This is a genomic window from Mesorhizobium onobrychidis (genome assembly GCF_024707545.1).
Taxonomy (GTDB): Bacteria; Pseudomonadota; Alphaproteobacteria; order Rhizobiales; family Rhizobiaceae; genus Mesorhizobium; species Mesorhizobium onobrychidis.
In genome coordinates, this window is sequence record NZ_CP062229.1 from 6,379,141 (window position 1) to 6,491,081 (window position 111,941).

Annotated in this window: 113 protein-coding genes, 7 pseudogenes and 1 riboswitch (1 of these 121 running past the window's edge); of the genes and pseudogenes, 64 read left to right on the forward strand and 56 right to left on the reverse strand. The window is 62.4% G+C overall.

The annotated features are described in order from the left end of the window. Both IHQ72_RS31500 and IHQ72_RS31505 read right to left on the reverse strand, forming a co-directional pair. Positions 1–872 carry the 5' portion of a sugar ABC transporter ATP-binding protein gene (locus tag IHQ72_RS31500; RefSeq protein WP_258119565.1) on the reverse strand. 670 nt of this gene lie to the left of the window's left edge, so 872 of the gene's 1,542 nt are visible here — the first part of the coding sequence; it begins with the start codon at positions 870–872; its stop codon lies off the left edge, out of view. A gap of 81 nt (positions 873–953) precedes the next feature. Then, complete coding sequence (locus IHQ72_RS31505) at positions 954–2,081, reverse strand: sugar ABC transporter substrate-binding protein (RefSeq protein WP_258119566.1); 1,128 nt, start codon at positions 2,079–2,081, stop codon at positions 954–956. Positions 2,082–2,313: 232 nt separating this feature from the next. Here IHQ72_RS31505 and IHQ72_RS31510 point away from each other — a divergent pair, with 232 nt between their 5' ends. Further along, positions 2,314–2,994 (forward strand): GntR family transcriptional regulator, encoded by a 681-nt coding sequence (locus IHQ72_RS31510; protein WP_258123997.1) that lies wholly within the window; start codon positions 2,314–2,316, stop codon positions 2,992–2,994. Positions 2,995–3,231: 237 nt separating this feature from the next. Here the strand turns inward: IHQ72_RS31510 and IHQ72_RS31515 are convergent, their stop codons facing one another. Beyond that, positions 3,232–3,711, reverse strand: coding sequence for a sulfocyanin-like copper-binding protein (locus tag IHQ72_RS31515; protein WP_258119568.1), 480 nt, complete (start codon positions 3,709–3,711; stop codon positions 3,232–3,234). Positions 3,712–3,961: 250 nt separating this feature from the next. Continuing rightward, positions 3,962–4,633, reverse strand: a complete 672-nt coding sequence (locus IHQ72_RS31520; protein WP_258119570.1) for a GntR family transcriptional regulator — start codon at positions 4,631–4,633, stop codon at positions 3,962–3,964. A gap of 147 nt (positions 4,634–4,780) precedes the next feature. Here IHQ72_RS31520 and IHQ72_RS31525 point away from each other — a divergent pair, with 147 nt between their 5' ends. The 8 genes from IHQ72_RS31525 (at position 4,781) to IHQ72_RS31560 (ending at position 13,565) form a co-directional block, all read left to right on the forward strand. After that, complete coding sequence (locus IHQ72_RS31525; protein ID WP_077381571.1) at positions 4,781–5,368, forward strand: amino acid synthesis family protein; 588 nt, start codon at positions 4,781–4,783, stop codon at positions 5,366–5,368. After that, positions 5,361–7,172: an alpha/beta fold hydrolase gene (locus IHQ72_RS31530; RefSeq protein WP_258119574.1), complete on the forward strand. Its 1,812-nt coding sequence runs from the start codon at positions 5,361–5,363 to the stop codon at positions 7,170–7,172. The genes IHQ72_RS31525 and IHQ72_RS31530 overlap by 8 nt, the downstream gene beginning before the upstream one ends. Further along, on the forward strand, positions 7,169–8,221 hold the full coding sequence (locus tag IHQ72_RS31535) for an LLM class flavin-dependent oxidoreductase (protein ID WP_258119575.1): 1,053 nt from the start codon (positions 7,169–7,171) through the stop codon (positions 8,219–8,221). Before IHQ72_RS31530 ends, IHQ72_RS31535 begins: the two co-directional genes overlap by 4 nt. Continuing rightward, positions 8,218–9,693 carry an aldehyde dehydrogenase gene (locus IHQ72_RS31540; RefSeq protein WP_258119577.1) on the forward strand — a complete coding sequence of 492 codons (1,476 nt, stop codon included), beginning with the start codon at positions 8,218–8,220 and terminating at the stop codon, positions 9,691–9,693. The genes IHQ72_RS31535 and IHQ72_RS31540 overlap by 4 nt, the downstream gene beginning before the upstream one ends. A 66-nt stretch (positions 9,694–9,759) precedes the next feature. Continuing rightward, a complete protein-coding gene (locus IHQ72_RS31545; protein WP_258119578.1) occupies positions 9,760–10,764 on the forward strand; it encodes an ABC transporter substrate-binding protein in 1,005 nt (334 codons plus the stop codon). Between the two features lie 65 nt (positions 10,765–10,829). Continuing rightward, positions 10,830–11,690: an ABC transporter permease gene (locus tag IHQ72_RS31550; RefSeq protein WP_258119580.1), complete on the forward strand. Its 861-nt coding sequence runs from the start codon at positions 10,830–10,832 to the stop codon at positions 11,688–11,690. 1 nt (position 11,691) lies between these two features. Then, positions 11,692–12,492 carry an ABC transporter permease gene (locus IHQ72_RS31555; protein WP_258119582.1) on the forward strand — a complete coding sequence of 267 codons (801 nt, stop codon included), beginning with the start codon at positions 11,692–11,694 and terminating at the stop codon, positions 12,490–12,492. Then, complete coding sequence (locus tag IHQ72_RS31560; protein WP_258119583.1) at positions 12,489–13,565, forward strand: ABC transporter ATP-binding protein; 1,077 nt, start codon at positions 12,489–12,491, stop codon at positions 13,563–13,565. Before IHQ72_RS31555 ends, IHQ72_RS31560 begins: the two co-directional genes overlap by 4 nt. A gap of 109 nt (positions 13,566–13,674) precedes the next feature. On the opposite strand, the gene IHQ72_RS37245 is transcribed toward IHQ72_RS31560, so the two are convergent. Next, the gene (locus tag IHQ72_RS37245; protein WP_374120291.1) at positions 13,675–14,025 is read right to left on the reverse strand and encodes a cupin domain-containing protein; all 351 of its coding nucleotides are present in this window, start codon (positions 14,023–14,025) and stop codon (positions 13,675–13,677) included. A 203-nt stretch (positions 14,026–14,228) separates the two neighbouring features. On the opposite strand from IHQ72_RS37245, the gene IHQ72_RS31570 reads away from it, so the two are divergent. Then, complete coding sequence (locus IHQ72_RS31570; protein ID WP_258119585.1) at positions 14,229–15,173, forward strand: LysR family transcriptional regulator; 945 nt, start codon at positions 14,229–14,231, stop codon at positions 15,171–15,173. Positions 15,174–15,484: 311 nt separating this feature from the next. Then, positions 15,485–16,381 carry an arginase family protein gene (locus tag IHQ72_RS31575; RefSeq protein WP_258119587.1) on the forward strand — a complete coding sequence of 299 codons (897 nt, stop codon included), beginning with the start codon at positions 15,485–15,487 and terminating at the stop codon, positions 16,379–16,381. A gap of 59 nt (positions 16,382–16,440) precedes the next feature. Here IHQ72_RS31575 and IHQ72_RS31580 read toward each other — a convergent pair whose 3' ends face one another. Further along, positions 16,441–16,980: an alpha/beta fold hydrolase gene (locus IHQ72_RS31580; protein WP_258119588.1), complete on the reverse strand. Its 540-nt coding sequence runs from the start codon at positions 16,978–16,980 to the stop codon at positions 16,441–16,443. A gap of 14 nt (positions 16,981–16,994) precedes the next feature. Here IHQ72_RS31580 and IHQ72_RS31585 point away from each other — a divergent pair. Beyond that, a pseudogene (locus IHQ72_RS31585) lies at positions 16,995–17,198 on the forward strand (response regulator transcription factor); the annotation flags it as partial. A 158-nt stretch (positions 17,199–17,356) separates the two neighbouring features. Beyond that, positions 17,357–18,256: a proline iminopeptidase-family hydrolase gene (locus IHQ72_RS31590; protein ID WP_258119589.1), complete on the forward strand. Its 900-nt coding sequence runs from the start codon at positions 17,357–17,359 to the stop codon at positions 18,254–18,256. Between the two features lie 49 nt (positions 18,257–18,305). Here the strand turns inward: IHQ72_RS31590 and IHQ72_RS31595 are convergent, their stop codons facing one another. The 14 genes from IHQ72_RS31595 to IHQ72_RS31660 form a co-directional block, all read right to left on the reverse strand. Beyond that, a complete protein-coding gene (locus IHQ72_RS31595; RefSeq protein ID WP_258119590.1) occupies positions 18,306–19,166 on the reverse strand; it encodes an alpha/beta hydrolase in 861 nt (286 codons plus the stop codon). 326 nt (positions 19,167–19,492) lie between these two features. Then, positions 19,493–21,346 (reverse strand): CHASE2 domain-containing protein, encoded by a 1,854-nt coding sequence (locus IHQ72_RS31600; protein ID WP_258119591.1) that lies wholly within the window; start codon positions 21,344–21,346, stop codon positions 19,493–19,495. Between the two features lie 81 nt (positions 21,347–21,427). Further along, positions 21,428–22,225, reverse strand: coding sequence for a FecR family protein (locus IHQ72_RS31605; RefSeq protein ID WP_258119592.1), 798 nt, complete (start codon positions 22,223–22,225; stop codon positions 21,428–21,430). Positions 22,226–22,236: 11 nt separating this feature from the next. Next, positions 22,237–23,511, reverse strand: coding sequence for a tetratricopeptide repeat protein (locus tag IHQ72_RS31610; protein WP_258119593.1), 1,275 nt, complete (start codon positions 23,509–23,511; stop codon positions 22,237–22,239). Positions 23,512–23,823: 312 nt separating this feature from the next. Then, positions 23,824–24,027: a cyclic nucleotide-binding domain-containing protein gene (locus tag IHQ72_RS31615; protein ID WP_258119594.1), complete on the reverse strand. Its 204-nt coding sequence runs from the start codon at positions 24,025–24,027 to the stop codon at positions 23,824–23,826. A gap of 59 nt (positions 24,028–24,086) precedes the next feature. Beyond that, positions 24,087–24,533, reverse strand: coding sequence for an STAS domain-containing protein (locus tag IHQ72_RS31620; RefSeq protein WP_258119595.1), 447 nt, complete (start codon positions 24,531–24,533; stop codon positions 24,087–24,089). Between the two features lie 31 nt (positions 24,534–24,564). After that, positions 24,565–25,752, reverse strand: a complete 1,188-nt coding sequence (locus IHQ72_RS31625; protein WP_258119596.1) for a magnesium transporter — start codon at positions 25,750–25,752, stop codon at positions 24,565–24,567. Between the two features lie 315 nt (positions 25,753–26,067). After that, complete coding sequence (locus tag IHQ72_RS31630) at positions 26,068–26,880, reverse strand: SDR family NAD(P)-dependent oxidoreductase (RefSeq protein WP_258119597.1); 813 nt, start codon at positions 26,878–26,880, stop codon at positions 26,068–26,070. Beyond that, entirely contained in the window at positions 26,877–27,878 is a 1,002-nt protein-coding gene (locus tag IHQ72_RS31635; protein WP_258119598.1) for a sugar phosphate isomerase/epimerase family protein, read from the reverse strand. The genes IHQ72_RS31630 and IHQ72_RS31635 overlap by 4 nt, the downstream gene beginning before the upstream one ends. 40 nt (positions 27,879–27,918) lie before the next feature. Then, positions 27,919–28,692, reverse strand: coding sequence for an SDR family NAD(P)-dependent oxidoreductase (locus IHQ72_RS31640; RefSeq protein WP_374120292.1), 774 nt, complete (start codon positions 28,690–28,692; stop codon positions 27,919–27,921). Between the two features lie 4 nt (positions 28,693–28,696). Further along, on the reverse strand, positions 28,697–29,794 hold the full coding sequence (locus IHQ72_RS31645) for an ABC transporter ATP-binding protein (protein ID WP_258119599.1): 1,098 nt from the start codon (positions 29,792–29,794) through the stop codon (positions 28,697–28,699). 10 nt (positions 29,795–29,804) lie between these two features. Then, a complete protein-coding gene (locus IHQ72_RS31650) occupies positions 29,805–30,707 on the reverse strand; it encodes a carbohydrate ABC transporter permease (protein WP_258119600.1) in 903 nt (300 codons plus the stop codon). After that, positions 30,700–31,635 (reverse strand): carbohydrate ABC transporter permease, encoded by a 936-nt coding sequence (locus IHQ72_RS31655; RefSeq protein WP_258119601.1) that lies wholly within the window; start codon positions 31,633–31,635, stop codon positions 30,700–30,702. The genes IHQ72_RS31650 and IHQ72_RS31655 overlap by 8 nt, the downstream gene beginning before the upstream one ends. Before the next feature lie 60 nt (positions 31,636–31,695). After that, positions 31,696–32,961, reverse strand: coding sequence for an ABC transporter substrate-binding protein (locus IHQ72_RS31660; protein ID WP_258119603.1), 1,266 nt, complete (start codon positions 32,959–32,961; stop codon positions 31,696–31,698). A gap of 142 nt (positions 32,962–33,103) precedes the next feature. Here IHQ72_RS31660 and IHQ72_RS31665 point away from each other — a divergent pair, with 142 nt between their 5' ends. Further along, on the forward strand, positions 33,104–34,300 hold the full coding sequence (locus IHQ72_RS31665; protein ID WP_258119605.1) for an ROK family transcriptional regulator: 1,197 nt from the start codon (positions 33,104–33,106) through the stop codon (positions 34,298–34,300). A gap of 188 nt (positions 34,301–34,488) precedes the next feature. Here the strand turns inward: IHQ72_RS31665 and IHQ72_RS31670 are convergent. The 5 genes and pseudogenes from IHQ72_RS31670 to IHQ72_RS31690 form a co-directional block, all read right to left on the reverse strand. Beyond that, a pseudogene (locus IHQ72_RS31670) lies at positions 34,489–34,686 on the reverse strand (alcohol dehydrogenase catalytic domain-containing protein); the annotation flags it as partial. 75 nt (positions 34,687–34,761) lie between these two features. Continuing rightward, positions 34,762–35,079: a 2Fe-2S iron-sulfur cluster-binding protein gene (locus IHQ72_RS31675; RefSeq protein ID WP_258119606.1), complete on the reverse strand. Its 318-nt coding sequence runs from the start codon at positions 35,077–35,079 to the stop codon at positions 34,762–34,764. Continuing rightward, entirely contained in the window at positions 35,067–36,353 is a 1,287-nt protein-coding gene (locus tag IHQ72_RS31680; protein ID WP_258119607.1) for an NAD(P)/FAD-dependent oxidoreductase, read from the reverse strand. Before IHQ72_RS31680 ends, IHQ72_RS31675 begins: the two co-directional genes overlap by 13 nt. 77 nt (positions 36,354–36,430) lie before the next feature. After that, positions 36,431–37,003 carry a cupin domain-containing protein gene (locus IHQ72_RS31685; protein ID WP_258119608.1) on the reverse strand — a complete coding sequence of 191 codons (573 nt, stop codon included), beginning with the start codon at positions 37,001–37,003 and terminating at the stop codon, positions 36,431–36,433. Further along, complete coding sequence (locus IHQ72_RS31690; protein ID WP_258119610.1) at positions 36,978–37,667, reverse strand: 4-carboxy-4-hydroxy-2-oxoadipate aldolase/oxaloacetate decarboxylase; 690 nt, start codon at positions 37,665–37,667, stop codon at positions 36,978–36,980. Before IHQ72_RS31690 ends, IHQ72_RS31685 begins: the two co-directional genes overlap by 26 nt. A 256-nt stretch (positions 37,668–37,923) precedes the next feature. Here IHQ72_RS31690 and IHQ72_RS31695 point away from each other — a divergent pair, with 256 nt between their 5' ends. From IHQ72_RS31695 to IHQ72_RS31710, 4 genes are all read left to right on the forward strand, one after another. Further along, the gene (locus IHQ72_RS31695) at positions 37,924–39,111 is read left to right on the forward strand and encodes a cytochrome P450 (protein WP_258119614.1); all 1,188 of its coding nucleotides are present in this window, start codon (positions 37,924–37,926) and stop codon (positions 39,109–39,111) included. A gap of 73 nt (positions 39,112–39,184) precedes the next feature. Next, complete coding sequence (locus IHQ72_RS31700) at positions 39,185–40,246, forward strand: amidohydrolase family protein (RefSeq protein ID WP_258119615.1); 1,062 nt, start codon at positions 39,185–39,187, stop codon at positions 40,244–40,246. Positions 40,247–40,251: 5 nt separating this feature from the next. Further along, positions 40,252–41,106, forward strand: a complete 855-nt coding sequence (locus tag IHQ72_RS31705) for a hypothetical protein (protein WP_258119617.1) — start codon at positions 40,252–40,254, stop codon at positions 41,104–41,106. Positions 41,107–41,163: 57 nt separating this feature from the next. Continuing rightward, on the forward strand, positions 41,164–41,706 hold the full coding sequence (locus tag IHQ72_RS31710) for a YceI family protein (protein ID WP_258119618.1): 543 nt from the start codon (positions 41,164–41,166) through the stop codon (positions 41,704–41,706). Positions 41,707–41,795: 89 nt separating this feature from the next. On the opposite strand, the gene IHQ72_RS31715 is transcribed toward IHQ72_RS31710, so the two are convergent. From IHQ72_RS31715 to IHQ72_RS31725, 3 genes are all read right to left on the reverse strand, one after another. Then, positions 41,796–42,434: a TetR/AcrR family transcriptional regulator gene (locus IHQ72_RS31715; protein ID WP_258119620.1), complete on the reverse strand. Its 639-nt coding sequence runs from the start codon at positions 42,432–42,434 to the stop codon at positions 41,796–41,798. 98 nt (positions 42,435–42,532) lie between these two features. Further along, positions 42,533–42,892, reverse strand: a complete 360-nt coding sequence (locus tag IHQ72_RS31720) for a DoxX family protein (protein WP_258119622.1) — start codon at positions 42,890–42,892, stop codon at positions 42,533–42,535. 13 nt (positions 42,893–42,905) lie between these two features. Beyond that, complete coding sequence (locus IHQ72_RS31725) at positions 42,906–43,850, reverse strand: ABC transporter substrate-binding protein (RefSeq protein WP_258119623.1); 945 nt, start codon at positions 43,848–43,850, stop codon at positions 42,906–42,908. A gap of 179 nt (positions 43,851–44,029) precedes the next feature. Here IHQ72_RS31725 and IHQ72_RS31730 point away from each other — a divergent pair, with 179 nt between their 5' ends. From IHQ72_RS31730 to IHQ72_RS31765, 8 genes are all read left to right on the forward strand, one after another. After that, entirely contained in the window at positions 44,030–45,139 is a 1,110-nt protein-coding gene (locus tag IHQ72_RS31730) for an alcohol dehydrogenase catalytic domain-containing protein (RefSeq protein WP_258119624.1), read from the forward strand. A 68-nt stretch (positions 45,140–45,207) separates the two neighbouring features. Further along, complete coding sequence (locus IHQ72_RS31735) at positions 45,208–45,996, forward strand: ABC transporter ATP-binding protein (protein WP_258119625.1); 789 nt, start codon at positions 45,208–45,210, stop codon at positions 45,994–45,996. A 2-nt stretch (positions 45,997–45,998) separates the two neighbouring features. Further along, complete coding sequence (locus IHQ72_RS31740) at positions 45,999–46,703, forward strand: ABC transporter ATP-binding protein (protein ID WP_258119627.1); 705 nt, start codon at positions 45,999–46,001, stop codon at positions 46,701–46,703. A 1-nt stretch (position 46,704) separates the two neighbouring features. After that, positions 46,705–47,586, forward strand: coding sequence for a branched-chain amino acid ABC transporter permease (locus IHQ72_RS31745; RefSeq protein WP_258119628.1), 882 nt, complete (start codon positions 46,705–46,707; stop codon positions 47,584–47,586). An 8-nt stretch (positions 47,587–47,594) separates the two neighbouring features. Beyond that, the gene (locus tag IHQ72_RS31750; protein ID WP_258119629.1) at positions 47,595–48,602 is read left to right on the forward strand and encodes a branched-chain amino acid ABC transporter permease; all 1,008 of its coding nucleotides are present in this window, start codon (positions 47,595–47,597) and stop codon (positions 48,600–48,602) included. Then, on the forward strand, positions 48,599–49,837 hold the full coding sequence (locus IHQ72_RS31755) for an ABC transporter substrate-binding protein (protein WP_258119630.1): 1,239 nt from the start codon (positions 48,599–48,601) through the stop codon (positions 49,835–49,837). Before IHQ72_RS31750 ends, IHQ72_RS31755 begins: the two co-directional genes overlap by 4 nt. 66 nt (positions 49,838–49,903) lie before the next feature. Next, positions 49,904–50,044, forward strand: coding sequence for a hypothetical protein (locus IHQ72_RS31760; RefSeq protein WP_258119631.1), 141 nt, complete (start codon positions 49,904–49,906; stop codon positions 50,042–50,044). Between the two features lie 3 nt (positions 50,045–50,047). Further along, entirely contained in the window at positions 50,048–50,356 is a 309-nt protein-coding gene (locus IHQ72_RS31765; RefSeq protein WP_258119632.1) for a DUF3861 domain-containing protein, read from the forward strand. A gap of 279 nt (positions 50,357–50,635) precedes the next feature. Here IHQ72_RS31765 and IHQ72_RS31770 read toward each other — a convergent pair whose 3' ends face one another. The 4 genes from IHQ72_RS31770 to IHQ72_RS31785 all read right to left on the reverse strand — a co-directional run bounded on the left by IHQ72_RS31770 (position 50,636) and on the right by IHQ72_RS31785 (position 55,296). Then, positions 50,636–50,866 carry a hypothetical protein gene (locus IHQ72_RS31770; protein ID WP_258119634.1) on the reverse strand — a complete coding sequence of 77 codons (231 nt, stop codon included), beginning with the start codon at positions 50,864–50,866 and terminating at the stop codon, positions 50,636–50,638. 753 nt (positions 50,867–51,619) lie between these two features. Further along, positions 51,620–53,263, reverse strand: a complete 1,644-nt coding sequence (groL, locus tag IHQ72_RS31775) for a chaperonin GroEL (protein WP_258119635.1) — start codon at positions 53,261–53,263, stop codon at positions 51,620–51,622. Between the two features lie 55 nt (positions 53,264–53,318). Further along, positions 53,319–54,575: a 5-aminolevulinate synthase gene (gene hemA / locus IHQ72_RS31780; RefSeq protein ID WP_258119636.1), complete on the reverse strand. Its 1,257-nt coding sequence runs from the start codon at positions 54,573–54,575 to the stop codon at positions 53,319–53,321. Between the two features lie 106 nt (positions 54,576–54,681). After that, positions 54,682–55,296, reverse strand: a complete 615-nt coding sequence (locus tag IHQ72_RS31785) for an SCO family protein (RefSeq protein ID WP_258119637.1) — start codon at positions 55,294–55,296, stop codon at positions 54,682–54,684. Positions 55,297–55,479: 183 nt separating this feature from the next. Between IHQ72_RS31785 and IHQ72_RS31790 the strand changes: the two genes are divergently transcribed. The 9 genes from IHQ72_RS31790 (at position 55,480) to IHQ72_RS31830 (ending at position 64,817) form a co-directional block, all read left to right on the forward strand. Next, on the forward strand, positions 55,480–56,196 hold the full coding sequence (locus tag IHQ72_RS31790) for a carboxypeptidase regulatory-like domain-containing protein (protein WP_258119638.1): 717 nt from the start codon (positions 55,480–55,482) through the stop codon (positions 56,194–56,196). Positions 56,197–56,286: 90 nt separating this feature from the next. After that, positions 56,287–57,423: a metallophosphoesterase family protein gene (locus IHQ72_RS31795; RefSeq protein ID WP_258119639.1), complete on the forward strand. Its 1,137-nt coding sequence runs from the start codon at positions 56,287–56,289 to the stop codon at positions 57,421–57,423. 29 nt (positions 57,424–57,452) lie between these two features. Further along, positions 57,453–57,917: a c-type cytochrome gene (locus IHQ72_RS31800; protein WP_258119642.1), complete on the forward strand. Its 465-nt coding sequence runs from the start codon at positions 57,453–57,455 to the stop codon at positions 57,915–57,917. A gap of 157 nt (positions 57,918–58,074) precedes the next feature. After that, on the forward strand, positions 58,075–59,508 hold the full coding sequence (locus tag IHQ72_RS31805) for a cbb3-type cytochrome c oxidase subunit I (RefSeq protein WP_258119643.1): 1,434 nt from the start codon (positions 58,075–58,077) through the stop codon (positions 59,506–59,508). Positions 59,509–59,528: 20 nt separating this feature from the next. After that, positions 59,529–61,190 (forward strand): cbb3-type cytochrome c oxidase subunit II, encoded by a 1,662-nt coding sequence (locus IHQ72_RS31810; protein ID WP_258119645.1) that lies wholly within the window; start codon positions 59,529–59,531, stop codon positions 61,188–61,190. A gap of 3 nt (positions 61,191–61,193) precedes the next feature. Continuing rightward, positions 61,194–61,385: a hypothetical protein gene (locus IHQ72_RS31815; RefSeq protein ID WP_258119648.1), complete on the forward strand. Its 192-nt coding sequence runs from the start codon at positions 61,194–61,196 to the stop codon at positions 61,383–61,385. Continuing rightward, entirely contained in the window at positions 61,342–61,566 is a 225-nt protein-coding gene (locus IHQ72_RS31820; RefSeq protein WP_258119649.1) for a hypothetical protein, read from the forward strand. Before IHQ72_RS31815 ends, IHQ72_RS31820 begins: the two co-directional genes overlap by 44 nt. Before the next feature lie 339 nt (positions 61,567–61,905). After that, positions 61,906–62,634 (forward strand): sulfite exporter TauE/SafE family protein, encoded by a 729-nt coding sequence (locus IHQ72_RS31825; RefSeq protein ID WP_258119654.1) that lies wholly within the window; start codon positions 61,906–61,908, stop codon positions 62,632–62,634. 56 nt (positions 62,635–62,690) lie between these two features. Continuing rightward, positions 62,691–64,817 carry a heavy metal translocating P-type ATPase gene (locus IHQ72_RS31830; RefSeq protein ID WP_309508978.1) on the forward strand — a complete coding sequence of 709 codons (2,127 nt, stop codon included), beginning with the start codon at positions 62,691–62,693 and terminating at the stop codon, positions 64,815–64,817. 139 nt (positions 64,818–64,956) lie between these two features. On the opposite strand, the gene IHQ72_RS31835 is transcribed toward IHQ72_RS31830, so the two are convergent. Further along, on the reverse strand, positions 64,957–65,538 hold the full coding sequence (locus tag IHQ72_RS31835; RefSeq protein ID WP_077376548.1) for a MarR family winged helix-turn-helix transcriptional regulator: 582 nt from the start codon (positions 65,536–65,538) through the stop codon (positions 64,957–64,959). Between the two features lie 90 nt (positions 65,539–65,628). Between IHQ72_RS31835 and IHQ72_RS31840 the strand changes: the two genes are divergently transcribed. The 3 genes from IHQ72_RS31840 to IHQ72_RS36965 are packed head-to-tail and all read left to right on the forward strand — an operon-like array spanning position 65,629 to position 66,687. Beyond that, positions 65,629–66,222 carry a protoglobin domain-containing protein gene (locus IHQ72_RS31840; RefSeq protein ID WP_077376545.1) on the forward strand — a complete coding sequence of 198 codons (594 nt, stop codon included), beginning with the start codon at positions 65,629–65,631 and terminating at the stop codon, positions 66,220–66,222. After that, entirely contained in the window at positions 66,222–66,353 is a 132-nt protein-coding gene (locus IHQ72_RS36960; RefSeq protein WP_309508714.1) for a hypothetical protein, read from the forward strand. The genes IHQ72_RS31840 and IHQ72_RS36960 overlap by 1 nt, the downstream gene beginning before the upstream one ends. 58 nt (positions 66,354–66,411) lie before the next feature. After that, the gene (locus IHQ72_RS36965) at positions 66,412–66,687 is read left to right on the forward strand and encodes a TlpA family protein disulfide reductase (protein WP_309508715.1); all 276 of its coding nucleotides are present in this window, start codon (positions 66,412–66,414) and stop codon (positions 66,685–66,687) included. Between the two features lie 259 nt (positions 66,688–66,946). Here the strand turns inward: IHQ72_RS36965 and IHQ72_RS31850 are convergent, their stop codons facing one another. The 5 genes and pseudogenes from IHQ72_RS31850 to IHQ72_RS36970 form a co-directional block, all read right to left on the reverse strand. Beyond that, complete coding sequence (locus IHQ72_RS31850) at positions 66,947–68,215, reverse strand: NAD(P)/FAD-dependent oxidoreductase (RefSeq protein ID WP_258119663.1); 1,269 nt, start codon at positions 68,213–68,215, stop codon at positions 66,947–66,949. Further along, complete coding sequence (locus tag IHQ72_RS31855) at positions 68,212–68,526, reverse strand: c-type cytochrome (protein WP_258119664.1); 315 nt, start codon at positions 68,524–68,526, stop codon at positions 68,212–68,214. Before IHQ72_RS31855 ends, IHQ72_RS31850 begins: the two co-directional genes overlap by 4 nt. Positions 68,527–68,616: 90 nt before the next feature. Next, positions 68,617–68,943 carry a thiosulfate oxidation carrier complex protein SoxZ gene (gene soxZ, locus IHQ72_RS31860; RefSeq protein ID WP_258119666.1) on the reverse strand — a complete coding sequence of 109 codons (327 nt, stop codon included), beginning with the start codon at positions 68,941–68,943 and terminating at the stop codon, positions 68,617–68,619. A gap of 15 nt (positions 68,944–68,958) precedes the next feature. Then, positions 68,959–69,405, reverse strand: coding sequence for a thiosulfate oxidation carrier protein SoxY (locus IHQ72_RS31865; protein ID WP_258119667.1), 447 nt, complete (start codon positions 69,403–69,405; stop codon positions 68,959–68,961). A gap of 233 nt (positions 69,406–69,638) precedes the next feature. After that, positions 69,639–69,932, reverse strand: a pseudogene (locus tag IHQ72_RS36970) (site-specific integrase); the annotation flags it as partial. Between the two features lie 875 nt (positions 69,933–70,807). Between IHQ72_RS36970 and nuoH the strand changes: the two are divergent. The 3 genes from nuoH to IHQ72_RS31880 are packed head-to-tail and all read left to right on the forward strand — an operon-like array spanning position 70,808 to position 72,864. Further along, positions 70,808–71,794, forward strand: a complete 987-nt coding sequence (gene nuoH, locus IHQ72_RS31870) for an NADH-quinone oxidoreductase subunit NuoH (protein ID WP_023800393.1) — start codon at positions 70,808–70,810, stop codon at positions 71,792–71,794. Between the two features lie 23 nt (positions 71,795–71,817). Next, positions 71,818–72,384 carry an NADH-quinone oxidoreductase subunit I gene (locus tag IHQ72_RS31875; RefSeq protein WP_258119677.1) on the forward strand — a complete coding sequence of 189 codons (567 nt, stop codon included), beginning with the start codon at positions 71,818–71,820 and terminating at the stop codon, positions 72,382–72,384. A 39-nt stretch (positions 72,385–72,423) separates the two neighbouring features. Continuing rightward, positions 72,424–72,864 carry a CBS domain-containing protein gene (locus tag IHQ72_RS31880; RefSeq protein WP_023800391.1) on the forward strand — a complete coding sequence of 147 codons (441 nt, stop codon included), beginning with the start codon at positions 72,424–72,426 and terminating at the stop codon, positions 72,862–72,864. A 23-nt stretch (positions 72,865–72,887) separates the two neighbouring features. Here the strand turns inward: IHQ72_RS31880 and nuoG are convergent, their stop codons facing one another. The 15 genes from nuoG to IHQ72_RS31955 form a co-directional block, all read right to left on the reverse strand. Beyond that, positions 72,888–75,500 (reverse strand): NADH-quinone oxidoreductase subunit NuoG, encoded by a 2,613-nt coding sequence (gene nuoG / locus IHQ72_RS31885; protein WP_258119679.1) that lies wholly within the window; start codon positions 75,498–75,500, stop codon positions 72,888–72,890. Between the two features lie 31 nt (positions 75,501–75,531). After that, positions 75,532–76,797, reverse strand: a complete 1,266-nt coding sequence (gene nuoF / locus IHQ72_RS31890; RefSeq protein ID WP_258119680.1) for an NADH-quinone oxidoreductase subunit NuoF — start codon at positions 76,795–76,797, stop codon at positions 75,532–75,534. Positions 76,798–76,801: 4 nt separating this feature from the next. Next, positions 76,802–77,317 carry an NADH-quinone oxidoreductase subunit NuoE gene (gene nuoE, locus IHQ72_RS31895; protein WP_258119682.1) on the reverse strand — a complete coding sequence of 172 codons (516 nt, stop codon included), beginning with the start codon at positions 77,315–77,317 and terminating at the stop codon, positions 76,802–76,804. Between the two features lie 17 nt (positions 77,318–77,334). Then, positions 77,335–78,549, reverse strand: a complete 1,215-nt coding sequence (nuoD, locus tag IHQ72_RS31900) for an NADH dehydrogenase (quinone) subunit D (RefSeq protein ID WP_258119683.1) — start codon at positions 78,547–78,549, stop codon at positions 77,335–77,337. A gap of 29 nt (positions 78,550–78,578) precedes the next feature. Beyond that, positions 78,579–79,115, reverse strand: coding sequence for an NADH-quinone oxidoreductase subunit C (locus IHQ72_RS31905; RefSeq protein ID WP_258119684.1), 537 nt, complete (start codon positions 79,113–79,115; stop codon positions 78,579–78,581). Then, a complete protein-coding gene (locus IHQ72_RS31910) occupies positions 79,112–79,615 on the reverse strand; it encodes a NuoB/complex I 20 kDa subunit family protein (protein ID WP_027152448.1) in 504 nt (167 codons plus the stop codon). The genes IHQ72_RS31905 and IHQ72_RS31910 overlap by 4 nt, the downstream gene beginning before the upstream one ends. Beyond that, positions 79,603–79,968, reverse strand: coding sequence for an NADH-quinone oxidoreductase subunit A (locus IHQ72_RS31915; protein WP_258119686.1), 366 nt, complete (start codon positions 79,966–79,968; stop codon positions 79,603–79,605). Before IHQ72_RS31915 ends, IHQ72_RS31910 begins: the two co-directional genes overlap by 13 nt. Positions 79,969–80,121: 153 nt before the next feature. Then, positions 80,122–81,561 (reverse strand): NADH-quinone oxidoreductase subunit N, encoded by a 1,440-nt coding sequence (locus IHQ72_RS31920; protein WP_258119687.1) that lies wholly within the window; start codon positions 81,559–81,561, stop codon positions 80,122–80,124. After that, entirely contained in the window at positions 81,558–83,033 is a 1,476-nt protein-coding gene (locus IHQ72_RS31925; RefSeq protein WP_258119688.1) for an NADH-quinone oxidoreductase subunit M, read from the reverse strand. Before IHQ72_RS31925 ends, IHQ72_RS31920 begins: the two co-directional genes overlap by 4 nt. 7 nt (positions 83,034–83,040) lie before the next feature. After that, positions 83,041–84,801, reverse strand: coding sequence for a Na(+)/H(+) antiporter subunit D (locus IHQ72_RS31930; RefSeq protein ID WP_258119690.1), 1,761 nt, complete (start codon positions 84,799–84,801; stop codon positions 83,041–83,043). Continuing rightward, positions 84,794–85,048: a hypothetical protein gene (locus tag IHQ72_RS31935; protein WP_258119691.1), complete on the reverse strand. Its 255-nt coding sequence runs from the start codon at positions 85,046–85,048 to the stop codon at positions 84,794–84,796. The genes IHQ72_RS31930 and IHQ72_RS31935 overlap by 8 nt, the downstream gene beginning before the upstream one ends. Next, positions 85,045–86,508, reverse strand: coding sequence for a monovalent cation/H+ antiporter subunit D family protein (locus tag IHQ72_RS31940; RefSeq protein ID WP_258119693.1), 1,464 nt, complete (start codon positions 86,506–86,508; stop codon positions 85,045–85,047). Before IHQ72_RS31940 ends, IHQ72_RS31935 begins: the two co-directional genes overlap by 4 nt. Before the next feature lie 4 nt (positions 86,509–86,512). Continuing rightward, positions 86,513–86,815, reverse strand: coding sequence for an NADH-quinone oxidoreductase subunit NuoK (gene nuoK / locus IHQ72_RS31945; RefSeq protein WP_023800378.1), 303 nt, complete (start codon positions 86,813–86,815; stop codon positions 86,513–86,515). Further along, complete coding sequence (locus IHQ72_RS31950; protein ID WP_258119697.1) at positions 86,815–87,315, reverse strand: NADH-quinone oxidoreductase subunit J; 501 nt, start codon at positions 87,313–87,315, stop codon at positions 86,815–86,817. Before IHQ72_RS31950 ends, nuoK begins: the two co-directional genes overlap by 1 nt. 286 nt (positions 87,316–87,601) lie before the next feature. Beyond that, a complete protein-coding gene (locus IHQ72_RS31955; RefSeq protein ID WP_077376492.1) occupies positions 87,602–88,033 on the reverse strand; it encodes a CBS domain-containing protein in 432 nt (143 codons plus the stop codon). Between the two features lie 472 nt (positions 88,034–88,505). On the opposite strand from IHQ72_RS31955, the gene IHQ72_RS31960 reads away from it, so the two are divergent. The 18 genes and pseudogenes from IHQ72_RS31960 to IHQ72_RS32045 all read left to right on the forward strand — a co-directional run bounded on the left by IHQ72_RS31960 (position 88,506) and on the right by IHQ72_RS32045 (position 104,759). Further along, entirely contained in the window at positions 88,506–88,712 is a 207-nt protein-coding gene (locus IHQ72_RS31960) for a hypothetical protein (protein WP_258119698.1), read from the forward strand. Beyond that, positions 88,709–88,900: a hypothetical protein gene (locus tag IHQ72_RS31965; RefSeq protein WP_258119699.1), complete on the forward strand. Its 192-nt coding sequence runs from the start codon at positions 88,709–88,711 to the stop codon at positions 88,898–88,900. Before IHQ72_RS31960 ends, IHQ72_RS31965 begins: the two co-directional genes overlap by 4 nt. Positions 88,901–89,298: 398 nt before the next feature. Continuing rightward, positions 89,299–90,264, forward strand: coding sequence for an NUDIX hydrolase (locus tag IHQ72_RS31970; protein ID WP_258119700.1), 966 nt, complete (start codon positions 89,299–89,301; stop codon positions 90,262–90,264). A gap of 64 nt (positions 90,265–90,328) precedes the next feature. Next, positions 90,329–91,303: a quinolinate synthase NadA gene (gene nadA / locus IHQ72_RS31975; RefSeq protein WP_258119702.1), complete on the forward strand. Its 975-nt coding sequence runs from the start codon at positions 90,329–90,331 to the stop codon at positions 91,301–91,303. Then, positions 91,300–92,841: an L-aspartate oxidase gene (locus IHQ72_RS31980; protein WP_258119704.1), complete on the forward strand. Its 1,542-nt coding sequence runs from the start codon at positions 91,300–91,302 to the stop codon at positions 92,839–92,841. Before nadA ends, IHQ72_RS31980 begins: the two co-directional genes overlap by 4 nt. Continuing rightward, positions 92,841–93,695: a carboxylating nicotinate-nucleotide diphosphorylase gene (gene nadC / locus IHQ72_RS31985; RefSeq protein WP_258119706.1), complete on the forward strand. Its 855-nt coding sequence runs from the start codon at positions 92,841–92,843 to the stop codon at positions 93,693–93,695. Before IHQ72_RS31980 ends, nadC begins: the two co-directional genes overlap by 1 nt. 99 nt (positions 93,696–93,794) lie before the next feature. After that, the gene (gene bioB / locus IHQ72_RS31990; RefSeq protein WP_258119708.1) at positions 93,795–94,769 is read left to right on the forward strand and encodes a biotin synthase BioB; all 975 of its coding nucleotides are present in this window, start codon (positions 93,795–93,797) and stop codon (positions 94,767–94,769) included. Continuing rightward, a complete protein-coding gene (locus IHQ72_RS31995; protein ID WP_258119710.1) occupies positions 94,766–95,905 on the forward strand; it encodes an 8-amino-7-oxononanoate synthase in 1,140 nt (379 codons plus the stop codon). The genes bioB and IHQ72_RS31995 overlap by 4 nt, the downstream gene beginning before the upstream one ends. Beyond that, a pseudogene (gene bioD, locus IHQ72_RS32000) lies at positions 95,902–96,533 on the forward strand (dethiobiotin synthase). The gene IHQ72_RS31995 and the pseudogene bioD overlap by 4 nt, the downstream one beginning before the upstream one ends. Further along, positions 96,533–97,798, forward strand: a complete 1,266-nt coding sequence (locus IHQ72_RS32005) for an adenosylmethionine--8-amino-7-oxononanoate transaminase (RefSeq protein ID WP_258119712.1) — start codon at positions 96,533–96,535, stop codon at positions 97,796–97,798. The pseudogene bioD and the gene IHQ72_RS32005 overlap by 1 nt, the downstream one beginning before the upstream one ends. Continuing rightward, positions 97,795–98,777 (forward strand): annotated as a pseudogene (gene bioZ, locus IHQ72_RS32010) (3-oxopimeloyl-[acyl-carrier-protein] synthase BioZ). Before IHQ72_RS32005 ends, bioZ begins: the two are co-directional and overlap by 4 nt. 46 nt (positions 98,778–98,823) lie before the next feature. Further along, positions 98,824–99,277: pseudogene (gene panD / locus IHQ72_RS32015) on the forward strand (aspartate 1-decarboxylase). A 97-nt stretch (positions 99,278–99,374) separates the two neighbouring features. Beyond that, a riboswitch (TPP riboswitch) is annotated at positions 99,375–99,491 on the forward strand. A 103-nt stretch (positions 99,492–99,594) separates the two neighbouring features. After that, the gene (gene thiC, locus IHQ72_RS32020) at positions 99,595–101,430 is read left to right on the forward strand and encodes a phosphomethylpyrimidine synthase ThiC (RefSeq protein ID WP_258119714.1); all 1,836 of its coding nucleotides are present in this window, start codon (positions 99,595–99,597) and stop codon (positions 101,428–101,430) included. Then, positions 101,427–102,428, forward strand: coding sequence for a glycine oxidase ThiO (gene thiO / locus IHQ72_RS32025; RefSeq protein WP_258119715.1), 1,002 nt, complete (start codon positions 101,427–101,429; stop codon positions 102,426–102,428). Before thiC ends, thiO begins: the two co-directional genes overlap by 4 nt. Next, positions 102,397–102,594 (forward strand): sulfur carrier protein ThiS, encoded by a 198-nt coding sequence (gene thiS, locus IHQ72_RS32030; protein ID WP_258119717.1) that lies wholly within the window; start codon positions 102,397–102,399, stop codon positions 102,592–102,594. The genes thiO and thiS overlap by 32 nt, the downstream gene beginning before the upstream one ends. A gap of 1 nt (position 102,595) precedes the next feature. Next, positions 102,596–103,369, forward strand: a complete 774-nt coding sequence (locus IHQ72_RS32035; RefSeq protein ID WP_258119719.1) for a thiazole synthase — start codon at positions 102,596–102,598, stop codon at positions 103,367–103,369. Further along, entirely contained in the window at positions 103,366–103,971 is a 606-nt protein-coding gene (locus tag IHQ72_RS32040; RefSeq protein WP_258119721.1) for a thiamine phosphate synthase, read from the forward strand. Before IHQ72_RS32035 ends, IHQ72_RS32040 begins: the two co-directional genes overlap by 4 nt. After that, on the forward strand, positions 103,962–104,759 hold the full coding sequence (locus IHQ72_RS32045; RefSeq protein WP_258119723.1) for a hydroxymethylpyrimidine/phosphomethylpyrimidine kinase: 798 nt from the start codon (positions 103,962–103,964) through the stop codon (positions 104,757–104,759). Before IHQ72_RS32040 ends, IHQ72_RS32045 begins: the two co-directional genes overlap by 10 nt. Before the next feature lie 486 nt (positions 104,760–105,245). Here IHQ72_RS32045 and IHQ72_RS32050 read toward each other — a convergent pair whose 3' ends face one another. Then, positions 105,246–106,142, reverse strand: a complete 897-nt coding sequence (locus IHQ72_RS32050) for a LysR family transcriptional regulator (RefSeq protein ID WP_258119725.1) — start codon at positions 106,140–106,142, stop codon at positions 105,246–105,248. 271 nt (positions 106,143–106,413) lie between these two features. Here IHQ72_RS32050 and IHQ72_RS32055 point away from each other — a divergent pair. Both IHQ72_RS32055 and IHQ72_RS32060 read left to right on the forward strand, forming a co-directional pair. Next, positions 106,414–107,147 (forward strand): annotated as a pseudogene (locus tag IHQ72_RS32055) (SDR family NAD(P)-dependent oxidoreductase). Between the two features lie 152 nt (positions 107,148–107,299). Beyond that, positions 107,300–107,902: an NADPH-dependent F420 reductase gene (locus tag IHQ72_RS32060; RefSeq protein ID WP_258119726.1), complete on the forward strand. Its 603-nt coding sequence runs from the start codon at positions 107,300–107,302 to the stop codon at positions 107,900–107,902. Positions 107,903–109,107: 1,205 nt separating this feature from the next. On the opposite strand, the gene IHQ72_RS32065 is transcribed toward IHQ72_RS32060, so the two are convergent. Further along, on the reverse strand, positions 109,108–109,380 hold the full coding sequence (locus IHQ72_RS32065) for a hypothetical protein (protein WP_258119727.1): 273 nt from the start codon (positions 109,378–109,380) through the stop codon (positions 109,108–109,110). On the opposite strand from IHQ72_RS32065, the gene IHQ72_RS32070 reads away from it, so the two are divergent. Both IHQ72_RS32070 and IHQ72_RS32075 read left to right on the forward strand, forming a co-directional pair. After that, entirely contained in the window at positions 109,363–109,722 is a 360-nt protein-coding gene (locus tag IHQ72_RS32070) for a hypothetical protein (RefSeq protein ID WP_258119728.1), read from the forward strand. The two genes, IHQ72_RS32065 and IHQ72_RS32070, sit on opposite strands and share 18 nt — an antisense overlap. Positions 109,723–109,809: 87 nt before the next feature. Then, positions 109,810–110,004 carry a hypothetical protein gene (locus IHQ72_RS32075; protein WP_258119730.1) on the forward strand — a complete coding sequence of 65 codons (195 nt, stop codon included), beginning with the start codon at positions 109,810–109,812 and terminating at the stop codon, positions 110,002–110,004. A gap of 273 nt (positions 110,005–110,277) precedes the next feature. Here the strand turns inward: IHQ72_RS32075 and IHQ72_RS32080 are convergent, their stop codons facing one another. Continuing rightward, complete coding sequence (locus tag IHQ72_RS32080) at positions 110,278–110,895, reverse strand: methyltransferase domain-containing protein (protein WP_258119732.1); 618 nt, start codon at positions 110,893–110,895, stop codon at positions 110,278–110,280. A gap of 798 nt (positions 110,896–111,693) precedes the next feature. Here IHQ72_RS32080 and IHQ72_RS32085 point away from each other — a divergent pair. Next, complete coding sequence (locus IHQ72_RS32085; RefSeq protein ID WP_258119734.1) at positions 111,694–111,882, forward strand: hypothetical protein; 189 nt, start codon at positions 111,694–111,696, stop codon at positions 111,880–111,882. The last annotated feature ends 59 nt before the right edge of the window (positions 111,883–111,941 follow it).

Below are 111,941 nucleotides of genomic sequence, written 5' to 3' on the forward strand. Positions count from 1 at the left end.
CCGAGGATTTCGCCCTTGCGCAGGTCGAAACTGACGCCGTCGAGCTTTCTTCCGGCTTTGAGATCGCGCACGCCGAGCACTGGGGGGCCGAAGACGGCCTCGCTTTCAGGTTTCGGCGGAAATGTCTGGGCAATGCTGCGGCCGATGATCTTTTCGATCACCTCGCCATCCGAGACATCGGCGACCGGCGCGGTGACGATATGACGGCCGTTTCTGAGGATGGTCAGCGTGTCGCAGAAGGCCCGCACCTCGCGCATGCGATGGGTAATGAACACGACCGTCGTACCGGCCGCCTTCAGCCGGGCGATGATGCCGCCCAACCATTCGACGTCGCCGCCCGACAAGGTCGAAGTCGGTTCGTCGAGCAGGAGGATGCGCGGCTTGCGGTAGACGGCGCGCGCGATCTCGATCTTCTGCCGGACGGCAAGATCGAGCGTCGCCAGCTCGGCGTCGAGATCGACCGAAAGCCCGAGATCGGAAATGTGTTTGCGAACCGCCTTACGCGCGGCTGACCGTCTGATCAGGCCGATCGGGCCGATCGGCGCGTAGGGCAGCAGCATATTGTCGAGAACGCTGAGATCGCGGACCAGGGTCATTTCTTGGAAGGCTGTCTGCAAGCCCTTGGCATGGGCGGCGCGCGGCGAGCCGAGCGGCGCCGGTTGGCCAAGGATAGTAATCTGCCCTTCGTCGGGCCGCACCAGTCCCGACAGCAGCTTGACCAGCGTGGACTTGCCGGCGCCGTTCTCGCCGAGCAGAGCATGCACGCTGCCCGATGCAATTTTGAAGGAAACGCCGTCGAGGGCGATTGTGGCGCCGAACGCCTTGCGGACGCCCTCTATGCCGACAGCAGTCAGATGCGCTGTTGAATTCATGATTCCAGCTTCCTGAACGCCCTTTGATGAGGGCGGCGCATGGAGCGATCGACATGCCCCACGCGCCGCTTCAGAGGGAGCTCACTCCTCGGGCTGGCCGACAAGTGCTGCGGCAAGGCCGATCTCGGGCGTCTGGTCGGAGAAGATCGACGCGAACCAGCCGGGATTGGAGACCAGCGACGGCTTGAAGGCGTTGCAGCCGGCCTTCATCTCGGCCCAGGTGCCCTCGTCGCAGAGCTTGATCGTCTCGTTGGTGACGACCGGCAGCGGCAGGATCGTTTTCTTAGGCACATCCTTGCCTTCAAGAGCCTCGACGGCGAGCTTGAGCGCGAGTGCGCCGGAATAAGGCGGTGACGCGTAGGAAATGCGCGGCGCGCCGAGCGGCGCATAGGGAGACGCCGCGCCCTCGACCTCGGTGCCCTCCGGCAGCATCTGGATGCGGCCGCCATTGGCGCCCTCGCCGGCACAGGGCAGGAGTTCGCTGGTCTTCTTGCCGGCCTCGAGTTGCATTGAATTGGCAGTGAAGCAGCCGACCTGCATCCATAGCCCATCGATATCGTCCCAACTGCGCGTCGCCAGGATCTTCGAAAGTTCGGTACGGGCCACCGCCTGGCTCCACATGCCGACCGCCTCGCCGACGATCTTGATGTCGGGGTGTTTGGCCAAGACCTCCTTGGCTGCCTTGGTGCGCAAATCGTCGACCGAGGTGCCGGGGACGCCGGTCACCGCGATGATGTTGCCCTTGCCATCGAGTTTCTTGACCAGCCATTCGGCCGTCACCCGGCCTGCCTCCTCCTGGTCGATATGGACGTTGTAGGCGCAAGGCTCGGTGATCTCGGCATCATAGGCGAAGACCTTGACGCCCTTGTTGCAGGCGTTCTTGACCACCTGATTGAGGGCCGTTGGCGAGATCGGAAAGATCACGATCGCTTCGGCGCCCGCCTGGACCATGGCGTTGACCTGCTGGATCTGGCGCTGCGCATTCGGCCCCGCCACCTGAACCTGAAGATCGACCTTATCGGCCATGCTTTTGTGCGAGGCCATAGCTTTGACCATGTTTGCCGCCTCGGCCTGCCAATCGTTGCCGATGAAGCTCATGCTCAGAAAGATCTTGTGCTTTTCGGCCGCCTCGGCGGCGGACACCCCACAAGCGCAGACAGCCATGCCAGCCAGCAGCGCGAGCCGCCGGGCTTTCGATCCGATACCCATTCGAAACTCCTCCCAATTCAGACGACCGAATGCCTCCCCGGGACCGCCAAACGCAATCCTTGTCATTCGACGCGACCGACCCTATCATGATTTGATCAAAGATCAATGATTGAATAGTTTAATATCAAAACCGGGATGCGCCGGCGCTTGACGTGGCAATCCGAACCTTGCATTCCGGGTACAGGCGCCGGACATAGCGGCAGCGTCGCTTGCGCGGGAAGGTTTAATGCAGATGGCTGGGGCAGCGTTCAGGAGGCCGGGTGTCGAGATCACTCCCCTGTCCAGGGATACCCTGCAAGAGCGGGTCTATCGCCATGTCACCGAGTTGATCCTCGACGGCAGCATCGTGCCAGGCGAGATGGTGACGGTGCAGAGCCTTGCCGACGCTTTCGGCGTCAGCCCGATGCCGGTCAGGGAGGCGCTGCGACGCCTGACCGCCGCCAATGCGCTGATGGTGGTTTCGGGCCGCTCGATCGGCATCCCGGCACTAAGCCGCGCGCGACTCATCGATCTCAGGAATGTCAGGTTCGAGATCGAGGCGATCGCGGCGGCATGGGCCGCGGAACGCATGGACGACAAAAGCATGGCGCTGCTGCGCCAGCATCTGGATGCGCTCGAACAGGCCAATGCCGCCGGCGACGTCAAATCCTACCTGCGCGCCAACTACGCCTTTCATTTCTCGATCTACCGGGCGGCGGGCTCCGAGAACATTCTCAACATCATCGAGAACCTGTGGCTGCAGATCAGCCCTTATTTCAACATGCTGCACGATTCCGGGAACTACTCGACCGCAAACGAACACCACCAGGAGATGTTTGCGGCCTTGCGCGACCGGGATGCGGAAGCGGTTCGGGCCGCGGTCCGCGCCGACATTGATGCTGCGTTCAAAGTGCTGGTCGAACTACTGAAATAGTGACGAAAGCACTGCAGAAGCAGTTCTAACCTGCTCGGGTACGCCCATACTCTCGAGTTTCAAGGTAAGCCGCCAAGGATTTGCATTGATCTCCACGACCAAGCCATAGCGCGGGCTTGCTCGCGCAGCCCTAAGGGCGCCTTGGGGGCTGCTCCTGCGGAAACTTGTTTTCGTCTATGATTGCCACGGCCTGCTCGATGCTGTCTCTCACCTCGAAACCGATCCAGTGTCCGTCCATCAGATGCGTTTGCCTGGCACAGGCGAGGAAATAGCTTTCGGCCTGCTGCGCAACAAAGTTGAGTTGCCTCCTCTCATTGATTTTGATTCCCTCTGGCGGATCGGTGTACACCCCCAGATCGCATCCTCAGCCGTCAACTTCACTGGCATCTCTGACTGAGCATAGACCCTGGTCACCATCAGGCTGTGCCGGAAAGACGAGGAGCCATTGATGAACTTGATCTTTACCGACCATTCTGCTGGCACGATGATCGTAAGATTGCCGCCCCAGTAGCCGTTGAAGTCGATGATGTCGGTGCGGATGTTATCCCTGCGGTACCGCTCGACTTGGTTCCAATCGGCAACAATCTCTATGGCCACTGACTTGGCTCTGGGATCGTTCTTGATCCAGCTCGGCACGAACGGCTCCCCAGCCAGTGCAATTCCAGGCAACAATCCCAAGGTGACGGCGAGAAGGGCAAGGTGAGCAAAGCGCGCCATCGCAATCAGAGGCTCCCTCCCGAGCAGAGCGGCTGGCGTGAGCGGCCCAATCGAGGTCGACCCGGGTTATCCTTTAAGGAAGAGAATACCCTCAAAATAAGATCCGCACCAGCAAACCCAGAATGCGCTATCGTCAGCAGCCAGAAACAACGCCATTGCTGCTATATCATCGGGTTGGATGCGCGTTGGAGTTGCCTGCAGTGCGTCAGTGCGAGGGCGACGGGCGATTCCGTAATGTGCAGTTTCTGCTTCAGCTGTTGCGAAGAGTGTGTTGCGCAATTCGCCAGGCCTGCTCCACATGCCGCCGGGCCGCGGCTTCGGCGTCATCGCCGTTGCGCGACTTGATCGCGTTCATGATGTCGGTCATTTCGGCAATTGCGGCATCGCGGCGGTCCACCGAAGCGATGGTCATGGAACGCAGCTGGTTGATGCGGACGTTCAGACCCTGGACGATCTCCCAGGCGATGCGCTTGTCGGCGGCATCGAAAAGCACCTCGTAGAATTTTGTCGTCGCCCGCATCACCTCGATCGGATTGGCTGAGGCCCACGCCTTGAGCAGCACATCTAATGCACGCTCAAGCGCAGCGATCTGGTCCTCCGTCGCCGTCAGCGCGCAGGCGCGCGCTGCGATGCCCTCCATCAGAGCGCGCAGTTCATAAATCTCGTCGGTGCGGCTGAGATCCGGCCTGGCCACGGCGGGTCCGTGGCCTGGTATCATCTGGACAAGGCCCTCAGTCTCCAACTGCCGCAGAACTTCGCGCACCACCGAGCGACTGACGCCGAGCTGGTCGCAAAGCGGCCGCTCGACCAACCGTTCGCCGGGCTGGAAGTGAAACCCCATGATCGCGTCGCGCATGCGCTCCAGCGCCAGCGTTCTCAGCGTCTTGGTGGATCGTTCGATCCTCAGTGTGTCGTCGGCCAATTCATCTACTCCCAGCATCCGCAAAGAAACAGATTCGATGATCCGTTGACAAGGGATTTGGTCTTCAATAGTATGGTATACCATAAGATTGTCGAGGCAAAAGGAACTTTTCCGGATGTCTCAGCCCGATCGACCACAGAGGATTCGATGAAGCCGGCCATCCGAAAGATCGTCACCTATGTTGAGAACACGCTGATTGAAGGCGGCAAGGTGGCCCCCCGGCCGCTGCGCCTGATCGGCGTGGCGGCAGTGCTCGACAATCCCTGGGCCGGGCGTGGTTTCACTGAAGATCTTTCTCCCGAGATCCGCGCCTATGCGCCGGTTTTGGGGGAGATGCTGACCCATGAAATTCTCGCAGTTGCGGGATCTGGCGAAGCTATCGAAGGCTACGGCAAGGCCGCAATCTGCGGCACGTCGGGCGAGATCGAGCATGCCTCCGCGCTCATCCACACGCTGCATTTCGGCAATCACTATCGGCGTGCCGTCGGCGCCAAGACCTATCTTGCCTTCACCAATCTCCGTGGCGGGCCGAACACGCCGATCATGATCCCGCTCATGGACAAGAATGATGAAGGCCGACGTTCGCACTATCTGACGGTGCACTTCCAGATCGGCGACGCGCCGGCGCCAGACGAGTTGGTGGTGGCGCTTGGCGCCTCGATCGGCGGGCGACCGCATCATCGCATCGGTGACCGCTACCAGGATCTCAAGGAGGTCGGCGACCTGCATGGCTGAACTGACGGCCCCTGGCTGGCATCGCGGAACGGCGCCTGACGGCACCGGCTTCATCCGTGCCGGATCCGGCGCGCCGGTCCTCCTCATCCACGGCGTCGGCATGAACGCGGCGATCTGGGGCCCCCAGATCGAGCTGATGAGGGACAGATGGGATGTGATCGCGATCGACATGCTGGGACACGGCCTGTCGCCGCTACCACCCGAGGACGCCAGCCTTGCCGACTATGCCGGACAGGCAATCCGGCTTCTTGATCACCTTGGCCTGGATGCCGTCTCGATCGTTGGCCATTCAATGGGGGCGCTGGTCGGGCAGGAAATCGCTCTCAACGCACCCGAACGGGTCCGCCGCATCATGTCGCTCAACACGGTCTTTCGCCGCCCGGCGGACCTTGCGCAGGCGGTGCGCGAGCGCGCCGCCGAGCTGAATGGCGCGGAAAACCCGTCAGGGACGGACGCAACGATCGCGCGTTGGTTCGGCAACCCCGTCCCCGACAGCCTGGCCGAGGCCGCAAGGACGACGCGCGCCGCACTGCAAAGCGTCAACTCCGAAGGCTATGCGCGCACATATCGACTTTTCGCCCATGCCGATGCGGCGCATGGCGATCGTCTTTCCGGTCTCGCGATGCCGGCCCTGTTCATGACCGGCTCCGAGGACAGAAATTCCTCGCCTGCGATGTCGGCGGCGATGGCACGCCTCACGCCGCGAGGTCGCTGCGTCGTTCTGGAGGGCGAACGACATATGATGGCCGTAGCCTCGCCTGACGTGGTCACACGGCGCATTGTCGATTTTCTCGAGAGCAACGACGGCGCAAGCACATCGGCGCGACCGGCGATGGACACAGCCTTCGACGCGGGCGAATTCAGGCGGGCGCTCGGTTCCTTCCTGACCGGCGTTACCATCGTCACCGCGATCGGGCCAGAAGGAGAGCCTCGAGGCTTCACCGCCAATTCGTTTACATCCGTTTCGCTCGATCCGCCGCTTGTGCTGGTCTGCATCGCCAAGAAAGCGCTGGGTCATCCTGTGTTTTCGACGTCGAAGTGCTTTGCCATCAACGTGCTCTCGGAGGAACAGAGAGCCGCGTCCGGCGTCTTTGCTTCGAAATCGCAGGACAAGTTCTCGGCTGTCGAATGGCGCTTCGGCCCGACCGGCAGCCCGCTGCTCGGTGGATCGGTGGCGACGTTCGACTGTGACATGGAGCAGTTGGTCGACGCCGGCGACCATTCGATCCTCATCGGCCGCGTTCGCGAATTCTCCCACAATTCACAGCAGCCCCTCGGCTATTGCCGTGGCGCCTATGTCTCGCCCGGTCTCAGCCAGGAAGCGCTGGCGGCGGCGCCGCCGGACATGGAGGTCGGCGCGATCCTCGAAGACGAAGGCCGCGTGCTGTTCTTCGAAACCGTCGACGGCTTTTTCGAACTGCCGGCGGGCCGAGGGCTTGGGACGCCCGGCGACACGCGAAGCCTCAAGGGACGCCTCGCTGCGAAAGCCATCGAGGCTCATCTCGGATTCCTGTTTGCGGTCTGGGACGACGCCGCAAATCCATCGCGAACGCATGTCTACTACCGCGGCACGGTAGCCGCGCCCCACTCCAGCGATCGCCAGGTCCGGCTCGTCGACATCGACAGGATTGCCGGACTGAACATCGCCGACGCTGCTGTGCGCTCGATGCTCGCCCGCTACATTCGCGAATGCCGAGAGGATGCGTTTGGAGTCTATGTCGGCAACGAGGTCGAAGGTGAAGTCCGTCCGCTCGCCAAGCCGGTATCCATGAAACCCTCCCTTTCCCGGGGTGAACAGATATGAAGTTCTCGCTCTTCGTCCATATGGAGCGCTCGGACCCGGCAAAGCCGCATGCCGAGCTCATCGACGAGCTCAAGGAACTGGTCCTGATGGCCGAGGCGGCAGGCTTCGAGACGGCCTGGATCGGCGAACACCACGGCATGGAGTTCACCATCTCGCCAAACCCGTTCATCAACATCGCCTATCTCGGCGCCATGACGAAGCGCATCCGGCTCGGCACAGGAACGGTCATCGCGCCGTTCTGGCATCCGGTCAAGCTCGCCGGCGAGGCAGCCATGACCGACGTCATCACGCGCGGCCGGCTCGACATCGGCATCGCGCGCGGCGCCTACAGCTATGAATACCAGCGCCTGTTCCCGGGGCTCGATGCCTGGGGCGCCGGCCAGCGCATGCGCGAGATCATCCCCGCTATCAAGGGCCTCTGGGAAGGCGACTTCGAGATGTCCGGCGAGTTCTGGTCGTTTCCCTCGACCACCTCGTCGCCCAAGCCGGTGCAAAAACCGCACCCGCCGATCTGGGTGGCGGCGCGCGATCCGAACTCGCACGACTTCGCCGTGTCCAACGGCTGCAACGTCCAGGTGACGCCGCTCGCCTCCGGCGATGACGAGGTAACCAACCTGATGGAGCGCTTCAACGCGGCGTGCGCGGCGCATCCGGCCATGGCCCGGCCCGACATCATGCTGCTGATGCATACGTTCGTTGCCGAGGACGCGGCCGATGCGGAGCAGCTGACGAAGGACCTGTCGCTGTTCTACTGCCAGTTCGGCGCGTGGTTCCAGAACAAGAAGCCTGTTCGCCATGGCATTTTGGAAGCTCTCACCGACGACGAGATCGCGGCCATGCCGCAATACGCGCCGGACAAGATCCGACAGAACCTGGTCATTGGCGAGGCCGAAGAGGTGATCAGCCGGCTGAAGGCATATGAGGCGCTCGGCTACGACCAATATTCGATCTGGATCGACAGCGGTCTACCGCACGAGCGCAAGAAGAAGTCCCTGCAGCTGTTTGTCGACAAGGTGATGCCAGCCTTCGGGCATGGGAGGCCGCAATGACCCTTGTGGCTTTCAGCAACTTCATAGATGGGGCGTTCGATACGCCGACGGCCACCTTCGAAAGCACCGATCCGTCCACCGGAGCGCCCTGGGCGACGATGCCCGCCGCAACCGAAGCCGACGTCGACCGCGCCGTCGAGGCGGCGCACCGGACGCTGCACTCGGCCGCGTGGGCCTCGCTGACAGCGACCGCCCGAGGCAAGCTGCTGGTGCGCCTCGGCGACCTGGTCGTCGCCAATGCCGGCCGCCTGGCCGAACTGGAAACGCGCGACACCGGCAAGATCATCCGAGAGACCCGCGCCCAGATCGCCTATGTCGGCGACTATTACCGCTACTATGGCGGGCTTGCCGACAAGCATGAAGGCTCGCATGTGCCTATCGACAAGGCCGATATGGACGTCACCATCAGGCGCGAGCCGATCGGCGTCGTCGCTGCCGTCGTGCCGTGGAATTCGCAGCTCTTCCTTTCGGCCGTCAAGCTCGGGCCGGCACTGGCGGCCGGCTGCACGGTCGTCTTGAAAGCCTCGGAAGACGGCCCAGCGCCGCTGCTGGCCTTCGCCGAACTCGTTCACGAGGCCGGATTTCCCGCCGGAAGCGTCAACATACTGACCGGGTTCGGGCACGATTGCGGCCGGCGCCTGACAAGTCATCCGCTGGTTTCACGCGTCGCCTTCACCGGCGGACCTTCGACCGCTCGCGCTATCGTCCGCAACACGGCGGAAAATCTCGCCTACACGACGCTGGAGCTGGGCGGGAAAAGCCCGGTTGTCGTTTTCGCCGACGCCGACCTGGAAAGTGCGGCAAACGCGGTCGTGGCCGGGATTTTCGCGGCGTCTGGACAAAGCTGCGTCGCCGGCTCGCGGCTGCTAGTCGAGCGTTCGATAAAAGGCGAGTTCCTCGACAGGCTGAAGCACAAGGCCGAGGCCATTAGGATAGGCGATCCGCAGTATCCGGCCACCGAAATGGGACCGCTTGCAACGCCACGCCAGCGGGAATGGATCGAGAAGATCGTTGCCGAGAGCCTCGCCAAGGGCGGGACGCTGGTCACCGGCGGAAAAAGGCCCGACGATCATTCGCGCGGCTTCTACTACGCACCGACCATCATCGACGCCGAGGATACAGCGCTGCCCTGCGTGCGGGAGGAATTGTTCGGTCCGGTGCTAAGCGTTCTCGCCTTCGACACGGAAGCTGAGGCGTTGGCGCTTGCCAACGACACGCCGTTCGGCCTGGCCTCGGGCGTGTTCACCACCAATCTCGCCAAGGCGCACCGCATGGCGCGCGACATCCATGCCGGCGTCGTCTGGGTCAACACATACCGCGCCGTTTCGCCGCTGGTGCCGTTCGGCGGTTACGGTCAGTCGGGGCTCGGCCGTGAGGGCGGGCTTGACGCAATCCGCGATTACACGCGCTCGAAATCCGTCTGGATACGAGTATCCGACGAGCCGATCCCGGATCCGTTCGTCATGCGATGAGGGCAGCGCCAATCGCGCAATTTTCTCAAAAACAAGAAACCAAAACAACCAACAGAGGAGAATGACATGAAACTGATTTTGACCGGCATCCTGGCCGGACTCTTGGCGGCCACTGCCGCGCACGCCGATGAAATGGTGTTCACCAGCTGGGGCGGAACCACCCAGGAGGCGCAGACCAAATCCTGGGCTGCTCCGTTCGAAGCGAGTTCCGGCATCAAGGTCCTGCAGGACGGTCCGACGGACTACGGCAAGCTGAAGGCCATGGTGGAAGGCGGCAGCGTCGCCTGGGATGTCGTCGATGTCGAAATGGATTTCGCCATCAAGGCGGCCAAGGACGGCCTGCTGGAGCCGATCGATTTCAACGTCGTGCCAAAAGCCGATCTCGATCCTCGCTTCACCACCGACCATGCGGTCGGCAGCTTCTACTACTCCTTCGTTCTTGCCTGGAACAAAGGGGCCGTGTCGGGCGAACCGGCGGGCTGGGCCGACATGTTCGACCTGACGAAATTTCCCGGCAAACGCACGTTCTATAAATGGTCAGCGCCAGGCGTCATCGAAATCGCACTGCTGGCCGACGGCGTGCCGGCAGACAAGCTCTATCCGCTCGACCTCGACCGGGCGTTCAAGAAGCTTGACACGATCAAATCGGAAATCGTCTGGTGGGACAGCGGCGCGCAGTCGCAACAGCTGATCGCCTCCGGTGAAGCAGCCTTCGGTCAGCTCTGGAACGGACGTGTCTTCGCCCTCGAGCAGGACGGCGCAGATGTCGGCGTATCCTGGAATCAGAACATGACCGCCGCCGACGTACTCGTCATCCCCAAGGGGTCGAAGAACAAGGCGAGCGCCATGAAATTCCTGGCCGCTGCGACAAGCCCGAAAAGCCAGGCAATGTTTGCTGAAGCAAGCGGCTACGCCCCCATCAACACGGCAGCCAAAGCCGAAATGCCGGGCGATGTCGTCAAGTCGCTGCCGGACGCCTATGTCGACGGGCAGATCAACCTCGACATGAACTACTGGGCTGAAAACCGCGATAAGATCGCGGAGCGCTGGTACGCGTGGCAGGCCAAATAGCCGCTGATTTCATGAACCGGCGGGACGCTGCAAGGCGTCTCGCCTGATCTGACGGGATCATCGCCATGTCGGGCAATTTGCTTCATCGACCGCCAATCCTCCGAAGGCCAGATGGCATCGGCGGTGCCTTGCCGGCGCTGATCCTCATCAGCCTGTTCTTCGTGGTGCCGGTCGTGGCGTTGCTGTTGCGCAGCGTAACCGAACCCGTACCGGGCCTGCAGAACTACGCCAACCTGTTTGGCGACGGCACCTATGCGCGGGTCTTCTTCAACACCTTTCTGGTCGCCACCGTCGTTACCACCGTCACAGTCATCGTGGCGTTTCCGGTCGCCTGGATGCTGGCGATCATGCCGCCCGCCCTCGGCTCGATTGTCTTCGGCATCATCATCCTGTCGATGTGGACCAATCTGCTCACCCGCACCTATGCCTGGATGGTGCTGCTTCAACGCACCGGCGTCATCAACCGGACGCTGATGGATATTGGCCTGATCAGCGAGCCGCTGCCGCTGATCAACAACCTGACCGGCGTCACCATCGGCATGGTCTATATCATGCTGCCCTTCATGATACTGCCACTGGTCGGAACCTTGCGCGCCATTGATCCGATGACGCTGCGCGCCGCCGCCCTGTGCGGTGCGAGCCCCTTCGACGCCTTCCGCCGCATCCTGCTGCCATTGTCGCTTCCCGGAATCGCTGCAGGCGGCCTGATGGTTTTCGTCATGTCGCTCGGCTATTTCGTGACGCCCACCCTGCTCGGCGGCACCTCCAACATGATGCTCGCCGCAATGATCGCCCAGATGATCCAGTCCCTGCTCAACTGGGGGCTCGGAAGCGCGGCGGCTTTCATCCTGCTTTCGGTGACCATGGCGCTCTATGCGCTGCAACTGCGTCTCGTCGGCGCCAAGCGCATGACAGGAGGCATCTGAGATGCTGCTCGACTACGACCGGCTGGGCTGGCTGCGCGCAGCACTTCTGGGCTTCACCGGCCTGGTTGCCGCGTTTCTGCTACTGCCGGTAGTCTTCATCGTGCTGCTGTCGTTCGGATCGTCGCGGTGGCTGGCTTTTCCGCCGCCCGGCTGGACGCTGAAATGGTATGAGGAGCTCTTCGCCGATCCGGCCTGGCTCGAAGCGGCGCTGACCAGCGCGCGCATTGCCACCATGGTCGCGATTCTTGCCGTCGCCGTCGGGCTCCTGGCTTCTTTCGCCCTGGTCAGGGGACAGTTTCGCGGGCGCAATACGCTTCGCGGCCTGCTGCTGACGCCAATGGTGCTGCCGGTCGTCGTCTTCGCCATCGCCATCTATGCATTCTTCCTGCGGATCGGGCTCGGCGGCACCACGGCAGGCTTCGTCATCGCACACACAGTGCTGGCACTCCCCTTCGCCATCATTCCCATCACCGCGGCACTCGAAGGTTTTGACAAATCCATCGAGGATGCGGCGATCGTCTGCGGCGCAAGCCCATTCCAAGCAAAACTCCGGGTTACCTTGCCGGCGATCAAAATCGGGATCTTCTCGGCGGCGATCTTCGCCTTTCTCGCCTCATGGGACGAGGTGGTGGTCGCGATCTTCATGGCCAGCCCCACCTTGCAGACCTTGCCGGTCAAGATCTGGGGCAGCCTGCGCCAAGATCTTAGCCCGGTCATCGCCGCGGCCTCCAGCCTTCTCGTTCTTCTGACGCTGAGCCTGATGATCGTAACCGCACTCATTCGGCGGAAATTGTCGAAATGACCGAACCCTTCCTCTCCATTCGCGACCTGCGCAAGACATTCGGCAGCTTCGTCGCCGTGCACGATGTCACGATCGATATACCCAAGGGCGAATTCCTGACCTTTCTCGGCCCTTCCGGCTCTGGCAAATCGACGACGCTCTACGCGGTCGCCGGCTTTCAGCATCCGACATCCGGCAACGTTCTTCTCGAAGGCAGGTCGCTGCTGTCGGTGCCGTCGCACAAGCGCAACATCGGCATGGTGTTCCAGCGCTACACGCTGTTCCAGCATCTCACCGTCGCCGAGAACGTTGCCTTTCCGTTGCGCGTGCGCCGCCTGCCGGATGCCGAGGTGAAACGAAAAGTCACCGAGATGCTGTCGCTGGTGCGGCTGGAGAGTTTCGGCGGCCGATATCCTGGCGCGCTTTCCGGCGGACAGCAGCAGCGCGTGGCGCTTGCCCGGGCACTGGCCTACGATCCGCCGATCCTTTTGATGGACGAGCCGCTTTCGGCGCTCGACAAGAAGCTGCGCGAGGAAATCCAGGCCGAGATACGGCGCATCCACCGCGAAACCGGCGTAACGATTCTTTACGTCACCCACGATCAGGACGAGGCGCTGCATCTTTCGGATCGCATCGCGCTGTTTCGGGACGGGCGCATCGAGCAGATCGGCACCGGTGAGGACCTCTATCTGAGACCTGCGAGCGAATTCGTGGCCAGCTTCATCGGAAATTCCAATTTCCTGCCGGCCGAGCATCTTGAAACCGTCAACGGCTCCGCCACGATCCGCTTGGCCGATGGCTCGGTCGTCTCGGGCGTCAGGATCGATCAGGACTTCAGCCAAGGCCAGAAGACCAGGCTGATGGTGCGGCCGGAAGCGTTTCGACTGAGACCCGGCCCGGCCACTGCCGGGCTTGCGGTCGAGTTCATCGACACCGCCTTCTTCGGCGAGCGGCGTCGCGTCATCGCGCGCACGGCCGCCGGCCAGGAGATCGACGTCAGGCCGACATCCGACATGGCGGAAGCACATGAAGGCATCGCCTCGAGCAGACAGATTTTTTTCGATCCCGCCGCCGCATTTCTGTTTCCAGCCTGACAGACAGTTCTGACTTCAGCGCGGCGGATCTCGCGCTAAAGCCTCACCAGGTCTGAGAAGTTCATCGCCGGCTAAGGAGCCCAACGCGGTGGCGGTCTGGAACGGCATCTCAGGCAGCCGGTGCCTCGATGGTGACTCCGTATTTGGCGGCGATGGCCACGAGCTTTCCCATTTCCGGCATGCCGGCAGCGGTCGCGGCATCAAATTCTGCAAACATCTGATCAAGGCCGCAACTCGGCGCGCAAAGGACGAGCACGCGAGCCGGCTTGTCGCCGACATTGCGGATGGCACGGCGCCGGCCACGTGCGCCGAAGAAGAAGCCGCCGGGCGCAACGCGATGGGGCGCAGAGTCGCCCTCGAATTCGATAACGAGTTCGCCGCTCAGCACATAGAAGGCTTCATCCTCACGACCATGGGTGTGCGGCGGTACTCCCGCGCCCGGCGGAACCCGGACTCCCAAAGCGAGAAGGACCCCGCGGTCTCGGCGCCGGTGGCTTTGTAGATATGGGTGATGCCCAGAATGTTGAGCGTCGACCCGACCGCCGGCTCGCGAACGAACGGCTCGGCTGCTTTAACTTTGGCATCCATCATCGATCTCCTTTGCGGTTCAGGTGGCTCACCAAGAGATTGGCCCGTTCTCGCCCGTCGATTAGCCGGAATTGTATGGACAAGCTGTCCGGATTTCAGGACAATCGAATTATGGACCCGCTCGACGGCATCGCGGCGTTCGCTCGCGTCGTGGACAGCGGCAGCTTCTCGGCTGCGGCAGATCGGCTCGGACTCTCCAAATCCGCCGTCAGCGCCCATGTGCAGCGGCTCGAAGAGCGCCTGGGGATTCGCCTCCTCAACCGGACCACGCGCCGACTCTCGATGACCGAAGCGGGCGCAGCCTACTACCGCCACTGTGCGCGGATTCTCGCCGAAGCTGAAGCGGCGGAACAAGAAGTGAGCGCGTTGCAGCGCGACCCGCGCGGCACGATTCGCATTTCAGCGCCCGACAGCTTCGGCTGGATGCATGTGGCGCCGGCCGTGCCGGAGTTCCTGAGGCGCTATCCGGAACTTTCCGTCGATATTGCTTTGAGCCCGGCGCATGTGAGTCTGGTCGATGAGGGGCTCGATCTGGCGATCCGCATCGGCGTGCTCCAGGATTCGCCGCTTGTCGTGCGCAAGCTCGCGCCATCCCGGCTCGTCGCCTGTGCTGCGCCCGCCTATCTCAACAAGCATGGAATGCCGCGCGAGCCGGGCGACCTTGCCAAGCACAACTGCCTCTGCACAAGCCTCCTGCCTTGGGGTGATGAATGGCGCCTTGCCGGCAAAATTGGCGAGGTGCGGGTGACCATCGGCGGCAGCTTCCGCAGCAACAATGCGGAGATGCTGCGCGTTGCGGCGCTCGACGGCATCGGCATTGCCCTATTGCCCACGTGGGCGGTAGCGGAGCCACTGCGCACCGGCGCGCTGCGACGCGTGCTTGATGGCTGGGAGCCTCCAGCCAGCCCGATTTATGCCGTCTATCCCAGTAACAGGCTCATGTCGATGAAGGTCCGTGCCTTCGTCGACCACCTTGCGCGATGCATCGGGCGCACGCCGTATTGGGACGAAGGCCTTTGAGAGGAGCGCCCCGTTTGGATCGTTTTTGAGCTACGGCAATCCATTGATCCAGCCTCGCAACTTTCTCTCTGAATGCGCTCAAGAACCGTCTCCCATCGGTCAGAAAACTTGCGATCTTGACTTCAACAGGGGATTTGGGCGGCTTGAAATTTCCTCTGTTTCGCCCACGTAGTGAGGTTACGTCGGCTGCAAGGCGAGTTTTTTGCTCAAAAGCGTCGCTTATGGGGCCGTCAAACCGGCAGCCGCGCAGCCCTCAGTAGCGAAGACCGCCGCGTTGCGCCGGCTCTCACTCGCGATAGCTGGAGCATCTGATGCCGACCCGCCCCTATGCCATCCTTGAAGCGCCGTCCTCGCTGGGTCTGGCGACCGACGGCGTTGAAGCCTTGCCCGGTCGGCTGCTGGAACTGGGCCTCGCCGAACGCATCCATGCGCGCCGCGCCGGGCGGCTGGCCGTCCCGCCGAAGGACCCGAAGCCCGACCCTGCCACCCTGACGCTGAATGCCAACGCGATCGCGGCCTGGTCGCCCAAGCTCGCCGACGCCGTGGGGGAGGTGCTGGATGCTGGGGAATTCCCGGTGGTGCTGGGCGGCGACTGTACGATCTTGCTGGGTCCGATGCTCGCGCTGCGCCGGCGCGGTCGCTACGGCCTGTGCTTTATCGACGGCCACGCCGACTTCTTCCAGCCCGAGGCCGAGCCCAACAGCGAAGGCGCGTCCATGGACCTGGCCTTCGTCACCGGCTACGGGCCGGCGCTGCTGACCGACCTGGAGGGCCGCCGTCCATTGGTGCGCTCCGAGGACGCTGTCGCCTTCGCGTTTCGCGACCACGAGGACCAGGCCGAATTCGGCAGCCAGCCTTTGCCAGCGGAACTCATGGCCTACGATCTCCACGCCATCCGCCGCCTGGGCGTCGAAGCCGCCGCCGGGGCGGCCGTTGGCCACCTGGCGCGGACGGAACTCGACGGCTTCTTCATCCATCTCGACGCCGATTGTCTCGACGATGCGATCATGCCGGCGGTCGATTTCCGCGTGCCGGGCGGATTGTCATGGGACGAACTTTCGGCGGCGCTGCGGATCATCCTGGCGAGCGGAAAGGCGGTCGGGCTCGAGGTCGCCATCTACAATCCGCGCCTCGACGAGGACGGCAGCGCCGGCCGTGGCCTTGCTGATGTCCTGGCCGCAGCCCTCGGCACAGCCGCGCCTGCTTAGTATTGAAATCAATAACAAAAAAATTGCTCACGGCGGGCAAATCCGACACCGTGACCCATTCACCTGGACCGGCCCTTTTCCCTGTTGATGAAATCAAGGATCAGGTGAGCTGCCGTTTCCGCACGGGTTTCGAGCAGGAGATGACCGGCGTCGAGGATATGGGCGTCCATCCGGGGAAGCGCCTCGATCCAACTCATGGTTTCGGCGAGTTCGAAGAAGGGGTCATGGCGACCCCACACCATCAGTGCAGGCGGCTGGTAGGTTTGCAGATAGCCCTGGATCTCTGCGAAGCGGCGCACATAGTTTCCATAGTCCGCCAGGAGGGCACGTTGTGCCTCGAGCCGTCCCGGTAGGCTCATCACGCGCCAGTCCTCATCCCAGTTTTCGGCAGCGATGGACTTTGCGATATCGGCGGGCAGGCCCCCGACATACTGATACCGTGTCCCTTCCCAGGTCAGATGAGCGGTGGCGGCGGCCTCATTCTCCGCGGTGGGCTTCGACCAATAGGCGATGGTGTCTGCCCATTGGCGGCCGAACCCGCTGGTATGAGCGTTGGCATTCTGGATGATCAGACCCGTCACCAGCGCGGGCGCATGCATGCACCTGCCAATATGTCCATCTGACGTCGCGCGAGCGTCAGTGCCTGCGCCTCGCCGCCGCCGGACTGACGGCCAAGCAAGTCGCGCGCGAGATTGGCCGCGCGGTGCCGACTGCAACGCTGCATCTCAACGCAGCGACACGCAAGCTTGGCGCGCGCAACCGCTTCCACGCCATCGCGCTGGCTGCCCACTACCGGCTGCTCGAGCCGGAGCATTGAGGCTCTCCGCCTGAGGGCCACCGGCCCCCGCCAGGGCAAACCTATAAATAGTGCTAGCTGTAAATGCGCCGGGCCACTTAGTACCGTCGGCCGCAAACAAGGCTTGGGAGGGTCCGTCACTTTGGTTCCTGCCGCGCCATGACGCGGAGCTTGGAACTGTGACGGCACATTCGACCACCGAAGGATTTAGCGACTACAGGGATTACCGCACCTGGTATCGCGTAATCGGAGATCTCAACTCGGGCAAGTTGCCTTTGGTCGTCGCTCACGGCGGGCCGGGTTGTACCCATGACTATGTTGATTCATTCAAGGAGCTTGCCGATACCGGGCGGGCCGTCATCCACTACGATCAGATCGGCAACGGCAAATCGACCCATCTCCCCGACAAGGGCGGCGACTTCTGGACCGTCGATTTCTTTCTGGGCGAACTCGATGCGCTGCTCGCCCATATCGGCATTGCCGAGCGGTACGCCCTGCTCGGCCAGTCCTGGGGCGGCATACTGTCCGCCGAACATGCCGTGCGACGCCCCGCCGGGCTCAAGGCATTGATCCTGGCCAATTCGCTGGCCTCGATGGCGCTATGGGTGGAAGGCGCGCTGCAATTGCGCGCCGGGCTGCCGGCCGATGTACAAAGTGCGCTCGACCGGCACGAGGCAGCCGGAACCACCGATCACCCGGACTATGTTGCGGCAACCAAAGCCTTCTACGACCGCCACGTCTGCCGTGTCCTTCCGACGCCGCCGGAAGTCGCCCGGACATTCGCGGCAATCGACGCGGATCCGACAGTTTATCACACCATGAACGGACCCAATGAATTCCACGTGATCGGCACCATGCGGAACTGGACCATTGTCGAGCGCCTGCATCTGATCGAGGCGCCAACCCTGGCGTTCCGCGGATTTTACGACGAAGCGACCGAGGCCTGCGTCCAGCCCTTTCTCGATCATATTCCCGACGTCGAAGGCATGGTCTTCCCGAATTCCAGCCATATGCCGCATGTCGAGGAGAAGGACGACTGCCTCGCCGCCGTCGGACGCTTTGTGGCCAAATACGATTGAAGCAGCTTGTCTTTGTGCAGGCCTGTCGGTGCAGGGCCGGCCATTGCATTCATCTTGATGCGTTCCGTCGTTCCTTGAGCACTCGGGCCAGGAAATCCTTGACCAGATCGAGAACCGCGTCGCGTTCGTGGGCTACCCCGGGCAGCAAATCAAAGCGCACGCGCACACCTGCTTCCTCGAACGATCGACACAACGTCCTGAGGCGTTCCGGCCGCGTTCGCCCGGCATCGTTAGCGCCCGGCATCCAATAGGTGCTGCCCTGGATATGCGTGATTTCCCAAGTCTCCAGGTCGGCATCGCCGACGATCATCTGGACAGGTACTTTTGCCAGCGCGGCGGCATCGAAGCTGATGCCGAACTTCTCCAGCAGGTCGCGAATGCCCACCCACCAATCACGCGTCGGATCGAGCAAGGTCACGGAGCCCGGCGCGCCGATCGACGCCGCCCATAGCCTGTCGGGATGGAGGATGGCGAAGCGGTGGGTGAAGTGCCCGCCGCCGGAAAATCCGAACATGGCGAAGCGGGTCCAGTCCTGACGGTATTTCGCCACGACTTCCTCGATTATGGCGAGCAGCACCTGATCGTAGCGGATGTCGCCCTCGATCATATATTTGTATCCGCTGCGGGCATCGTCGCCGAGAACGCCCATTGGAAACACCGGGCACAAGATGGCGCAGTCGTTCCAGCGTCCGAACTCGGCGAACGCGTCGCGGAAACCCAGGAACGAGGTGCGGCCAGTGCCGTGGACGGCCACCAGCAGGTCGACTTGGGCGCCTTCCCCAACCGCGGGCGGTACATACAGACAATAATGGAAGCGTGAGTCTGATTTGGAAGCAAAGATGGCGGTCGCGCCAAGATCGTATGTAGCGCGACCGCGATCCGCGACGGACCCCGTGGCAATGCTCGTCAAGTCTACACCTCCTCAGACAGCCTTGGCATTCATAGCTAGCGTATACTGGTCGGCCCGCGTCGTGAACTGGAAGGTCTCGCGCTTGCCATCGTCCAGCGTCCGCTTAGCCAGTTTGGCATTGAAATCGGGAATTGGAGTAGCGTCCCGAATTGGCGATACCCATACCCGCATCCGGGTTCTGCGTCGCGATCAGCGCTGTCATCGGGTTAGAGGTTTCGCCCGTGTTGACGCCCAGGAGTAGCCCGGGCCGCCCATCGTATTTCCGCCGCCCTTGGCTTTCGCTCGCCGGCTGCCAATGAGGTAGCGAGCTGAACCGGTGCCTAGCCTCACACGACCTCACCAGATTGCGACGAGGGGTGTATCTCCGGAACGGTGAAAACCGGCACCTCGCCCTTGAAGCCTTGGAGTTCAAAGGCGCCCGCCTGGACAACCGGCATCGATGCTCCTTGGGCAAATCCGGGACCAAGCACCAGGGGGATCCTCAGCTTTTTGGTCGTTGACTCGAGCCGTGCCGTGCGGTTCACCGGCGAGCCGATCGCGGTGTAATCGAAGCGCCGTTCGGAGCCGAAATTCCCTACCGAGCAGATGCCCGTCTCGATGGCGACGCCAATTTCGATAGGGGGGTGCCCGCGCGCGGTGAACGCGGCGTTTTCGCGCTTCACCCGTTCGATCAGGGCGAGCCCCGCTTCGAGCGCGCGCTCGCGATGATCTGGCTGATCAAGCGGCGCGTTCCAGAAAGCTAGCACGGCATCGCCCATGAACTTATCGATGGTCCCATCGCGCTTGAGTATCTCATCGGTCGCAACGCCGAGGAAGTGGTTTACCACCTTTCCGATTTCTTGGGCATCGAGTTGTTCGCTCATCGTCGTGAAGCCGCGTATATCACTCAGCAGGATTGTGATCTCGCGCTTCTCTCCGGACAGGATCGCTTCGGTATCCGAATTTGCGAGGCGTTGCACCACGGAGGGCGACAGAAATTGCGAAAACTGCCGGGTCAGGGTGGACCGGCGCTGCTCGGCGCGCCTGTAGAGGGCATAGCCTTCGAAGCCAGCTACGAGGATCGTTGCAATCGCCGGCTGCAGTGGGTCATAGAGCACACCCTGCAGGCTGTATTCGAGAGCGCCAAACACGAAGGGCGTGGCAGCCAGGAGCGCCAGAGCGAATGCGCCAAGCACGACCCGCTCGGCGAGCACTCCAGAAAGCCCGATGAAAACGATGCCACTGAGGACAAACCAGAGCCGCTCGAGCATTCGCGCTTGCGCAGGCTCTACAAGATAGCGCCCGGCAAGCATCTGGCCGATTGCATCTGCGTGGATGTCGACGCCTGGTCGCGCCGAACGCGTCGGGCTGGGCAAATACTGGGTCAATCCCACAGCCGACAGATCAATAATCGCGATGGCATTCCGCAGCAGAGGATCGCCGTGGCCCGAAAGGACATTGCCGGCAGATATGCGCGGCGTATTGGTGTCGGTTTCCCAGAGGCGGATGCTACCCTGCGGCTCGAGCGGCACAATGCTGCCGGACATCCTGAGTGCGTCAAACCCGGCGGCATTCATTCGGGCTACGAAGCTGTTCTCTCCGGCGTAGAGGCGTAGGAGTTCCACCGCGAAGGAAGGCCAGAGCTGCACGCCTTGATCCGTATTTCGAAGCCAGAGCAGCGGCACATGGCGCAATACGCCGTCGGGATCGGGCAAAGTGCGAATTACCCCAAGGCCTGCAGCGGCGCTCGAGAAATCCGCAAGCGAGCCCGTCAGACCGGTGAAGCCAGGAAGCGTCTCGGGTACTTGCCCTACGATCGACCAGCCGGCTTTGGGCTCTGCTTCTGAAACCGTTGCCTCATTGCCCAGGCTGACGGCGAGCATGGTTCGATGTTTCGCCAGTGCCCGGGCGAGGCGCTTGTCTCCAGCGATGCCATCAGGAGAGGTGTCAGCCTCGGGCAGCACCAGCGCAAGCCCGATCACGGCGGCACCAGACTCGGTGATACCATCGACCAGATCGGCCAAAAGGCCACGATTCCAAGGCCATCGCCCATATGCCTTAAGGCTCGCGTCGTCTATCGAGACAATCACAACAGGATTGCTCGTCGCGTGGCGCGGGGCGAGGGACTGGTAGAGGTCGTACGTGCGCTCGCGCAGGCGCGACAGCGGCCCGTCGAAAGCAAAATGGAAAGCGAGCAGCAAGAGTACGACCGCAAGACCAGGTATTTTCCGCCTGGCAGCCCGCCGCCAATCAAGCGAGGGGCTCATGCCGGTCGGCCGGCCTTACCGGCAGTCGGGAAAGCAGTCATCATCCTCATCCACCCCGCTGCCTACAGGGGGCGTTAGGCTGTCAGGGAACTCCATGACCAATCCTGGCAATGCGCCGTCGGCGGACTTGCAGGCTTTGAGCGAGCTGCCGAGTGCTGACGCACAAATCGCGCTTACGTTCAGCCCCGGACCCGGCTCGCCAGGAAGGCCGGTGCCGGCTATCCGATCGATGCTGTCCAATATCGGGAAGGCGTCGATACCACCATAGCCGGTCAGCAGTTTGCCATTGTTCGACGTGCAGGCGTGGCCCGGGTTTGTGATCACGAGCCTTTGGCCATTCATCATGCAGGTCATGCGGCCGGCGCGCAGTATGCCGACGGTCTGACCAGCCATCACAAGCACTTCGATGATGCCGCCTCTGGCCCCGAGCACCATGTGCGGCGTCGCAACCTGCATGTCGCCGCCTTTCGAAACCTGGCCGCCGTAGAAACGCGCCAGGCCGCTGTTCATCCCGATGCCGATCTTTCCTGACCGGGAGCCCGGATTGTAGACGAATTCATCGATCGTCAGGCTGGTGTTCGGACCAATCTTGGCGCTCGACTCGTCCTGGAACACGAGCATTCCGAGACCGGTGGTATTGCTGCGCAGTTGGTCGCCGAGTGCGACGCCAGCGCCGACGCTCATCGCCTCGCCGCCATTGCGGAAGATGTTGGTCTGATAGGCCGTCATGGACCCGACCGTTTCAGCGGCAGATGGTGCCGCAAAGGCAAGGCAGGCGATACAAGTGGCGATCTGACGATATAGGGTCCTCATCGCGACCTCCTTCAGTTGAGCGTCAACGTGTAGCTCACGAGCAATTCGAACGAATTTCGGTCGCGACCAGCGATATCGAAGTCGGTTTCGCGATAGGCGAGGTCGGCACTGATCTTCTGCCACTCCGTGAGCTGAAAATCGCTTTCTGAGGCAATGAGCCAGAAGTCGCTGTCTATGTTCGTGCCGATACCGATGGACAAGTCGGGCGTGTCGCTGTGACCGGCCGAGAAGGCGACCTGGTGAGACCATACGAGAAGGTCCGGTACTTCCATCACTATGCCGCCGTAGCGGACCTCTCCCATGTAGCCGCGGCCGATTTCGCCAACTCCGGAGGCGAAGTCATTCGAGCCGACTAGGCGCAGCCCGAGCGCCTGGCCATTGCGGAAGCGGTAGCTGCCGCCTGCCTCATAGAAAACCCCGCTATCGGCGAAGATGCCTTTCGAGGCGCTTAGATCGATGTAGCCGCCACCCGCGAAAAGCGTCGTCTCGACCGTGGGGCGCACGAGCAAGCGTCCACTGAGACCGACGCCGGTCTCGTGGATATCGCTGTCGAAGCGATCTGTGACGGCGAACGCGGAAAGCAGCAGCCGTAGCGAATCGATGCCACTGTTGGGCAGTCCCTTGTCCAAGGTAATCGCCGCGTTGCCGTGGATAAAAGTCTCCTCATCTCCGGGAACCGAGAGGTCTTCGGTGAAAAAGCGCTCTGTCGCCGCCAACGAGCCCGAGAGGACAAGCGCGTCAGCACTTGGCGTGCCGAGGTCCCACCGGACAAAGCCTTCCGCCCGCCCATAGGGCGAGACGAAAGTGCGGTCGTCTTCGGCCCCGCCCGGCTCAAAATCTGTGGATGCGCTGAACATGCCGCCAGTCAGAGCGATCTCCCAGGTGACGCCACGTAACGCCAGCTCGATGCGGGCGAGCAGGCGAACGGCTTCCTGCTGCTCATCTGCGGACAGGTCCCCGATCTCGACGCCGTACTGCACCTGCCGTCGGGCCAATTCATAGGAGCCGACATTGTAGTACAACCGGCCGGCCGCGAGGCGGGCGCGCGCATCGCGAGGATATCTGATGAGATACTGCTCGATCGACGAGATCGCCTGATCGTACTGCCCTGCGTTGACGGCAACTGTGACGAATTGAGCTAGCGCTCCGTTGTCGGTCGGATTGGCAATGCGGGCCGAAAACGCATCGTCATAGGCCGGATAGAGACCTTGTGCGCCGGCCGGCAATATGCCGGTACAAAGCAGCGCCGCGGCGAAGCCGAGGATCATTGAAAACGAGGAATGCATGCCGAGAACCCACCCAAACCCGACTAGTGCAGCGGATCTAGCACGCCTCCACGAAAAAAAGCGACAGAACTGTCACGAGACCTTCCGAGTCTTCCGCAGCTGTTGCAGCTGCGCAACAAACTATCGGGTTCATTCGCATTTCGGCTACGCTGGTTGGCCAAACATCTTCTCAGCGTTGCTTGACTTCGAGCAAGTATTCGCTACAAACGGCAACTAAGCCAAATCATAATCAGCCATGGATTGCGCAGCCGACAAGATCAATATTGTTTGCGCGATTCTGCGCGTATCTGGTCGCCGCTTGACGCATCAGGGTCACATGTAGCTCATCCGAAGGTCTTCCGTCGCGTTGCGCAAGCGGTCGGAGGGCCGGCGGGCGATGCTTCTCAGGACGCCCTGCGCAATGTGCGGCCTAGCCTTTGTTATCTTGTTGAACGCCGACGAGGTCAGCTTATAGGCCACAACGTCCTCGTCCGCGATCACGTCCGTCGAGCGTGCTCGCTCGGTCAGGAAACCCATCTCCCCCACTGTGCATCCAGCCCCGATGCTCGCCAGCCGGCGCCGCCCGCCAGGTGTACTTACCAGACGCTGATACAGCCGCGCGTCAGCATCCACAGCCGGTCCGCCGGATCGCCAGCACGGCACAGCACGGCGCCTTTGGGGAATTCGACGTGGTCGAGATACCTCATCAGCACCTTCAAATCTTCCGGCTGCATGGTCATGCCGAAATCGGTGCGCTCGAGTGGCACGTCTATTGCCGAGCGGGCTTCACTGTCGGTCTGCTCCACGATTTCTTCTTCGAAGCGCTCCAGCGCTGCCTCGAGGTCGGGGTGGATGTTCGGCGCGTCGCGTTGTGACGTAAACTCCTCCAGGGCGTGGGCATCCCTGAGATCGCTGAAGAACAATCGCTGGCCACGCCGCGCGCAGCGGGCGGAGATCTGCTGCAATGCCAACGCGCCCGAGGCGTCGATGTCGCTGACGGCGCGGAAATCGAGCATGATCGGCGGTGATCCCGCCAACGCCATCTTGATGTCGGCACGCGTCCGCGGACGCGACCTACAGCACGAGCATGGTGGCCAGTCCCAGCATCAGGCCCATGCCTACGATATCGGTCACGGTGGTTAGGAAGATGGCCGAAGCCACGGCCGGATCGGCGCCGACACGCCGCAGGCCCAACGGGATCAGCACGCCGGAGATTCCGGACATGAGGCACGATCCGGACATTGCGAGCAGGATCACAAGTGCCAGCATGGGCGCCTGGGATGCCGACTCCGGCTGCCGTGAAGCGTAGAACCACATGGCCGCAGCCGCCACCAGACCGACGAGCAAGCCGTTGGCGATCCCGAGCGCTCCCTCCCTCAGCACCAGATGCAGCTTCGGTCGTTTGTCCACATCCCCTAAGGCGAGGCCACGCAGCGTAATAGCCAGCGCCTGGCAGCCGGTGTTTCCGCTCTGTCCGGCCAACACCGGGAGGAACGCCGCCAACGCGACGATCTTCTCGATCGTGCCTGTGAATGAGCCGACCACGAAAGCGGCTATGAAGGCCGTCAGCAGGTTGAGCTGCAGCCACGGATGACGTTTCAAGAAGGCTGAAAACAGCGGAGTGAAAGAACGCTCCTCCTTCTGGACACCCACCATCTGGCCAGGCTGGGCAGAAATCTCGATGATTTGCTGCTCGAACAGCCGCCAGCCGCGAACCTGCCCGAGCAGCCGGTTCTCCGCGTCCACCACGGGATAGACAGGGTAGTGACGGCGTACCGCCGCCTTGCAGGCTTCGCTCAAAGGCATATCGACGTGAAGGGCGAACGGACTTGCCAGCATGATCTGATCCACCGTCGCGTCGGTCTCGCTCAGCATCAGATCGCGCAAGACCACCAGGCCAACCAGTCTATCGCCCTCGTCCGTGATGTAGAGGTAAGTCAACTCGGTCGGCACCTGCGCGCGCCTGACGGCCTCGACCGCGGCGGCTACCGTCGTCCCGACAGCAACGCTGGCGGGGATCGGGTCCATCACCTCGACGATGGCCTCGGGGATCGCGAGATCCTTGCCGTCGGTATGAGATTTGATGGGCCTCCCTTGCGATGGCAAATACTCCGCCACCTTCCGGGCGTGCCTATCCGGTAACAACTTTAGTGCGTCGCGGATGAACTCGGGAGACTCTCGGGCTAGCAAATCAGCCGCGTCGTCAGGTGCTCGAGCACGCAGCGTGCGCACCAACTTCTGAATGTCGTTCTCTTCCCTCATCTGTTCCCCCAACCTCTAATGTTGCGCCTCTGAGCTTATAGACGGGACCGGTTCGCTCTGCCCAGGCGCACGGTGGCTCAAGCGCCTCGATCCGGAAATCTTCGCCTTCTCAGGGCGCCGAGTAGACCGACCCAGACAAATCTAAGCCATTGCGTGGGTGCATACAGGCAGGCTGTAACGTCAGCGTGTCGCCAAGAGAATTGACGTGTTGCCGAACTTCACCGTCGATTCCTGGGCTCTGCGAGCACGTCGCAACCCATCAACGAAAATGACATAACAAATGAAGTATTTGATCGCGGTGTGAACGGCCGCGATTCAACCTGGGAAGATGGTGAAACCGCCATCGACGCGAATGACCTGCCCGTTGATGAACCGCGCGCGCGGACCGGCGAGGAAGGCGACCGCTTCAGCGATCTCTTCAGGCTCCGCATACCGGTTCAGCGATTTCTTGCTCGAATCCATGCGCTCCGGATCGACCACGCGGCTCGCCTGGAATCGTGCCGTCTTGGTGGCGCCGGGGCTCACCGCATTGATGCGTACGCCATCGTCGATCAATTCCTTGGCGAGGCAACGCGTATAATGAACGACGGCCGCTTTAAGCGTGGAGTAGACCACCTCCGGCGAGCATCCGATATGCGCTGCCGCCGAGGCAATGTTGATCACCGAGCCTGAGCCGCGCTTGACCATAGGCGGAATGAACGCCTGGCAGACCAGCATCGTGCCGATGAGATTGTTCTCAGTCAGAACCTTGATGTCTTCATAGTCGATGTTGAGCGCGTTGTTGGGGCTGGGCTTTACCCCCTTGGCGCCGATGTCTCCGCCGGCGCAGTTGACCAGAACGTGCACGTCGCCGAGCTCCGCCTCGATCTTCCTCTTCATTTCGGCGACGGCTTGCCTGTCGCCGATGTTGCCGGTGACCGCGGTCACCCGTGTCCCATGCTGTTCCAAACCCCTGGCGGATTCGCCGAGGTCTGCGAATTCGCCATATTGCGATGGCCGGGTCCAATCGAGATCGTGGATCGCGACGTTTGCGCCTAGTTCGGCCAGGCGCTCGGCCATCACCCGGCCGAGGCCGCGTCCCGAGCCAGTCACGAAGGCAGTCAGGCCGCTGAGTTCTCGGGCAGTCATGCTGATTTCTCCATTGCAATGAAATCGAACTTCTTCATGTTGGCGGCGCTGAGCCGAATCATGTCGAGCTCATACGAAACGAGTGCGCCGTCATCGTCGCGTTCCCATGGCGTCCGGTAGTCGGCGTCGTCCGCAAGGCGGTTTACGCGCGCAGCACTCAGGCAGGCCGCGAAGTCGCGCGCGGTCTTCGGCGCATATCCGTTCCACCAGTCGTCGGTGAGACAGCGAACGTGGCGGGCCTCCAGAGCGCCTGGCTCGAGCACGGCCGTCAGCGTGTCGTGGTGCTCGGCGAGGATGGCTGCCAGTTCGGCGAATGGCACGGCGCCGTCGCCGATCGCGCAGCGGACCAGACGATAGCCCTCATCCGTGAACTGCACGCGATAGTCCTTGAGGTGGACATGGCGGACATAGGGCGCGATCCGCCGCGTGAAGACAAGCGGTGCCTCGCCGACAGGGAACGTGTTGCCTGTATCATAGGTGATGCCGACACCAGGCCCGCCGAGTTCGCAGAGCGCGACCAGTTCGTCGCTGCCGAAGTCCTGATGGTTCTCGATGCCGAGCACCCGGCCCTCAGCCGCCGCACGCGGCCCCCATTCCGTCAGGGCAGCGCGGATCGTCGCGTTGAACTCGCTCCATTTCCCACCCCAGACGTTGCGGTCGCCGCATAAGACGGGGGTCAGTGCGATACGGATCGTTGTCGCCTCGAGCAGGCGCGCAGCCCGAAACGTGTTGTCCAATGGACCTGCCACGAGAAGTCCGCCGCTTACCACCGGGACGATGTCAAGCGCGGCCAGACGCCTGCGCAGGTCGACGACCTCGGCGTCCGGCAAGTCGGTCAGCCATGGTTCGTAGATCTCGAGCGTGCGTGCGCCCAGTTCCTGCGCAAGCGCTATGAAGCCTTCCAGCCCCGCCCCATCCGGATTGTGCCGCGGCGTGCCGCGGCCCTGCAGGCCGAGATGGTAGGTCAGTCCGTAAGGGTTGAGGCCGAGACGAAGCATCAGCTCGGCAGTTCCAATGAAGGGTGGGGAAGGGATCTCACTATCGCAGACCCGCATCGACGGTGATGGACTGTTTCGTGATCATGCGGCTGTCATCGGCGGCAAGGAAGAGCACGGTCCGTGCAATCTCTTCGCCCAGAAGGACGCGGCGGATCAATTGCCGCTGCACCGTGTGGTCGATCGCGTCCTGCGTCTTGAACCACAGCTCGCGCTGCCGTTCGGTGATGACGGCGCCGGGTTCGACGGCATTGACGCGGATGTTGTCGGATCCGAACGACCGCGCCAGTGCGCGCGTCAGCGCCACCACAGCCCCCTTGGCGGTGGCATAGGCCACCATCTGGTCCGCGCCGAAACGCCAGGCGATGGAAGAGAAGTTTATGATCGAGCCGAAGCCGAGTTCCTTCATATGCGGATGCACCGCTTGCGCGGCAAAGAAGTGATGCCGGAGATTGACGTCGAAGCTGCGGTCCCAATATTCGGCTGTCACGGCGTCAACGGGATGGCGCTGATCATCGGCAGCGTTGTTCACCAGGACGGCGACCGGACCAAGCCGCGCGCGTACGCCTTCAACCGACGCCTGCAGCGCAGCGACGTCGGTCACATCGCAATGGAGGTACAACGGGGCCCGCTTGGCGGCACCACCGAGCTCACGCACCAACGCCTCCGCGGGTTCATCCTGCACATCGAGAAAGCCCACGCGGGCGCCATTCGCCACGAAAGCGCGAACCATATCGGCCCCGATCCCGGAGGCGCCGCCGGAGATCAGCACGACGCGATCGGTCAAGCTCGGGTAAGTCGCGAATTGTATGGACATCAGATCACAGAAGCGCCTTGGTTGTTGGATCGAACAGACAGGCGCGCGACATGTCGATGCCGAGCGTTATCGTCTCGCCCATGACGGGAGCGTCATCCGGCTCGAATCGGCCGGTGATCTCCAGGTCGCCTAGCCTGAGGACGGCAAGCGTCTCGGCCCCGGTCGGCTCGACCAGTTCGACCGGCGCCTGCATGGACTCGACAGCAGGTTTGCGCGACTTCAGGTCCGCCGTGAAACGGTAGATATGTTCCGGCCGAACACCGAGCACCACGTCCTTTGGCGCACCGGCGGGCAAAGGCGCGGCAAGGGCAAGAGCAGCGTCGCTGCCGTCAGCGGCGCGTACCGAGATGCTGGTTGAGCCGGTAAGCCGGGCGGGGATGAAATTCATCGCCGGCGATCCCATGAAACCGGCCACGAACATGTTGGTCGGCCGGTCATAGATCCGCTTCGGCGTGTCGAACTGCTGCACCGAGCCCTGGTTCATCACCGCAATGCGGGACGCGAGCGTCATCGCCTCGACCTGATCGTGGGTGACGTACACCGTCGTCTTGCCGACGCGATGGTGAAGCTTCTTGATTTCGGTGCGCATGTCCACGCGCAGCTTGGCGTCGAGGTTGGACAGCGGCTCATCGAACAGAAACAGCTTCGGGTCGCGTACGAGGGCGCGCCCCATCGCAACGCGCTGCCGCTGGCCACCCGACAATTGCCCGGGCTTGCGGTTCAACAACTGCTCGATCTGCAGGAGTGCGGCAACCCGCTTTACGGCTTCCGCCTGCTCCGCTTTGGGCACGCCTCGGCTTTCCATGCCGAAGGTGATGTTCTGGCGCACCGTCATGGTGGGATAGAGGGCATATGACTGGAACACCATCGCGATGTCGCGGTCCTTGGGCTGCACGGAGTTCACCAGCCGGTCGCCGATCCAGATCTCGCCTGACGTGACGGTTTCCAGGCCGGCGATCATGGCGAGCAAGGTTGATTTGCCGCATCCGGAGGGGCCGACGAGGGCGACGAACTCCCCGGTCCGCGCCTCGAGATTGATGCCGGCCAGAATCTCGAGCCCGCCATAGCTCTTGTGAAGGTCACGGATCATCAGCGCGGACATGAGCGATGCCTCATTTGATGGCGCCTTGTGTCAGGCCGCGCACGAAGTATTTTCCACCGAACAGGTAGATCAGCAACGGCGGCAGCGCGCCGATCAGCACGGCTGCACTCATCACGTCGTAAGCGCGGGCGGTCGTGCCGCCGGCGGTGAGTGCGACCAACGCCGCCGTAATCGGCTGCTGCTGGCCCGATGTGAAGACGACGCCGAACAGATACTCGTTCCAGATGCCGGTGAATTGCCAGATGACGGTGACAATCAAAATCGGCGGCGACAGCGGCAAGATGATCTTGCGAAAAATCCGCCAGAAGCCGGCACCGTCGATGCGTGCCGCCTTGATAAGGTCGTCCGGTATGCTGACGTAGAAATTGCGGCAGAACAGGGTCGTGAACGAGATGCCCTGGACGACGTGAATCAAGACCAGCCCGTATGTCGAATTGGTTAGGCCGAGCTTGCCGAGCAGGAACGCCCACGGCATCAGCGAGATCTGGCCGGGCATGAAGACGCCGAGCAGCATCAGATTGAACAGAATTTCCGAGCCCTTGAAACGCCATTTCGATAGCACGTAGCCGTTCATGGCGCCGAGGAGCGTGGAGATGACCGTCGCGGGGATCGTCATCCAGAGCGAGTTGAAGAAATTGCGCTTCATGCCTTCGCAGGTGCCGCTGACGCAATAAGTACCCCAAGCCTGCGCCCACGCGTCGAGGCGGAAGCTGCGCGGCACGGAGATGAGGCCGTTGCGGGCAATCTCCGACTGCTCCCGCAACGAGTTGAAGACCACGACCAGCATCGGTGCCAGGTAGATGACAGCGAAAAGCGTCAGCACCGCGTAGATAAGAAAGCGGTTCCAGAAATATCGCCGCGTAGCCGCGGCCGCCTCGGGATCATGCCGGGCGTTGAGGGCAATTTCAGCCATTGCTGCCCTCCGCCCGCCTGCGCCAAACGATCCACAAGGAATAAGGCACCAGCACAACCGCGAGGGCCGCGAGCATCATCATCGCCGCGGCGGCACCCTCGCCGATCTGTCCGCGTTGGAACATCAGGTCGTAGACATAGATCGCCGGGAAGGTGGTGGACACACCTGGCCCGCCCCGCGTCAACGCCGCCACCAGGTCGAACGTCTTGATGGCGAACTGGATCTGAATGACCGCCACCGCCAGAAAAATCGGGGCGATCGTCGGCAGGATGACCTTCAGATAGGTTCGGGAAACCGACGCACCATCGATCTGTGCTGCTTTGACGAGATCCGGATCGACCGACCGCAGGCCAGCCAGGAAAAGCGCCATTGCGAAGCCGGACGACTGCCAGATACCGGTTATGATCACCGCATAGATTGCGGTGTTGCGATTGGCGGTCAGGGCGAAGCTGAAGTCGGTCCAGCCGACCCCCCGCACGAAGGCCTGGATGCCGTCGACGGGATTGTAGAGCCAGCTCCACACCGTACCGGTGACGATGAAGGACACCGCCAGCGGGTAGAGGAAGATCGTGCGCCAAACCGCCTCGCCGCGAACGCGCTGGTCGATCAGGATCGCGAGAAGCAGGCCGATGGCCATCGAGCCGACAATATAGAAGCCGCTGAACAGGAAGAGATTGGTATAGGCGATATTCCAGCGCCGGTTGGCCCAGAGCGAAGCATAATTGTCCAGACCGACGAACCCATAGGTCGGCATCAGCGACGAATTGGAGAGCGAGAGATAGAGCGTCCAGAGTGTGAAGACGAAAACGTAGATGAAACTCGCCGCAAGCGACGGCGCCAGCACCAGAATGGGCACCATCGTGCCCAGGCGCTGCCGCCACGGGGTTGCGGGAGCCACAACAGGTACAGTCACGTCACGCGTGGACATCGGCTGCTCCGGCGAAGTCAGGCCGGGCGCGCCGCGCCGGGCCAATCATCGGCAGCTTCTTCACATCTGCGCTTCGGCCGCATCGGCCATGGCACTAGCTGCGTCCTGCGCGGTCATGTCCGGCGTCGCCACGAATTCGGTGACGGTATCCATGATCGCGCCGCGCACCTTCTGCGGGATCGTCATGTTATGCGCCATCGAACGGACAAGCGTGCCGCCATCGATCGACGCCTGCAAATCCTTCTGCGAGAGCTGCTGGCAGGGATTGAAGCCCTTCGAAAGATCCACGTCGAGACGGGCCGGGATCGAGCCCTTGGTCTGATTGAAAATCGTCTGGAACTCGGGCGACAGGATCGTGCTGGCGAGCAGTTTCTGCCCCTCGACGTAGTCCGGATCCTTCCGCTGGAAGAACACGACCGAGTCGGAATTCAGGATGAAGCCCGGCTTGCCCCAGTCAGTCGGCGCCTGGGCGCAGACATAGTCAGTGCCCTCCTTGAAGCCGCCGGCCGTGAGCAGGCCGAGCGTCCAGTCGCCCATGATGTGGAAGGCGGCCTCGCCGCGGCCGACCAGATGCGACATGCTATCCCAGTCGCGCCCGTTCATGCCGGGGTCCATATATTTCGTCGTCATGGTGCGGAACTGTTCGAAGGCCTTGACCATGCCGTCGCTGCGCATCGCCTCGACGTCGCCCTGGACGAACGCCTTCTTGAAGAGATCGATATCCATTCCGTAGACCACGACCTCGAAGACCGTCGAATCGGTCCAGTCGGCGGTCGAGTGCGAGATGCAGATTTTGCCTGACGCCACGACCTTGTCGCAGGCGGCGTTGAAGTCCGCCCACGTCTTCGGCACCTCGGCGACGCCTGCCTCCTGCATGACCTTCGGCGATGCCCACAGCCAGTTGATGCGATGGATATTCATCGGCGCCGCGACCCAGCTGCCGGTCGGCTTCATCACCGGTAGCAATTCGGGAGCAACGACCTTCTCCCAATTTTCCGCAGTCGCCAGTTCGTCGAGATTGGCGGTCATGCCGGTCTCGTTCCATTCGGCGATCTCGGGTCCCTTGAGCTGCACCGCGGGGGGTGCATTGCCGGCGATCACGTCGGCGCGCAGTTTCGCCAGCGTGTTGGCCGTGTGGCCTGCGATAGAGGTCTGCTGCCAGGCGCCACCCTTGGCGGTAAACATCTCGCCGAGCTTGGCGATAGCCTGGGCGTCCGATCCGGTCGCCCATTGATGCAACAGGTTGGTCTTGGGCTCTGCGAGCGCGGCTCCCGCAACAAAGGTGTACGCCGTAGCGACCGCAAGGGCCGTCCTCAGGTATTCCATCGTTTCACTCCCATATGTGATGTACGGTTCGTATCGACCGCTTGTGGACGCAATTTGAGGTCGTCGCAGACGGAGATGCAGTATCTCCGTTCTTTCCAAGATGACATATTTGAGCTATCAGTCAACGTCCTTTGTGCTCATCATGAACAAACCTTCGCTTAGAAACTGGCTGATCGACAAGCCCTCCGCATCACCGGAGAGCCTGATCGTGCGATGCCTGCGTGAGCGCGGCGTGCTTTCTGCGTCGCAAATCGCGCACGTCACCGGTTTGGCGCGGTCGACAGTTTCAACCGCGCTCAATGGCTTGAGAAAGTCCGGAATGGTGATCGAATCCTCGGCCCACCATGACGGGGCCAGGGGCATTGGCAGGCCTGCCGCGACCTTGACGCTCAATCCCGCTGCGGGCACCTGTGTCGGAATCCACCTAGGCCTCGATGAGATGCGGTGCCTCGTCGCCGACGTCTCGCATTCTGTCATTGCCGAACAAACTATCGCCATGGGTCTGGACTACCAGCCACAACAGGCGGCGCGGCTCGCCAAGTCAGCAATTGCCCAATGCTACGAAGAGAACGGTCTGCCGATGGCGGGGCTCCTGGGGGTTGGGGTTTCCGTCTCGGGCCCTGTCAGCCGCGAAGGAGTGGTGCTGCGTGCGAGTATTGTTCCGACCTGGGCCGGGGTCAACATCCGCGATGTGTTCGGGCCGGTTCTCGAACAGCCGATTTTCGCCGATAACGAGAGCAACTGCTCCGCCATTGCCGAGCTGATGTGGGGCGCGGCCGTCGGCCAAGACGATTTCGTGCTGTTCAAGATCGATCTCGGCGTCGGCGGGGCCATTGTCCAGCATGGCAGGCTGGTGACGGGCATCGCCGGCGGCGCCGGCGAATTCGGGCATATCAGCATCGATCCAGGCGGCGATCTTTGCCGGTGCGGCAATCGCGGATGCCTGGAGCTCTATGCGAGTTTTGCCCGGCCGCTGGAGCAGATTTCGCGCATCGTGCGGCGGCCGGTCACGATGGACGAGGTGATCATGATGGCTGAACAGGGCGACGTCGGGGCGCTGCGGATGATCGAGGACACTGCCGAGTTCGCCGGCCGTGGGCTTGGCTTGATCGGCTCGGTGATCAATCCGCCGCTCATCATCATCGGTGGCCGCATGGCGTTGGCAGGCGACATTCTCCTGGCACCGCTGATCGCGTCATATGAACGCCACACGCTCATCAAGTCCCGCGACATCGCGCCTGCCCTGCGCACGCGGATAATCGTTGGCAAGCACACAGAGAACGACGCGTTGCTCGGCGCAGTCGGCCTGGTGCTGCGACACAACAGCCGACTGCAATGATTTGACTTTGCGCCGGGCCCCGCGGTTGAGATGAACCGCAATCGAATTGCGCTCCACGATTTGGGCCGCCAGGCCAGAAGCGGCCAGCCCAGCTCGAAGTTTCCGAACATGGGAGAGACATGGGGATGTCCGAGATCCTCAGCACCTGCGTAGTTGCGAATGTAGTCCACGCCTCCATTTTCGCATCTACCCGCACCCTCATGGCCGAGGATCGCCGGAAACAGGCCTTCGGGATCAGCGCCCGACAAAGTGAATTCGTCGGTGTGGCAGATGGCGGTCGCCTTGATGTCGACCAGCACCTCGCCGTCGCGCGGGCCGTCAAGGTCGACCTCCATAATCTCCAGCGGCTTTCCGGCGGCGACAGCAACAGCGGCGCACGTTTTCATCGGGCGGTTCTCCAGGATTGAGCGCAATTCAGCGAGATGGAAATATCGATCAGTGGCCAGCCACCGGCGAAGCCGCTAATCCTCGGGCGCAATTTCCACGCTGATGAGATTCAACCCCGCACTGAATGGAACCTGGCAGGAAAGCCGAGAGTTGGGACGACGGTGCGGTGACCCCTCGAGCAGTTCGTCCTCATCGGTGGACATCGGCGGCAGGGCCCCTGAAGCATCGGTATCGACGTAGACATGGCAGGTGGCGCAGGAGCAGCAACCGCCGCATATAGCGAGGATCTCGTCGATCCCGGACGAACGGATGTTTTCCATGACGGAAACACCGGCTTCGCCATCGAGGGAAACGTGCGTGCCGTCACGCTTGATGACCGTCAGTTTGGACATAGGGAAGGCTCCTGGTTGTACGGTGCGGGCGGCGCTGCGATGGCAGCGTGCTGGAGGGACTTCAACGTGATTGCCGTATCGGCCAGCATTTCCGGGGATGCGGAAACGCGCCCGGTAACGAGCCCCTTGCCCTCGACGTAGTCCTTGACCGCGTTGACGCAATCGAGCGCCTGCACCACGCCCTGCTTCAGATAGATGACCGAGAATTTCCGGGTCTTTGGATCGCCGCGAACGACCGCCTGATCGTGACCCGACGAGATCCCTACCGTCTGGAGCCGCAGATCGTATTGGTTCGACCAGAACCACGGGACCGTCTCGTAGTGCTCGGGGTGACCGGTGAGGACCTTGGCTACGGTCGCCGCCTGGTCAGACGCGTTCTGCACCGACTCAAGCCGGATGCGGACGTTGCCTGCGAACACATTCGCATGTCTTGCACAGTCGCCAATGGCAAAGACGTCCGGCAGGGCAGTCCGGCAGAATCCGTCGACATCAACGCCGTTTCCTCCGCTCGCTCCGGCTGCAAGAAGAGGCCCGACCGAGGGTTCGATGCCGATCCCGACGATCACCATGTCGGCCGCGACATGCTCCCCGCTGGACAGGCAAACAGCCTCTACCCGCCCGTCCCTGCCCTCAAGGCTTCGAACGGCAACACCAAGCCTGACATCGACGCCCATCGCCCGATGCTCGTCCTCATAGAACCTTGAGAGCGGTTCGCCGGCGACACGCGCGAGGACGCGATCCATCGCTTCGAGCACGGTGACCTGATGGCCTTGCTTTCTCAGCACGGCGGCTGCCTCAAGTCCGATATAGCCGCCTCCGATCACGATAATCCTCGCCGTCTCGGACAGCCTTTCCTGCATCGCGTCCACATCGGGGCGTGCTCGTACGCGATGAACGCCATCGAGTTGCCCACCGGGGCAGGCCAGTTTGCGGGCGGCGCCACCCGCTGCCCAGACAAGGCTGCCATATGTGAAGGCTGATCCGTCGGCGCATGTGAGCGAATGATTTCCGGCATCGACCTCTGTCACCCGGCGACCGAGCAACAGCGAAATCTCGCGCGTCTTCCAGAAGTCGATCGGCCGGATCAGGATCCGCGCGAACGGTTTTTCGCCCGCCAGATAGTCCTTCGACAGGGAAGGACGTTCGTAGGGCGGGTCGAACTCCTCTCCAAGCAGGCCAATCGATCCCTGAAAGTTTTGCTGTCGCAGCGAAATCGCGGTCTGGGCGCCGGCGTGGCCGGTTCCAACGATCAAGCAGTCGAAATGTTGGCTCATTTGCCTCCTCCGTTTGCGGGTGCCGGCACCGAGTTCCTCAAGCCGGGGTCGCGCAGTGTTTCTTTTTGGATGGGCGGCTAGGCGCGCCGCTCTGCGCCAATCAGCACGAAGGCCATGGTCGCGACCCTCGTGCCCCTGTTGCGCCATGCATGGCGGGTGCCACACTGGACCGCAACGTCGCCCTGACGCAGATGCGCCACCGCTCCATCATCGAGCTCAAGCCAGATCTCACCATCGAGCACGATGTCGTAGTCGACGGTATCGGTGGTGTGCATGCCGGGATTGTCCTGTTCGAACAGCTCGGCAAGGCCTGGAATGTGCGTGGCCTGTTCCTGGTCGGCCAGTGCCGGATCGAAGCCTGGGCCGGCAAAGACCGAGTCCGGCGGGAAGCGGACGATCATCAGTCGCGTTTCGCCGGGCGCGGGTGGAATGAACAGCAAAGGCGGTGCTGCCTCGACCTCTTGCGCCGGCAACTCGGGGGTGGCTGCGGTTGTCCAGCACACCGAGGTCATGAACTGCGGAATGCCTTCGTAGTGATGGACGTTGGGGACTGGCCCATCGCTGACAAAGACGGATTTGCCGTTTTGAATTCCGGTGACGACGCGCCGCGGAACGGTTTTCGAATCAGTCCTGGCTTGTTGCATCGACATATCTGAGCCCTTTCTCCTCCAGGCGGGGCCGCATATTGTTCATGTCGAGCCCCAGTTCTCCGGCCGCGTAGCGTCGACGCGTTTCGGCCTCGCGGACCTCCCGCGCACGCCCCTTCTCAAGGATTTCTGCCGCCTCGTTTCGGCGCACGACACAGACGCCATCGTCGTCGGCGACAATCACATCGCCAGGATGAACAAGGGCGCCCGCACACACGATCGGCACCTGAACATTGGCGACCGTCTCCTTGACGGTGCCTTGGGCGAATATCGATTTCGACCAGACCGGAAACCGCATTTCGGTCAGGCTTGCGATGTCGCGAACGCCTGCATCGATGATCAGGCCGCGCACACCGCGCGCCATCAAGGCGGTGGCAAGCAGATCGCCGAAATATCCGTCCTGCGACGGAGATGTCGGCGCCACGACCAGGATGTCGCCTGCCCGCGCCTGTTCGACGGCAACGTGGATCATCCAGTTGTCGCCCGGCGCGACCTCGCAGGTCAGCGCATTTCCAGCGACCCGCGCCGGCCTGTAGATTGGACTTACATATGAGGCCAGCAGCCCCATGCGTCCCTGGGCTTCGTGGATGGTGGCGACACCAAGCTCCTGTAGCCCGGCAATGATGTCGAGATCTGTCCGAGGAGTATTTCGCACGACAATTGGCACGCCTGATTTCCTCCCATGTCCGAATGCTACCTCCCGGCCCCCGGGTTGGCCCAAGTCCCGTGACAAATCAGGACCGAGTCGTTGACAACCGATTGGCATTCGGATACTAGATAGTATCTGAAGACGTTTTAGTATGTCAACTGACCATCATGCGTTCTTGAGTTGGTGGCCGGGATCCACGGGAGGAGATGTTTCGAATGCAGCTGGCGTTTCAGCAGTGCGAACGTGTGTGCAGTGACATGGGCAGGAGGGCGCTATGAGTGGATCCCTCGACGCCCTCACCGGCGAAAATCTGTTTCGCGACCCCTACCCGGTCTACGCAAGGCTACGCCGTGAGGCGCCGGTCAGCCTGTTTCAGGAAACCGGCGAGTGGTTCGTCACGCGCTGGTCGGATTGCCAGACGATCGGTGTCAAGGACGCGCTGTTCGGACCGTCGGACAGTTCAGGCCGGCCCGAAGCCCGCGTCATGGGCATGCCCAATGTCCTAAGCATGTCCGGACCCGAACACGCCTGCCTGCGCCAAGGCATCGACGAAAACCTCAGCGCCGAGAAGGTCAATGGCTATATCGAGCGTCTCGCCCGGCCGATCGTCAACCGGTTCATCAAATCGATCCGAGAACGGGGTGCTGCCGATCTGACCACCGAGCTGTTCGAGCCGATCAGCGTGCGCATCATCGGCGATTTCGTCGGCTTCACCGAGGTCGATGTCGATACGCTGACACGCTGGTTCCACTCCCTCAATGGCGGCCTGCAGCGGCCCAATGATCCAGATGCCTGGGCGGCCTGCGAGCGCGCACGCAACGAAATCGACGACGTCATGCGCCCGATCGTCGAGCGCGTGACTTCAAAACCCGACCATTCCCTGACCTCCCATGTCGTGCATGGCGGCATGGCGGAGGGGAAGGTGCGCGGCTTCGACGAGATCATGCCGACGATGCGCGTTATTGTTCTCGGCGGCCTGCAGGAGCCCGGTCATGGCGCTGCCAATGCGACCTTCGGGCTGCTCCAGGATCCGGCGCAGGCAGTCGCCTTGACTGTCGACCCCGCAGGGCTGGCGCAGCGGGCCTATGACGAAGGCCTGCGCTGGATCGCTCCCATCGGCGTCACCCCCCGGCTGGCGCGGGAAGAGTTCGAACTAGCCGGCACAGTCATTCCGAAAGGCGCCTCCGTGGCGATTGTGCTGGCGTCGGCTAACCGCGACGAGAGCCGTTTCGAGGACGCCGATCGATTCGTTCTCGACCGGCCGCGCAAGCAGCACGCCTCATTCGGCTACCGGCCGCATTTTTGTTCGGGCCATTATCTGAGCCGCTCGATTGGCAAGATCGCGCTTGAAGAAGCGTTTAGCTCGTTGCCGAACCTGCGCCTCGACCCGGACCGCGAAGTTGTCAGCAAGGGGTGGCGCTTCCGCGGCGTCATGAATTTGCCGGCCGTCTGGGACGCCTGAGCGGAGGCGGGTCGATCGTCATCTCGATTTCAACAACGGACGTTGCCTTTTCCGTTTCATCCGGTGCACAGCCATGATCATTGATTGCCACGGCCACTTCACCACGGAGCCTGCCGGACACCACGAGTTCCGGCAGAGCCAGGTCGCCTATGCCGAGGGTCGGGATGCGTCCAGGCCGCTCTATCCCAGCATATCGGATGACGAACTCCGTGACTCGATCGAGGCGAACCAGCTTCGTCTGCTGCGCGAGCGCGGCGCCGACATGACGATCTTCTCGCCGCGCGCCGCAGGCATGGGTCACCACATCGGCGACGAGGCGATCAGTGCCGAATGGGCGCGCTATTCGAACGACCTGATTGCGCGGATCGTATCGATGTTTCCCGACAATTTTGTCGGCGTGTGCCAACTCCCGCAGTCACCGGGAATTCCGATTGCCAATTCCATTCATGAGCTCGAACGCTGCGTCACCGAGCTTGGCTTCGTCGGCTGCAATCTCAATCCCGACCCGTCCGGCGGCCATTGGTCTTCACCACCTCTGACGGACAGATCCTGGTATCCGTTCTTTGAAAAGCTGGTCGAGCTCGACGTGCCGGCGATGGTCCACGTTTCCGGGTCGTGCAACGCCTGTTTCCACACAACCGGCGCCCACTACATCAATGCCGACACCACCGCCTTCATGCAGTTTCTGCAGGGCGACCTGTTTCGCGATTTCCCGGACCTGCGCATCGTCATTCCGCACGGCGGCGGCGCGGTCCCTTATCACTGGGGCCGTTACCGGGGACTGGCCGACATGCTGAAGAAGCCACCCCTCACCGAACATGTCATGAGGAACGTGTTCTTCGACACCTGCGTCTACCATCAGGCCGGCATCGATCTCCTGTTCCGGGTGATTTCGATCGACAACATCCTGTTCGGGTCCGAGATGATCGGCGCCGTCAGGGGCATCGACCCTGAAACCGGCCGTCCTTTCGATGACACCAAGCGCTACATCGAGGCGCTCGGACTGTCGGCGGGCGATCGCGCCAGGGTTTTTGAGCTGAACGCGCGCCGTGTGTACCCGCGGCTCGACTTGCGGCTGAAGCAAAGGCAGGCAGGCACCGAGCCCGCTTCCGACAGACCGGCCCTCGCGGAATGATCGCGATGGGCCAGTCTCCCCAGGGAGCCCTCCTCATCAGCGTCGCGCTGGTAGCAGCTGCGTCGTTCCTGATGGCCGGCATCTTGAAATGGCGCCACATCGGCTCGCCATGGAGCGAACTGCTGCTGCCGGCAATTTTCCTTGCGGCCTACTACCTCGTCTATAACAAGGTACCGGCCTTCCCGCCCGTCGGAGCAGTCAACAAGATTTTCTATGTCGCCGTGCTGGGAACGGTCGTCGGCGTCGCTGTCGATCTGCTCAAGCTGCCGAAATTGTCTCGCGCAATCGTGTTGCTGCAACCCGTCGCCGCTGCCTTCTACATCGGCTGGGTACGGCTGACCGACGGACCGATCGAGGTGATCGTTGCCGCCGCCGCTGGGCTGCTGGTCATGCTCTTGCTGTCACGTGACCAGAATGGTGAGGCCGGCGAAGCAAATCTCCGGCGGGCCATCGTGCTCGGGATCTTCTGCCTGGGATTCGCCCCTCTCGCGCTGTTCGGCGCGTCATCGTCCAGCTTCCAGCTTCTGATCATCTTCGCCGTGGCGATATTCGCCAGCCTTGTCTGGAACGTTGCCAATGCACAATATGCCTTCGCCACGACGGCAATGCTCGGCGGCGCGGGCAGCATCCTGGCGGTGGTGCTAGCCGTCACGCTGATCACGCGCAAGACCGATCTGGCAATCCTTTGCCTGTTTGGCGCCGTCTTCCTTGCGCCGCTGGCGAGCAGTCGGTTTGCGCGCGTATTCCCGGCAAAAGGGCAAGCCGCGCGCCTGGCGATCTTCACGGTCCTTTGCCTTGTTCCCGCGGCATCCGCGGTCGCCGTGGCGATCATCCGCTATGGCGCGAGTTTTCCGGTTTAACAATGGAGGAGAAGGACAATGCCTAAAGTCATACATGCCTTACTAGCATCAACAGTCATGTCAGTAGCCCTATGCGCGGGCGCGGCAAAAGCCACCACATTCGACGTCGACATCGTTCATTCGCATATCGCTTTTTTTATCGACCATCTCGGTTTCTCGAAAGTCATTGGCACCGCCAACGACTTTTCCGGCAGCTTCGAGTTCGACGCCGCAAAGCCGGAATCAAGCACCCTCAACGTGACCGTGAAGGTCGCGGGCCTGTCGACGAACAGCAAGCAGCGCGACGATGATATCCAGGGCGCGGACTGGTTCAACGCCACCGAGTTTCCGGACATCACCTTCGTCGGCAAGGACTTCAAGAAGGTCGACGACAAGACCGGCACCATCGCTGGCGACCTGACAATCGCCGGTGTCACCAAACCCACGACACTGAATGTCACCTTCAACAAGGAAGGGCAGAACCCCTGGGACAAGAGCCATGTCGTTGGGTTCAGCGCACGCACCACTGTCAAGCGCAGCGATTTCGGCATGAAAGCCGCACAGGGCATGATCGGCGATGACGTCGACCTCTACATCGAAGTGGAAGGCCGGGGCCGCTAGGTCCTTTGCAACCCGGGGCCAGGCAGCACCGAGGTGTTGCCGGGTACCGGCGGCCTGCTCGGCGGGTGAGCCCTGCAACAGATTCGGGCTCAGGCCCGTTTGCCGTCGGCGGCCTTTCCGTAGGCGTCATACATGGACATGAGAGCAAGCCTGACGAGGTCGCCGACGGATGGCCCATCGGTAAAGCTCGACGCCGCTCCATAAGTAAGCTCGAAGACAATTCCACCGAGCGTCTCAGGATCGGCTGGCGCAGCGCCCTTCGGAAACAGCTTCAACAGGATTTCTCCAAGGCCGGTCCACTGCTTGCGGAACAGATGAGCGTGGCGATCACCAAATGTGGCGTCGTGCTTTGCGCGCCGGAAAAGGTCCAGCGCCAGCATGCCCCAGCTGGAATCCGAGGCGCGCATGACCGACCACTTGCTGATCGCATCGATCATCTCGCGCGGATCTTCGAGCTTTTCAAGGATTTTGGCGATTTCATCGACGTCCTGAACCGAGTGCGTTTCCAGCAGTTCCAGGAAGACCTCCTCCTTGCTGCTGAAGTTTGAATAGAACGCACCCTTGCTGAAGCCGGCCTCTTCCGCGATCCGATCGATCGAGGCGCCCTCATAGCCCTCTCGCGCCATGACGTCGTAGGCTGACGCCAGTATCTTCTCGCGCGTCAGCGCCCGACTCTCTTCGCGGGTCAATCGCTTCCGCACAATCTTGGTTTTCGCCGCAACCGCCATTCCAAGCTCCTGCTCCACACTGTCAGTATGGTTTGAAGGTTAGCAAAGTGTCGTCATAAAGAAGTCCGCATCAAAGTAGCTACGACTTTCCGCTTTCGCTATCCAGCCACAGACAGCGCGCATGCACAGGCCCAGAACACCATGAATTCCGGTCCTTGCTTCTGCCAGCGCCAGTTGAAACCGTTGATCTTGACGACAGCGTAACTCGCGCCGGCAAGCACCAGAACGGCTAGAGCCGCCGCTGCCTCTTGCCAGATGCCCGTTACCAGACCGGCGCCCGCGACAATCTCCGTCAGAATGGTCGCAACGACCAAGGCGCGCGGCGGGTAAAGTCCGGCCTTTGCGAATGTCCCCGATGCCGGACCGACGTTTCGTATCTTGCCGATGCAGTGCGGCAGGAACCACACGCCGCAGAGGATTCGCAATGCCACCAAGGGCTCGAATGAGGTCAGATCCATCGCAGCATGATCCTCACAGCCGGCCAGTGTTCTGGAGAAAGCTCATGTCGAGGGTCGAGCGCGCATCGTCTTCGGCGGTGGCGTCGAGGAGATCGGCCTTGACCATCAGTTCAATCGTCTTGCTGAAGGCGGCGTCAGGAATTTCCAGAGCCGGCGGAAACATCTGCTGCCGGCGCATGTAGTTGAGCGCCCTCAGCGAATAGGAGGCGTCGGAGCGGGTGATCTCCATCAGGATCGGCACGAGCACCGCATCCTTCGACTGGTCGTAGATGATTGCAGTCGCCTCGATCAGCCCCTTGAACAGCGCCCTGATCGCACCGTCGTTCTGCCCGAGCCAATCGGCGTCGCCAATCACCGCGGTGAAGACGATCTCGGGAATGGCGTCGGTGACCTCGCCAAGGTTTGAATAGCCGGCGTCGATGGCGACGAAATTCAACGGCACCGGTTGAACGGCGGCGTCGATCCGGCCTTCCTGCAACGCCTGCCAGCGCTCTGGATGCACCCCGACGACCGCGAACTCATAGTCTCCGGGATATATCAGGCCATGCATCGCGAGCATCTCGCGCGTATAGATGGACGTGCCTTCAGTCAGGGAAGACGTTCCCAGCACGCAGCCATTCAGGTCTTCGATGCGTTTGATGTCAGGTCTGGCGACCAGCGACATCGGCAACCGGTTGGCATTGCCGGCGATGATACGCAGCCGCCCGCCCGCAATCTTGTCGGCGATCGCACCTTCCGGCGGGGTGATCGCCAGGTTTGCTTCACCCGCACGCACGGCCGCGGTGGCCTTGTCGACACTGCCCATCCGCTTGAGCACGAGGTCGAGCCCATGCCGGGCGAAGATGCCCTGATGCTGGGCGACGAAGACCGGCAGCCAGTTGAACCCCAATGCCCCGCCGGCCAGCGTCACCGGCGCCGTCGAACTCTCGACGGCCGCATGTCCTGATTGCGATGTCATGATTTCCTCCTCCGTGACTCAGCCGATCTGCTCGAGGGACGACCTGCGGCAGTGCCTGGTTCATTTTTCTGAAATGACCGAATGGCCTATTGCGTTTTTAGATACTTGTTGGTATTTGAAAACCATATCGTATGTCAAGGCGTGTATCGAGGACCAAGCGCCACCGGGAGGAGAAGAATATGACGTTGTTTATGCGTGCCGCTCGCATGCACGAAGTCGGTCAGCCGATGCGGATCGATACGGTCGAGCGTCCAGTGGCCAAGGCGACTGACGTCGTCGTTCAGGTCAAGTCCTGCGGGATGGTTCCAAATCTCGGCAACGTCCTGGCCAACTGGCCGAAATGGTGCCCGCATCTGCCGCTGCCAAAACTCCCGGCCACGTTCGGACTGGATCCTGCCGGCATCGTGTCCGAGGTCGGCGAACAGGTCATCGGCATCAAGCCCGGCGATCGCGTCTATGTCAGCCCGGTCCGCTCGTGCGGCGCCTGCCCCGCCTGCCTGTCCGGCAAGCGGACGCAGTGCAACCACTTCACCTTCAACGGCTATTTCGGATTTCAGCCGCAGTCGCAGAAGCTTTTCGACATGTATCCTAATGGCGGCTTCTGCGAATATATGGCCGCGCCCCAATACGCCATCGTCAAGCTGCCGGACAACATCACCTTCCCCGAGGCAGCAAGGCTCGGATATCTGGGCACCGCTTTTTCGGCGATCAAGAAGGCGGGCCCGCTGGTCGGAAAGAGCATGGTCATCAACGGGGTGTCGGGAACCCTCGGCCTCGGCGCTACCTTGATCGCGCTGGCCATGGGTGTGTCGCGCATCTTCGGCACCGGACGGAACAAGGAACTCCTGAACCGCGTCAAGGCCCTGGCGCCCGGGCGCATCGAAGTCTTCTCGACCGATGACGGCGCGATCACCGACTGGGTCAAATCGCGCACCGATGGCCAGGGCGCCGACATCATGCTCGACACGCTGGGGGCCGTGGCCTCGCTGGCCATCTTCGATGACGCCATGCACGCCATCCGTCGCGGCGGCACGATCGTCAACATCGGCGGTACAACGGGCACTATTCCGATCGACCTCAAATGGCTGATGGACGAGCAGATGAGCTTGATCGGGTCCGTCTGGTTCACCACGGCCGAAGGCTACGAAATGGTCGACATGATCCGGGCCGGAGCCATCGACCTCTCCATTCTGGAACACGAGATCGCGTCACTCGACGACATCAACAAGGCGATCTCGGGAATCGGGAGCCGACATGGCGGGTTCAGCAACTACCTGATCGCGCCGTAAGCCGAGCAGGCTGCTGGACGGGGGAGCTCCAGCAGTCGGTGACACAGCCCGTGGGAGGCGGGAGTTTCATGCATCAGTCTGTCGATGCCGGGCGAAAGCCATTGTTGGACGTGCAGGGCGTTTCCGTACGCTTTGGCGGTGTGAAAGCGCTCGATAGCGTCAGCCTGGGCGTAAGCGCCGGCGAGATCTGCGGTCTGATCGGCCCGAACGGCGCCGGCAAGACCACGCTCTTCAACTGCATCACGCGCTTCTACGCGATCGAGAGCGGCTCGATACGGCTGTCTGGAGAGCGGATTGACGCGCTGCCTGTGCAGCGGGTGATTTCCAGCGGAATTGCGCGCACGTTCCAGAACCTCGGCATCTATCCGCGGCTGACCGTTCTGGAGAACGTCCTGCTCGGCGCCCGCCATCTCCACGGCGGCTCCATGCTGGGCTCATTGTTCCGGCCACGCCTCACATCGACAAGGGAACGCGAGGCCCGGCAGTGGTGTGGCTCGATCCTGCGCGACCTTCAGCTTGAGTCCGTTGCCGACCATCAAGCCGACGCCTTGCCCTATGGAACCTTGAAGCGCGTCGAGATCGCCCGCGCGATTGCGGCAAGGCCCAGCCTGCTGCTGCTCGATGAGCCGGCGGGCGGGCTGACGCATGGCGAGGTTTCCGAGTTTGGCGACCTCGTCAGGCGCGTGCGCGACCAGTATGGGGTCACGGTCCTCTTGGTCGAACACCATATGGGTCTGGTGATGTCGCTGTGCAGCCGCCTGGTGGTGCTGCATCTCGGCAGGAACCTCGCCGAAGGCACGCCCGCGGACATCAGGGCCAACCCTGAAGTTGTCAGCGCCTATCTGGGGCGGGCCTGACCATGCTGTCGGTGGAACATCTCGAGGCCGGCTACGGATCGCTGCAGGTGTTGCGCGGCATAGACTTCGCCATCGAGGAAGGCACCATCGTCGCCTTGCTCGGCTCGAATGGCGCCGGCAAGACAACCACGCTTCGCGCCGTCTCCGGCCTCATTCCGGCCCGCGGCCGCATCGAGTTCGCCGGGAAGTCGCTGATCGGTCTGAACCCGGCGCGGCGAGTTGAGCTTGGCCTCGCCCATATCCCGCAAGGTCGCGGCACATTCGCCAGCTTCAGCGTCGAGGAAAACCTTGCTCTCGGTGCCACAATTGTAAGCTCGCGCAAGCAGATCGCGGACGATCTGGAGCGCTGGTACGCGGTCTTTCCGCGTCTGCGCGAGAGACGGCGCCAGCAGGCCGGCACCCTCAGCGGCGGCGAACAGCAGATGCTGGCGATCGCGCGGGCATTGATGTCGCGCCCTCGCATCCTGATGTGCGACGAACCCTCGCTGGGGTTGGCGCCGGCAATCGTCGACGAGCTGTTCTCCATCATCGTGCGGCTCAACGCCGAACACGGCACCACGGTGCTGATTGTCGAGCAGAACGCCGACCGGACGCTGCGCATCGCCCACACCGCGTATGTGATGGAGGCCGGCGAGATCACGCTGCGGGGCAAGGCCGCCGACCTGTTGGCCGATGCCTCGGTCCAACGTTCCTATCTCGGAGTCTGACATGACCCTGCTCTTCCAGCTGGTATGGGACGGCCTCGCCGCGGGGGCAATCTATGGTGCCCTGGCGCTGGCGCTGGTGCTCATCTACCGGGCCACGCATATCGTCAACTTTGGCCAGGGCGAGATGGCGACGTTTTCCGCCTATGTCGCATGGCAGCTCGAACAATGGGGCTTGCCGACCGCCCTGGCCTTCACGACAGCGGCGATCTTCTCATTTCTCCTCGGCGCCGCGGTGTTCTGGGCAGTCGTCAAGCCGGTCTACCGCGCGCGGCCAGAAAGCATCGCGGTGCTCACGCTTGGCCTCTTTGTTGTCTTCGGCGCTGGCTGCCTGTGGATATGGGGAGCCGATCCGCGGGCGTTTGGCGACGTCTTTCCGCAAGGCGGCTGGACGATCGGCGGCGTCAGGATCACCGCAGCAGCACTTGGCCTGGTTGCCGTCCTAGGCGGCCTCGCGGTGGCTTTCGCCACGCTGTTTCGCGTCACGCGGCTGGGACTGCAAATGCGGGCGGCGGCTTCCGACAGCGAGAACAGCCTGCTGGTCGGAATACGCGTCGAGACCATGCTGACCCTCGGCTGGGGGCTTGCCGCCGTCGTCGGCTTCCTGGCGGCAGCGCTGGTCGCGCCACGCCTGTTTCTCAGCCCGGGCATGATGGCGCCGGTTCTCATCTACGCGCTGGCGGCCGCCACCCTCGGCGGCTGGGACAGCCCGATGGGCGCGATTGTCGGCGGCCTGCTGATTGGCGTCGTCGAAAGCGTCGGCGCGACCTTTATCTCCTTCATTGGCGCGGATCTGCGGCTGGCGGTCCCGATCGTGGTGACGCTCGTGGTGCTGCTGGTTCGCCCGACAGGCTTGTTCGGCACAGTAGCGGCGGTGCGGGTATGAGGACGACAATGCGTTCCCGGGAACAGGCAGCCCTCGTCGTTCTCGCCGTCGGCTTGCTCGCGGCGCTGCCCTTGCTGCTGTCGTCTTACCTGCTGTTCCAGGTGAGCCTTGCCCTCACCTTCGCAATGGCGATCCTCGGCCTCAATCTGCTCCTGGGCTATGGTGGCCAGGTGTGCATCGCACAGGGCGCGTTCTTTGCCTGCGGGGCATACACGACAGCCATCCTTGCCTCGACCTACGACATCAATCCGCTGCTCACCCTGCCCGCCGCGGCGCTGCTGACCAGTCTGGTCGGCGTGGCCATCGGCCTGCCGGCGCTGAGATTGCCTGGCCTTCAGCTGGCCGTCGTCACCTTCGGTATCGCCGCAGTCGTTCCACAACTGCTGTTGAAACTCGACTGGCTGACCGGCGGCGTCGCCGGCATCGGCATCGACCCGCTGGAGAAGCCTGTCTGGTTTTTTGGCAGCGAGGAGACATGGCTCTACTACCTATGCGCGGCCGGCGCCTGCCTTTGCGCGGCGGTCATGGCCAGGCTGGTCCATGGCGACAGCGGCCGCGCGTTGCGAGCGCTGCGCGACAATGCCAGCATCGCCGCCTCGCTCGGCATCGACCTGATCAAGACCCGCCTCACGGTGTTTGCCATCAGTTCGGCCTTTGCCGGCCTCGGCGGCGGCTTCTATGCCATTCTCAACGCCTATGTGAGCCCGCAGGCATTTCTGGCCACCCGCTCGATCGACATTCTGGTCGGCTCCATCCTTGGCGGTGTTTCGAGCGTGATCGGCGCCTTCATCGGCGCGGTCTTCGTCCTGTTCGTCCCCGACTGGGCGTCCGAGATCAACCCGGCACTGGGCGGGCTGATCTACGGTCTCTGCCTGATCGGCATGATCCTCATTGCGCGCGACGGGCTGGTGGGGCTCGTTGCGCGGACTGTCCGGCGACTTCTCACCGCACTTTCCAACAAAGAAACGCAACCGTTGCCGGTGCAACGCCCGGCGCAAGGAGGAGAACATTCATGACCATGCCAACACCATACCGCAGACTGCTGATGTCAGCCGCGCTTGCCGCCGGCTTGTCGGGATCGGCGGCCTGGGCCGAGGATGCAGCTCCCGGCATCACGGACACGTCGATCAAGATCGGCGTCAGCGGCGCCCTGACCGGCCCCGTCGCAGCGCTCGGCGCGGTCGACGAGGGTATCCGGACAAAGGTCGAAGCCGTCAACGCGGCTGGCGGCGTCAAGATGGGAGACGGAAAAACCCGCAAGATCGAACTCGTCATCGATGATGATGCCCTCGACCCGCAGCGCACGCTGACCAACGTGCGCAAGATGGTTGAAAGCGACCAGGTGTTCGCCCTGCTCGGTATCGCCGGCACCCCGAACAATGAAGCCATCGGACGCTATGTCGACAAGCACGGCGTGCCGAACCTGTTCATGTATTCGGGCATCCATGAGCTGAAGAGCGGCAAGAAGTGGATCATTGGCCTGGCGCCGTCCTTTACTACGGAAGCCGCCGTGTTCGCTGGTTATCTGAAGGCAACCAAGCCGGATGCGAAGGTTGGCCTGCTTTTCCTGAACACGGAAACCGGACTGACATTTCAGGCTGGACTGAAGGCCGAGCTTGAGAGCTCGACCGTGCAGCTCGTATCTGAACAGCCAGTCACCGCCACCGACCCGACGATCGACACCCAGCTGTCCAATCTGAAGGCCTCGGGCGCCGACACGCTGGTCGTCATCGCGCCGCCAAAACAGGGCGCGCAGGCCGTCAAATTTGCGGCCGAAAGCGGCTGGCATCCCGTGACAATGCTCTCCTACATAGCCTCGTCGGTGTATGCCCTCATGCCTGCCGGCCTGGACAACGCAAAGGGCGTGCTCACCAGCCAGTACATCAAGCCGATCGATCTTCCGGCCTACGCGGGCGACGCCGGCGTGAAGCGATATGTCGCCGACCATGACGCGGTGAAGCCGCGGTTTGAAACAGGTGACGCGCTGGGACAGATGGGCTACCTCACCGGCGAGGCTCTTGTGAAAGTGCTGGAGGTGATGAAGGAACCGTCGCGCGGCGCGATGATGGAAGCAGCGCGCCAACTGTCAAATGTGGAGCTTGATCTGCTGTTGCCCGGCATCACGCTGACCACGAAAGGGGCAGACGACATTTATCCCATCGAATCGCTGCAGCTGTTCCAGTTCGACGGGGCTAAGTACCAGCCGGTCGGCAACGTATTGTCTTACGAGGGAAAGACGCCGAAGAGCTGACCCGGATGCCCGTACAATCCAAACAACTAAGCCCGCGGTTGCTCAGCCATCGCGGGCTTGGTGGCCATGAGTTGGCTCCATCTTTTGACCGGGCGATTGAGCGAACGAGAGGCGATCACGCCGCATGTCGATGCGGTGTTGAAGGGGCTCGATGCGGACAAGGCATATCGCCGCCGCGTGAAGCAGAAACCAGCCAGAGGAACGTGATAAATGGCGTCAGTCGGATATACCTATGAAGTGTCTCTCAACCTCCTGCGCGACCGGGACGGACTACCGCCGCGCGAGCCCGCGGAACTAAGCTTCCTGCATGTGAACCATGACGACGTCATCGCCATCGTCGAACGGATCCGGGGCAGTTCCGGTCTTGGACCCGATCCCGCAGCGGCGGTAGCGGTGGGGTTGAAGCTGCTCAGCGAAGTGATGGTCCGGGAAAAGACCAATGCGCTGTTCGACCCGCTTCGGGGCGCGATGCGCGAGTTCATCATCAAGCTAAAGAATCTGCCCGCGCCGGGCGCGTAAAAAAACCAGGCGGGCATGACCGCGCTTGGCAGGACGCGAACGCGCAACGGCTTTGGCGCGCCCGCGCATCTCCAGTTCGCGCAGCTCGAATTTGGAAAAATTTGAGCCGGGAGCGCCGCCGCTCCGAAATCACAGGCTGCGCCCCATTTCGATCGGCTCTTCACACGCGAGTGCGAGGGCAGGTGCCAAAGAACTCGTCACCGACCGCGCATATCAGGCGTTTTCTCCGCAAGCTGAAGCTATGGTCGAGACCGGTCGACTTGATCGACGGAAGCTGCGCTACAGCTTCCGTGAAATAAGATGATAGTGACGCCCGTTATACATGTGCAGCGTTTCATGCGCAGCCCTTGCTTCCTCGCGCACCGGTGAGGCCATGGCTTCATCGATCGCCTCGAGAGAGGGATAGTCGATTTCCAGAACAAAGAAGATGCTTCGGGCATGTTCGTCGCGACGGACCGGACGAAAAGTGCGTATTTCCTCGGCATGAGGTAGCTGTCGCCAGATCGGCAACAGGCGCTGCTCGATCTCTTTGAAAAAAGTATCTTGGAACCCCGAATGGATTAGGCCTTCTAGGAAGGGGAACCTTCACTCTGCTGCAGCAGCGAAGCCGGAAGTGGCAGTTCAATGAGTGTGGGGAAAGGCGGTAGCGCTCTTCCGAATCGAATCCCGACACTTACAATGTCGGAGACGGCGATCCCAATACATCACCAGAAACTTCGAGGGGCGAGTGACGCCAACCGCCCTGTTTGCAGGTCGCAACCGCAATCTGCCGCTCAACTCAATTACCTCTCTTCCTTCTGTGACCACGGTGGTCTAGGCGAGGATCAGCCCGATTTCTGAAATCTGGGTGCCAGGCTTCCCAGGTGGGCACAGGCTCAGGTTTTACTGGCGCGGGTTATTTCCGCGCCCGGCATTGCGGGCGAGTACGTGAGAGGCGTTGACGAGGCCAACGCAACTTGGCCAAAGCATCCGCTCGTCCAGTGTCCTGAATTGCGGCTCCCAGATCGCGGTTGCAGCTTGCAACTCGGGGTCGGTCACGGCGTGTTTTCGTTTGAATTCGGCGACGCCCTCTCAATGGCCGCATTTCTGTTGACTTCGCTCCAGCTCCAGATGGCAAATTATGCCACTTTTGACCCATCTCGGTCGGCAACTTCGCGCCATGAGCCGACCTTGGATACCGTGATCCTCGACGATTTGTCTCACCTCGATAGCGGACGAGATCATTGTTGATTGCCGCGAGCCCGGATTACGACCGCGAAGCGGTCAAAAATCCAAATCCATATCGTGATGATGATGCTCGTGACCGGGAAGCTCCGGCGGCGGCGGGCCAGGCACTTCGGCCACCATGGCCTCCGTCATGATGAGGAGGCCTGCCACCGAGGCTGCGCCCTGGAGCGCCGTTCGCACCACCTTGACCGGGTCGATGATGCCCTTTGACACCAGATCCCCGTACACGCCCGATTGGGCATCGTAGCCATAGGCGTTGTCGTCGTTTTCGAGGATCCCGGCGATGACGACCGAGCCTTCCAGGCCGGCATTGATCGCGATTTGCCGAGCCGGCCAGGTGATCGCCTTCCTGACGATCGCGATGCCGACCTGCTGGTCCTCGTTGCTGCCCTTGAGCTTCTTGAGCGCCCTGCCGGCGCGCAGCAAGGCGACCCCACCGCCGGGGAGAATGCCCTCTGCAACCGCGGCTCTTGTCGCGTTCATCGCGTCATCGATGCGATCCTTCTTCTCCCTGACCTCGACTTCGGTTGCACCGCCGACCCGGATAACGGCGACGCCACCGGCGAGCCTGGCCAGCCGCTCCTGGAGCTTCTCGCGGTCGAAATCGGAGGTGGTTTCCGCAAGCTCGAGCTTGATCTCGGCGATGCGGGCCTCGATTCTTTCCCGCTCGCCGGCGCCGCCGACGATCGTGGTGTTTGCCTTGTCGATCATCACCTTCTTGGTCCGCCCGAGCATATCGAGGGAAGCATGTTCGAGCTTGATGCCCAAATCCTCCGAGATCACCGTTCCGCCGGTCATCAGCGCGAGATCCTGCAGCATCGCCTTGCGGCGGTTTCCGTAGGCCGGCGCCTTCACGGCTGCAACCTTGAGAGCGCCGCGCAACTTGTTGACCACCAGCGCCGCAATCACCTCACTCTCGACATCCTCGGCGATGATGAGCAGCGGCTTGCCGGCCTGCACCACCTTCTCCAGCAGCGGCAGTATTTCGTTCAGACTGGACAGTTTCTTCTCGCTGATGAGGACATAGGGATCCTGCATCTCGACCCGCATCTTTGCACGATTGGTGATGAAATGGGGCGAGATATAGCCGCGGTCGAACTGCATGCCCTCGACGAATTCGAGTTCGGTTTCGAGCGACGTCCCGTCCTCGACAGTGATCACGCCGTCATTGCCGACCCTCTTCATGGCGTCGGCGAGGCAGCGGCCGATCTCCCTGTCGCCGTTGGCCGAGATGGTGCCGACTTGCGCAATCTCGACGTTCGAGGTGACCTTCGTGGCGTTGTTTTTGAGTTCCGCGACGACGGCTTCGACCGCGAGATCGATGCCGCGCTTCAGGTCCATGGGATTCATGCCGGCGGCCACCGCCTTGGCGCCCTCCCGGGCGATCGCATGCGCGAGCACGACGGCGGTGGTCGTGCCGTCGCCGGCCTGATAGGAGGTTTTTGTTGCTATCTCGCGCACCATCTGGGCGCCCATGTTCTCGAACTTGTTGTCGAGTTCGATTTCCCTGGCGACGGTCACGCCGTCCTTTGTGACCCGCGGCGCGCCGTGCTCCCTGCCGATCGCGACGTTGCGTCCCCGCGGGCCAAGCGTGACGCTCACCGCATTCGCCAGGGTGTCAATGCCGCGCAGCATACTGTCGCGAGCCTCGAACGAAAACATGATCTCCTTGGCAGCCATTTCCTTGATCCTTAAGACCTAATCTTCGGGGAACGGCGAAGCTTCATTCGGCCGCTCAGGCGAGATTGTCCCGTGGCAGCCCGAGCCGATTCCAGACATCGAACAAAGCTGCCGCGAGCCGATCAATCATGATGTCCTCATGACAGGGTGTCGGCGTGATGCGCAGCCGCTCAGTTCCCTTCGCCACGGTCGGATAATTGATCGGCTGGATATAGATGCCGTGCTCGCTCAGCAGAAGGTCGCTCGCCGCTTTGCACTTCGCCGGATCGCCGACCGCCACGGGAACGATGTGGGTGTCGCTCAGCATGAGCGGCAGCGCCGTCGCACCCAGCACCGCCTTAACCCGTCGGGCGCGATCCTGCTGGCGCTTGCGCTCCTCCTCAGAGGTTTTCAGATGCCGGATCGCCGCCGTGGCGGCGGCGCAGATAGCCGGTGGCAACGCGGTGGTGAAGATGAAACCTGGAGCATAGGAACGGATCGCGTCGATCAGCACAGCGCTTCCCGTGATATAGCCGCCGAGGCAGCCGAAGGCCTTGGCGAGTGTGCCTTCGATCACGTCTATCCGGTTCATGGCGCCGTCGCGCGCGGCGATGCCGGCGCCGCGAGGGCCGTACATGCCCACGGCATGGACCTCGTCGAGATAGGTCATTGCGCCGTAACGATCGGCGATATCGCAGATGCGATTGATTGGCGCGACATCGCCGCCCATCGAATAGAGACTTTCGAAGACGATGAGTTTTGGACGATCCGGACCCGCCGTCTTCAACAATTCCTCAAGATGATCGACGTCGTTGTGGCGGAAGATGCATTTCTCCGTGCCGGACTGGCGGATGCCCTCGATCATCGAATTGTGGTTGAGGGCATCGGACAGGATCAGACAATCGGGGACCAGCTTGGCGATGGTCGAGATGCCGGTCTGGTTCGAAACATAGCCGGACGTGAAGACCAGCGCCGCCTCCTTGCCGTGGAGGTCAGCAAGCTCGCCCTCGAGTTCGACCAGCGGATGATTGGTGCCAGCGATGTTGCGCGTTCCGCCGGCCCCGGTCCCCATCCGGGTCGCCGCTTCGATCATGGCTGCGACGACCCTCGGGTGTTGTCCCATCCCGAGATAGTCGTTGGAGCACCAGATGACGACGTCCTTCGGTCCTTGCGGGGAGTGCCACACGGCGTGGGGGAATCGGCCTGCGATCCGCTCGAGGTCCACGAAGACCCGGTAGCGCCGCTCCTCCTGCAGCCGCGCGATGGCGTCGGCAAAGAACCCGTCATAACTCGTGACGCCGGCCTCCCGGGACTGCCATCGGCTATCGCTCATGCTCCCCCCAATTTCCGGTCGCCGCAGATCTCGATCTCTCCCATCGCGCCGACCTTTGGTTACACCTCACAATTTGCCTTATCTGCAACTCTAGCTAAGGCTTCCTTCATTCATCGGGCTGCGCCATGATTTTGCGCAGCGTGTCGGCAATGAGACTGGCCGGCGTGTCGAAGTCCAGGCCTCGGACGAATTTGGCCTGAGGATCCATAATATAGATGTAAGTACTATGGTCGACGACGTAGTCTTCGGCGCCCGCTTCAGTTTTGTGGCGCGCGCTATAGGCGCCATATCCCTGGGCAACCGCGGCGATCTGTTGCGGACTGCCGGTGAGTCCCACGATCCTTGGATCGATCGCCCCGGTGTATTTCCCCATCACTTCAGGCGTGTCGCGTTCAGGATCGACGGTGATAAAGATCGGTTGCAGTTTTGCGGCGTCGGGGCCGAGTTCCTCAATCGCCACGGCGATTTCGGACAGTGTCGCCGGACAGATGTCGGGACAAGAGGTATAGCCGAAGAAAACCAGCAGCCATTTGCCGCGATAAGTCTCATCGGTGACCGTCGTTCCGTCCGGCGCCGTGAGCGTGAATGAGCCACCGACCGTCACAGGCGTGTCAGCCCGCGCCAGCAGGGGGCAGATCGACAGGGCCGCTGCGAACATGATGGAGAAGAGGGTATGCGGACCGTAGGCCCTGGGGCGGAGGAGTCCATGCCGTCGCTTCATTAAGTACCTCCGGCACCTCGAGAATGACGTTCCAGGTTCCCGAGTACGACGTTTCGGTCGTAGCAACTTCGGCTGGCCGCACTATCTTATCTTATTTTGTTGCTGACTGACTAGGCTAGGCGTGGTAGCTTCCTCCGCCAAATAGTCCCTCATAGGTGGCCCCTCGCGAAGGAGGCGGCTTCGATGAAGATTGTTGAGCTGATCAGCGGGCTAGCGGCGATCACTTTCGTTGCGACGATGTCGGCGCCTGCGCAAGCTTACGAAGAAGGTCCGGTCACGGGAGGCGGAACGATCGAGGGTACGATCGTCTACCGCGGCGACGTGCCGACAACAAAGATCATCCCCACCAAGGATGTCGAGGTGTGCGGCCAGCCCCGCGAGGAGCCGCTGATCGAGGTCGGCAGCGATCAGGCCGTGCTGAACGCGGCGGTGTACCTGGTCGACGTGGCGAAGGGAAAGGCCTGGGCGGAGCCCGGCAAGCCGCCTGAGCTTAACAACCTCAAATGCCGCTTTGAGCCCGCGGTTCAGATGATACCGGCCGGTTCGCTGGAGGTCGTCAACAGCGACCCAATGCTCCACAACACCCACGGCTATTATGGCAAGCGCACCGCCTTCAACCTGGCGCTGCCCAATAAGGGCCAGCGCATACCCGTCGAACTGAAGCGTGCCGGCACGGTCCGCATCGATTGCGACGCGCATGGCTGGATGGAAGGCTGGGTCTATGTGGTGGACAATCCCTACTACGCGATCACCGGCGCCGATGGCAAGTTCAGCATCCCCGATGTACCGCCCGGCAACTACAAGCTCGTGGCGATCCACCCCTTCACCGGACCAGTCGAGCAGCCTGTAACAGTAGAGGAGAATAAGCCCACCAATCTGACGATTGAACTGAAAAAATAAGAAAATGGGCGACCCACTGACCCAACAGGGTCGCGTTCCTATGAAAAGACCGACGCTTTAAGAAACGGTCTGCACTGAGGAGGAACCCTGATGTCTGACGAGCTTGACCGCATTCGGCGCGAAATGCATGCGGTGCTGCAGCAGCCCGGCGTACGCCCCGACGACTCGCTGCAAATCACCCGTCGCACCTTCATTCACAGATCGCTGCTGTTCGGCGCCGCTTCCGTCGGCCAGACCTTCGCGTGGTGGCCGTTGCTCAACACTATCGACGTCGCTCACGCCGCCGAAGCGCCCTTCAAGTTTGCCTGGATTTCGGACACCCATCTCTACCAGAAATCCCTCAACACGCGCTTCGTCGACAAGGTGGTGCGCGCCGTGCAAGAGGTCCAGGCCATGGATCCGCCGGCCGACTTCCTGATCTTCGGCGGCGACCTGGCCCAGCTCGGAAAGATCGAGGAACTCGAGCTTGGCGTCGATCTCCTCAAGGATCTGACGATCAAGAAGTACTACATCCCGGGCGAGCACGACTGGTATCTGGATATGGGCAAGAAGTGGGGCGAGTTGTTCGGCCAGCCCAACTGGACCTTCGACCACAAGGGCGTGCGCTTCATCGGGCTCGATACGGTCAGCCGGGGACCGGACTACTGGACAGTGAAGAAGATGACACCAGAGGAGCGCATGGGCCATATGGCGACCCTCGACGGCACGGTTGCCGGCGCGTGGGCCGGCGTTGGCCGCGACCAGCTCGACTGGATGCAGAAGACACTCGCCGACTGGGATAAGTCCAAACCGATCGTCATCTTCAGCCATAATCCGCTCTACGAGTACTACCCGCCCTGGAACTTCTGGGTGCGCGACTGGCGCGAAGTGAATGAGGTGCTGAAGCCTTATACCAAGGTCACCAACATCCACGGTCACGTCCACCAGGTGCTCTACAACGAGATCGGCAGCATGCGCTCGATCGGCATGCTGGCGACCTCCTGGCCGTGGCCCTATGCCCCGGAAGGCGTGCCCAAGCTGACCAAGCTTATGATCCGGGCCGACCCCGGCGATCACTTCGATGGGGTCGGTTGGGAAACCGTGAACGTGAACGCCGAAGACAAGGTCGACGTCGAGTACATCATGTGGGGCCGCAAGGAGGTGTTCGTTCAGTCAGACCCGGATTCCTCGCTTAGTCAGCCCGAGAAGTTGCGACCGCGAATGGCCGACAATATGTGGCCATACTAAGGGAGGGCCATACTAAGGGAGGAATGGCTATGACAATCAGCGCGACAGTTCTCGGCACGTTGTGCCGTCCGTCCTTCATCGTAGCGATTGCGGCGGTCGCCGTCTTCGTCGGCCCGACCAGCGCCCACAAGGCACCGCACACACCGGAGCAGTTGAAACTATACGAAGAGGTGCTCATGGAAGAGGTCAGGAAGGGCGACCTCTTGTTCCATGGCGATGCGGCGACCGCCAAACAGATGAACGTCGTCCTCTCCAACACGGGAATGGCCTGCGCAATGTGCCATCCCATGGCCTCGGACACCCACCCGCAGTCCTACCCGAAGTTCCAGGTAGAAACGAGCAAATTCGCGACGCTGCGCGACATGATCAACTGGTGCATCGAGAAGCCCAATCAGGGCGAAAAGATCGAGATCGATTCGGAGGCGATGAAGGCCTTGGAAGCATACATCACCTGGTCGAACTCCGGCTCGGTGTTGGTCCCCGGCAAGCATTAGTTCTTTTCGGCTTGGAGCGGGCTGCATAGCGAAGATTTGCGCGGGAAGATATCTGAAATCGGCCGCCGGCATCGGGTGGTTCTCGATGCCGGCAAAGTTTGGAGTTGAGTCCTGAAGATGCGCGCGGTTCGAGTGCGCGTGATGGGAGAGGCGCGCCGTGGCAGAGACATTGCGTGGCAGATTCGCCGGCATCGACCTTGATGAGCTGGTCAACTGGCCGGTTGTGCGAACTTGGCTTTATTGGGGCATGTTCTGGCTCCTGGTCGCACCTTCGGTCGGCGTGGCGCTATCGGGCCTTTTCAATTATCCCGATTATCTAGGCACCACCCTGGAATTGACTTTCGGCAGGTTGCGGCCGGTCCACGTCAACGGCGTCATCTTTGGCGCCTTTTCCTCCCTCTTCATCGGCGAATGCTACTACTTGGTGCCGCGCCTCTGCGGTGTGCGGGTGCCCTGGCCGCAATGGGGCGTACCGCTGGCCTGGCTGTGGAATGTCTCCGTGGCGGCGGCGCTCATCTCGTTGCCGTTCGGCGAAAACCATGGCCTCGAAGCGGGCGAGTTCCCGCTGTTCGCGAAAATCCCGATCTTCCTCGTTGTCGCCGCGGCGACCGCACAGTTCCTGATCACCATCGCCCGACGTCTCGAGCCACCACTCTATGTCGCACTCTGGTATTTGATCGGGGCTTTCGTCTGGACGACGATGAATCTCGTACTGGGCATCATCCTGCCCTACACGATTTCTGGCATAAACAGCGCGGCCTTCCACGGCCTCTACCTCCACTACATCGTCGGATTGTGGATCACGCCGGCGGGTTACGTGCTGATCTACAACTTCTTGCCGCTCAGCGTGGGCAATCCGATCTATGGCCACAAGCTCTCGCTTGTCGGCTTCTGGTCCCTCGCCCTGTTCTACCCCTTTGTCGGCATCCATCATTATCTTTACAGCCCGATCGCAGATTGGGCCGAGACGATCGCGATCGTCACTTCCATGCTGTTGATCATTCCGGTTTGGACGGTGCTGGTGAACTTCTTCGGCACGGTGATGGGCCGCTGGGACGCCTTCGGCAAGAATCTCCCGGCGAAATTCCTCATCATGGGCTCGCTGATGTATCTGGTCGGGTGCTTTCAGGGCTCGACGGAAGCCTTGCGTTCGATCCAGCAGCCGACCCATTTCACCGATTTCGTCATCTCGCACTCGCACCTCACTGTGTTCGGGACGTTCGTGGTCTGGGCAATGGGCGGCCTGGTCTATGTCTGGCCGCGGGCCTGTGGGCGCGAGCTTTGGTCGTTCACGATGGGCAATTGGGCATTCTGGTTGATTACCGTCGGTATCTCCACCATGGGCTTGGTGCTGACCGCCGCTGGGCTGCAGCAAGGCTTCCAGTGGATGGCCGGCACCGAGTGGCTCGACACGGTGATCTCGATGCGGCCCTATTGGCTGGTGCGGACTGTTGCTGGCGTCAGCATGGATATCGGGATGACGCTTCTCGTCATCAATATGATGATGACGGCGCTGACCCGGCCCGCCGAAGCGGCGGAAGGTGCGGTATTCGGCGCGGCCCCGGTTCCGGCTGGTGGGGCGGGGCGATGAGTGCGCGATTCGTTACCCTGGTGGCCGGCATCTTTTGCTTCTTCGCCGCCCTCATCACCCAAGGCTTCCTACCATTTTTCGAACCCTCGGCGCGAACCAACCGGGTGACCGCCGTGGTCCGCACCGATTTCGGCCAGCTCAAATGGATGATGACCCAGGCCACCGATTACACGCCGCTGCAAAAGCTCGGTCGCGACGTGTATCTGCGCGAAGGTTGCTGGTATTGTCATTCCCAATACGTGCGCCCAGTAACCGGCGAGACGCGCCGCTGGGGTCCGGTGACTGAGTCAGGCGAATTCGCGTACGACGTGCCGCATCTGTTCGGCACGCGGCGCATCGGACCCGATCTGATGCGGGTCGGACTTAAGTTCAGCGACGAGTGGCATCTTGCCCATTTCTGGAATCCGCGCATGCTCTCCCCGGATTCGATCATGGCGCCGTATCGGGGGCTCTTCGACACGCCCGAGCAGCCGGTCAAGATCGTCGATGACGGAGCCGGCAATCGTACGCTGGAAAGGACGCCGGTTTCCGAGGGGCTGTTCGACTTCGCTAGCAAGGAGCAGATCAAGCTCACGCCCAATGCCGACGGGCTGCTGTTCGTGCCCATGCAGGCGCGCGGCAAGGCCCCAGTCATTGTGATACCGAACGAGGAGTACAAAGGCGACGCGGTCAAGATCGCCGCCGAGACGAAAGACCTGGAAGGCCTGATCGCTTATATCCAGAAGCTCGGCATGGACCGCGGCAAATGGCGCGATCTTTTTGAACCACAGCAGCTTGAAGTCACGGAAGTCACATTCCCGCGTTCGAGCGAATGGATCGCCCATGGCCGGGAGGTCTATGAGCGGCGATGCCTCGGTTGCCACGGCGTGAATGGAGACGGCAATGGGCCTGCTGCGACCTTCCTTTACAAGCAGCGCCCGCGAAGCTTCGCGGCTGCTGTGTTCAAGTTCCGGCTGACCAAGGAGCCGCTGCCGACCGACGGTGACCTCTTGCGCACGATCACCCGTGGGGTACGCGGCACGGCGATGCCCGCCTGGTATGAACTGCCTCTCACGGATCGGCTCGCCGTCATCCAGTACATTAAATACGAACTGGCAGTGGACCGCTCCGATCCGGCGGAGCCTTATGCATTCTTCATCGAGGAGCCACCTGGCCCTCCGCTCTACATCGGAAAGCCGCCCACCGTTTCCCAGGCAATCCTCGAGCGCGGCAAGGAAGTGTGGAAGATCGCGAAATGCTGGGAGTGCCATGGTCAAGGCGGAAAGGGCGATGGGCAGAAGGCTGCCGGGCTGAAGGACGATCTCGGTTTCTCCATCTTGCCTGCGGACCTCACCAGCGGCCAGTTCAAGTCAGGCTCGGCGGTAGAGGATATCTTCCGGACCATGACGACCGGGTTGAGCGGCACGCCTATGCCCTCCTATCGGGACTCGTTGCCCGAGGAGGACCGCTGGGCGCTCTCGTACTACGTCCTCGCACTTTCTGCCTATAAGGACCCGCTTGCGGGCGCACCGCTGGCGATCGCCGATAAGGATCGCGCGGCGCTCAACGAGCTCACTCTGGAGGCGGGTTCTCCGGACAAGGCCTATGTTCCGGGCGGGGTGCCGGCGCAGAACACTTCTGAACTCGGCGAAGGTAACGGCGGATCGGTGACCGAGAAACAAAATGCTGCCGAAGGAGGCTGAGTTATGCTCGGATTTGAGGTCACCGGACCCTACGTGAGCGCGTTGCTTATGAGCCTTGGTGCGCTCTGTGTCTTTATTTGGGGCGTGCTTTCAGGCGCCTTCCACGGCGCCGACGAAGCGGCCACCAGATTCTACGAAAGGGAAGCGGAGAATGACAACGCCAAGCACACCAACGCCAAGCACACCGCAGAGTGACGGTCCGTCTCACGGTTCGGACCCCGACCACGAGATGGAGGAGTACGCCGGTGGCACCGTCCAGTCGCGACACGGGTATATCCCGATATGGCTGCTGGTCGTCTACGCGGTTCTTTTCGTCTGGGGTCTCTACTACGCCTACCTTTATTGGGGCGGGGTCGGGCCGGGAAGGATTGGTTAGGGAGCACGGTCGCGCACGCCGACGAGTTGAGAGAAGGAGCAGGAGATGCTCATAGCTAAGATCGTAATGGGTTTGGCGATTCTGAATCTTTTCCTGCTGCTCTCCGCGCTCGCCATGAACGTTGCCCTTGTTTATTTCGGCTGACCAGGAGGAGGCGTATGCTTCCAGATACCGTTTTCTCGTTCGCAAATGCGAGTCCTTACCAAGCGATCGCCTTTATCGGCGGCGCGATAGCCACCGTCGCTTTTTTCGTCTGGGTCGCTTACCTCGTGCGTCACTAGCGGCGCGCGGCGTGAGCCGCCTCGTGAATGAGCGGCGGGTGGGTAGGACAATCTGCCGATGACCTATTATCTGGTGATCTTCGCTGCAGGCTTTGCAGGCAGCTTCCACTGCATCGGTATGTGCGGCGGTTTTGCGTGTGGGCTGGGACGCGATCAGCGCGGGGGAGGCGCAACAGTTGCGCGCCACCTGCTCTACAATACCGGCCGATTGACAACCTACTGCTTCCTCGGCGGGCTCGCGGGCGCGCTCGGTCAAGTCATCTGCACCACGCAAGGTTCGATGGCGACGCCGCTCCTGAACGGCTCCCTCGACATCGCCCAGCGAATTCTCGCGATTGTCGCTGGCCTGCTCATGATTGGCATGGCGTTGCAGTTCTTCGGCCTGCTGCAGGTCTTTCATCGGCTTGCGCTCGGATTCGGCGGCAGCACATTTGCAATGTCCCTGCGCAGTCTGCTCACGGCCCGCAGCAGCGCTGCGCCGCTCGCCTTTGGCGTATTCAACGGCTTCCTGCCATGTCCCCTGGTTTATGCCTTCGCCGCACAGGCGGCGAGCACCGCCGGAGCGGTTCCCGGCTTTCTCGTCATGGCGTCGTTCGGACTGGGAACCTTTCCCGCGATGTTGATGGTGGGCGGCGTCGGCCGGATACTCGGCCCAGCCTGGCGGCGGCGTGGCGTGCGGCTGGCCGGCGGCTTTATTCTTTTGCTCGGTCTCATCACGCTTGGCCGTGGTCTCCTGCCTTCCGACGCGCATATCGGCCATGCCTGGCTGGGAGGACTTCCCGCATGACAGCGCATGGCGATGTCCTCTGTAGCCATTGCTCGCTGCCCGTCGGCCTGCGCCCGATGGAGCGCAGGCTCAACGGTGAGGCTTGCGCGTTCTGCTGCTACGGCTGTTGCATCGCCTTTCAGGTGAAGATTGGCAGACACGAAGAGTGGGAGGCCGCCTGGCTTCTGATCCAACTCGGCGTGGGCGGCTTTCTCTCCATGAATATCATGATGTTCAGCCTCCTCCTCTATTCGGACGCATTCATCGGCGTCGATGCGGGCGTGCTGCCGTGGGTTCACCTTTTGCTCTGGATCTTCGCGACGCCAGCGGTGGTGATGCTCGGCGGGCCCTATCTGCGCGAAATGTGGCTCAATGGCATTCAGGGACGAGTGACGTCGTCGGCACTCATCGTGCTTGGCGTCGCTGCCGCTTATCTCTACTCGGCATTTGCCGTGTTCGAGGGCAGCACGCATGTCTATTTCGACACAGCCGTGATGGTGCTGATGCTATTCACCGTTGGCCGCTATCTCGAGGCTGTTGGCCGCGCCAGGGCGGCGCGCGACCTCGAACCTCTTCTGGCCGCAGAAAGCGAGGGCGCGACCGTGGTCGATGGCGCGGCAGAGATCCGCCGTCCGGTGCGGGAGGTATCGGCCGGCATGCTGGTGCGGGTCCGGCCAGGCGAGCGCATTCCGGTCGACGGCGTGGTTGTCGAGGGCGAATCGAACACCGATGAAGCCGTGATTACCGGAGAAAGCCGGCAAGTGACAAAGGGCGCCGGCTCCAAGGTGATTGCCGGCAGTATCAATATCGACGGCCCGCTCCTGATCCAAAGCAGCGGTGACGGAACTGCAACCCGCTGGGCGCGGATTTGCCGGTCGGTGCGCGAAGCGCTGGGCCGTCGCAGTCCAACCCAGCGCCTTGCCGATCGCGTCGTTGGCGTGTCCGTGCCGCTCGTCCTCGCCCTCGGCGGACTGACGATCGTTTACTGGGCGCAGTCATTGCCTTTCGATCGGGCGTTGCTGATTGGCCTCTCGGTACTGGTGGTTGCCTGTCCTTGTGCCGTCGGCCTCGCTGCGCCGATGGCGACATCACTCGGCATCGGCCGGCTGGCGCGGCACGGCTGCCTCGTCCGCGACCCCGGCGTGCTCGAGACCCTCGCGCGTGTCCGGTTGCTCGCCTTCGACAAGACTGGCACTCTGACGGCGGGCAAAGCACGTCTCGTCGGCGTCGACTGCGAGGAGGTCTGCATCGACGAAGTACTGGCGCGCGCCGCCGGTCTGGAGCGCCTTTCCGAGCATGGTCTGGGGTGGGCCATCGCGGCAGCCGCCGCTCAGCGGGGCATCACGCCACTCGTCACCCGCGATGTCCGGACGGTTCCCGGCCGTGGCATCCGCGGCAGCGCCGAAGGCCGGCCCGTGGCGGCAGGGAACGGCAGATTGATGAATGATCTGGGCTGGCCGCTTCCCCCGTCGTTGACCGAGCGTGCGCGGTCGCTGGAGGCGAGCGGTCATTCGGTGGTCTATGTCGGTTGGGGCGAGCAGGTTCACGCCTTGCTGTCGCTCGATGATTCACCGCTTCCCGAGGCGCAGGCCGCGATCGCGGACCTGCGTGAGCGCGGGCTCGACTCCACGCTGTTGACCGGCGACTTGGCGCAAGCGGCGGAGCGGATCGCGGCTCTGGTCGGGATCAAGGACGTCCAAGCGGGCCTTTCGCCGGAGGCCAAACGGCTGGCCCTGGATCGGCTCCGCCATGACTACGGTTCGGTGGCGATGGTCGGCGATGGACTGAATGACGGGCCGGTCCTGGCCGCCGCAGATGTCGGTATCGCCGTCGGCTCCGCCACCGATCTCGCTCGCGAGACTGCGGCGCTCGTGCTGCCTGCGGACGGATTATGGATGCTGCCCTGGATCGTCGACGTGGCCCGCGCGGTCCGCAGGACCATCTTGACCAACCTTATGTGGGCGTTCGGCTACAACCTCGTCGCCCTGACGTTCGCAGCATTCGGACTTCTGCAGCCAATCCTTGCGGCAGCGGTCATGGCCGGCTCGAGCATCCTCGTGGTGGTGAATTCGCTGCGGCTGGAGCGGCTGCCCGATCCTGTTCCAGCGCTGATCCCGGAGCAACGATCCGGCGCCGAGGTGGAGCGTGCCCGCCATACTGTCGGCGCTTCGGTCATGGCTGGCTCGGCCGTCGAGCGGAGCTGAGCCTCGCCTTCAACCAAACACGTCGCGTGAAGGCGTCGTACCAGCCTTCCGCCGCGCGCCGCCTGGCGGCGGACCCCGGAGCTTTCCTCGGCCTTGCCGTCGACAGCGGCTTCATGGCACGGACAATCGCTCAATCCAGCTATGCAGCGGCTGCCGGCTCTTGCTCGACGCAGATGGTGCGGCTGTCGGCTTCGGAAAGGGGTTCGTCGAGCAGGCCGCAATGGTGCGGCGTCCGGGACGATAGCCGGACGCGGACGCGAAAATGCCAGCATGAGAGACAGGCGCCGAACGCGCGGCCATTGTTGCGGGCGATTGAGTTCCTAAGGGTGCGCCTGAGTCCGTCAAGCAGCTTCGCCACATTGCCGTCGGTTGCCTGCTCGATGTCTGTGGCGACGATGCGCAGGGGATCGCGCGCCAGTGCATGTTCCGCCTTCGGAGTGAGTGCGAACTCGACCGAACGCCCGTCGCGCGCGCTTGGACCCCGCGACACATAGCCCTTGTACTCAAGTGAGGCCAGCGTCCGCGACACCGTGCCCCGCGTCGAAGCAAGATAGTCGGCAAGCGCCGCTGGCGTGCGCGAGAAACGGTTGGCGCGCGCGAGATACCTGAGCGCGTCCCACTGAGCGGGATTGAGCCGCCCGGACTGCTCGCCCGAGCGGGCGAGGCGCTCCAGCCGGTCGATCAGATGGGCGGCTTCGAGAGCCTCTGGCGAAACAGGCATGATTGCTCCTAATCAGTGTTGACCGGCTTGGATTCGCGCTGCAGTAATAGCTAGTAGCAATTATCTCGGCAAGCCCAAGGAGGACATTCCATGACGACCAGTTCCATTCCGGGTTACCGGCTCGGCGATACGACGCTGCCCAAGTCTCCGCTCACGAAAGACGATCTCGCGACGCTCAAGACAACGCTGCTCTTCGGAGACGCGGACGTCGCCGCGCTGCGCCAGGCGCACGGCGTCGTTGAGGATCAAGTCGAAGCCATCCTCGACGTCTGGTACGGGTTCGTCGGCAGCACGCCGCACCTCCTCGCCTATTTCAGCGACGCCAAGACGCATCAGCCGTTGGGCGCCTATCTCGATGCGGTGCGCAAGCGCTTCGGCCAATGGATCCTCGACACCTGCCGGGCTGACTACGACGAGGCATGGCTTGCCTGGCAGGACGAGATCGGCCGCCGCCATCACCGCTCCGGCAAGAACAGGACGGACGGGGTCTCGGCAGCGCCCCATATCCCCATGCGCTACGTGCTCGCACTCGCCGTTCCGATCTCGGTCACCATGAAGCCGTTCCTCGCCAAGAAGGGGCATGCGTCCGCCGAGGTCGAAGCGATGCACGCCGCCTGGAGCAAGGCCGTGTTGCTGCAGGCCATTCTGTGGTCGAGGCCCTATGCGAGGGAGGGAGACTTTTGATGGCGGAACTCCGTCCGGCGCCGGACTGGCAGATCGCCCATTGGCTCAATGCTCCCTCGCCGCTGGCAGAACTTCGCGGCAAGGTTGTGTTCGCGGTGGCGTTCCAGATACTGTGTCCCGGTTTGCGTTAGTCACGGCCTGCCGCAAGCTGTCCGGGCGCGCGACGCGTTCCCCGAGAACGATCTCGCCGTGATCGGCCTGTACACCGTGTTCGAGCATCACGAAGCGCAAGGAACGCGCGCTGCGCTCGCGGCCCTGCATGAGTGTCGCATCACCTTCCCCGTGGGCATCGATGCGCAGGATCCGGGCAGCGAGGGTCCACAGACCATGCGCGCCTATGGCATGCAGGGCACGCCGACAACGCTTCTAATCGACCGGCGCGGATACTTGCACATTCACAAGTTCGACCATCTTGATGACATGCGTCTCGGTGCTGCGATCGCGACACTCATCGGGATACGCTGACACCGAGGCGCGCGGGCGAAGCAAAACCGAATGCCGGATGTGATGACGAGGGATGCCGCATCGCTGGGCAGGCCCACGCATAACCTTACCCTTTCCGACAGGGCCGCGGTACGTCCGTCACGACACGAACAGCGGGACACGTTGCGGCGCGGGTTGAGCATGACTCGGTGTGGATTCCATCATCTTGTCCATGGCCCGCCTTGCCCCGTGTCGTCGTGCCTAGACCGCCTCGGCGGTTGGCCTCACTTGGCAACGGTGATCAACCAAACACGTCGTGCGTGAAGGCGTCATACCAGCCTTCCGCCGCGCGCGCAGCCTGCCGGCGGACCTCGGAGCTTTCTTCAACCTTGCTGACGAAGCTGATGACGCTCTTGAGCTTCCCGTCGACGGGTTTGAAGCTGATGGCGTTGCTGAACGCATCGTCGGGGGCGAGATAGGTGTAGCAGGTGTTGAACAAATGCGCCGGGAAACGCGCTGATCCGGTGAGATCGGCCGCGATGGCAAAGGCGCAGGCCTTGGCCTGGCTGTTGGCGCAGAAGGCGGATTTCGGCATATCCCCGCCGATGATCGCGTCGCCGACCAGATGGACACCGGGCTGCAGCGCCGATTCGAAGGTGACCGGATCGACCGGACACCAGCCCGACCGATTGGCGAGCCCTGCCTGCTGCGCCAGGCGTCCGGCCATTTGCGCCGGGATGACATTGGCCACCGCGGCCTTGAATGTTGCTCCCGCGGTGATCACCGACCGGGTCTTCGCGTCGATTGCCGTGACCCCGCCGGTGAACTGGGCCGGCAGCCATTCGATCATTCCCGGATAATGGCGGTTCCAAGCGTCCTGGAACAGGTCCTGCGCGTTGAAGCTGTCTTTCGCATCGAGGATCAGAATTTTGGCCTTGGGTTTGCGGCGCTGGAAATAGGATGCGACGAGCGAAGCGCGCTCGTAGGGGGCGGGCGGGCAGCGAAACGGATTCGGCGGAGCAACGAGCACGAACAGCCCGCCGTCCTCCATGCTTTCCAGTTGCTGGCGCAACAGCCTGGTTTGCTGCCCTGCATTCCAGGCGTGCGGCATGATCTCCATCGCCGCCTCATCATAGCCCTCAAGCGCCCCATCCCTGAATGCGATGCCCGGCGCAACAACGAGACGGTCGTAGCCGAGCGTCGAACCGTTGTTCAGCGTGACGGTCTTCGCCGCCGGGTCAATCGCTTCGGCGGACCCATGAACGACGGTGATGCCGTATTGTCTTGTCAGCGCTTCATAACCATGGGTGAGCTGTTCCAACGGGCGAAGCCCGGCGAGATGGAGATTGCTGAAGAAGCAGGTCGTGTAGACCTGCCGCGGCTCGACCAGGGTCACGTCGATGGTCGTGGCGCTGGCGGCAAGATATTTGGCGACCGTTGCGCCGCCGATGCCGCCGCCGATCACGACGACACGCGCCTTGGCCTGGCCTAGCGCCATCCGCGGACGCAGCGCCGTCAGCAACGCTGCTCCCGTTAAGCAACCGAACTCGCGACGCGTCCAGGATTTCATGGCGGGTTCCTTCCCTGCGCTGCGACATAGCGCGCGACGCTCGCGATCTCCTCGTCGCTGAGCGAGAGCGCGATAGCGTGCATGATGTAACTGGGGCTCTGGCTCGCCCGGTAGGCAAGCATGGCGCTGGTGAGCCTGTCCTCGCCGAGCCCGATGATGGGGGGAATGCCTTTGTCGTGGCCATCGAGGCGATGGCAGGACGCACAGGTCGCGGCGAGTTGAGCGCCTTGATCGGCGCCCGCCGCCGCTTCGGATTGGCTGACGAGCAGGACGAAGCCTGTGGCGATCGCAAATCCCACGACGAGGCGCATGCTGAACGCCCGTCTTTTTCGGAGTTTTGCGGTCACGCTCCCACCCAACTCGTCACACCACAATTTGCGCAGCTGAATTGCGCCGCCACCTCAACCGACCGTGAGCTGGTGCGACAACGCAAAGACGGCACCGCCATCTTCTTCCCAAACGAAATCGAGCCGGCCGCTCTCCGTCGCGCGCAGGGAAAATTCGAAGAACGGATTGGCCGAAATCGCCTCGTGGAGATCGACACTGAACACCACGGTTTCGTTGTAGCGGCAGACAAACTTATTGATGATCTTGCGCGGGATTACATTGCCTTGATCATCATGGCGTAGCCCTGTTTCCATCTGATGGCTGATGATGGTCTTGACCTGAAAAATCTCTCCCTTCGCCGCAGTGTTCGGCACGATCACGCGTGGTGTCGGGGTGGTCACTGTCTCTCTCCGATCTCAGGCACAGCCATCCGTGGCGACACGGACCCACGTCGTGGTCATCAGCAAGACGCCGTCATTCATTTCAGCGACAGCGACGACGTGTTGCGGTTTGGCAAGTCGGATGCGTGTCGACACGCGAGGTAGACTGCGTTGCGGGACGAAATGGAAACTGGCGACTTCGATAAGCGGGTTCCGCGGCGCGAACACGCGCATCTGCCTCACATGGTCGGCCTCGGTCATGGGGCTGTCGATGTCAAGACTCATGGGCACGGTGTAGCCGGTCGGGAAGTCCGCCGGCATAATCAGGCGAAGGCGATCTGATCTCGTGGCCGTCCGTCCGATGAGTTGCTCGACGAGATCCAACGCTTCATCGTTCGCACGCGCGCTCGGCGGCGAGAAGAGCGCGACTCCGGCAAATCCCGCACTCCCGGCGATCAACACATCGCGGCGCGTCAAGCTCATTGTCCCGGCCTCCAAACCCTGCCACCTCTTTAGGCCACTCTAAGAACACATCGGCGGCGGCAGGCGGCGCACTCGGACACATCAGTGCGGCAGCTTCTACCAAATTTAGCACCGACACCCGCTGGGAGCAATCTCGCGGAAGTGCCCATGGACGCCCTTGAAACCAATGCATTCTGTTCAACAACGATATTCAACTTGCACGATGGAGTTTGCGGCGGGCTGAAAACCAATAGAAGCGTTGCACCGACGGCGGCTCGCGTCTGCTCTGTGATCTCGAATTGTACCGGCCGCCCCGTCTTCCTTTGGACAATCACTGCTCGGTCGCGAAACTACGCCGGAAAGCGCAATGTCGCCGACCGTGATGGTGACTAGGTCGCAACCTCGAAGCTTGCTCGATGGCGAGATTGAAGAGGTGCCAGATCCCGTTCCGCGCCGGACATCTGCAGTCGTGTTCTAATGCTCCAAACCTCGCGCGGTTTGAGAGGAGGCTTCTGACCGACGATGTGGCCTCTGTTCCTGTTAGACATGGTCCTTCTCCATGCCACCTTCCGCAGCCGCAGCGCTCAACACGAGCAAGCGAATCTAACAATGGGCTGTGAGAGCGTCGCCGAGGATTTCAGCCTAGTGGGCTCCCGGTCGATCGAAGCCGCGAGCCGGCAATGGGCGCAGTCGCGCCATTTGTCGACTTTTGCCTTGGACACGTCGAAGGTCACGATCAGATCCCGTTCCGACCCTTATGGTCCTAGGCGCGACGAGCAGCTCTGGAGCGCTTCGCCTCGACCGTTGCTGAGCCAGCCCATGAAGCCAGGAGACCACTTCGCAACGAGGCCTTGTGCTCTGACGGGTCGATGGGCTGTAGCGCGTCTTTTGTTCCCATCGCGGCTGAGGAAGCGGGGCGTCAGTCAGGAAATGACCGATAGCATTGACAATGCACCAAACCCTCCTCGCCTTTGGTCCGTTGGACCGATGACGCTGCCGAGATTTCCCCATTTCTCGTCTGCGTTGTCGGTCTCTTTTTTGGCCGGGCGGGCGGCAACTCGTTCGGATTGCCCTTTAGTGGGGGAGCGTCACCTGCACCGATTAAGCGGTTCAGTGCCCTGCGTTCTGGCCCTTAGGAATGTGTCTCGTGCCGAATGCCGTTGTTGAACGGTAAAAAGGGGGCTGTTTGTGGAGGCGTTCAGTATTAGGCGCTGGGGCCATCTGGTCCCGTCATTGCGTGCCATTGCTCGATGTGCGGGCCCGTTTGAGCGCCAAGCGACACACACCATGGCCAGCAACGGTAAGACTGTGATACCATTGCATAAGCTGCGTCGCCGCCGGCAGACTGCCGTTTCCGCGAAGCCGGACAAGCGCAGTGCTCAGTATCGTAAGTCTCAACCCGATGAACAAGTAGCCGCGGATTATGGAACTTGTCGTCGCCCTTGGCCTGATCGCCTTCAAGGTCGCGTTGCTGATTGCGATCCTGCTGCTGCTGCCTTTGCCGCTGACCTGGGTGGAACGCAAGATCGCCGGGCACATCCAGCAGCGGATGGGGCCGATGCGCGTGGGGTGGCACGGGCTGCTGCAGCCGGTGGCGGACGGCATCAAGCTCTTGACCAAAGAGGACCACATCCCGGCCGAAGCCGACCGCTTCCTGTTCAAACTGGCGCCAATCCTGGCGCTCGCCCCGCCCTTTGTGGTGTTCGTCGCGATCCCCTTCGGCGAAAGCATCTCGGTCCTCGGTCACGAGATCACACTCTACGTCTCCAACATGAATGTGGCCCTCCTTTTCGTCTTCGCGGTGATCGGGATCGAGGTCTATGGCGTCATCTTCGGCGGCTGGGCCGCGAACAGCAAATACGCGGTCCTGGGCAGCCTCAGAACCTGCGCGCAGATGATCAGCTACGAGATCCCCATGGGGTTCGCGGTCATCGGCGTGGTCATGCTGGCGCAATCCATGAGCCTGCTCGATATCGTGCGGGCACAGGCCGATGTCTGGAACATCGTCTACCAACCGGTCGGGTTTTTCGTATTCTTCGTCGCCGGGCTGGCCGAAGCGCAGCGCATTCCATTCGACCTGGCGGAGGCGGAAGGCGATCTGGGGGCCGGGTTCCATACCGAATACAGCGGCATCCGCTTTGCGTTCTTCATGGTCAGCGAATACGCCGTCATGCTGCTGGTGTCGGTCCTGTCGGTCATCCTGTTCTTCGGCGGCTGGAACGGCGTGCTGATCCCGTTGCCGCCGCTCCTCTGGTTCGCGCTCAAGGTCGCGTTCTTTCTCTATGTGTTTATGTGGTTCCGCTTCACCTTCCCGCGCTATCGATACGACCAACTGATGGCGATCGGCTGGAAAGTCTTGCTTCCACTGTCACTGGCGAACATAATAGTAACAGGTGTTGCTTTCCTTTGAGGGCCACTCCAAGCGAGGCGGCGATGTCGCGCGCACTGCACATAAGTGGAACATGGATCGGCTGGGCATTCTTCGCCGATCTAGCGGGCGCCTTGGCGCTGACCTTCGGCTACATGTTCTCCCGATCCGTGACCATGCAGTATCCTGACAAGGAAAAATGGTTGCCCTATTCGCGTTACCGCGGGCATCACTTCCTGAAGCGCGACGAGGAGGGCGAAATCAAATGTGTGGCATGCGAACTCTGCGCGCGGATTTGTCCCTGCGACTGCATTGAAGTCGTCCCCTACGAGGACGAGAAGGGCAACCGGCGCCCGGCAAAATTCGAGATCGACATGGCCCGGTGCCTGTTCTGCGGGCTGTGCGAGGACGCTTGCCCGGCGGACGCGATCGCGCTTGGCCAACAGTACGAATTCTCGAGTTTTTCCTCGCGTGACCTGGTGGTCGGACGTGACGATCTGCTCGGCAAACCGGGCAAGGCGACGACCGGCGGCGGTGTGGTCGCGGCGCGCCTGAACACCGAACAGGACGTGCTGGTCGAGACGAGCGAGCCGCAGGGATACAACTGGTGGCGGAATATCCGCCGAACGTGAACGCGCGGCAGCCGTCAAGCCGGAGCACAGGAGGCTCAGATGCTTGTCCGCCAAATCTTGAAGACCAAATCTCCCGAGCTCATCTCGGTCACACCAGATCAGACGGTCGTAGAAGTCCTGCGGCTGTTTCGGGACAACAACATCGGATTCGTGGTCGTCAGCCGTTCGCCCGGGGAATGCCTGGGCACGCTGTCGGAGCGGGACTGCTGCTATGCGGTGGCTGAATACGGAATCGAGGCGCCCACAATGCGGGTCGCCGACATCATGAACCGCAGTGTGGTGACCTGTTCGACACAGGATTTGCTGCCCTTTGTGATGTCGCTCATGACCGACCGACGCACGCGCCATGTGTTGGTCATGGATGGCGACGCTTCTGTCGGCGTGGTGAGCATCGGCGACGTGGTCAAGCACCGGCTCGACGAATTGCTCCGTACCGAGCAAGCGTTGAGCGATTACATTGCCGGGACCCCTTATCACTGAGGATGCAAACCCGGGGGAGCCGATTAGGGTGAACTGCCCGGAAGCTCGGCAATGCCTTGGCCGCGATTTTCAGGGCGCGCCCCGACTCCGGTGGCGAAGGCAGCGTGCGCCTTTTGAACCTCCACCGGACAAGGGTATTCGCCCCGCCGCATAAGGCTGTTGAGACGCAGGTCTCTATAGTTTTCAGGCACGAACACGAGGCCCGGGGGAAAATGCCTGTTGACCTTGAGCTGCGCCCTCAGTTCGCCCTGGGCGGATCGCACGACCACCTGATCGCGATCCGAAAGGCAAAGCTGCGCGGCGTCCCACGCGCTCATCTCAACATATGGGTCATCCGCCACCGTATTCAGGATCTCCGAGCGTTCGGAAAGATATCCATTGTGGAACAGGCAGTTGCCGGTGACCAACATGAGCCGGTCGGCCGCATTCGGGTTAGGCGGAGGGGCGAAGAACTCGCCAGCCGGCGGCGTCGAGTTCGCCGTGGTGAATGCTCCGTCGGCGCCAAGCCCGTCCTGCGTCAGCCCTTGGTAGGCCGGAACCAGCCGGGCGATCTCGCCGAAGATTTCGCCTTGCATCGACGGTTGCAATGCCTGGTTGCGGAGCGCTGCGACGAAGTCGAAGATCGCCAGATTGCCTCGCGCCTCGAAGGCGGGCTCGCGGAACTTGCAGACCTTCTGGGTCCGGCCCTCATTGTTGGTGAATGTGCCGGATTCCTCGCCATAACCCGCCGCGGGCAGGACGACATCGGCCAGGCCCGCCGTATCCGTAAGGAACGTGTCCTGCACGATCAGGAGATCGGCGGCGCCAAGTGCCCGCTTCACGAATCCCCGGTCGGGACAGGCCATCAGGGGGTCGCTTCCGGCGATATAGAAGGCGCCCATCCGCCCCTCGTCACAGAGCTCCAGCATGGCGTCGAGATCCGCGCCCGGTTCAGGCGGAATTTCGGCGCCCCAGGCCCGTATGAGAGTTGCGCGCGCCGCATCGTCGGCGACCGGGCGCAGCCCCGGCAGCGCCGCCGGCAGACCCCCCATGTCCCAGGCGCCCAACTGGTTGGCACGGTCGAACAGGAACTGCATCGCCGGGCCCTTACCGAGTGCGCGGAGAACCTGCAAAAGGTTGTTGAGCTGCTGCAGCGTCACGCGCGCTTCGGGTGATCTCAGGAGGTCGGCGCTGACAAGCACGGTGACGCTCCGACCTTCCAGCAGCGCGGCGGCCAGACGGTCCGGCCCGTCACTGTCGGTGGTCGCTGCTGACCCGCCGGTTGTCGCGCTGATGTCCGCAAGACCATCGCCCGGCAAGGCCTGTCCGGCCGCCGCCAGCAGCCCGGCCACCACCGCGGCAAGGCTCGCCGCCTCGCCGCCCGGCCGAACGCGAACGACCACCCGGGCATCGGCGTCCAGACGGGATGGCCGCGCCGAGAGCATGAGCAACCCGGTCTGCTGCTGCCGCGCGCTGTCTCGCAGCAGGTATTCGGTGACCGGGTTTTCGTCGGTCACGTTGCCCCCGACGACAAGCACGCAGTCGTTGCCGATCACCTCCTCCAGCGGCGCGCGGGTGTAGAAGCCCGCCACCAACGGGCCGAGCGTATCGAAGGGCGTGGACCAGCGCGACGAGCAGTCGATGTTGTTGGTCCGGAATACCGTCCGCATCAGCTTCTGGAACTGATAAAGCACCTCGTTGGGCAGGCGCGGCGAGGCCAGCCCGCCCGCAGCCTTGCTCTCGACGGCCGACAGGCGCCGGCGCAGGTAGTCCCCGGCTTCGTCCCAGGAAACCGGAACCAGTGCGCCGTCACGACGGATCATCGGCCGCTTGATCCGGTCCCGGCTCCCGACGAAGTCAAGGCCGAAGCGCCCCCGAACGCAGAGCGTTTCGCGATTGACGCCATGCTCCCACTTCGAGCGGACCCGCATGAACTCGCCCTTGCGCGCGCCGACGGTGAGCTGGCAGCCGGTGCCGCAATGCGGGCAGACCGTGTCGGTCTCGACCAGATCCCAGGGCCGTGCCTTGTAGCGATAGGGGAAGCTCATCAGCGCGCCGACCGGGCAGACCTCGACGCAATTGCCGCATTGGTCGCAACTCGCGAGACTGCCCTCGAAGCCGGTGACGGCGGTATCCATGCCTTTTTCGATGGTGCCCAAGGCGACCGCGCCGACCACGTCCTCGCACATCCGGACGCAGCGCTGGCACTGGATGCAGCGGTTGACGTTCATGATGATCACGGGGCTGAGACGGATGTCCGCGGAGTGGAACACACGTTTGGCATCGCGGAATCGGCTTTCGCGGGGCCCGTACGCCATCACCTGGTCCTGAAGCTCACATTCGCCGCCCTTGTCACAGATCGGGCAGTCGAGGGGGTGGTTGGCGAGCAGCATGTCGAGCATGGAAGAGCGCGTTTCGTCGATCAGGGGCGTGTTCGTGCGCACCACCATGCCGTCGGTGACCGCGGTGGCGCAGGAAGGCTGCAGCCGCCGTTGCCCCTCGATCTCCACCAGGCACATGCGGCAGGAGGCCAGCGCCGGCAGCCGCTTCAGATAGCAGAAGGTCGGGATTTCGATGCCCAAACGCTCGGCGGCCTGCAGCACCGTAGAGCCTGCCTCCACTTCCAGCGTTTGTTCATCGATCGTGACGCTAACCATGACTTCTTGCGGCCTTCTCCCTGCGCGCTCCTCAGTGAAACGGGCACCTCTGCTCCTCGATATGGGCGACGAATTCATGTTCGAAATGCGCCAATGCCGCCTTGAGCCCCATAGCCGCGCCGTCGCCCAGTGCGCAGAACGAGTTGCCGAAAATGCCCTTGCAGAGCGCCTCCAACTGTTCCAGATCGCCCGGCGCGCCCTGCCCCGCCTCGACCCGGCGCAGCACTTTCACGACCCAATTCAGCCCTTCGCGGCACGGGGTGCACTTGCCGCAGGACTCGTGATGGAAGAACTCGATGATCCGGGTGGCGACCTTGACCATGCAGGTCGAGTCGTCGATCACGATCACCCCGGCCGAGCCGAGCATCGAGCCGGCGGCGGCCAGCGAGTCGAAGTCCATCCCAACGTCCAGCCCGCACTCCGGGATCAGGGGCGCCGAGACCCCGCCGGGAATCACCGCCTTGATCTTGCGCCCCGGTGGCGGCCCGCCGGCGTGGTCCTCGACCAGTTCGCGCAGCGGTATGCCCATTGGCAGCTCGTAAAGGCCCGGTTTCCGCACCTGCCCGCTGAGGCAATAGAGCTTCGGGCCGGGGCTCTTGTCCGGGCCGATGCCGCGGAACCAGTCCGGCCCGCGCGCCAGAATATGCGGCACGCAGGCCAGCGTCTCGACGTTGTTGATCGCGGTCGGGCTGGCGTAGAGCCCTTCGACCGCCGGAAACGGCGGTTTCAGACGCGGCTGCGCCCGCTTGCCTTCGAGCGAGTCGAGCATCGCGGTCTCCTCGCCGCAGATATAGGCGCCGGCGCCGCAATGGATATGCACGACGAAACTGAAATCCGAGCCCAGAATCCGCGTTCCCAGATAACCCTTCGCATGGGCCTCGGCGATCGCCTGCTCCAGCCGCCGTATCGCCAGCACGTATTCCCCGCGGATATAGACATAGGCGGTTTCGGCCCCGATCGCGTAGGCGCTGATCGCCATGCCCTCGATCAGCTGGTGCGGGTCACGCTCCATGATGATCCGGTCCTTGAAGGTGCCCGGCTCGCCCTCATCGGCGTTGCAGCACAGGTATTTCGGCTTACCGGCCCGCTTCGGCACGAAGCTCCATTTCATCCCGGTCGGGAACCCGGCCCCGCCGCGACCGCGCAGGTTTGATTGCTTGACGAGGTCGACGATCTCGTCGGGCGTGTGCTCGCGCAGCGCCTTCGCCAGTGCCTGGTAGCCGCCGCCGGCCTCGTAGGTCGCGAGCAGATGACCATCCGGCACGTCCATGTTCCTGAGAAGGACCGGTTCGAACATGGCGCTACTCTCCCGGCGGTGCTGCGGCGGCGAGATCGGCGGCGCCCGTAGCTTGCCCCGCCGTCGCGCGCAGCCTGTCCATGAGCGCGTCGATCCGCGCGATGTCGAGGTCGCCGTGATAGTCGTCGCCGACCTGCATCACCGGGGCCATCTCGCAAGCGCCGAGGCATTCGACGGTCGAAAGCGTGAACAGCCCGTCCGGGGTCGTGCCGCCCTTCTTGATTCCCAGCACCACCTCAAGATGCCTCAGCAGGTCCTCGGATCCGCGCAACATGCAGGAGACGTTGTCGCAGAGTTGCAGGTGGAACATCCCCACTGGCTCGGTATGGAAGAGGGTGTAAAAGGTTGCCAGCTCGTAAACCCAGATCCGCTCGACACCGAGGATATCGGCGACCTCTTCCAACACCGGGCCGGGCAGATGGCCATGGTCCTTTTGCGCGATCAGAAGCGCGGGCATGATCGCTGAGCGCTGGTCAGGATACCGCGCCGCAGCCGCCTCGATCTTTTCGCGCATGTTCATCGCGTCCAAATCCCCTGCTACTTGTCCACCTCCGCCATCACCGGGTCGAGGCTGCCCAGCACGGCGATCATGTCCGCCAGGTAGCGTGCATTGCTGACCCCGAACAGTGCCTGCAGATTGACGAACGACGGTGCCCGCACTTTCATCCGGAACGGTTTTTGCGACCCGTCGCTGATGATATAAAACCCGAGCTCGCCCTTTGGCGCCTCGATCGCCGAATAGACCTCGCCCTTCGGCACCTTGAAGCCATAGGCCGAGAGGTCGAAATGCTGGATCAGCGCCTCCATCGAGCAGTGCACCCTGTCCTTGTCCACCGGGAAAGCGATGGTCGGCATATCGACCTGGAACGGCCCCTCGGGCATCTGGTCAAGGCATTGCTCGATGATCCGGACGCTCTCGCGCATCTCCTCGACGCGGCATCGCCAGCGCGCGTAGCAATCACCCTCATCGCGGGTAATGACGTTGAAAGCGAGCCGGTCGTAGATCTCGTAAGGCTCGTCGCGGCGGATGTCCCAGTCGACGCCCGAGGCCCGCAGGTTCGGGCCGCTCAGGCCAAGATCGATGCCGTCCTCGGCGGAGATCACGCCGATCCCATGCGTGCGTTTCAGGAACACCCGGTTGTTCTCGACCAGCCGTTCATAGTCGCGAATCCGATTCGGGAAGATGTCGCAGAACTCCCTGATCTTGGGGAAGAACCCGTCGGGCAGATCCTCGCGCACACCGCCGACCCGGCAAAACGAGGTGTGCATCCGCGCCCCGCTGATCATCTCCATCAGGTCCATGATCATTTCGCGTTCGCGCATGGCGTAAAGCAACGCGGTCATGGCGCCCAAGTCCATCGGCAGCGCGCCGGTGATCATGAGATGACCGGAGATCCGCGCCAGTTCGGCCATCAGCACGCGGATATATTGCGCGCGGATCGGCGCTTGGATGCCCAGGAGCTTCTCCACCGCCAGCGCGAAGGCCAGATTGTTCGACGGCGGGCAGAGGTAGTCGAGCCGGTCGGTCAGCGGAAAAATCTGGGTGTAGGTGAAGCTCTCGGCCAGTTTTTCGGTGCCGCGGTGGAGGTAGCCGATATGCGGGTCCACGCGCGCGACATACTCGCCATCCAGCTCAAGGACGAGCCGCAGCACCCCATGCGTGCTGGGATGCTGCGGGCCGAGATTGAGAAGCACCTCCCTGGTGTCGGGCGCGTCGCCTTCGGGCCTGCTCAGTTCCGTGACTTCGGTCATCTCAGCTTCCTGTCGTGGAATGATCTCCCTTACGGTATGTTCCTGGTGGCGAGGTCAGGCTGCGTCGGCGGGGGCCCTTCGGCGCCAAACGGGTTCAGCTTGTCCCTGTAGCCCCGGAGCGGAAAGTCCTTGCGCTGCGGAAAGCCCTCGAAGCCTTCCCACATGTAGATCCGGCGCAGGTCGGGATGGCCCTCGAACCGGATGCCATACATGTCCCAGGCCTCGCGCTCGTGCCAGTTGGCGGTCCGCCAGACCCCCGTCACCGACGGGACCCGCGGCGGATCGCCGAGGCGGCATTTGATCCGAACGCGCCATTTGTTCGGCAGCGAATAGAGGTGGTACACCGCCTCGTAGCGCAGCGTTTCGGGATAATGGTCGACCCCGCAGATGTCGGACAGGAAATCGAACCGCAGCGTCGGATGGCGCTTCAGGAATTGGCAAAGCTCGACGATCATGTCAGGCGGTGAGGCGAAAGCGTGAACCCCATGCGAGAAGCCAAGCTCCTCGACTTCCCCCCCGAAACGTTCCGCGATCAGGGTGCGGATGAGGGACGTCTCCACGCTCATGAGGCTGCAACCCGATCCAGAGGCGTCCCGGCCAGCGCGCGGGACCTCTTGATCTTCTCTTGGAGCAGAAGGATGCCATGCATCAGTGCCTCGGGCCGCGGCGGGCAGCCGGGCACATGCACGTCCACCGGCACGAAAGTCTCCGCCCCCTGCACCACGGCGTAGGTGTTGTAGACCCCGCCCGAGATCGCGCAGGTGCCCATGGCGATGACCCAGCGTGGCTCCGGCATCTGGTCGAAGAGCCGGCGCACGACCGGAGCGAACTTCCGCGTCACCGTGCCGGCGATGATCATCACGTCGGACTGGCGCGGCGAAGGCCGGAACACCACACCGAACCGGTCGAGATCGTAGCGCGCACAACCCGCCGAGATCATCTCGATGGCGCAGCAGGCAATCCCGAAGGTCTCGGGCCAGAGCGCCGACCGCCGGCTCCAGCTGATGACGCTGTCGGCGGTGGTGAACAGCACGCTGTCGCGAATCGTTTCGCCTACTCCTCCCATTCCAGCGCTCCTTTCAGCCAGGCGTAGGCGAAGCCCACGATAAGCAGCAGCATGAAGACAAACATCTCGACATAGCCGACGAGCCCGATCTCCTTCAGCACGACCGCCCAGGGAAACAGGAACATCGCCTCGACGTCGAACACCACCAGCAGGATTGCGAGGATGAAGAACTGCACCCTGAAGCGGCCCCCGGCGGCTTCGCCCGCCGGGTCCATGCCGCATTCATAGGGCATGTTCTTCGCGGGATAGGGATTGGACGGGCGCAGTAGCGAGGAGACAAACAGCGTCGCCACCGCCACCAGAACAATTCCGGCGACCATGACAAGAACCGGCAGGAATTCCACTGCAGTCATGTCGCATTGCCCCGGTCAGCCACCGAGGGCTTTGCTCAGGCCGCCACCAGCCCATTCGGGACCGGTGTGCGGGCGCCTCGGGAAGCGACTTGGGCATTCCTTTCTTGCACTGCCAGAGTATTCCGTCGGCCGGATCATTGCAAATCCAATCGTTCAGCCGCCAAACGCGGAATGTTGGGCAAGCCTCAGAAACCACGCCGGAAATAGGCCGATGCCGATGGTTCCAGCGGCGGTGATGGCGAGCGTGGCGCGGACCGAGAGCGTCAGCGCCGGGTCAAACGCCCCCTCCGGCTCGCGCATGTAGATCACCATAACGATGCGGATGTAAAAGTAAGCGGCGACGGCGCTCAGCAACACTGCGATCAGCGCCAGCATGACGAAACCCCGCTCGACGAGCGCGACCAGTACGTAGAACTTGGCGAAGAACCCGGCCGTCGGCGGAATGCCGGCCAGCGAAAACAGATAGAGCAGCATCAGAAGCGCCAGCCCGGGATGCGACCTAGCGAAACCCGCGTAGTCCTCGATGACCTCGCCCGAGAAATCACCGTTCCGCATCATGATGACGATGCCGAAGATGCCGAGGTTCATGAACGCGTAGATCAACAGGTAGAGCATCACGCTGGCGATCCCGTCCGCACCGCCGGCCACCACGCCAAACAGGGCGAACCCGGCATGGGCGATGCTGGAATAGGCCAAGAGGCGCTTGAAATTGTCCTGCACCAGCGCCACGAAACTGCCGAGCGCCATCGTCACTACCGCAATGACCGCGACGATGATCCAGGCGTCCGAGGCTGCGACCAGTGGGTTGAGGAACACCCGCAGGATCACCGCGAACCCCGCTGCTTTGGGCCCCACCGACATGAAGGCGGTGATCGTCGTCGGCGCGCCTTCATAGACGTCCGGCACCCACATGTGGAACGGCACCGCGCCGACCTTGAATGCCAGCCCCGCGACGATAAAGACCACAGCCAGGAGCAATCCGGGATCGAGCGGATCACCGGTCACCGCCGCAGCCATCCCGTCCAACTGCGTCGTGCCGGTGAGCCCGTAGATCAGCGAAACGCCGTAAAGGAAAATCCCGGTCGAGACCCCGCTAAGGATCACGTATTTCAGCGCCGCTTCGTTCGACCGCCGCTCCTTCCTGAGGAAGCCGGTGAGCACATAGGTCGAGAGCGCCACCAGCTCGAGGCCGACATAGATCGACAGAAGATCGGTTGCCGAGGCCATGATCATCATGCCGGAAAGCGCAAAGAGCAGCAGGACATAGTATTCGCTCAACGCGATCTCCTCGATCTCGGCATATTTTCGCGACAGGAGGAACGTCAGGATGGTCGAAAGGTAGAACACCATCTTGAAGAAGACCGCGAAGCGGTCGGCGATAAACATGCCCGAATAGGCCGGCCGCACCTCGCCCGCCAGTAACAGTGTCGCCAGGGCCGCAACCAGCACGGTTGCAGCGGAAGCCCAGACGAGGAAATACCCCTGTCCCTTTGGCACAAGCTGTCCCAGAATCAGCAAGATGCAGGCCCCAGTGACCACCACGATCTCGGGCAGGCTCGCTAGGATCGACTGGAAAAGCGTGGCAGCGGTCATTGGCCGCCCCCGTTAGAATGCACCTGCGTGAGCAGATGCCTCACCGAAGGCCCGATGATGTTGAGAAAAGGTTTCGGATAGAGCCCGACCCAGAGCACGAAGACCGCCAGCGGCAGGATCGCCACCAGTTCGCGGGCGTTTACGTCGCGAATCTTGAACCGCACGCCGACGCTGGCCGGACCAAGCGCGACTTTCCTGTACATGCCAAGCAGATAGGCCGCGCCCAGCAAAGCCCCAAGAACGGCGGCGGCGCCGACAGCCAGGTTGGCTGCGAACGCGCCCGACAGCACGAGCAACTCGCCCACAAACGAATTCGTTCCCGGCAGCGCCATCGACGACAGGGCGAACAGCGCAAGAAACGTCGTATAGACCGGCGCTGCCTTCATCAGCCCGCCATAATCCGCGATGCTGCGGGTATGGGTCCGCTCGTAGATAAGGCCCACGAACAGGAACAACGCGCCCGTCGTTACGCCATGATTGAACATTTGCAGGATGCCGCCCTCGAGCCCGCGGAGGTTCAACGTGAAAATACCCAGCGTCACGAAACCCATGTGGCTGATGCTGGAATAGGCCACCAGCTTCTTGAGGTCGTCCTGCGCCAGCGCGAGTAACCCGCCATAGACGATTGCGAGCGCCGAAAGCGAAAGCATTAGCGTCGAATAATACAGCGACGCCTCCGGCAGCATCGGCAGCGAGAACCGCAGGAAGCCGTAGGCGCCCATCTTCAGGAGAACGCCGGCGAGGATGATGCTACCCGCCGTCGGCGCCTGCACATGGGCGTCCGGCAGCCAGGTATGGACCGGGACCATCGGCACCTTGACCGCAAACGCGATCAGGAAGGCGAAGAACAGCCAGGACTGGACCCGGAACGGCAAATCCTGCGCCATCAGGGCGCGGATGTCGAAGGTTTCGCCGCCGTGGAAATAGAGCACGATGACACCGATCAGGAACAGAAGGCTGCCCGCCAGCGTGTAGAGGAAGAATTTGAACGCCGCATAGACCCGGCCGTCGCCGCCCCATACGCCGATGATCACGTACATCGGGATCAGCATCGCCTCCCAGAAGACGTAGAACAGGAACAGGTCGAGCGCGCAGAAAACCCCCAGCATCAGCGCCTGCATGGCCAGCAGGCTGACCATGAACTCCTTCACCTTGCGGTCGATCGCGACCCAAGAGGCGAGCACGCAGATCCAGCCCAATAGCGCGGTCAGGAACACAAAGAGCGCGCTGATTCCGTCGATGCCAAGCGCGTAAGTGATCCCGAGCGCGGGCACCCAGGGGCGCGTCTCGGTGAACTGCATCTCGTGGGTAGTGGTGTCAAAGCCGGCCAGCATCGCGATGCAGAGAGCGAAGTCGAGGACGGTGACGCCCAGCGCCGTCCATCGCACCTGATCGTCGTTGCGGAGAAGCATCAGAACCGCTGCCCCGGCGGCGGGTATGAATACGATGAGGCTAAGCAGCGGGAACGCCATCGCACCCCTACCGCCACACCACGGCGAAGACGGCGATGGCTGCGATCACACCGACGATCATGGCCAGCGCGTAATGGGTCACGACGCCGGTCTGCATCTGTCGCAGCGCGCCGCCACCGCGCAGGATCGAGCGGGCGACGCCGTTGACGACCGCGTCCACACCGTTGAGATCGATCCGCAGTCCGGCCCGTGCGGTTCCGTGCAGGAAGGGCAGCACCGCGGTCTCGGAGATGTCGCTCACCGCCTTCTCGTAACGCGCCAGCGGTTTTTCGGCGAGCCACATGAAGTGCCGCGCGCCTTTGCGGTAGAACCAGTCGGTGTCGATGCTGATCGTGTTCTCGGGGTCGAGCGCCCTGAGGAACAGCACGAAGCCCAATGCGGTGAACATCAGTATGCCGAGGCTCTCGGTGATATGGACGCCGGTGTAGGGTTCGAAGTCGACCGGATGGGGCAGCAGCGCGTAAAGTGGCTGGGGGAACACCCCGATCGCGATGCACAGCACCGCAGCCATTCCCATCGCAACCAGCATGTTGCGGGGCGGTTCCCGCGCCTCCAGTTTCCGGTCCGTGCCGAAGAACATGTAATACGGGAGCTTGAGCCCAGTGTGCAGGAAGGTCCCCGACGACGCCATCGTCAGCGCCAGCACCACCAGCGCTCGGTGATCCTGCCCGGCGGCGGCCACCACCATCGATTTGGTCACGAAGCCCGAGAAGAACGGAAATGCCGAGATTGCGAAGGCGCCGACCATGTAGAGCGCCACGGTCAGCGGCATGGTCCTGTAGAGCCCGCCGAGCTCGGTGAGCTTGCGCCGCCCGGTGACGTAGATCACCGCCCCCGCACCCATGAACAGGAGCGCCTTGTAGAGGATATGCGCGAAGGCATGGCTGGAAGCCCCGTTCACTGCCATCTCGGTCCCGATGCCGACGCCCGCCACCATGTAGCCCACCTGGCTGACGATGTGATAGGCCAGGAGCCGCCGGCAGTCGTTCTCCAGCACCGCGTAGATGACGCCGTAAAGCGCCATGATGGTGCCGAGCCAGATCAGAAGTTCGGTCCCCGGAAACGCCCGCGCCAGCACGTAGACGGCGGTCTTGGTGGTGAAGGCGCTCATGAACACCGCCCCGGTGACGGTCGCCTCCGGGTAGGCGTCAGTCAGCCAGGCGTTGAGCGGCGGCACCGCGGCGTTGAGCATGAACCCGGCAAGGATCAGGTAGGCGGCGACGTCCATCCCCCCCTCGATCGGGCCGAAGAGCAAAGAGCCGGTGGCGAGCCCGTGGAGAATGACGCCGCCGAGCAGGGCGACGCCGCCAGTGATATGGACCATGAGGTAGCGGAACGCGGCGCGGATCGCCTGCTCGCCTCCCTGGGCGAAAACCAGATAGGCAGAGGCAAACGCCATGGCTTCCCAGAACAAGAACAGGGTCAGGTAGTCGCCAGCAAACACCACGCCGAGCGCGCTGCCAGCATAGACGAACGCCGCCACATGCTCTCCGGCGCCCGTCAGGTGCAGCGCATAGACCATGCCGATCAGCGCCATGATGGTGAAAACGGTGGCGAAGACGATGCTCAGCTTGTCGACCTTCGCAATCAGGATTTCCTGCCCGATGAACTCCGCCGCACCGTAGCTGCCCGGCTGCACGGTGAGCACGGCGAGGATCGCCAGCGCGGGAATCAGCATCAGATAGGCCTTGCGGATTGATCCTTTCAGGAAAGGGATCGGCAGGGCGCCAAGAATGAACAGCAGGGCGGGATGGACGAAGTCAATCATAATAGTCCTCGCGCCGCATCAACCCGCCCTGATGGCCGAGGAACTTGGAGACGAAGACCAGCAGGACGCAGGACAAGAAGCCATAGACGGCCGACCAGCCCGGCAAGCGGTCCCACAGGTATTCGGCGTGTTCGCGGGGGACCAGAAAATCGGCGATGACGATCAGAACGAGCGCCAGATAAAACAGCCGGCGGCGTTGCTCCGCGTATCTCGCCTCACCAAAGAAATCGACGACACGCCTGATCATCTGACCACTCCTTCCGCCAGGGTGAGAAAATAGCCGGGGAAAATACCCATCGACACCGACAGGATCGCGGTCGCGACCAGCGGGATCGTCACCATCGGAATTTCACGGACCGTCGCCGGACTTTCCTGTGTCTCCGTCCCGAAAAAAGCGACATAGCTGACCGGCAGGAAGTAGGCGGCGTTCAGGACCGAGCTCACCAAGAGCACGACCAGGAACGCAATCTCCCCCGCCTCCACCGAGCCCAGCGCCAGATACCACTTGCTGACGAAGCCCGCGGTCGGCGGCACCCCGATCATGCTGAGCGAGGCCACGAAGAACGCGCCCATCGTCCAGGGCAGCCTGCGGCCGATGCCGGCCATGTCGCTGATGTTCCGCTTGCCGGACGCGCAATAGATCGACCCGGCGCAGAAAAAGAGCGTGATCTTGGAGAACGCATGCGCCGCAATGTGGATGATCCCGCCGACCATCGCGACCGGCGACAGCAGGACCGCGCCCAGCACGATGTAGGAGAGCTGGCTGACCGTCGAATAGGCGAGCCGCGCCTTCAGGTCGTCCCGCGTCAGGGCGTAGATGGACGCCATCAGGATGGTGAACGAGACCAGATAGGCCGTTGCGATGCCGAGCCCCAGCCCGTCCACCAGCCCCGTGCCGAAGACATGGAACACCACCCGCAGCACGCAGAACACGCCCATCTTGACCACGGCCACCGCATGCAAGAGTGCGCTGACCGGTGTCGGCGCGACCATCGCGGCAGGCAGCCAGGCGTGCATCGGCATCACCGCGGCCTTGGCGAAGCCGAACAGATAGCAGAAGTAGACCACGGTCAGCAGCGCCGGCGAGGCATCGACCCCGGCCAGCAGCCCGCCTGGCACGAAGTCGAGCGACCCCGCCAGATGGTAGGTCAGCGCCAGCGCGGCGAGAAGCACGCTTTTCGACGCCCCCATCAAATAGACGAGGTACTTGCGGCTACCCGTCCATCCCTCTTCGTCCTCGTGGTGATAGACGAGCGGATAGGTAACGAGGCTGAGCACCTCGTAGAAGATCACCAGCGTGAACAGATTGGCGGCGAAGGCGCCCCCGACGGCCGCCGCGAGACTGGCGGCGAAGCAGGCGAAGAACCGGGTCTGCGCGTGCTCGTTCAAGTGGCGCATGTAGCCGATGGAATAGATCGCCGCCACGATCCACAAGAGCGACGAGACGGTGGCAAACACCATGCCGAGCGCATCGACCCGGAAAGCGAAGTCGATCCCCGGCAGAATCTCGAACAGGCGCAAATCGAACGTGCCGCCGGCCAGCACCGTGGGTGCCATCGAGGCGACAATTGCGAACATGGCGATCGCGGCCAAGGGCGAGACGAGATCGCGGAGTTTCTCGCGGTTGTTCAGAACGAGAACTGCAAGGGCCGCCAGTCCTGCGACGGCGACGGCAAGCAGCGGCCGGATCGATATCACCGGGTCCAAGCCGCTATCCTTTCATCATGGTCACGTCGTCGACCTTGAGGGTGGATTTGTTCCTCACGAGGGCGACCAGAATCCCGAGGGCGACCGCAACCTCCGCCGCGGTGATTGCGATGACGAAGATCGCGAAGATCTGCCCGCGGAAATCGTCGTAGTAACGCCCGAAAGCGATGAAATTGATGTTGACCGAGTTGAGCAGCAACTCCAGCGACATCAGCACGACCAGGATATTGCGCCTGAGCAGCACGCCCGCCGCTCCGATCACGAACAGGACCACTCCGAGCAAAATATACCACCAGAGCGGAACCATCACCCCTGCTCCTTCCGCGCCAGCACGATGGCGCCGACCAGGGCCGCCAGCAGGATCACGGAGGCGGCTTCAAACGGTAGGAGATAGTCGGCGAAAAGTGTCATGCTGAGCTGCCTGATCTGATCGCCGCCGCGCATCGCGACGGGCTCCGTGACCGAAAAGCGGTCGCTCCAGAGCACCAGTACAAGCATCTCGACCCCAAGCAGGACGAGCAGCACCAGAGCCGGCAGGTTGCTGCCCGGCAAGAACCGCTGCAACACCGCTTCGCGCACATCGATCATCATGATCACGAACAGGAACAGGACCATGATTGCGCCGACATAGACGAAGATCTGGATGACAGCGAGCAACGGTGCCTCGAGCAAGACGAAGATTGCCGAGATCTGCAGGAAACACGCCATCAGCGCCAATGCGCTGTGAACCGGATTCCGCGCCAGGACCACGGTCAGTGCCGTGATCACGGACGCCGCAGCGAACAGAAGAAAGAACGCCTGATCCATCGACGCCGACCCTCCGCCGCGATCTGTCACTCGGCGCAAGACGGCCGAGTTTGAGATAGCTGCGCACTTCAGATGCGTCTACAAATTGTGCCCTAGTATCGGATTTTTCTCAAGATTACATGGTTTGTCGCTACGTTATGCCCAAGTCTCAGTATCTGATACGGTGTGCGATCCCGCAGCCTGCTTATCCGTTATTCAGGCTGCCGAAGGAGGTTCGGCACGGGATCAGAAACCCTGAAAACCTGAAAAAAGGACGTCGCGGCCAGACGGCGGGCCTTTGGCGAGCTTACCCCGCCCAGATGTAGTGAATAATCTCTTCGGCCTCGTGCTCGACCTCCTCGATGCGCTTCTTCACCACGTCGCCGATCGAGACGATGCCGTCCAGTTGGCCGTTCTTCACCACGGGCAGGTGGCGGAAGCGGCCTGTGGTCATGATCTCCATGACCTGGTTGATCGTGTGGTTCTCGGTGCAGAGCTTGACCTTGGCGGTCATTGCGTGACGGACACTCTGCTCCAGCGCCGCAGCCCCATGCTTGTCCAAGGCGCAGACGACGTCGCGCTCGGACACGATGCCGACCACCTTGCGATCGCCATTGGTAACGACCAGTGCGCCGATCCTGTGCTCGGCGAGCCTGTTGATCGCCACGGCGAGCGCCTCGTTCGGGCCGATCGTCTCGACGGCTCGACCCTTGTCCTCGAGAATCGCTTTGACGTTCATGGCTTCCTCCAAGCGTTGCTACGCTCCAGCCGTCCGCCCCGTCTCCCTCTCGGTGCATTTCTGCCCATCGTGCGCCGCGCGCCTTCATATTTCAAGTCCGACTTGCGTGCTCAGGCGCCAGTGCTTCCTGGCGGTAGGCCTTCATGATTGGCTCACACAAACCGCCGCCTGCTACAGGGGTCGCCGTGCCGTCGCCGATGCTCATCGATCAGCCGAGAGCGCCGTCACGGATTCCGCGGAAGCCAATTCCGTCGGGCTCAGGGGCGCATGCCTGGTTCCCTCTAAACGCATGCCGCTCTCGTCTATTTCTTGCAGGCGTCCCTGAACCCCAGGCGGCGTGCAGGTGCCGTTCAGCGTCGCGTGCGGCGATTTTGGTAAGCGGCGCGAGGATCGAACTTTCGCTCTTCAGAGCGATATCACTCAGCGAGATGAGGCCCGTCGTCCGCTTCTACCGGTTGAGCACTGAAAGGTGATGAGCCTGGCGCTCTTGCATTTGTTCAAGCGCCTGCTCCAGGGGCTGGCCCTCGAAACAGAAGAATATGCCGGGCGACATCACAGCGTCGGACGCGAAACCTTCGTGGTAAACATCCGGGTCGATCGAGTGGACGGTGGAATCACTATGGCGGGCGTTACTGTGACAAGACGATCAGGATCGTCATTGATCATGTGCGGCAGATGAGCTTCCGCACCGCCGAAGATCCTACGCTAATCTACTCAAAAACAGCCGCTTCGCCGAATTTATTAGGTCTTTCCCGTCATTCCCACTCGATTGTTTCATCCCACGATAACCGACTGATTTTGAATGGCAATTTAGTTTTACTCAACACAGGTACCGGCAGAGGTGCCGTCAAAAATCTGGGCTTTTGATTTCATTGACGAATTTCCGCTTTTCGGGAAATCCATGCTTTCACGCACTATCGATAGGATCGGTCGAGATCTTTTTTCCGCAGACTGGAACAGATCCTTTGGCAGCGGTGCGAAAAATACCGTCATTCTTTGACCGATCTACGTCGGCAGCAAAAGGCATTCCGTTGCCATTTTGCGTTCCAATGCGCGGAAGCGCGTCCAGTGCCAGCCTCCCCTTGGCGCAGCGCTGTCGTTATGCAGGCTCAAATCGCAAACCTGGTTGGTCGAAGCCTCTTTCGGACAGATCGGGACCTCACCCGTCGTTCCGTGGTGAGCGTTGACGGGCAGCGTACGGCAGTTCACTTTTCGCTCGGCTTGCCCCATTCGAGCACCTTCACATCGGAATCCCATCGAATCCTATGCAAGACAAGACAACTCAGGCGACAACACAGGCAGCAAGGAACAACCGGGGCCAGGCCGTCAGTGCCGACCTGATCGCTGTTGTTATTGCCGTGACCAGCGGCGAACCACGCGTCTTGACCATCGAGCAGGCGGGAGCGTTGCCGTCCGGACCTTTTGAACTCGACCATCGTTCCTTGCAGTCGGGTCTGAGGGCATGGGTAGAGCGGCACACCGGTCACCCGTTGGGCTATATCGAACAGCTCTATACCTTCGCCGACCGAGACCGGATCGGCAATGAGCGCGTGCAGATCTCGATCAGTTATCTCGGCCTGACGCGGGAAGAGGAGACCGAAAGGTCTCCAACGCATGGCTGGCGAGGTTGGTACGACTATTTTCCGTGGGAAGATCACCGTGCGGACGTGCCTCCGATCCTGCCCGATATCCTCATACCCCGACTTTTGACCTGGGCCAGCGAAGCCGAAGACCCGAACATGCGTCACGATCGCCGGCAGCGCGTGGCATATGCCTTCGGTCTCGATGATCGCGACTGGAACGAAGAACTTGTCCTGCAGCGATACGAACTGCTCTATGAAGCCGCGCTGGTGGCGGAGGCCACACGCGGCCGGGACAACGGCAGTCCGCTGGCCATTCCCGGTCGTCCGATGATTGCCGATCACCGCCGCATTCTGGCGACGGGGATCGCCAGGCTTCGAACCAAGATCAAATACCGCCCCGTCGTGTTCGAGCTGATGCCGCCGGCATTCACGCTGCTGCAATTGCAGCGCACCGTTGAAGCGCTCGCCGGCAGGCTCGTGCACAAGCAGAACTTCCGGCGTCTTATCGAACAGCAGGACCTCGTCGAGGAGACAGGCGAGACGATGTCGGACACAGGCGGGCGCCCGGCGAAGCGCTTCCGTTTCCGCCAGACGGTACTGGCGGAACGCGCCGTCGCAGGGACGAAATTGCCGCTTTCACGCGCTTGACATTCCTTATGCTCAAGTTAAGCATATGCCTCAGTTATACTCAATAGGAGCATAAGAACCAGGCATGCTCAACGCCTCTACGCGCACGGCCGCGCTCTATGACCGCGTGCGGCGGGTCATCCCGCCCATCGAATGGCCGGCCTTCGCCAGCGATATCGATGCCATTCTCGATTTGAAGCAGCAGCGAAACGCGGTCATCCTGGCGCATAATTATCAGACGCCGGAGATCTTCCACTGCGTCGCCGATATCGTCGGCGACAGCCTGGCGCTTGCCCGCAAGGCGATGTCGACCGAGGCGGATGTCATTGTGCTGGCTGGCGTGCATTTCATGGCCGAGACGGCGAAGCTGCTCAATCCGCAAAAGACGGTGCTCATCCCCGACTTGCACGCAGGCTGTTCGTTGGCGGACTCCATTACCGCCGAGGACATCCGCTTGCTGAGGCAACGCTATCCGGGCGTGCCCGTTGTCAGCTATGTCAACACGTCGGCCGAAGTGAAAGCTGAGTCCGACATCTGCTGTACCTCCGGCAATGCGAAGGCCGTCGTCGAGTCGCTGGGCGTTCCCCGGGTGATCATGCTGCCGGACGAGTATCTGGCCCAGAACATCGCCGCGCAGACCGACGTTGAGATCATCGCCTGGAAAGGGCATTGCGAGGTGCATGAGCGCTTTACGCCAGCCGACATCCGTGAGTTGCGCGAAAGCCATCCAGGTGTGACTGTGCTCGCGCATCCCGAATGCCCGCCCGACGTGGTGGCCGAGGCCGATTTTTCTGGTTCGACCGCTGCCATGTCCGACTATGTCGAAAGGCAAAGACCGCCCCGTGTCGTGCTGATGACCGAGTGCTCGATGAGCGACAATGTCGCTCTCCAGCACCCCGAGGTCGAATTCATCCGGCCCTGCAATCTGTGCCCGCACATGAAGCGGATCACGCTCGCCAATATCCGCGCCGCGCTCGAGCAGAACCGCAATGTCGTAACCATCGAGCCCGGGATCGTCCGGCGCGCGCGGCTTGCCGTCGAGAGGATGCTTGCCGTATGAACGTGGACGTCCAATGTCTCGACGGCCTGCCGGTCATCATCGGCGGCGGCATAGCCGGCCTGATGACCGCGCTGCATCTGGCACCTGAGCCGGTGCTTCTCCTGTCCACGACGCCATTAGGTGCTGACGCCTCGAGCACGTGGGCACAAGGCGGTCTGGCCGCCAGTCTCGGCGACGACGACGATCCGGCACTGCACCTGGCCGACACGCTCGCCGCCGGCGATGGGCTCTGCGACAGGGACATGGCGAGTCGCATCCTCAACGCGGCGCCAGGCGCGATCGAGCGGCTTGCGGGCTTCGGGGTCCGCTTCGACCGCACGCTAAATGGGACATTGCGCCTCGGACTGGAGGCCGCGCACAGCCGACGGCGCATCGTTCATGCTGGCGGCGACGGCAGCGGGCGCGAGGTCATGCGTGCCCTGGTCGCGGCCGTACGCTCGACGCCCACAATAGAGGTCGTCGAGGGCTTCGAAGCGCGTCGGCTGGCTGTGGAGGACGGCACAATCGCCGGTGTTCTGGCGCGCGGTCCGACAGGCCCGGTGTTCTTTGCCACGGGATGCGTCGTCCTCGCCACCGGCGGGATTGGCGGGCTGTTCCACGACACGACAAACCCGCTCGCCAGTTGCGGTCAGGGCCTGGCGCTTGCGGCCCGGGCGGGAGCTGTGCTTGCCGATCTGGAATTCATCCAGTTCCACCCGACAGCGCTTGACGGGTCGAACCGCCCCATGACGCTCATCAGTGAGGCGGTTCGCGGCGAAGGCGCCATAATCGTCGACGAGACAGGCCGACGCTTCCTCGACGGCGGGCTGGGGGCGGAGCTTGCGCCGCGCGACATCGTCGCGCGCGCCGTATGGAGGCATCTTGCGAACGGCCATCTGGTTTTCCTCGACGTACGCGAAAAGCCGGGCGCGACATTCGCCCAGCAGTTCCCGACGATCGCATCGGCCTGCAGTAAGGCCGGCATTGATCCGGCACGTGATCTCATTCCCATCCGGCCGGCGCAGCACTACCACATTGGCGGTGTCGCCGTGGATCTGGCGGGGCGCACATCGATTCCTGGACTTTGGGCCTGCGGCGAAGTCGCCTCGACCGGGTTGCACGGCGCCAACCGGCTTGCCAGCAACTCGCTAACCGAGGCCGTCGTCTGCGCGCGCTGGGTTGCCGAGAGTGTGGCCGCCTCGCCTGGCGGCGGTGGAAAGCCAACGATGGCATCTGACCTGCCCGCGCCGGATCCAGGGCCGGTGCGTCCTCTCCTGTCGCGTGCCCTCGGCGTCACGCGGGATGGCGAAGGTTTGAAAGAGGCTGCGCGCGCTTTGCTGCGGCTTGCGCAGCGCCATGACGCGGCGTCCGATTCCGCCGCCGTCGGGTTGATGATCACCATTGCCGCTTTGCTGCGCCGCGAAAGCCGCGGCGCTCATTTCCGGACCGACTTTCCGAATCATGCGACCGTCGTCCGCCGCTCCCAAATCACGCTCGACGCGGCTATAGCCGCAGCGCGGGAACTCGCATCCTCCCCAACGCTGGAAAGCGTGCTGTGATGAACCTCTCGCCACTTCCCGCAATCATGCTCGAGCCGCTGGTACGGGCAGCACTTCTCGAAGACCTTGGCAGAGCCGGTGACATCACCACTGATGCCATCGTGGCAAAGGAACACCATGCGACGACCGTGCTTTCGGCACGCCAGCACGGGGTTGTCGCCGGGCTCGATCTGGCGATGCTCGCCTTCCGGCTGATCGACCAGACTGTCGAGATAAGGGTGGAGCGAGCGGACGGCAGCGAGGTCGAGCAAGGAGAGACCATTGCATCGGTGAGCGGCCCGGCGCGGGCGATTCTCACCGCGGAACGGACCGCGCTCAATTTTCTCTGCCATCTGAGCGGCATTGCCACGGCGACGGCGTCGATCGTCGATGCGATACGCGGGCACAAGGCAAAAATCGTCTGCACTCGCAAGACGACACCCGGCTTGCGGGCTGTCGAAAAATACGCCGTGCGCGCCGGTGGCGGCTCCAATCACCGCTTCGGCCTCGACGACGCGATCCTGATCAAGGACAACCACATCGCCATCGCCGGCGGAATTCGCCCCGCAATAGAGCGCGCGCGAGGCAGCGTCGGCCATCTGGTCAAGATCGAAGTCGAGGTCGATACGCTGGCCCAGCTGGAAGAGGCCCTGGCCCTCGCCCCCGACGCCGTGCTGCTCGACAACATGTCGATCGACGAGTTGCACCAGGCTGTAGCATTGGTTGCGGGCCGATCGGTCACCGAGGCGTCTGGCAGGATCACCGCCGCGATTGCGCCAGCCGTTGCCGCAACCGGTATCGATCTGATTTCCATCGGCTGGTTGACTCACAGCGCGCCGATCCTCGATATCGGCCTCGACTACCGTGAGCCTTGATCGTCGTACCCAGCTTCTCTCGACTGTGGTCCGCCATTTCAAAGGCGCCGCAACGCAAGGAACAGGATGGAAATGCGCGCAGCAATTTCGGAAAAAACCATGCCTGAAGCTCAATCCTTCGACCACCACCGGATGTGGACCCTGGAAGAAGCCCAGGCGCTCCACGACGTGCCTTTCAACGACCTGCTGTTTCAGGCGCAAACCGTTCACCGCCAGAATTTCGATCCCAACAAGGTCCAGCTCAGCCGGCTCCTCAGCATCAAGACCGGCGGATGCCCGGAGGATTGCGGCTATTGCAGCCAGTCGGCGCATCACGAAAGCGGGTTGAAGGCGTCAAAGCTGATGGAGGTCATGCGCGTCATCGCCGAAGCGGCTAAGGCGCGTGACGCCGGCGCCACCCGCTATTGCATGGGTGCTGCCTGGCGAAACCCCAAGGCGCGCGACATGGATGCGGTAGTGGCGATGGTCGAGGGTGTGAAGGCGCTGGGCATGGAGACCTGCATGACGCTCGGCATGCTTGATCTTGAGCAAGCCGCTCGGCTGAAGCAGGCTGGCCTTGACTACTACAACCACAACATCGATACGTCTGAACGCTACTATAGCGAGATCATCAGCACTCGCAGCTTTGCCGACCGGCTGGACACGCTCGCCAATGTCCGCGACAGCGGCATCAAGGTCTGCTGCGGCGGCATTGTCGGCATGGGTGAAGAGCCGGTGGACCGGATCGACATGCTGGTGACGCTGGCCAATCTGCCGGAGCATCCGGAAAGCGTTCCGATCAACATGCTGATCCCGATCGAGGGCACCCCGCTAGCCGAGGCCAGGCCGATCGAGCCGATTGAATTCGTGCGCGTGATCGCGCTGGCACGCATCATGATGCCGAAATCGCATGTCCGCCTTTCCGCCGGCCGCACCGCCATGACCGACGAGATGCAGGCGCTGTGCTTTTTTGCCGGCGCCAACTCGATCTTCGTCGGCGACACGCTGCTGACGGCGAACAATCCCGGCGAGGACAAGGATACGCTGCTATTCCGGCGTCTCGGCATCGAGCCGATGGAAATCGGCACGCAATGAACGAGGCACTTCTTGCCCGGTATGACGCATCCCTGCGTGGGCTGGCGCGCAAGGACCGGCTGCGGACTCTTGCGCCGCGCGCCGGGCTCGACTTCTCGTCGAACGACTATCTAGGACTTGCCACCTCCAAAAGACTTGGCGAAGCGGTTGCGGCGGCGATTGCGCGGGGAACGCCGGTCGGTGCTACCGGGTCGCGGCTGTTGCGGGGCAATGCACCGGAGCACGAGCAACTGGAGGCGGACGCGGCGACATTCTTCGGCGCCGAGCGCGCACTGTTCTTCGGCAACGGCTACATCGCCAACTTCGCTCTGCTGACCGCGCTGCCGCAGAAGGGCGACCTTTTGATCCTCGACCGGCTCGCCCATGCCAGCATGCATGAGGGTGCGCAGGCCGGACGCGCCGAGTTCGTGCTGGCCGCGCACAACGAAGTCGATGCTGTCGAGGACGCGATCAAGCGCTGGCGCGCCGAAGGCGGCGCGGGGCGCGTGTGGATCGTGGTCGAAAGCCTGTACAGCATGGATGGCGACCGCGCGCCGATGGAGAGCCTGGTCGCACTTGCCGATCGGCACGAGGCATTCCTCGTCGTCGACGAGGCGCACGCCACCGGCGTCTGGGGACTGGACGGCCGGGGGCTAGCCGCCGCTTTCGAGGGCCGCGACAACATCGTCGCGCTCCACACATGCGGCAAAGCGCTAGGCGCGTCCGGCGCACTCGTCACCGGCCCGCGAACACTGTGCGACTATCTCGTCAACCGTTGCCGGCCATTCATCTACGCCACCGCGCCATCGCCGCTGATGGCAGTCGCGGTGCGTGAAGCGCTCGCCATGCTGTCCGACGAGCCGATGCGCCGCGTTCAGCTGCAGGAACGCGTTGCCTTCGCGGGCCGCCAATTGGCCGAGCGCTGCGGCGTGATGCCGAGCGGCTCGCAGATCCAGCCATTTGTCATCGGCGATAACGGGCGCACCATGGCGGTGGCGGCAGGACTGCAGGCCCGCGGCTTCGACATACGCGGCATTCGTCCGCCGACCGTGCCCGAGGGCACATCGCGGCTGCGCATCTCACTGACGCTCAACGTCGACGAAGCTGACGTTTCCGCCATGGTCGAGGCGCTCGCCGAGGTGTTGGCCACGGCATGACCAAGCGCATCGTCGTCACCGGAACAGACACCGGAATTGGCAAGACAGTATTTTCGGCTGGGCTCGCCGGCCTGCTCGACGGCTTCTACTGGAAGCCGGTGCAATCGGGCCTCGACGACGAGACCGACAGCGAGGTGGTTGCGCGGCTCGCCAGCCTGCCGCCAGGGCGCGTGCTGCCGGAAGTCTACCGCTTGAGCAAGCCGCTGTCGCCGCATCGTTCGGCCGAGATCGACGGCGTCGCAATCGAGGCGGCAAGGCTCTCGCTTCCAGTCTTGCCGGGTCCGCTCGTCATCGAAGGCGCCGGCGGCCTGATGGTGCCGCTCAACCGGCAGACAAAGTTCATCGACATATTCGCGCAGTGGCGGCTGCCGGTCATTCTGTGCGCCCGCACCGCGCTCGGCACGATCAACCACACCCTGCTGTCGATCGAGGCCCTGCGGGCCCGCTCAATCCCGATCATCGGCCTCGCATTGGCGAGGAGGTGGCCGATACGCAAAGGACAATCGTGGAATTCAGCGGCGTGCCACAGCTCGGCAGGCTGCCGCTGCTCGATCCGCTGACGAACGAAACGCTGAGGGAAGCGATGGTTGCCGGCTTTGACCTTGCCTCGATTGCCGGAGGCGAATGATGTCGCAGTCTCAAGTCTGGCATCCGTTCACGCAGCACGCGCTTGAGCCGGCGATTCCAGAAATCGTGCTGACGGAGGGAGCCTATCTCCATAAAGCTGACGGCACGCGTATCCTGGACGCCATCTCTTCCTGGTGGGTCGTCACGCATGGCCACCGCCATCCCCGCATCATGAAGGCTATCGAGACGACCGCGTCGAGCCTCGACCAGATCATCTTTGCAGGCTTCACGCATGAACCGGCCGAAGGCCTGGCCAGGGCGCTTGTCGGCCTCGCACCGCCCGGCCTCAACCGGGTGTTCTATTCCGACAGCGGCTCGACCTCGGTCGAAGTCGCGCTGAAGATGGCGCTTGGCTATTTTCGCAACATCGACGCGCCGCGCTCGCGCATCGTCGTCATGGAGCACAGCTACCATGGCGACACGATCGGCACGATGAGCGTCGGCGCCCGCGGCGTGTTTAACGCCGCCTACGAGCCCTTGCTGTTCGAGGTCGACACCATCCCCTTCCCGGCCGCCGGGCGCGAGCAGGAGACGCTGGATCGGTTCGAGGCCGTCTCCCGCGACCGGCACGCGGCCGCGCTGATCGTCGAGCCGCTCGTGCTCGGCGCCGGCGGCATGCTGATGTATCCGGCCTGGGTTGTCACCGAATTGAAGAAGATCGCCGAGACCTCCGGCACGCTGCTGATCGCCGATGAGGTGATGACCGGCTGGGGACGCACCGGAACCATGTTCGCCTGCGAACAGGCATCGATCTCTCCTGATATCCTTTGCACCTCGAAAGGCTTGACCGGTGGCACCGTCCCGCTCGCGGCCACGCTCGCCACCGATGCCATCTTCCAGGCCCACTATTCCGACGATCGGAAGAAGACTTTTTTCCACTCGAGTTCCTACACCGCCAATCCGATTGCCTGTGCGGCAGCACTTGCCAATGTCGAGATCTGGCGCGACGAGCCGGTGACCGAGCGGATCGCGGCCTTGAGCGCGAAGCAGGCCGCCGGGCTTCAACGCTTTCGCCACAATCCCTACTTCACTGACAGCCGGACGACAGGCACCATCGCGGCCCTCGATCTGCGCACTGGCTCAGCCGGTTATCTGGCCGAGATCGGACCTAAACTGCGCGCATTCTTCCTCGAGCGCGGCCTGCTCGTGCGTCCGCTCGGCAATGTCCTGTATCTTCTGCCGCCCTATTGCATCACCAGCGACGAGTTGGACAGGCTCTATGACGCGATCGAGGAGGCCGGCGAACGCTTCGGTTCGAGGCCATGAGCAGATCGTCGCGCATTCTCGGGTTTGGCCATCATGCGCCGTCGCGCAAGGTCGAGAACCCGGAAATCGAAGATCGTCTCGGGCTTGAACCCGGCTGGATCGAGCGGCGGACCGGAATTCGTTCGCGCTTCTGGGCAGTGGACGAAGACACGCTGTCTGGTCTTGCCGCCTATGCCGGCGACATGGCGCTGGCGAACGCCGACGTCGACCGCAGGGACATCGGCCTGCTCCTGCTTGCCACCTCGACGCCCGACCACCTTCTGCCGCCAAGCGCGCCCCTGGTCGCACATCGGCTCGGACTGGGCCGCGCCGGTGCGATCGACCTGACCGGCGCCTGTGCCGGCTTCATCTATGCGCTTATGTTCGCGGACGGATTCACCCGGCTGCATGGCAAATCGGCCCTCGTCATTGCGCCAACATCCTCAGCCGTCGCATCAATCCGGCCGAACGCGCCAGCGCCGTACTTTTTGCCGATGCCGCCGGCGCGGTGGTGATTGGTCCCGGCGACGACCCGGATCGCGGCATTCTCGGTGCTTCGGTGGATTCCGACGGCTCGCGCTACGGGCTGATCCAAATACCCGCGGGCGGAAGCAACAAGCCGTTCCACGGCAACCTTGAGCTCGAGCAAACCCGGATGACGATCACCGACGGCCGTGAAGTGTTCAGCAAGGCCGTGGAGATGATGACTGCCTGCTCACAGGACGCACTCGCCGCAGCCCAAATGCGGCCACAGGACATCGATCGGTTTGTGCCGCATCAGGCCAATGCGCGCATTTTCGATGCGGTCGGGCGAAACCTCGGCATTGCGGATCACGCGATCGTCAAGATAATTGTCGAATACGGCAACTCTTCCGCCGCGACGATTCCCCTGTCGCTGTCACTCGCCCATCGGACGGAGCCATTCCGACGTGGCGAGAAAATCCTTCTGGCGGCAGCGGGGGCGGGTCTCAGCGGCGGTGCTCTCGTCGTCGGAATTTAGCGCGGCGGCCGGCCGCGCGCACAATGGTGGATAGGACAAAGGATCAATGCGAAAAATAGTGGCCGGCAAGCTGCACGGCATCCACGTCACCGAAGCGAACCTCAACTACCATGGTTCGATAACGCTGGATCCTGACCACTGCGAGGCAGCCGGGATCCTGCCATGGAATTCGTGGAGATATGGAACAAGAACTCCGGTGCGCGGATTTCGACCTATGTCATTCTCGGCGAGCGCGGCTCACGATGCTGCATCCTCAACGGGGCGGCCGCCCGCACCTGCCAGCCCGGCGACCAGATCATTGTCTGCAACTCCATCTACCTGGATGAAGCGCAGATTACCTCGCTGAAGCCGCGGATCGTCACTTTCGACCAGGATAACCACATACGTGACCGCCTGAGCTACTCGGTCGATCTCGACGCACATGGCCGATATACAGTTTCTCCATCCTTGACGAGGCGAATGCCGCTTTGGCCATTCCTGCCCTGGTCTCCGGCGCGTGATCCGACGTATGCGCGAGCTTTCTCGGCTTGATCGGCCGTCGATTACCGCCACGACCCGAATGCGCTTGACAAGATAGCGCCGGCCCGTTCAATTCCAAGCATTCACCAGGGGAGTCCCGGCAAGGGGCTGAGATACTGCTGGCTTTCGCGGCGCAGTGACCCGTTGAACCTGATCCAGTTCATACTGGCGTAGGGACGGTGCAAGCGCTTTGCGGGAGTTTACGCCCGAGGTCCTGTTTCGGCAGGTCGACCAGAGCGACTTTTCATCCTTCCGGCACAGAACTGGGTCTCCAATGCACGAGCAAAGGAGCCTCAAGATGAATGCCCTCACCCCCGCCGTTTCGACGGGACCACTGCCCGCCTCACGGAAGATCCACAAGCCCGGTGCCATCCACCCGCAGATCAGGGTGCCGATGCGCGAAATCTCCGTCCATCCGACAGCCGGCGAGCCGCCCGTCACCGTCTACGATCCGTCTGGCCCCTATACGGACCCGACTGTCGAAACCAGCATCGAAAAGGGCCTTGCCCGGCTTCGCCACGAATGGATCATGGCGCGGGGCGATGTCGAAGCCCATGATGGCCGCCACGTGCGGCCGGAGGACAACGGATTCGCGACGGGTGAGCGGCTGACGCCGGAATTCCCCATTCGCAACCGGCCTCTCAGGGCCAAGGCGGGCAAGGCGGTGACCCAGCTTGCCTATGCGCGCGCCGGCATCACCACGCCCGAAATGGAATTCGTCGCCATCCGCGAAAACCTTGGTCGCGAGATCCTGCGCGGCAAGCTTGAGCGCGACGGCGAAGCCTTCGGCGCGGCGATCCCAGACTTCGTCACGCCGGAATTCGTGCGCGACGAGGTGGCGCGCGGACGGGCGATCATTCCCGCCAACATCAATCATCCCGAGAGCGAGCCGATGATCATCGGCCGCAATTTCCTGGTCAAGATCAACGCCAATATCGGCAATTCGGCCGTCACCTCGTCCATGGCCGAAGAGGTCGAAAAAATGGTCTGGGCGATCCGCTGGGGCGCCGATACGGTGATGGACCTGTCGACCGGCCGCAACATCCACAACATCCGGGACTGGATCGTGCGCAACGCACCGGTGCCGATCGGCACGGTGCCGCTTTACCAGGCGCTCGAAAAGGTCGGCGGCATTGCCGAGGACCTATCCTGGGAGGTCTACCGCGACACGCTGATCGAACAGGCCGAACAGGGCGTCGACTATTTCACCATCCACGCCGGCGTGCGGCTGCACTACATCCCGCTGACGGTTGACCGGGTCACGGGTATCGTCTCGCGCGGTGGGTCGATCATGGCCAAATGGTGCCTCCACCATCACCGGGAAAGCTTCCTCTATGAGCATTTCGCGGAGATCTGCGACATCTGCCGCGCCTATGACGTATCCTTTTCGCTTGGAGACGGCCTTCGTCCTGGCTCGATCGCCGATGCCAACGACGCGGCGCAGTTCGCGGAGCTGGAAACGCTTGGCGAGCTAACGAAGATCGCCTGGGCCAGGGATTGCCAAGTCATGATCGAGGGGCCCGGCCATGTTCCCATGCACAAGATCAAGCAGAACATGGACAAGCAGCTCGCTGTCTGCGGCGAGGCGCCGTTCTATACGCTTGGGCCGCTGACGACGGACATCGCGCCGGGCTATGACCACATCACCTCCGGCATCGGTGCCGCCATGATCGGCTGGTTCGGCACCGCCATGCTCTGCTACGTCACGCCCAAGGAGCATCTCGGCCTTCCTGATCGCAACGATGTCAAGATTGGCGTGATCACCTACAAGATCGCCGCCCATGCCGCCGACCTGGCGAAGGGGCATCCGGCGGCGAAAGTCAGGGATGACGCCCTTTCCCGCGCGCGCTTCGAGTTCCGCTGGGAGGACCAGTTCAACCTGTCGCTCGATCCCGAAACGGCGCGCTCGTTCCACGACCAAACCTTGCCCAAGGAGGCGCACAAGCTGGCGCATTTCTGCTCGATGTGCGGGCCGAAATTCTGCTCCATGCGAATCTCTCACGACATCCGCGCCGAAGCGCAGAAGGAGGGCATGGCGGCAATGGCGGCGAAGTACCGCGAAGGCGGCGATCTCTACCTGCCGGTAGACGAGTCCGGCGTACCGCTCATGCCAGAGGCGCCTGAGCCATCATGAGAGTGCTGGTCAAAGGGGCCGGCGTCGCCGGCCTCACCGCCGCCTTCGAGCTCGCCACACGCGGCGCGGCGGTGACGGTTGCGGAGACAACGGATAGGCTTGGCGGCAATGCGTCGTGGTTCGCCGGCGGCATGCTGGCGCCATGGTGCGAGCGTGAAAGCGCCGAGCAGACGGTGCTCGATCTCGGACGCGATGCCGCCGACTGGTGGGATGCGGCAACGCCCGGCCTGGTGACGCGGGCCGGAACACTGGTCGTGGCCGCGCCGCGCGATGCGGGCGAGCTCGACCGGTTTGCCAGCCGCACATCGGGTCATCGGCGTGTCGATGAAGATGAAATCGCGTTGCTGGAGCCCGACCTCGCCGGCCACTTCCGCCGCGGACTGCTCTTCCCCGACGAGGCCCATCTCGACCCGCGCCAGGCGATGGCGGCACTTCATGACAGGCTCGCGGCCATGGGCGTCGACTTCCACTTCGGCGCCGACGCCCGGCTGGGCTCCGGTTTCGATCACCAGATCGACTGCACGGGCATGGCGGCGGTCGATGACCGGTTGCGCGGCGTTCGCGGCGAGATGTTGATCCTGCGCACGCCGGATGTCTTGCTGTCGCGCCCGGTCCGGCTGCTTCATCCGCGCTTTCCGCTCTACATAGTGCCGCGCAACGACCACCGTTTCATGGTTGGCGCGACGATGATCGAGAGCCAGTCCACAGGACCGGTCACAGCGCGCTCAATGACGGAGCTTTTGGGCGCGGCCTACGCTCTCCATCCGGCATTCGGCGAAGCAGGCATCATTGAGACAGGCGCCGGTGTTCGTCCAGCCTTTCCAGACAACCTGCCGCGTGTCGAAGCACTTGGAAGCACGGTCGCGATCAACGGGCTTTATCGCCACGGCTTTCTTCTGGCGCCCGCTATGGCGCGCCTAGCGGCCGAAATTGTCTTCAGTCACGACAAACCATTGGAGTTTGCCCATGAAACTGATCGTCAACGGCGAAGTGCATGAGGTTGCCGCCGCCACGCTGGCCGAACTGCTTGCCGCACTCGACTATGACGGCGATTGGCTGGCGACGGCCGTCAACAGCGACGTCGTGCACAAAGCCAGGCGGGCGGAGTTCCAGTTGAGCGACGGCGATCGGATCGAAATCCTCTCGCCCATGCAGGGAGGCTAGCATGTTCGAACTTTTCGGAACGTCGCTTCCGTCGCGGCTGCTTCTCGGCACCGCTCAATATCCTTCTCCAGCTATCCTTGCCGATGCGGTCAAGGCGTCCGGAACGTCGGTGGTGACCGTCTCCTTGCGGCGTGAAATGGCAGGCGGCAGGGCTGGCGAAAAATTCTGGTCGCTTATCCGCTCGCTCGGCATGAGAATCCTGCCCAACACTGCGGGCTGCCACTCCGTTAAGGAAGCGGTCACCACCGCAAAGATGGCGCGCGAAGTGTTTGGCACGAGCTGGATCAAGCTCGAAGTGATCGGCAACCACGACACGCTGCAACCGGACGTGTTCGGCCTGGTCGAAGCCGCCCGTATCCTGTGCGAGGACGGCTTTTCGGTATTCCCCTACACCACCGACGATCTCGTCGTCGCCGAGCGGTTGCTGGAAGCCGGATGCAGGGTGCTCATGCCCTGGTGCGCGCCGATCGGTTCCGCTCTCGGACCGGTCAACATGACGGCGCTGCGCTCTATGCGCGGACATTTCCCTGGCGTCCCGCTGATCGTGGATGCAGGCCTCGGGCGACCGTCGCACGCGGCAACGGTCCTGGAGCTAGGCTTTGATGCTGTGCTCCTGAACACGGCAGTCGCCAGGGCGGGCGATCCGGTCGGCATGGCGCGCGCATTCGGCAAGGCAGTCGATGCCGGCCGTGAAGCCTTCCTTTCCGGAATGCTCGAACCGCGCGACGTCGCCGTGCCATCGACGCCGACCATCGGCAGGGCAGTTTTTTCATGAAGCTTGATCCCTTCTACCTGATCGTCGACAGCGCCGCCTGGATCGAGCGATTGGCGCCGCTCGGCGTCAGGCTGGTGCAGCTTCGCGTCAAGAACCTGAACGAGGCTGCGCTGCGCGCCGAAATCCGGAAGGCAAAGGCCTTGTGCGCCGAGCACCAGTGCCAGCTCATCGTCAACGACCATTGGGGCCCGGCAATCGAGGAAGGCTGCGAGTTCGTTCATCTCGGCCAGGAGGATTTGCAGGCTGCCGACCTCGCACAGATACGGGCAGCCGGCTTGAGGCTGGGGGTTAGCACGCATGATCATCTGGAATTGGAGACGGGTTTGGCCGCCAAGCCCGACTACATCGCACTCGGGCCGGTCTATGCCACCATTCTGAAGAAGATGAAATGGGCGCCGCAAGGGCTCGAACGTATCAGCGAGTGGAAACACCGGGTGGCGCCGATCCCATTGGTCGCCATTGGCGGCCTCAATCCCGACCGGCTCGACGGTGTCTTTGCGGCTGGTGCGGACAGCGCGGCGGTGGTGACCGACATCACGCTCAACGACGACCCCGAAGCGCGCACGCGGGAATGGATCGAAAAGACTGACCAATGGCGCTGAAGCGAGAACCGCATGTGCTTGTCGTTGGCGGGTCGGACCCTAGCGGCGGCGCCGGAATTGCCCGCGACGTCGAGACGATCTCGTCCCTTGGCGTGCGTACCTGCCTTGCTGTTACAGCGCTAACGGTTCAGACGCACGAAACCGTCGTGGAAATCCATCCTTTGCAGCCCGATCTTGTGGTCGATCAGATGCGCGCTGCGCTGCAGGCAAACGAGGTGGCGGCCATCAAGATCGGCATGCTCGCAACGGCCGACATCATCATTGCCGTTGCCGCCGTGCTGCGCGAAAATCCTCAGGTGCCAACAGTGCTCGACCCGGTACTGGCCTCCACGTCAGGCCGGGCGCTGCTGGAAACAGGCGCCATCGCCGTCATGAAGCGTGCTCTGATGCCGCTTTGCCGTCTCGTCACACCCAATTTCATCGAACTGGCGCTCCTTGCCGGCTCAGAACTGACGGGGGATGAGGACGGCGCAGTATTGCAAGGCCAGGAATTGCTGGTCGCCGACGCACAGGCCCTGCTGATCAAGGGCGGCCACGCATCGGGACCTCGATCAACCGATATTCTGTTGCGCTCCGATCAAGAACCAATCCACTTCGACTCGCCACGCCTTGCCGCATCGATGCGCGGGACGGGTTGCATGCTGGCCAGCGCGATCGCGGCGCATCTGGCAAAGGCGAGCCCACTCGAAAACAGCGTGCGCAAAGGCAAGGTGTTTGTTTTCGAGAGGCTTCAGAAGCAAGCAGCCAATGACAGTGGCTTTTATGCCCAAGTTGAACTGCCCGTCTGAGAGGGCGCCCGACTTTCGACACCTCAACCTTTGAATGGCTGTCATGACGCGAAGCAGACCCGCCGATTTGCACGCGGAGGAAATGGCCGCCGGCATCTGACGTGCGCCAAAAACTGAAATCACAGGGGCTGCCGTTCTACGCTGCGGCCTCCCCTATTCCCACTCGATTGTTCGCATCGGGCCTAATGAGTTGATTTGTCGTCGCGAAAAATTTTTCCGCCTTGAAAACTCCCGTCGCCCGAACCGTCAGATGCGCATGGCTTTTGAATTCAAAGAGGAATTTGATCGCTCCAGAAAATCTCCGCTTTCAGCGACTATCAATATCGATCGGTCCACTTTTCTCGAATCCACTGGCAACGCCGCACCGCCGACATAGCCGAAGACTACCGTCAGCAGCGCTAAGGATCGACCGCGATGTCGCTCGGAGCGATCGCAGCTCGGCTTCCGACCGGATTACGGCAAGCGTCGCCGGCGACCTGCCGCGCGTCAGTCGCGCGATACGGACAGTCCCGCGAGAAGCGGCGCGTACGCGGCGAGCCTGCGGGATACGAACTCGGTGAAGAGCCGCACGCGCTTCGTCTTGCGTGTCTCCCCCTGTGTGAGAAGCCAGAGCGTTCCGTGCATGTGCAGGTCGGTGCCTGGCACCCTCACCAGCAGGGGGTCGGCATCTCCGACGAAGCACGGCAGTGTCGTCATCCCGAGCCCTTGCCGTACTGCAACGATCTGCGCCTCGCCGTCTGTGGTCCTGAACGGAACCCCTGTGGTACGAACCTCACCCTCGCGGACCCAGTCCGGGATGCCATGAATGCTTATGACGATCCACCGGATGGGATCCGGCGCACCCGCATGCCACGCGGCCAGTCGATCGCGAGACATGTAGACACCGCTGAACAGATCCGGTCCCTTCAGGCCGTGAAGATTGAGCGGCAGGGTTTTGCGGTCGTAAACGACGCGGATCGCGACATCGGCCTCTCGGTTGGTCAGATTTGCCAGCTCGCCGGACGACACGATCTCCATCTCGATGTCCGGATGCAGAAGCGCGAAATCGGCGAGGTCCGGCATGAGCAGGTGTGTCGCAAGGGTTGGAGCCAACGTCACCCGCAGAAGCCCGCGCACGCTCTGGTCGCGACCGAAGACGCGCGTCTCCAGCTGGTGCGACGACGCTTCCATCTGGTTCGCGAGCTCGAGAACCTCCTCGCCCGCAGCCGTCAGGCGGTAGCCCGAAGGCACCTTTTCGAACATCTGCGCCCCGAGGCGTTCCTCGAGCTGTGCGATGCGTCGCAGCACGGTCGAGTGATACACCCCGAGGCCCTCGGCGGCAGCCCGCACTGAGCCTCCGCGCGCCACGGCAAGAAAGTAGCGAATGTCATCCCAGTCGATCATGGTGCAATCTTGCACCGCGCGGTGCGCCTTCCAAAGCCCGTATCTAACGCATCGTACCGCAGTACGGGCGGTCATCATAGCTTATGTCGACGAGCGCGGCCCAATTCCGAACGGCGGACACCGATCGTCGCGGCTGGCGTCAGTCGTCCAGCCGGATCGATTTTGCACCACCGATGTGCGCGCTTCCGCACTCAACGCCTGACTCCGGCGGACCTATTTCGAGGGTGTCTCGGAGGCAGATGCTGTCCCGACAACACGAAAAGGAGAAGTCATGGGAAAGCTTGAGGGTAAGGTTGCAGTCATCACGGGTGGATCGAGCGGCATGGCGCTGGCGAGCGCCAAGCGGTTCGTTGAAGAAGGCGCCTATGTTTTCATCACGGGCCGGAGACAGGAGGCGCTGGACGAGGCCGTCAAGCTGATCGGCCGGAACGTGACCGGCGTGCGCGGCGACGCGGCCAATCTCGACGACCTCGACCGCCTGTTCGATACAGTCAAGCGGGAAAAGGGCAAGATCTCGTCCTGTACGCGAGCGCCGGCACGGGCGAAGCCGTCCCACTGGGCGAGATTACCGAGCAGCACTTCGATGCGGCCTTCGGCCTGAATGCGCGCGGCACGCTCTTTACGGTTCAGAAGGCGTTGCCGCTGTTCAGCGATGGCGGATCGATCTTCATGACCGGGTCAGTTGCTTCGATCAAAGGTTTTCCTGGTTACAGCGTTTATGCGGCGAGCAAGGCGACGTTGCACGCATTCGCACGCGGTTGGCTCAATGAGCTGAAGGGCAGGAATATCCGGGTGAACGTGCTGCACCCGGGGCCGATCGCCACACCGATGCAGGACCAAGTCCTCACCGAGGAGGCGAAGCAGATGTTCGAATCCCTGATCCCGCGGGGAAAGATGGGTCGTCCTGAGGAAATTGCAGCGGCCGCGCTGTTTCTTGCTTCAGACGATTCGAGCTTCGTGAATGGGGTGGAATTGTCTGTCGACGGCGGCTTCTCGGCCATCTGAAATCGGGCCGGATCGGGGAAGCGGCTGGCCGTCCGGCCGCGTGGAGGTCGTTCACGGCGGGACGCCTACGCGAACGTCGCCACGCAGCGAAACGGATACCCAGCGCCGATGAAGGCCGGGGAATCAATATCAACACGGATCGGAGAAATATTATGAGCTATGCGATTATAGGATTCGGTGCGGTAGGCCAGGCCCTCGCCCGCGCCTTCGCCCGTAAAGACATCGACGTGACCGTCGCGAGCCGCCGACCGCCCGAGGCGTTGGCGCCGCAGGCTCGGGCGATTGGACCCACGGTCGTCGCCAAGTCGCTGCGGGATGCAGTCGAGGCCGACACGATCATCCTGGCGGTCCCGTTCTGGGAGCACCGCGAGGTGGCGAAGGCCCTGCCGAGCTGGGAAGGCAAGACAGTCATCGACGCGACGAACACGTTTGGAGTTCTCCCTGAAGAGCTGGACGGCCTCCCGTCCTCCGCCTTCGTCGCCAAGGCGTTCACCGGCGCCAAGCTCGTGAAAGGTTTCAATCACCTGGTTGCGGCCACCCTGGCTGCCGATCCGATCGTCGAGGGCGGGCACCGGGTCGTCTTTCTGTCGAGCGACGACGAGGACGCGATCGCTCCCGTGGCGGCCTTGGCCAAACAACTTGGGTTCGCACCCGTCAATCTGGGAAAGCTCAACGAGGGTGGCGCGCTGGTGCACGCACGCGGCCGCACTTGGGGTCAGCTCATCTTCCAGGATTTGTTCAAGAAGGAGCAGTAATCGATCTACGACCGTGTGATCGACGCCGAGAACTGGTCGCGCGCGCTAACTTCTTCGAGCAGCGCGCGACCGAATATTTGAAGGCCACAAAGTCGCGAAGGTTGGGGTGGGCCTGACGGCGTATGGGCGCCGTTCGAAGAGCGGGGAGACGCCCGACAGAGCGGCAGATCTGCGGGTCGCCTAGAATCTATCGACTGCTATCGATGGCCAGGATTCGCTCGAGCGTCCTCTGCTATCCGGTACTACTCCACGGTACTCCCCTTCATTCCCACTCAATCATCAATTAGGTCTATATCTGTTTGTTTTAACTGATCAAATTTTATCATCTTGCCAAGTAATACCGTCAATAATACCGTCAGATTCTTACGCTGTTGAAAACACTGAAACAATGTGGTCGCCGTCGCGGTATGCACACTTTTGACTGCATCATTTACGCCATCCGTGGAGGTCAAAGCCGGAGTTCACAGACCATAACGCAAGGACGGTCTTGTTCATGCTCGACGGCCCTAGGATTGTCGTCGACCTACGCACTCGCAGTCGTGCTTTCTCGGCTCGATCCGGTCGCAGTTCTTCGCAGTGCCGATTTGGCCGAGTTCGAAGGCGTAATGGCACAGCTTCAAAGCCGCCATCAGGATCCGGGCTTGGCGCGCGATGGTCCAAAGCGCGGGGAGACGGTCCTGCCGATCAAATCCGTGATCGCGAACGCCATCTCCGGTGCCCGCCCCTCACGCGAAAGCATGATCCGAGACATGCGGAAGAGAATCGAAACCCTAAGCGCCGGGTTGAAGAGCCGCCTACCGCACGGCAGATCTGCGCGAGATCTTCTGCGCTCGACCGCGTCGACGGCGAGACGCTCGCGTGATCTCCAAGACCGGCTCGTGGGAGACGCGCCAGTCCGGCGGACAGGAGATTGACGTGCAGGGCATACTCCGCGTGCGGGAGAGCAGCGATGCGAATTCAAACCCGTGATGGAGAGTGGCTGGCCGCTCGGACCAGGCAAGAGATGTTCGAGTGAACATCGGCCTCCTTGCAGGCAACGGCGCCGCGACAATCACGAAACACCAGGCCGACCGGACAGTAGGTGGCGGAAAAAGGTTGCTTTACCCACACATCAGAAAAGTAGCCTGACCTCAAGGTTGATACCGGCCTCAGCACCGCTCTGCTGGTAGAGGGCGGCATCCACCGCACCCTTTCGGCATGGTACCCTAAGGAACATCGATTGGCTCAGGCGATCCTTTGCTCAGCTGTATGACGTTTGCATTGTTCCGCAGACCCGTCGCGACGACCGACACCCGGGCCACTGCGCTGTCGCCGCCGATCGCATCGAGCTTGTCGGTGGCCCGGGTGCGCCGGGCGAGCTGCTGCTGTAGCAACTCACCAAGATCGGCAAGCCGACGCTCGCCTTCCACCATCTCAATTGCGAGCCGGTCGAGATCGAGGCTTTCGAGCAACGACCGCGCGTGGATGATATCGTCCACCGCGAGCTCGCTCGAGAGTCGGTATTCAAGTTCGGTGACGGCGCTCTGCAAGCGATCTCGCTCGCGAAGCCGTTCATCGCGCTCCACGACTACGGCCAGAGTGTTCACCCAGTCGCCGAGCTGGACGAAAATCCGGAGGTTGGCTTTGGCGCGGCCGAGCAGCGCGGCGGCTTATGGATCGCTTGGAGCTGGGGCACGTGCCGCATGAGGCGCTGCGTGCCCGGTATCACGGAGTTCTTCCACGCCGTCCTCGGTCCGGAGGTGGCCGCGCGCGGCGCTTTCCGCGTCGAGGCGCGGCGCTGGCCGCAAATGGAATGGCGCTGCGCCGTTTCGGGCGGCTAGGCGCGACGCAACGCTGCCGCCTGCCGGGTTACGGCCGGAACGGCGAAGATTTTTTGCTCTACGACTGGACAAGAGAAAGCTGGAACCATGTGCCTTTTTCAAAAGCCGCCGGCGCTGAAGCCGCTGCCACCGACACCGACCATTGCCGACAAGGACGTGCAGGCGCGCGAAGCAGCGCTTCGGGCTGAACTCGAGCAGCGCCAGGGCACCGCCGGCACGGTTAAGACCGATCTGTCGCCGAGCGAGATCACAGGCCAGCGCCGCGTGTTGGTAGGGGGATGAGATAGGCGCGATGAAACACACGTTCAGGAACCGGGCGCTGGCCTGGTGGTATTGGCACCGGCATGCGAGGCAGGTGAAGCGGCGGGGTGTGGGCATAATCTCCCACCTTGAGGGCCCCTTGAGGGGGAGATTATCCCGAAGGCGACAGCGGGGGTCGGCACGTGTTGAAGCGGCTTATCGGGGACGGAGGATGCCCGCGCTTTACGCGAGACGACCCCTCTGCCCTGCCGAGCATCTCCCCTCAAGGGGTCATCAAGGGGGGAGACTACGCTCTCACCCCGGCTTGCGCGCGAACGCCCAGACCATCAGCGGATATTCCTCATCGTTGCTGAGGTCACGCCATAGGCCGTAGGCGCGCACTGGGCCGCCGATATGGGCTTTTGCGCAGACTTTGTTGCCCCAGCCGAACACTTCTATCCCGGACTCTGCGAAGCCGCCTTCGACCATCATCTGCTTCAGGCCGGCAGGGGTCCAGCGGTTGTAGTCGTGCGGCCTGGCATGCACCCTGAACAGGAACGGCGTCGCCACCATCGCCCAGCCGCCCGGCCGGGTCATGGCATGGATATTCTGTGCCGCGGCAAGCGGCCGCTGCACATGCTCCAGCACCTGATCGGCGATGACGACGGAATATTGCCGGTCGGTGCGGTCCTTGCAGATGTCGAATTCGGGGAAATCGTCCGAGGTATAGTTGGAGCACATCGTCTTCCAGTAGCGGTTCCAGCCGGGCGAAACCTCGATCACGTCAGATGATTCGCGGCCGTCCGCTTCAAGAAACGCGGTGAACGCCTCAATCTGTCTTATGCGCAGCCAGTTGCGGGAATCGTAGCCGATCAGCCGTTTTGCAACCTGCTTGCTTCGCCTCGTCAGGGCGCCGGGTAGGCTTTCCGTCATTATCAAATCGATCTCCCTGAAGCCCGCCGCGCTTCCTTGAATATCGCAAAAGCGAACGAAATTCGACCGGCCCCTCGAAAAGATCTGGGCCTCGAACAAGCTGATACCACCGAAGAAAGAATGCTATGATGATCGATTCCCGCGCCCACGATATCCTGTCGAGACAGGCGGAACTGGAGAGCGAGCGCCAGTATGAGGCTGCCTGGGAGGCGGTGTCCGCGACCCGGACGCGCTCGATGTCTGAAGTGGGCGCCGGGGCGTCGACTCGCAAGCCGAGCGGCAGGAGCGCCCGTGTCTACGCCAACACCATCAACTCGGCCGCCTCACATTCACCGATACGGATTTCACCTGGCGACATGCATTGGCAGTTTGTCGGTCAAGTACGCGGGACTCTACGTCCTTACGACACATCGGAGTATACTCTGATGTAGCAAGGTAGCCTAACGCCGACAACTATCGAGGTCGAGGATCCTTGTTAATCAAAATGCTGTCACAATCGACGACGCCGGAACATGGAATCGTTTTCGAGCCCGACGATTTACAACTCTATATTGAAGCACCGGGGTGAGTACCGGCACCGACCCAGCCAACTGGATGTCGGTCGACGACTTCCTAGCGAGACGGCCGATTGGCCGGCACACTTGGGAGCGCCCGACAATCTGGTTGCGCTGCTGCGTACGGCGCTCGCCTAGGACGAAGGCTCGCGAACAGCCCCGGAACAGGCGGATGACTAGGGTCGACGGATCAAGGATCTCAAGGAAGGACTAGTATATTAGCTACGGTGAATGAACTAAATCGTTGAATGACCATGATGAGCCGGACGAGGGTGAAGAGAAGCATTTCCGGATATGCCCTTGGTGCGGTCAGCGGATGGACATGCGGGATCTTGCGCAGACGATGCACGATGGACACCGGGTGATCGCCACTGCCGGCCGTGAGTTGATGGGCACCATTGCACTCCCATCGGATTACTCATCCGGTATCTGAACTCATCTGAACCGGCCTTTGCAGACGCGACTCAGCGGAGATTTTATACAACCGTCGTC

Coding starts and splice junctions, on each gene's coding strand:
- IHQ72_RS31720 (WP_258119622.1), bottom strand. CDS start 42,892: ATGGATCTGACCTCATTCGAGCCCTTGGTGGCATTGCGAATCCTCTGC.
- IHQ72_RS31680 (WP_258119607.1), bottom strand. CDS start 36,353: ATGAGCCAACATTTCGACTGCTTGATCGTTGGAACCGGCCACGCCGGC.
- IHQ72_RS31705 (WP_258119617.1), top strand. CDS start 40,252: ATGGGCCAGTCTCCCCAGGGAGCCCTCCTCATCAGCGTCGCGCTGGTA.
- IHQ72_RS31835 (WP_077376548.1), bottom strand. CDS start 65,538: ATGCCTGTTTCGCCAGAGGCTCTCGAAGCCGCCCATCTGATCGACCGG.
- IHQ72_RS31635 (WP_258119598.1), bottom strand. CDS start 27,878: ATGCTTCGTCTCGGCCTCAACCCTTACGGACTGACCTACCATCTCGGC.
- IHQ72_RS31980 (WP_258119704.1), top strand. CDS start 91,300: ATGAACGTGGACGTCCAATGTCTCGACGGCCTGCCGGTCATCATCGGC.
- IHQ72_RS31830 (WP_309508978.1), top strand. CDS start 62,691: ATGGAGCGCAGGCTCAACGGTGAGGCTTGCGCGTTCTGCTGCTACGGC.
- IHQ72_RS31640 (WP_374120292.1), bottom strand. CDS start 28,692: ATGTCCATACAATTCGCGACTTACCCGAGCTTGACCGATCGCGTCGTG.
- IHQ72_RS31795 (WP_258119639.1), top strand. CDS start 56,287: ATGTCTGACGAGCTTGACCGCATTCGGCGCGAAATGCATGCGGTGCTG.
- nuoH (WP_023800393.1), top strand. CDS start 70,808: ATGGAACTTGTCGTCGCCCTTGGCCTGATCGCCTTCAAGGTCGCGTTG.
- IHQ72_RS31725 (WP_258119623.1), bottom strand. CDS start 43,850: ATGACATCGCAATCAGGACATGCGGCCGTCGAGAGTTCGACGGCGCCG.
- IHQ72_RS31665 (WP_258119605.1), top strand. CDS start 33,104: ATGAACAAACCTTCGCTTAGAAACTGGCTGATCGACAAGCCCTCCGCA.
- IHQ72_RS31545 (WP_258119578.1), top strand. CDS start 9,760: ATGAAACTGATTTTGACCGGCATCCTGGCCGGACTCTTGGCGGCCACT.
- IHQ72_RS31615 (WP_258119594.1), bottom strand. CDS start 24,027: ATGGGTTTCCTGACCGAGCGAGCACGCTCGACGGACGTGATCGCGGAC.
- IHQ72_RS31925 (WP_258119688.1), bottom strand. CDS start 83,033: ATGGCGTTCCCGCTGCTTAGCCTCATCGTATTCATACCCGCCGCCGGG.
- IHQ72_RS31995 (WP_258119710.1), top strand. CDS start 94,766: ATGAACGAGGCACTTCTTGCCCGGTATGACGCATCCCTGCGTGGGCTG.
- IHQ72_RS31785 (WP_258119637.1), bottom strand. CDS start 55,296: ATGAAGCGACGGCATGGACTCCTCCGCCCCAGGGCCTACGGTCCGCAT.
- IHQ72_RS31950 (WP_258119697.1), bottom strand. CDS start 87,315: ATGGATCAGGCGTTCTTTCTTCTGTTCGCTGCGGCGTCCGTGATCACG.
- nuoK (WP_023800378.1), bottom strand. CDS start 86,815: ATGGTTCCGCTCTGGTGGTATATTTTGCTCGGAGTGGTCCTGTTCGTG.
- IHQ72_RS32075 (WP_258119730.1), top strand. CDS start 109,810: ATGTGCCTTTTTCAAAAGCCGCCGGCGCTGAAGCCGCTGCCACCGACA.
- IHQ72_RS31765 (WP_258119632.1), top strand. CDS start 50,048: ATGGCGTCAGTCGGATATACCTATGAAGTGTCTCTCAACCTCCTGCGC.
- nuoG (WP_258119679.1), bottom strand. CDS start 75,500: ATGGTTAGCGTCACGATCGATGAACAAACGCTGGAAGTGGAGGCAGGC.
- IHQ72_RS31540 (WP_258119577.1), top strand. CDS start 8,218: ATGACCCTTGTGGCTTTCAGCAACTTCATAGATGGGGCGTTCGATACG.
- IHQ72_RS31920 (WP_258119687.1), bottom strand. CDS start 81,561: ATGACCGCTGCCACGCTTTTCCAGTCGATCCTAGCGAGCCTGCCCGAG.
- IHQ72_RS31620 (WP_258119595.1), bottom strand. CDS start 24,533: ATGGCGTTGGCGGGATCACCGCCGATCATGCTCGATTTCCGCGCCGTC.
- IHQ72_RS32005 (WP_258119712.1), top strand. CDS start 96,533: ATGTCGCAGTCTCAAGTCTGGCATCCGTTCACGCAGCACGCGCTTGAG.
- thiS (WP_258119717.1), top strand. CDS start 102,397: ATGAAACTGATCGTCAACGGCGAAGTGCATGAGGTTGCCGCCGCCACG.
- IHQ72_RS31750 (WP_258119629.1), top strand. CDS start 47,595: ATGCGTTCCCGGGAACAGGCAGCCCTCGTCGTTCTCGCCGTCGGCTTG.
- IHQ72_RS31505 (WP_258119566.1), bottom strand. CDS start 2,081: ATGGGTATCGGATCGAAAGCCCGGCGGCTCGCGCTGCTGGCTGGCATG.
- IHQ72_RS31970 (WP_258119700.1), top strand. CDS start 89,299: ATGCAAGACAAGACAACTCAGGCGACAACACAGGCAGCAAGGAACAAC.
- IHQ72_RS31570 (WP_258119585.1), top strand. CDS start 14,229: ATGGACAAGCTGTCCGGATTTCAGGACAATCGAATTATGGACCCGCTC.
- IHQ72_RS31625 (WP_258119596.1), bottom strand. CDS start 25,752: ATGAGGGAAGAGAACGACATTCAGAAGTTGGTGCGCACGCTGCGTGCT.
- IHQ72_RS31525 (WP_077381571.1), top strand. CDS start 4,781: ATGAAGCCGGCCATCCGAAAGATCGTCACCTATGTTGAGAACACGCTG.
- IHQ72_RS36960 (WP_309508714.1), top strand. CDS start 66,222: ATGGCGGAACTCCGTCCGGCGCCGGACTGGCAGATCGCCCATTGGCTC.
- IHQ72_RS31510 (WP_258123997.1), top strand. CDS start 2,314: ATGGCTGGGGCAGCGTTCAGGAGGCCGGGTGTCGAGATCACTCCCCTG.
- IHQ72_RS31660 (WP_258119603.1), bottom strand. CDS start 32,961: ATGGAATACCTGAGGACGGCCCTTGCGGTCGCTACGGCGTACACCTTT.
- IHQ72_RS32080 (WP_258119732.1), bottom strand. CDS start 110,895: ATGACGGAAAGCCTACCCGGCGCCCTGACGAGGCGAAGCAAGCAGGTT.
- IHQ72_RS31610 (WP_258119593.1), bottom strand. CDS start 23,511: ATGCATTCCTCGTTTTCAATGATCCTCGGCTTCGCCGCGGCGCTGCTT.
- IHQ72_RS31840 (WP_077376545.1), top strand. CDS start 65,629: ATGACGACCAGTTCCATTCCGGGTTACCGGCTCGGCGATACGACGCTG.
- IHQ72_RS31880 (WP_023800391.1), top strand. CDS start 72,424: ATGCTTGTCCGCCAAATCTTGAAGACCAAATCTCCCGAGCTCATCTCG.
- IHQ72_RS31905 (WP_258119684.1), bottom strand. CDS start 79,115: ATGAGCGTGGAGACGTCCCTCATCCGCACCCTGATCGCGGAACGTTTC.
- IHQ72_RS31960 (WP_258119698.1), top strand. CDS start 88,506: ATGAGCCTGGCGCTCTTGCATTTGTTCAAGCGCCTGCTCCAGGGGCTG.
- nuoF (WP_258119680.1), bottom strand. CDS start 76,797: ATGTTCGAACCGGTCCTTCTCAGGAACATGGACGTGCCGGATGGTCAT.
- IHQ72_RS31755 (WP_258119630.1), top strand. CDS start 48,599: ATGACCATGCCAACACCATACCGCAGACTGCTGATGTCAGCCGCGCTT.
- IHQ72_RS31695 (WP_258119614.1), top strand. CDS start 37,924: ATGAGTGGATCCCTCGACGCCCTCACCGGCGAAAATCTGTTTCGCGAC.
- thiO (WP_258119715.1), top strand. CDS start 101,427: ATGAGAGTGCTGGTCAAAGGGGCCGGCGTCGCCGGCCTCACCGCCGCC.
- IHQ72_RS31800 (WP_258119642.1), top strand. CDS start 57,453: ATGACAATCAGCGCGACAGTTCTCGGCACGTTGTGCCGTCCGTCCTTC.
- IHQ72_RS32060 (WP_258119726.1), top strand. CDS start 107,300: ATGAGCTATGCGATTATAGGATTCGGTGCGGTAGGCCAGGCCCTCGCC.
- IHQ72_RS31715 (WP_258119620.1), bottom strand. CDS start 42,434: ATGGCGGTTGCGGCGAAAACCAAGATTGTGCGGAAGCGATTGACCCGC.
- nuoD (WP_258119683.1), bottom strand. CDS start 78,549: ATGACCGAAGTCACGGAACTGAGCAGGCCCGAAGGCGACGCGCCCGAC.
- IHQ72_RS31530 (WP_258119574.1), top strand. CDS start 5,361: ATGGCTGAACTGACGGCCCCTGGCTGGCATCGCGGAACGGCGCCTGAC.
- IHQ72_RS31875 (WP_258119677.1), top strand. CDS start 71,818: ATGTCGCGCGCACTGCACATAAGTGGAACATGGATCGGCTGGGCATTC.
- IHQ72_RS32045 (WP_258119723.1), top strand. CDS start 103,962: ATGGCGCTGAAGCGAGAACCGCATGTGCTTGTCGTTGGCGGGTCGGAC.
- IHQ72_RS31555 (WP_258119582.1), top strand. CDS start 11,692: ATGCTGCTCGACTACGACCGGCTGGGCTGGCTGCGCGCAGCACTTCTG.
- IHQ72_RS31575 (WP_258119587.1), top strand. CDS start 15,485: ATGCCGACCCGCCCCTATGCCATCCTTGAAGCGCCGTCCTCGCTGGGT.
- IHQ72_RS31710 (WP_258119618.1), top strand. CDS start 41,164: ATGTCAGTAGCCCTATGCGCGGGCGCGGCAAAAGCCACCACATTCGAC.
- IHQ72_RS32040 (WP_258119721.1), top strand. CDS start 103,366: ATGAAGCTTGATCCCTTCTACCTGATCGTCGACAGCGCCGCCTGGATC.
- groL (WP_258119635.1), bottom strand. CDS start 53,263: ATGGCTGCCAAGGAGATCATGTTTTCGTTCGAGGCTCGCGACAGTATG.
- IHQ72_RS31735 (WP_258119625.1), top strand. CDS start 45,208: ATGCATCAGTCTGTCGATGCCGGGCGAAAGCCATTGTTGGACGTGCAG.
- IHQ72_RS31605 (WP_258119592.1), bottom strand. CDS start 22,225: ATGAGGACCCTATATCGTCAGATCGCCACTTGTATCGCCTGCCTTGCC.
- IHQ72_RS31650 (WP_258119600.1), bottom strand. CDS start 30,707: ATGGCTGAAATTGCCCTCAACGCCCGGCATGATCCCGAGGCGGCCGCG.
- IHQ72_RS31955 (WP_077376492.1), bottom strand. CDS start 88,033: ATGAACGTCAAAGCGATTCTCGAGGACAAGGGTCGAGCCGTCGAGACG.
- IHQ72_RS31630 (WP_258119597.1), bottom strand. CDS start 26,880: ATGACTGCCCGAGAACTCAGCGGCCTGACTGCCTTCGTGACTGGCTCG.
- hemA (WP_258119636.1), bottom strand. CDS start 54,575: ATGAGCGATAGCCGATGGCAGTCCCGGGAGGCCGGCGTCACGAGTTAT.
- IHQ72_RS31820 (WP_258119649.1), top strand. CDS start 61,342: ATGACAACGCCAAGCACACCAACGCCAAGCACACCGCAGAGTGACGGT.
- IHQ72_RS31675 (WP_258119606.1), bottom strand. CDS start 35,079: ATGTCCAAACTGACGGTCATCAAGCGTGACGGCACGCACGTTTCCCTC.
- IHQ72_RS31915 (WP_258119686.1), bottom strand. CDS start 79,968: ATGACTGCAGTGGAATTCCTGCCGGTTCTTGTCATGGTCGCCGGAATT.
- IHQ72_RS31730 (WP_258119624.1), top strand. CDS start 44,030: ATGACGTTGTTTATGCGTGCCGCTCGCATGCACGAAGTCGGTCAGCCG.
- IHQ72_RS31685 (WP_258119608.1), bottom strand. CDS start 37,003: ATGTCGATGCAACAAGCCAGGACTGATTCGAAAACCGTTCCGCGGCGC.
- IHQ72_RS31910 (WP_027152448.1), bottom strand. CDS start 79,615: ATGGGAGGAGTAGGCGAAACGATTCGCGACAGCGTGCTGTTCACCACC.
- bioB (WP_258119708.1), top strand. CDS start 93,795: ATGCCTGAAGCTCAATCCTTCGACCACCACCGGATGTGGACCCTGGAA.
- IHQ72_RS31700 (WP_258119615.1), top strand. CDS start 39,185: ATGATCATTGATTGCCACGGCCACTTCACCACGGAGCCTGCCGGACAC.
- IHQ72_RS31560 (WP_258119583.1), top strand. CDS start 12,489: ATGACCGAACCCTTCCTCTCCATTCGCGACCTGCGCAAGACATTCGGC.
- IHQ72_RS31580 (WP_258119588.1), bottom strand. CDS start 16,980: ATGCATGCGCCCGCGCTGGTGACGGGTCTGATCATCCAGAATGCCAAC.
- IHQ72_RS31935 (WP_258119691.1), bottom strand. CDS start 85,048: ATGATCAGGCGTGTCGTCGATTTCTTTGGTGAGGCGAGATACGCGGAG.
- IHQ72_RS31645 (WP_258119599.1), bottom strand. CDS start 29,794: ATGTCCGCGCTGATGATCCGTGACCTTCACAAGAGCTATGGCGGGCTC.
- IHQ72_RS31515 (WP_258119568.1), bottom strand. CDS start 3,711: ATGGCGCGCTTTGCTCACCTTGCCCTTCTCGCCGTCACCTTGGGATTG.
- IHQ72_RS31760 (WP_258119631.1), top strand. CDS start 49,904: ATGAGTTGGCTCCATCTTTTGACCGGGCGATTGAGCGAACGAGAGGCG.
- IHQ72_RS31655 (WP_258119601.1), bottom strand. CDS start 31,635: ATGTCCACGCGTGACGTGACTGTACCTGTTGTGGCTCCCGCAACCCCG.
- IHQ72_RS31825 (WP_258119654.1), top strand. CDS start 61,906: ATGACCTATTATCTGGTGATCTTCGCTGCAGGCTTTGCAGGCAGCTTC.
- IHQ72_RS31740 (WP_258119627.1), top strand. CDS start 45,999: ATGCTGTCGGTGGAACATCTCGAGGCCGGCTACGGATCGCTGCAGGTG.
- nuoE (WP_258119682.1), bottom strand. CDS start 77,317: ATGAACATGCGCGAAAAGATCGAGGCGGCTGCGGCGCGGTATCCTGAC.
- IHQ72_RS31930 (WP_258119690.1), bottom strand. CDS start 84,801: ATGATTGACTTCGTCCATCCCGCCCTGCTGTTCATTCTTGGCGCCCTG.
- IHQ72_RS32035 (WP_258119719.1), top strand. CDS start 102,596: ATGTTCGAACTTTTCGGAACGTCGCTTCCGTCGCGGCTGCTTCTCGGC.
- thiC (WP_258119714.1), top strand. CDS start 99,595: ATGAATGCCCTCACCCCCGCCGTTTCGACGGGACCACTGCCCGCCTCA.
- IHQ72_RS31550 (WP_258119580.1), top strand. CDS start 10,830: ATGTCGGGCAATTTGCTTCATCGACCGCCAATCCTCCGAAGGCCAGAT.
- IHQ72_RS31965 (WP_258119699.1), top strand. CDS start 88,709: ATGAGCTTCCGCACCGCCGAAGATCCTACGCTAATCTACTCAAAAACA.
- IHQ72_RS32050 (WP_258119725.1), bottom strand. CDS start 106,142: ATGATCGACTGGGATGACATTCGCTACTTTCTTGCCGTGGCGCGCGGA.
- IHQ72_RS31850 (WP_258119663.1), bottom strand. CDS start 68,215: ATGAAATCCTGGACGCGTCGCGAGTTCGGTTGCTTAACGGGAGCAGCG.
- IHQ72_RS31790 (WP_258119638.1), top strand. CDS start 55,480: ATGAAGATTGTTGAGCTGATCAGCGGGCTAGCGGCGATCACTTTCGTT.
- nadC (WP_258119706.1), top strand. CDS start 92,841: ATGAACCTCTCGCCACTTCCCGCAATCATGCTCGAGCCGCTGGTACGG.
- IHQ72_RS31535 (WP_258119575.1), top strand. CDS start 7,169: ATGAAGTTCTCGCTCTTCGTCCATATGGAGCGCTCGGACCCGGCAAAG.
- IHQ72_RS31745 (WP_258119628.1), top strand. CDS start 46,705: ATGACCCTGCTCTTCCAGCTGGTATGGGACGGCCTCGCCGCGGGGGCA.
- IHQ72_RS31855 (WP_258119664.1), bottom strand. CDS start 68,526: ATGCGCCTCGTCGTGGGATTTGCGATCGCCACAGGCTTCGTCCTGCTC.
- nadA (WP_258119702.1), top strand. CDS start 90,329: ATGCTCAACGCCTCTACGCGCACGGCCGCGCTCTATGACCGCGTGCGG.
- IHQ72_RS31815 (WP_258119648.1), top strand. CDS start 61,194: ATGCTCGGATTTGAGGTCACCGGACCCTACGTGAGCGCGTTGCTTATG.
- IHQ72_RS31865 (WP_258119667.1), bottom strand. CDS start 69,405: ATGAGCTTGACGCGCCGCGATGTGTTGATCGCCGGGAGTGCGGGATTT.